Origin of the sequence: Sphingomonas agri (genome assembly GCF_038148795.1) — a bacterium.
Taxonomy (GTDB): Bacteria; Pseudomonadota; Alphaproteobacteria; order Sphingomonadales; family Sphingomonadaceae; genus Sphingomicrobium; species Sphingomicrobium agri.
The window spans coordinates 1043537-1157132 of the sequence record NZ_JBAPEU010000001.1; the positions used below are offsets into that span (position 1 = coordinate 1043537).

Here is a 113596-nt window from a genome sequence, read left to right on the forward strand (position 1 = left end):
TCTGCACAGCATTAGTGGGACAAAGAGAATTGATGGAAATCATCGGTAGCATTCACGCGAACCTGCGAGCGGCGCTTCAAAGCGCTCGCCGTCTGAAGGATGGTCCCGTGCATCCGGACACGGTCGATCACTGGAGCAAGATCGTCGCGGTCGCCAAGGGCCAGCAAGACGCCATGCAATCATTTACGACGCGCGAACTGATGACTGATCTCGAGCGCGAAATAGAGCTTCGACTGCCGACGAACGACGCATAGCGCTGGCGCGCGAGCGCAGCCGCTGGTTCAAAGTCGTGACGGGTTTGATGCGGAAGTATGCGCTCGATATCGCCGGCATCGGCGTTCGCCGCGAGGAACTTGAGCTTCGCCAGCGCTTGAACAGGGTGCCCGGCGCCTACCTTTTCGCGGGAAATGAGGACGGCGCGCCTTACAATGCGCGCTCAACGCGCCTATGTAACCTATTGCTACTAGTCGCAACCTGACGGTCAAAACCGGCGCCTCGCGTCCTTTTCCCTTCTCTTGCATGCTAGCGCGATCGGCTCCGGCAGTCGGAGCCGCATAGAAGGAATATCGAGAATGACTACCGGTACCGTCAAGTTCTTCAATGAATCCAAAGGCTACGGCTTCATCGCGCCTGACGGCGGCGGCAATGATGCATTCGTGCACATCAGCGCAGTCGAGCGTTCAGGGATGCGTTCGCTCCGTCAGGACCAGCGCGTCACCTATGACCTTCAGCAGGATAATCGCGGCAAGATGAGCGCTGTGAACCTCAAGTCGGCTGAAGACGCCGGCCAACCGGAAGAGGCGACCGACAGCCAGCCGGAGTAAAGGTGAGCGGCCAGGTGATACGAAGCTCGAGCCTCGAGTTCTTTCGCGCGCGCGCCGCAGAGGCGTGTGCCGATGCGGACGCGGCAACGCTCGATCATGTGCGCGAACGTTGTCGCCGATCGGAAGCTGCCTGGACAGCGCTCGCGGAGCGCGCAGAACATGCAGAGCAAATGCGTGAAGCGCAGGCGAAGCGGAAGGCGGAACAGGAGTAAGCGCGCGTTCGCGGCCACCTGGCTGCGCCACGGGTGAAAATACGCCTGGACGGGCAAGGCTCTGAACGTGCCTCGTGGGGAACCGCCCACGCCGGCAATCTGTTTGGTTTGCATTGCGTGGGCTTTTTGCCCTGACCTAGGCAACATCCACGCACGAAGCGGTCCGGCTAAGGTCTCCGGGCCGCTTCGTTTACTCGTTGCTCGATTGCCGCGATGATTTGCAGAGGGGCACAAGGAGGCGGTCCGATCTCCGGCCTGATTGATTTAGGAAATGGAACGGACGCTCCTGGGGTCAGCTGGGTCCGGAGAAGAGGCCGAAGAGCGGCCCTTTTGCCGCCAGGACCAGGGACATGGCGACGATGGAAAAAACAGTCGCGCATCCACATGGAGATCGCCAGATGTCGAAAATCCCACTCAAGCCCTTCCTCATCGTCAAGGATGTCGAAGGCCGCGTCCGGCTGACGATCCGTACGACGCGCTACAACAGCTACAACTATCCGATCGTCAAATCGGAGCTCCTCGAGGAGACGTTCGCGACGGCCGCGGCTGCCCGGGCTCATGCCAAGGAACATTTTGGAGCCGAGGCCGGTCAGTTCGCCACGAAGTGATGCGACGGGGGCGGATCGGCGAGCTTGGATCAGGCGCCTGATGCTGTAGGACGGGACCAGGGGCAGAGCAGGAGATAGAAGCATGGCCAAGGGACAAGTCAGATCCAACAAGGAAGCCCGCAAGCCCAAGAAGGAAAAGCCCAAGACCATCGCGGCAAATGCCTCGCAGAAGAGCGGTCCGCGCGGATTGGAGAATTTCAAGAACAGCTAGCTGACCGGTGACAGGACCAATCCGTATCCTGGTCGACGCCGATGCCTGCCCCGTGAAGGAAGAAGTCTACCGCGTTGCATTCCGGCGTGAGGCGCCGGTGAAGGTCGTGAGCAACTCCTGGCTACGGGTGCCCGCGCATCCCCTCGTCGAGCGGGTGGTGGTCTCGGGCGCGTTCGACGCCGCGGACGACTGGATCGCTGCCGAGGCCGATGCGAAAACGGTGGCGATTACCGGCGACATCCTCCTGGCGGACCGCTGCCTCAAGGCCGGGGCCACGGTAATCGGCCATAACGGCAAGCCTTTCACGGCAGCGAGCATCGGGAGCGCGGTCGCGACGAGGGCGATCATGGCGGACCTTCGCGCGGGCGGCGAGGCAATCGGCGGACCCCGACCGTTTGCAAAGGCGGACCGTTCTCGCTTCCTCCAGGCCCTCGACGAGGCCCTTGTCCGGCTTGCAAAGTAAGGGCGGAACGTTAGCCGTCGGGGTTCGTTCATGACGGGACCGAAATTTTTTTACCGGATCTCCTATGCAAACTGCGAATATCATCGAACGTGCCTTTGAGCTTGCTCACTCGTCAACGAGCGTTGAGGAAGTCCGAAAGGCCCTCCGGCAGGAAGGCTATTCCAACGTCGACGCCCATCTTGCCGGCGCATCGATCAAGGCCGATCTCAAGAAGAAATTCATCGGCCGGGCCGGAGTTGATATCGGCGCTGCGCGCGGTTGATTTCCCGCTCGCGTCACGCAGCCTTAGAGGTCTCGGGGCCAGCAAAGACAAGCACGGCTTTGGGGTGCAGACGGTAAAGGGCGCAAACCAGCTGCCTTCCGAACACTTCGAAGCAATGTAATCGTCCGCCTTTCTCGCATCGAAGGTCGAGATTGAAGGCGCTCCAGTGCGCGTTCGGATCTCGCGAATATTGTCCCAGGACGTCGAAATTGGCTTGCCAGCCTTCCCGGTCATATTGCGCGCGAACCACCTCGGGGAGCGCCCAATAGAAGGTATCGCGCTGCGTGATGCCGAAGAGCCTGGCCGAGGTCTCATCGATAAGGTGCGGCAGCTCCTCGATCTCGTCATCGAGCAACCGGTCGCGAAACTGCATTTCGAGCTGATGCTCGACGCTCAAAACGCCAGGCAGCTCACGAAAGATGATCGGTGTCATGACCAAGTGAATCGATGAGATTCGCAAGCGTTCCATGTCTTTGCATGAGCTTTTGGCGATCAAGGTCACAGGCGCAGGCCCTGTGATTGCAGAAAGCTCTCGATCGGCCCATGCGAACCGGCAGGTATCAACCCCCCGACTGGAGAGTGACCCGATGAGTTTTGGCATGTGGGAGGCGTCCGTTCCTTCGTTCGTCAATTCGCTCACGAACATGCGCGAATGGCTCGACAAGGCGGCCGGAGAGAAGGACGAGACGGCACTCATCGAGGCGCGCCTCGCGCCGGACATGAGACCACTTCCGGCCCAATATCAGATGGCTTCGGACTCGGCGAAGAATGCGCTTGCCCGCCTGACCGGGACTGAGGCTCCCTCGATGCCCGACACCGAGAAGAGCTTTGCCGAGCTCAAGGAAAGGTGCGACCGGACGATTGACTATCTGAAGAGCTTCGAGCCCAAGTCCCTCACCGGCAGCGAAACAAGGGAAGTTGTGATCAAGTTTCCCAATGGCAGCGGTTACCGCTTCACGGGGAGCGAGTATCTCGCCAGGTTCGCACTTCCCAATTTCTATTTCCACGTGACGACGGCCTACGCGATCCTGCGCAATGCGGGTGTGTCGCTCGGCAAGCCCGACTTCCTCCGGCACCTTGGACCGCCAACCGCAAGCTAACGCGTTAATTTTCGGGGCACCAGCCTCTTCGTCGGCTCCGTTGCCGATGAAGCGGCAGTTGGGCTCGGCGGACCGAACGCAAAGCCCTCGCGCAAGCAGATGAAGCTTGGAAGACTTGAAAGTCGGACAGGTTTCCTTGCGGGGGATTTCTTCAATGGTGAACGAGGTGCGGTCGCGGCCGAACCATTATGAACTGCTGGGGCTGACGCCCGCGGCAGAGAGCGCGGACATTCACCGGGCATTCGTCGCCAAGATGAGCTCATTTGGTGCGCATTCCATCGAGGAGGCTGCCCAGTTTCTCGTCGCCTACGAGACGCTTCGCGATTCAGAGAAACGCCGCAGCTACGACGCCTCGCTCGGACTTTTGGCCAAGCCGGCGCCGCGCGAGTGGTCGATCGCGGTCACCCCGCCGCGATGGACTCCCTTCATGGTCAAAGTTCCAACCAACCAGCCTCCCGAACCGCAGGTCAGCCTGGACCGGTCTCGCGACGTGCCGGACGAGCCGGTCATTGCATCTCCCGCCGTCCAATCGAGCGCCAATGAGCCGAGCGTTCCCGAACCAGCTCCAATCTCGGAAGCAGCGCCGCAGGGGCCAGCGCAAAGGGCACCGCGCGAGGATCTGGAGGTGGTCCTCCAGCACATCCGCGACGTCGGCAGGGCCGAGAGGGAGAGAATGCGCCATGCCAAGAGCGCTCCGTCCGACTGGAGGCGCGTGGGGCTTGCTCTAGGGGGGCTCCTTGTCGGCGCAGCTGTCCTTGGAACGATGGCGGGCCTCTCGGTCCAGGACAAATCGGGTGCGGCGCAGGCCGAACCCGCCGGGGCGCCGACCTTGAGCCGAGCACCCAAGCAGGAAATGGTCCTCGATCCTTCCGCGCCGACGTCGACCGCCGCTTCGGCCGAGCCCGTGACTGAGGAGCTGCCGCAAGCAATGACCCCGGTGCTGAGGAGAGGTCACCCGCTTTTCCGGGAGCGGCACAGCGCGCGCCAAGGGATGGCCCAAAACGCGGCGGCGGCGGAGAGTGCTCCTTTGCAAGACGCTGCGCCCGAGGGCGCCCCACCTAACCCGGATCCTCAGCCCGACCAGGGGGTCGCAGCTGACCTTCCCGTTTCGACGAAGCTTATCGCCCGCACGATTGAGCGGATCGGCTATGCATGCGGGGATGTTTCTTCAGCGGCCCCCGCCGAAGGGAAGGCCCAAGGCGTCTACAGGATAACCTGTTCTTCCGGGCACACGTACCAGGCGACGCCCGTTCGCGGGCGATATCACTTCCGTAAGCTCGCCAACTAGGCGCTCTTCCGGCTTGCCCGGGAACGCCGGCTCGAGGTCCAGCTGAATTCATCTTCTGTGCGCGTCCGTCAGCTGCGTCGATTGCGCACTTTTCCAATCCGAGTGCGGCAGCTTTGAGGTGATGCCGTGTCCGTCTCATCAGCTTTAATCCGGCCCTTCCAGGCTTCCGCTGCGGCGAGCTTTCATTCCTGGCCGGCTCAGCTCCACCCCGCGGACGGTCGTCGCGATTAAAGGAGGAGATTGACCCATGACCAACATCGTTCTTCTCGTCGGCAATCTTGGAGCGGACCCGGAACTTCGGGTGGGTGCGGGCGACGTCGATATCGCAAGCTTCAGCCTCGGTACCAACAGGCCGCGGCGCGACAGCGAGGGGAGGACCTTCAGGGACGAGAGCGGCTACACCGCAAAGGACACCGAATGGCACCGCGTGATCTGCTTCAATGGTCTCGCACGCACCGTCGCCAAGCATGCGGGCAAGGGCATGCTCGTCTCCGTCCGCGGCCGGATCCACAACAGCAAGTGGACCGACAGGGAAGGCGCTGAGCGCTACACGTACGAGGTCATCGCCGACCAGGTGCAGTTTCTCGGTCGTCCCAAGGTCTCGGACAAGATGCCGCCGGCACCAGCCGGCGACGAGGAAGTTCAGAGCGTCCGAGTCCAGCGCGCTGCGGTGCCTTGCTCAAAGTCGCCCCTCGATAGGATGCTAGGCGGCCTTGTCGTGCCTTGAAGCGAGGGGTTCGGAAGGCGTCCATCGGCCCTCCTCGGTGCGTTCGATCGGGAGGCCGCAATCATCGCACAGGGCAGCGTAGCCGTCGGGCCTCCTCATGATCGAAGCGAGCATCGGACGGTGACGACCAACAAGACAGCGTAAACTCATGGCTAAGCAAATAGTGGGTCATGGGACCGAAGGAAATCGCTCCCGGAACAACTGGTCGCATCTGTGGCCGGGGGGAGACAGTCGGTAGAGGGGGCAAGCGGCTCTTTACGCCGCGCGCAAGGAATAAGCGGCGCTGGAAAGGGGCGCAGTGCAAAGCGCCGTGATTTCGTCTGACGAGAGAGGTTTCCCAAGCCAGAAGCCCTGGGCGGCCGGGCAGCCGAGTTCCAGCACGAGGTCCATGAGCTCGGCGCTCTCGACATGTTCGGCAACGCTCGAGACCCCGAGGATCTCGCAAAGGCCGATAACCGAGCGAAGGAGACGCTTCCCTTCCTCGCTGTCCTGGGCAGCGGTGACGAGGCCGCCGTCGAGCTTGATCTGGTCGAAGCGAAGCTGCCTCAGGTAGCCGATCGAGGCATAGCCCGCCCCGAAATCGTCGAGGACGATCGTGGCGCCGGCGTCCTTCAGGATCGTGAGGTTCTCGCGCGCACGCTCGAAATCCGCGAGGAGTGCGGTCTCGGTAACCTCGACCTGGAGGCGGTCGGCATCGAGGCCCGCCGAGCGGAGTGCCCGGAGGATCACTGCGGCCGAGCCCGGGGAGCAGAGCTGGATCGCGCTCAGATTGAAGGAGAGCTTGATCTGCTCGGGCCAGGTACGCGCAGCCCTGAAGGCGATGGTCATCAGGCTTCGGTTGATATCGTCAATGATACCCAGCTGTTCGGCAAGCGGCACGAACTCGCAGGGTGGAACTGCGCCGAGCTCGGGGTCGGTCCAGCGAGCGAGCGCCTCGAAGGCGATGACCTCGCCGTTCCCAAGGTCGAAGATCGGCTGGTAGACGAGGCGAAGGTTCGCCTGGAGCGAGGGAAGCTGGAGTGCACGCTCGATTTCCGCGCGCCGTCGCCGCGGAGCTTCCATCCTCTGTTCGAAGACCACCGCTCCCGTGCCCGGATTGTCCTTGCCCTGGTAAAGAGCAAGGTCGGCTTCGGCCATCAGGCGCGACGGCGATTGGCCGCTCTTTCGGGAAATCGAGAGGCCGCAGGAGGCGGAGATCACGAACTCGCGGCCCTTGAGGGTCGCAGGACCGTTGACCTCGCTCAGGATCTCCGATCCGATCGAGCGCACGTGGTCGGGCCGGTGAACGTCGTGGAGCAGGATCCCGAACTCGTCGCCCCCGAGGCGTGCAACGAAGCCGTTGGCGCCGACCGCTCTCGTAAGCCGCGCGGCAACTTCTTCGAGGAGCTTGTCGCCGATCGCGTGCCCGAAGGTATCGTTGACGGCCTTGAAGCGATTGAGATCGAGAATGGCGAGCGAAAATGTGCCGGCGCGCTGATTGATCTCTCTCTCGAGCGCCATCACGAAGGCGCGGCGGTTCGGGAGGCCGGTCAGGAAATCGGTCGCAGCTTCAAGGGCGGCTTCCTTCCTTGCCTGTTCGACGCGCTCCTGTTCACCGACGATGACCGACCTTGACCGGACGACGTTCGTGAAATGCCGGCTATGGCCCGAGAGGAGGCGCATGGTTAAGGCGGCAACGACAACGAGGCCGAAGGCCGCGCCCATGAATTCCCGCTCCCTCGAAAGGGCTGCAACCACCGAAATGGGGCCGATGATGAGAAGCAGCGGGATGCGGCCGGCGACGGGAAGCGCAGTGAGGCCGTAAGCGACGCCGATGGCAGTAAGACCTCCAAAGAGGATCACGGCCATTTGCGATGCGACATCGCCGACCTGGAGAAGGTAGAGGCAGCGGGCGCAGACAGCCAAGCAGACGGCTGTTGCGAAGAAGACGGTCAGGCACAATTGCCTCACCATCGCCTCGTGCGTGGCGTTCTTGCCGCTTCGGCTTCCGAACCACTGGCAAAGGCGGATGAGACCACAGCTGAGAATGAAGGTCGGGAGGTTGAGGCCAATCTCGATCGGTCGGCCAGCGGCGACTTCCATCGCCGAGAGGTTAACGAGCCCAAGGAGGTAGACGATCGGAACTTGCCTGCGCAGCGACCAGTAGCGTTCCTCAACGAGGGCGCGTCCCGACGATGTCGTCAGGTCAAGATCGAGATACTGCATTAAGCGTCTCGGCATGCGCGTTCGATCAAGAGCCCAATAAGTTCTGGTCACTGCGACCGAACATCACTTCGGTACACGCCTTTGGTTTGAACCGTTAGAGCAGAAGATCTGGTAAACGATCCATCCGTTATGAAGAAAATTTGTTCGAGACGACAAGGTCTTGCCCCGCCGAAGCTAATGCGACACCCGGCCGCGCGCGCATCGCTGGCGACAATCCCCAATACCAAAACTTAACATTCGCTCATTAAATCGGTCGGGTTCCGACAGTGCTGTACGTTCGGAGCTGGCGTGGAACGGCCCGGCGCGTCCTATCTGGCCGGGTCGTTTCAATCATGTCGCAGTGAGACTGCCGGTCCTAAGCGGCCAGCTTTCTTGGCTCGGCGACAATCCCAAGGCTCCTTGCGCCGCCTTAACGAGCCCTAGTCGCTGTAGATTATCGTGGAGCCGGCGGTATCCACGTGGACCGAATGCATCTGGTAATCGCCAAGGGCATCGACCACGGCGTCTCGGGCACGCCCCGGCGCGTATAGGAGGAGAAAGCCCGATCCGCCGGCGCCCAGGAGCTTGCCTCCCGTGGCCCCGGCAGCAAGCGCGCGCTCGTAGGCGCTTTCGACCGCCGGGTTTGAAATGTCGGGCGAGAGGGAGCGTTTGCGCATCCATCCTTCGTGAAGGTAGGGCCCCAGCGTATCGACGTCCCGGCAGAGGTCGCCCCGAAGCTTGCGGGCCTGTTCGACCATCACCTTGAGGTTCGCGGCGACCTTGGGATCGTTGATCGTGCTCTGGCCCTGCTTGGTGAGGAGCTCGCTCGCCGAACGCGTCCCCCCGAGATAGAACATGACGAGGTTCTGCTCCATGTGGCGGCGCTGATCGATGGTGAGCGGGACCGTTTCATGGGTGACGCTTCCATCCGTGTGGAACTCGATGAGGTTGATGCCGCCAAGGGCGCAGCCATACTGGTCCTGCTTGCCGATGGGTTCGCCAAGTTTCTCGATCTCGATCTCGCACGCAAGCTCGGCAAGCCTCGAACGCGAGACATATTCGCCGCGATAGGCAAAGCAGAGGTTGAGCAGGCCCACGGTGAACGCGCTCGACGAGCCCATGCCGGTTCCCGCAGGGACATCGGCGCTCGAGTTGAAGTCCACCCGGTCGATCGAAAGGTCGCGGAAGACCTGCTGGATGATGCGGTGCCGGATCTGGTCGGCGGTCCTGGGTTTCTCGATCTCGGAATATTTGAGGATGCAGCCCTGCCGCTCGAAATACTCGTGCATCGAGAGATAGACGTATTTCTTCACCGACATGCTGAGGACCGCGCCCTCATGCTGGCGATAGAAAGCGGGGAGGTCCGATCCGCCGCCGACGAAGCTCACTCTCAAGGGGGTGCGCGAGATGATCATGGAAGCGCCCTTAGGATCAGCTCAGCGGCATCGCCGATGTTTGCCGCGTACTCGTCGGGCTCGACGGAATAACGCGCCCGGTCGTTCCCGGCATGACCGGTCGAAACCAGGATGCTGCGACTTCCCGCAGCAACAGCTGCCGCGATGTCGCAGTAGCGGTCGCCGATGAGCCATGATCTTTTAAGGTCGATATTATGCATGCGGGACGCCTCCTGCAGCAGACCGTCACGGGGTTTGCGGCAATCGCATTCGACCTTGAGTTCAGCGACTTCGCCAGGCCAGCCCCTCTCGGGATGATGGGGGCAAATGAGGATGTCGTCGAGATAGGCGCCGGCCTCGCTCGCGAGCTGGTTGTCGATCTCTCCAGTCACGGCCCGGAGGTCATCCCAGCTCATCATGCCCTTGGCGAGATCGGGCTGATTGGTGACGCAGATGACGGGAATTCCGGCCTCGTTGAACGAACGGATCGCCTTGGCTGCGCCTTCGATGAGGGTCACCTCGCCTGGCGCGTGAACGCCGTCCCGCTCCTCGTTGATGACCCCGTCGCGGTCGACAAATATCGCGGCTTTCCGGTGGCGAAGTGCAAGGCGTTCGACGCGCCCGGTACGAAGGTGTCCCTCGGCGCGCGCGAGACGCTCTGGGGTCCCGATGTCTTTCACATATTCGCAGCTTCGATAGGCGTAGAGGGGTTCCCCCTGCGCAAGGCGCGGCAGGACGTCCTTGCCCCAGTCTGATGCGCCTTCTTGCGGAACATAGTCGAGCGCAATCGGGAAGAGGACATACAGCGCTGCGCTGACGAGATTGGGGTAGTGCTGGTCGATCGCGTGGGGCTTGGGATGGACGGCAATGATCCGCCCATCGGCGTCAGTCTCCAGAAGATCGCTATCGAACGGGTGGTCGTTGGGATGCGCGAACAGGGTCCCGGCGCCGCCCTTCTCGAGTGCGAACTGCGCAAGCGCCCGGAAGTCGACGTCCATGAGGATATCGCCGTAGACCACCAGGAAGGGCCCCGTGAGGCGGCCCCGGACCTGGTTGAAACAGCCGGCAGTACCAAGCGGCTGGGCTTCACGCACATATTCGATCCTCGAACCGAAACGGCTGCCGTCGCCAAGCTGCTCTTCGATCTTCTCGCCAAGATAGCCGGTGAGGATAAGGAAATCGGTAAAGCCCTGGCTTGCGGCGGATGCGATCGTGCGCTCGATCAGCGCAGTTCCGTCGATCGGCACGAGTACCTTGGGAAGACCTTCAAGACCGAGCCGCGTGCCTTTGCCCCCGGCGAGTACGACGACCTTCATTCGCTCTCGGCCCAGATCGCCCGTGCAGCGAGTCGGATCGCCTCGTCCGAACTTACCGAAGGAGACCAGCCAAGGCCCTCGATTGCCGAGGTGTCATAGGCAAATTTGGGAACATCGCCGATCCAGCCCCGATCGCCTCCCGTATAGGCGATCTTGGCGGGGCCGGAGCCTTCCTCGATGACGATGCGGGCGATGTCCGAGACCTTGGACCGCGTCGATGCGCCGACATTGTAGATGTTCACTTGTTCGCTGGCCTTCTCCCAGACAAGAAGTATCGCCCGAACGAGGTCGAGGACACTCAAGTAAGGCTTTTCCTGCGTCCCGTCGCCCAGCACCTCGAGGTGGCCAGGCGTCCGCCGAAGCTTGTGAACGAAGTCGTAGACCGCGCCGTGGGTTGCACGGGGGCCAACGACATTGGGAAAGCGCGTGATCCAGCTCTGGATGCCGTAATTTTCGCCGTAGGAGGAAATGAACCCTTCGGACGCGAGTTTCGCCGCGCCGTAGTGCGAGATCGGCTTCAGCGGCCCGAAATCCTCCCTGATCCGCCCGTCCGCTTCGCCGTAGACTGCCGAGGTCGAAGCAAAGACGAGTTGACGGATATCGGCCTTCCGCATCGCCTCGAGCACCCGGAAAGTGGTGCTGAACGTATTGTCGAGGTCGACCGACGGGTCCGCATGAGACCGCGCGATGTCGGAATTGGCGGCCATGTGGAACACGCACTCGAAGCCGCCGCCGGCGACCATTTCGTCAAACCAGGCCGCATCGAGGATTTCCCCTCGAACGAACTCGAAGGCCGGATTGTTGTGGAGCTGCCGAAGGTTGCTCTCGCGCCCGAGCGAGAGGTTGTCGACCGCAACGACGTCGTGGCCCGCGGCGACGAGGGCATCGCAAAGATGGCTGCCGATGAAGCCGGCGCCGCCGGTAACGAGGATCTTCACGATGTTACGAGCTCACTCGGCTTGGCCGTTGTCGCGCCGACAAGCAATATATTGGGCAAGGATGTGCATGATGGCTTGGTGTGCGTCCTCGACGATCCCGTAATTGTTGGTCGCCGCATAGATGGATGCGTCGGCCATCTGTGCAAGCTTGCCGCCGCTAAAGCCGCTGAAGCCCGCAACGAAGACTCCGAGCTCTTTGGCTCTCGTGACGGCATTGAGGACATTGGGGCTGTTGCCCGACGATGAAATGGCGATGAGGACGTCGCCTTTCCTTGCGAAGAACTCGAGCTGGGTGTCGAAGACATGCTCGAAGCCATAGTCGTTGGCGATCGCCGAATAGAGCGGCATGTTGGAGGTGAGCGAGCGCGAGGAGACTACGGGATACTCTTTGCAGCTGGTCCCCTTGGTCCAGTCGCAGCAGAGGTGATCGGCGATTGCGGCGGACCCGCCGTTTCCGACGACGAAGATCTGCCTTCCGCTCTTCGTCGCCTTGAGAATTTCATCGCAGACCTGCTGGACCGCGTCGGCCGAAATGCCCTCGACGGTGGTCCTTAAGGACGCTGCATAATCACGCATGTACGAACCGACGGAGGACCAGTCCAAGGTGACGTTGAGGTGGCGCGGGTCCTGTTTCTCGAGATCCATCGGGCCACGAACTCCATGAAATACGCTGTAAATCTTAGCAGCCTTTGCCGCGGTTAGTATCCCATTAAAGGCCGGCCAATGAGGCACAAGGCCGCTGCTGGCCCCCGATGGGACAGTTGCTGCCGGTCCTTCGTGCCTAACCCTTCGTCATAAACGCAGTCGCGGGCCGTCACGGACACGTGAAATCTATAGGACGGGCCAACGCAGGAAGCGGTCGCGCCAATGGACAGGGAAGAATGGTTCGAGCCGAGGGCCGGCAAAGGCACGGAATGGAATACGGCCGTTCAGCCGAAATATCTCGGTTCGGTAGTGAAGCTGGCGCGCCGCACGAGCTCCGGCACCTTCTTCCCCCGCTCAGGGCGGCTATTCACAGGTAGCCAATTCGGTAGAGGCGGCGTTGTAGCCCGGAGCCTTATGAGCCGCGAGCGTTTCGCCGGATTCCGTACAAGGCACGCGTTCGTGAGATGTCGGGTGGTGCGAGTTCGAGGCACCGCGATCACAGCTGCGCGCTGTTACCTCCGCTATCTCGAGCGCGACGGAACGAGCCGCGAGGGCGGCCGCGGCCTGCTCTATTCGGCCGACGAAGACCACGCGGACGGCCGCGCTTTTGTTGAGCGCTGCACCGGTGATCGGCACCATTTTCGCTTCCTAATCGTGCCCGAAGACGGAGCAGAATACGAGGATTTGCGACCTCTTATCCGGCGCTTGATGACGAGAATGGAAGATGACCTCGAAACCCGTCTTGAGTGGGTTGCCGCGAACCACGCCAATAGGCTCTTCCCGCATGCGCACCTGATGCTTCGAGGGAAGGACGAACATGCCGAGAATCTTGTTATTGCGCCGGATTATCTTTTCCACGGCATGCGCGAGCGTCTCGCCGGTATCGTCTCGCTCGATCTCGGCCCGCGAACGGATCTCGAGGTGAAGCCCGACAGGCTCGAGGTCTGCGCCGAGCGACTGACCTCGATCGATCGCCGCCTCATGCGCGACATGGACGATTGTCACGTCGTGCGAAGCATGGGACGCGACATGGTCGACCACGCAATCCGCACCGGACGCCTACGGAAGCTTGAATCAATGGGCCTGGCGAGGGAACTTCGAGGAGGCAGATGGGAGCTGTCCGCCCAACTTGAGAGGAACTTGGGCCGCATCGCCGAGCGCCATGAGACGGCGCGAACGATGCAGCGGGTTCTAAGGGCGGCTGGCCTCGAGCGCGCGCCTGGGGAGCAACTCATCTACAACCCATCGGCTCGCACAAAGTTGACGGGCAGGGTGCTGGCGCATGGCCGCGAAGACGACCAAAGCAATAACTATCTGATTGTCGATGGGGTCGACGGCAGGGTCCACTGTGTCAACGTTGGGACGGGTTTGATCGGCGAGCCGCTGCCCAAAGGGGCAATCATCCGTGTCGAGCCCTCGACTGACCTAGCGCCAGATACCGAAGACCGCCCCCCTCACATCACCTTGCTCTCACCTGTTCCGCTGGAGGAACTCGCCGGCCAGAAGGGTGCGACGTGGCTCGACGAGGAGCTCAGCTTGCCCGCTGCAGCGGCTCGCGATCAGGGCTTTGGCCGGCAGGTTCGCATCGCACTCGCGCAGCGGCGAGCCGTCCTCCTCGAGAGGGGCCTTGCATCGGTAGAGGGGGACGAATTTGAGTGTCGGCCGGATATGCTGCGCACTCTAAGGGCGATGGCCATCCAGCAGGCCTCGATCGTGATTGAGCAAGAGACCGGGCTCGATTTCAAAGCCGCTCCTCCCGGATCACATGTCGAGGGTAAGCTTCGGCAGCGGCTCGATCTTCCATCAGGCCAATTTGGAGTGATCGAGGGTGGACACGAGTTTTTCCTCGTCCCCTGGCATCCCGAACTTGCGCGCGCGATCGGCGATCGGGTTTCGGTCCTGGTCCGCGACAGGGAGATCGGCTGGACGATTGGCCGAGGCCTCGAGCTGGAGCTGTAATCACCAGTGAGCTCGGCCGGCTGCCTCGAGCAGGCTTCAAAGATTTTCCTGACCGGAAGCACGCAGCTCTTGCGATCAGCAGGCGCGAGATTCTCAAGACCGCCGTTCGCTGCGTCGAACGCGTAATTTTCCCGACTCGCGGTGATGGCGGATCTCTGTCGCGCGGGGCCGGCATGATGCCGGCCCGGGAGTCAGCAGATGACGCCGACGAAGCTCCTAATTGGCCAGGTTTTCCTGGTCTTCGCGATCATGGGCCTGGGCCTCTGGGCCGCGACGCAATGGGCGGCCCATATGCTCGCCTATCAGCCAGAGCTTGGGCTTCCATGGTTCGATATCGCAGAGCTGCCGATCTATCGCCCCTGGGCTCTCTTTCCATGGTGGTACCACTACAATGCTTATGCCCCCGCCGTGTTCGACAAGGCAGGATCGCTCGCTGGCGGCAGCGGGTTTCTGGGCTGTGCTGCAGCGGTCGCTGGCTCGCTCTGGCGGGCGCGGCAGCCGGGGCCGGTCACGACCTACGGATCGGCCCGGTTCGCAAATGATGCCGAGATCCGCCGCGCGGGACTGTTCTGCGACGCCGGTGTGTTCCTGGGAAGACTTGGCGGCTCTTACCTCCGTCATGATGGGCCCGAACATGTCATGGCATTCGCGCCCACGCGGAGCGGGAAGGGCGTCGGCCTCGTTGTCCCGACGCTGCTTAGCTGGACTGGCTCGGCGGTCATTCACGATATCAAGGGTGAGAACTGGCAGCTGACCGCCGGCTGGCGTTCGCGTTTCTCGCACTGCCTGCTGTTCGACCCGACGGACAGCAGGTCGGCGCGCTACAATCCGCTTCTCGAAGTCCGTCGCGGGCCCAGCGAGGTTCGCGACGTTCAAAATATTGCCGACATTCTGGTGGACCCCGAAGGCGCGCTCGAGCGCCGAAGCCATTGGGAAAAAACGAGCCACGCCTTGCTCGTGGGAGCGATCCTCCACGTGCTCTACGCCGAGGAAGAAAAGACGCTCGCCCGCGTCGCGACCTTTCTCTCCGATCCAGAACGAAGCTTCGGCGAGACGCTCAAAGTGATGATGTGCACGAACCATCTCGGAAGCGCGGACGAGCTCAAGGTTCACCCAGTGGTCGCTTCGGCCGCCCGGGAGCTTCTCAACAAGTCGGAGAACGAGCGGTCCGGCGTCTTGTCCACGGCGATTTCCTTCCTGGGGCTGTACCGCGATCCCACAGTGGCAAGCGTCACGTCGGCGTGTGACTGGCGCATCGACGATCTGCTGCATGCCGAGCGCCCCGTCTCGCTCTACCTGGTCGTCCCGCCGTCCGACATCTCGCGTACCAAGCCGCTCATTCGGCTGGTCCTCAACCAGATCGCCCGTCGGCTGACCGAGCGGCTCGATGTCACGCAAACAGCGCCCCGGGGGCGGCAGCTGCTCCTGATGCTTGATGAGTTTCCAGCACTTGGCCGCCTCGACTTTTTCGAAACGACGTTTGCCTTCATGGCAGGCTACGGGGTTCGCGCGTTTCTCATCGCCCAGTCGCTCAACCAGATCGTCAAGGCGTACGGCGAGAACAATTCGATCCTCGACAATTGCCATGTTCGAATAGCGTTCGCGACCAACGACGAGCGCACGGCCAGGCGCATTTCAGATGCGCTCGGCACTGCGACCGAACTTCGAGCGATGCGCAATTACGCCGGACACCGCCTCGCACCTTGGCTGGCCCATGTGATGGTTAGCCGTCAGGAGAGTTCTCGCCAGCTGCTCACACCAGGCGAGGTCATGCAGCTGCCTGCGACTGACGAATTGGTACTCCTTTCAGGAGCCGCTCCAATCCGCGCCAAGAAGCTTCGTTATTTCGAAGACCAGCGTTTTACTTCCCGGATCGCTCCCCCGCCGCGCCTGGATCATCGCCGCTATGCCGATCGTCCTGCAGCACGCAGCGATGACTGGGAGGGCTTCTGCTTTGCTTCGCCACCGCCCCTCCCGAACGAGGAGCCCGAGGCTTCGTTCGCAGAGCGCAGCATTCAACGGCGTGATCTGGAAGTGGGCGTGGAGGGAGTTGGTTCGCCGGCGCCCATTTCCATCGCTGCCAGCCTCGGAGGCGAGGAGGAGCGCTCCACTTATTCGGATCAGCTGCGTGAGGACATGCGACCCCTCGCGTCGGCGCTCGTCGCCCAGTCCATCAACCAGGGATCGGACCATTTCGGCATCACGATCCCGGAATATTGAGGAGAGGACCCTGATGAGTGAGCCCGAGAATATTAGGTTTCGCATTACAGTACCGAGCGAACTCCTGCAGCGCCTCGAAGGCGTGATCGGCCGCGGCGCAAGCAAATCGTCAGTCGTTGCGACTGCGATTTCCGCCTGGATCGATCGAAAAGGGGACGACGAACTCGAACTCCGCTTCGCGAGGCGCCTCGATCGTCAGTCCGCCCAGCTCGGGAGAATCGAGCGAATTGCGAATATCGATCTCGAGAGCCTCGCCCTGTTCATCCAATACATGCTGACCATCAACGCGCCGATTGCCGACGAGGATGAGGCGGCGCGTGCGCTCGGCCGCGACCGCTTTCGAGCCTTCACGCAACGCGTTGCGAGACAGCTCGCAACCGGGCGCCGCCGCAGCCTCGATCCGGAGGGCGAGGAGTGAACGCCTCGGAATCGGCAAGCCGCAAACGCGCAATGCTGCGAACCGCGATGGGGATCGAGATCGGTGCGGCGCTCGCGGACCCGAATGTCATTGAGGTCATGGTGAACCCGGACGGAGCGCTCCGACTGGATCATCTCGAAACGGGCCGGTGCGAGACCGGCGTCGTCCTCGACTGCGCGCAGACCGAGCGGATCATTCGGCTCGTCGCTAGCCACGCGCGGATCGAGGCGCATGCCCTGGCACCGATCGTCAGCGCCGAGCTTCCGCCGCTCGGCGAGCGCATTGCGGGCGAGCGGTTCGAAGGCCTCCTGCCCCCCGTCGTCCCCGGGCCCTGCTTTGCAATACGCAAAGCCGCACTGCGGATTCATACGCTCGCCGACTATGTGGCGGACGGGATCATGAGTGATCCAGTCGCTCGGCTCCTTTCGCAAAGCGTCGCCGAGAAGCGCAACATCCTGGTCGCCGGGGGGACCAGTTCCGGCAAGACCACTCTTGCCAACGCACTGCTCGCGGAACTCGCGGCGAGCGACGAGCGGGTCATCATCATCGAGGACACGCGCGAGCTTCAATGCGCTGCGCCTGACACGGTGGCCCTGAGGACCAGACCCGGCATCGTTGCGATGTCCGATCTCGTCCGCTCGACGCTTCGGCTGAGGCCTGACCGCATCATTGTCGGCGAGGTGCGCGGCGGCGAGGCTCTCGACCTCCTCAAAGCGTGGAACACCGGGCACCCGGGAGGCATCGCGACCGTCCACGCCAACAGCGCGCGCTCCTCGCTCTACCGCATTGAGCAGCTGATCCAGGAGGCGGTGGTGAACGTCCCTAGGCGGCTGATCGCGGAGGCCGTCGACCTCATCATCTTCATCGCGGGACGAGGCACGTTGAGGCGGATCGCCGCCGTCGAGTGCGTCGAGGGCCTGGATGCCACGGGCGATTACGCCCTGCGTTCGATCATTCCCGAACACCCAGCATCAGAAGGAGAGTGACCATGCCGGTTCCACGCACCATCCGATGTGCCCGTGCTGCCCGTTCGACCTTGTTCGCGGTCGGCATCATCTTCGCCACCGGCGCCGATGCCGCAGGCTCGGGCATGCCCTGGGAGGAGCCGCTCCAGAAGGTTCTGGAATCGGTTCAGGGGCCGGTCGCAAAGATTGTCGCGGTCATCATCATCATTACCACCGGGCTGACGCTCGCCTTTGGCGAAACCGCCGGCGGCTTCAGGCGGCTCATCCAGATCATCTTCGGACTCTCGATTGCCTTTGCGGCTTCTTCCTTTTTCCTGAGCTTCTTCAGCTTCGGCGGCGGGGCGCTGATTTCATGACCCGCCCGGCAATCGAAGGCTTTGAGGCGCCAATTCACCGCGCTCTCGTAGAGCCGATCCTTTTGGGCGGCGCACCTCGTTCGCTCGCGATCCTCAACGGAACGGTGGCTGCGGCGCTCGGCCTTGGCCTCAGGCAATGGATTGCCGGTCTCATTTTGTGGGCGATCGGGCACAGCGTCGCCGTGCTTGCCGCCAAGCGCGATCCGAGCTTCGCACCGGCCCTTCTTCGGCACCTTCGCCTGCCCGGGCGTTTCTCGTGCTGAACCTTGCTGAATATCGGAGCCGCTCGGACCGGCTTTCTGATCACCTTCCCTGGGCTGCGCTCGTCGCCCCCGGCATTCTCCTCAACAAGGACGGCAGCTTTCAGCGAAGTTTCGCATTCCGAGGTCCCGACCTTGAAAGCGCGACGGAGGCCGAACTGGTCGCGCTGTCGGCGCGGGTCAACAATGTCCTCAAGAGGTTTGGTTCGGGATGGGCTCTCTTCTTCGAGGCGGAGCGCATCGAGGCGCTTGGCTACCCCGAAAGCCGCTTTCCTGATCCGGCTTCCTGGCTGGTCGACAAGGAGCGACAGGCAAGCTTTGAAGGCGGCCGCGACCATTTCGAGAGCCGTTACCACCTCACATTGGCGTGGCTGCCTCCACCCGACTCCGAGGCGCAGGCCGAGCGAGCCCTGGTCGAGGGCGGTGCCGAGCGCCAGGGGCGCGACTGGCGCCAGGCTCTTGCGTCCTTTGTCGCTCACACGGACCGCGCTCTCGACCTTCTTGGCGGCTTCATGCCGGAAGTTCGGCCGCTCGACGACAGCGAGACCCTGAGCTTCCTTCACAACGCAGTCTCCGAGCGGCGGCAGGTAGTCCGCGCTCCCGAAACGCCGATGTACCTCGACGCATTCCTTCCCGACACGCCGCTGACGGGCGGGCTGAAGCCGAGGCTCGGAAGCCTGCACCTTCGAACGCTCACCGTGCTCGGTTTTCCCTCGCTCAGCCGGCCAGCGATCCTGGATGCGCTCAATCATCAGGATTTCGGTTACCGCTGGGTCACGCGGTTCATCGCGCTCGACAGGACGGATGCGGCACGGGCCCTGACGCGGCTGAGGCGGCAATGGTTCAACAAGCGCAAGTCCGTGACCTCGCTCCTGCGCGAGGTCATGTACAACCAGCCAGCGCAGCTGACCGACAGCGATGCCGACAACAAGGTCGCCGACGCCGATCAAGCCCTGCAGGAGCTGGGCGGCGACCATGTCGCCTTTGGCTATCTCACCACCACGATCACCGTCGCGGACGAAGACAGCGCTGCTGCCGACGAGAAGATGCGCAGCGTCGAGCGCATCGTGAACGGGCTCGGCTTCACGGTGAAGAACGAGCGAATGAACGCGGTCGAGGCCTGGCTTTCGAGCCTTCCGGGCCATGCCTATGCCAATGTTCGCCAGCCTCTGCTCCACACGTTGAATCTTGCTCACCTGATGCCCCTGTCGTCGGTCTGGGCCGGGCCAGCGGAGAACGCGCATCTTGGCGGACCGCCGCTCCTCCTTGCCGAGAGCAGCGGGTCCACTCCCTTCCGCCTGTCGACCCATGTCGAAGACGTGGGTCACATGCTGGTGATCGGTCCGACGGGCGCGGGAAAGTCCGTGCTCCTGTCGCTTCTGGCACTTCAGTTTCGGCGCTATGAAGGAGCCCGCGTCTTCATCTTCGACAAGGGCTGGTCCGCCAGGGCCGCAGTGCTGGCGATGGGCGGCAGCCATCACGAGCTCGGCGCCGGCCATCCTGGCGATGAAGCGGCGCTGGCATTTCAGCCGCTGAGGCATATTGACCAGGCGACCGAGCGCAGCTGGGCCGCGGAATGGCTCGAGGCGCTTCTCGAGTACGGGGGCCAAAGGGTCACTCCTGAGACAAGAGAGACGCTGTGGTCGGCCTTGCTGAGCCTTGCGTCGGCGCCTCCTCAGGAGCGTACGCTGACCGGTCTCTCGCTTCTTGTTCAGTCGAACGAGCTCAAGTCGGCGCTTCTTCCTTTTACGCTCGAGGGTCCGTTCGGTCCGCTGCTCGATGCGGCCGAAGACGGTCTTGCAATCGCGGATGTCCACTGCTTCGAAACCGAGACGCTGATGGCGCAGCCCGGAGCAGTTGCGCCGATGCTCACTTACCTCTTCCATCGGCTCGATGAGCGGTTCGACGGACGTCCAACGCTGCTTCTGTTGGACGAGGCCTGGCTCTTCCTCGACAATGCGTTGTTTGCGGCGCGGATCCGCGAGTGGCTCAAGGTCCTTCGCAAGAAAAACGTTGCGGTCATCTTCGCGACGCAGTCGCTCGCCGATGTCGCCGAAAGCTCGATCGCTCCCGCGATCATTGAAAGCTGCCCCCAGCGGATCTTTCTTCCCAACGACCGCGCCGCCGAGCCGCAGGCACGCGAAGCCTATGAACGCTTCGGGCTCAACCCCCCGCAGATCAACCTGATCGCAAGGGCAACGCCAAAGCGCGACTATTATCTGCAGTCGCGGCAAGGCAACCGGCAGTTCGACCTTGCCCTTGGCCCCATTGCGCTGGCGATTTGCGGCGCATCCGACGCGGCATCACGCAGCCTGATCGACCGGCTCCTCGAGGATGGTCCCACGGACAGGTTCCTCGCGCGCTTTCTCGAAGCCCGGAGCTTGGGCTGGGCCGCGAGCCTGCTCGACCAATTTCCCCAGCTGAACCAGGAAGGAGATGAGAAGTGATTGCCATTCATCGCGCCCTCGGGCTTGCCGCGTCAGCGGCACTTACAGTGAGTAGCACGTTCCTCGTCCCGGCCGTTCCGCTGCATTCGGCGGGCCTGCCCGTGTTCGACGTTACCAATTACACGCAGAACCTTCTCCAGGCGGCGCGCGCCCTCGATCAGGTGAACAACCAGATCCGCTCGCTCCAGAACGAAGCGTCGATGCTTCAGAACATGGCGAAAAACCTTCAAAACCTCGACTTCCCTCAGCTCCAGCGGATCACGTCGGCGATGGAGCGGATCGACGCCCTGATGGGCGAAGCACAGCGGATCGATTTCAGCGCGGACGGTCTCGACCAGAGGGTCCGCACGCTGTTTCCAGGTGAGCTCCAGCGAGCTCTATCGGGTAACGACCAATTGGCGCAGGCGCGCGCACGGCTTGATGCGGCAAGTGCCGCTTACCGCCAGTCAATGAGGGTTCAGGCGCAGGTCGCGGCCAATGTCCAGGAAGATGCCGGAGTGCTCGGCGAACTGGCTGCAAGCAGCCAGGGCGCCGTTGGCGCGCTCCAGGTCGGTCAGGCCGCCAACCAGCTTATGGCGCTCAGCGTCAAGCAGCAGTTCCAGCTGCAGAACCTGATGGCATCCGAGTTCCGCGAGGCGGCTATCGAGCGCGCGCGCAGAGCGCAGGCGGAAGAGGACGGACGAGCGGCGACCCGGAGGTTCCTCGGGCTCGAGACGCCTGCCCGCAACTGAACCTCACCAGATGGTGCGGGCGCCGCGCCCTTCCGCCCGCGCCAGCCGCAGGACTTCCCGTTCCCCCGGGCGGAGGTCCTGCGGCCCCCTCGACCTTCAAGGAAAGCAACACCGCAGCGAAATGGCCGATCTCAATGTCATCGACCGCTTCATGGCGGCTTTCGTTCATTACATCGACAGCGGCTTCGGGCTGCTTGGCGGCGACGTTGCATTCCTCAGCACGAGCCTCGTCGGGATCGACATCACGCTTGCGGGCCTGTTCTGGGCGCTTGGGGGCGAGGATGACGTCATCGGGCGCTTCCTCAAAAAGATCCTTTATGTCGGCGCCTTCGCGCTCATCCTCGGCCGCTTCTCAAATCTTGCCGACATCATCTTCAGGTCCTTTGCGGGACTTGGGATCACTGCCGGGGGCGGGCGCCTGTCGGCCGGCGATCTGCTTCGGCCGGGCTTCATCGCGTCAACCGGTTTCGAAGCTGCAAAGCCCTTGCTCGAACAGGTCAGCCAGCTTGTCGGCATCACCAGCTTTTTCGACAATTTCCTGACGATCGCGGTGCTGATGATCGCCTGGTTCTTCGTGATCCTCGCCTTCTTCCTGCTCTCGATCCAGCTTTTCATCACGGTTGTCGAGTTCAAGCTGACTACGCTTGCCGGCTTCGTCCTTGTTCCGTTCGCCCTCTGGAACCGCACGAGTTTCCTTGCCGAACGGGTGCTCGGGAACGTCATATCCTCGGGCATCAAGATCATGGTGCTCGCCGTCATCGTCGGAATTGGCTCAGGCTTTTTCGACGAATTTCGAATGGCCGCGAGCGGGCAGGAGCCGGACCTTGCCGGCGCGATGAGCCTAGTTCTTGCAAGCCTTACCCTTCTTGGCCTTGGCATCTTTGGCCCTGGAATTGCCTCCGGTCTCGTTTCAGGAGCGCCTCAGCTTGGCGCAGGCGCTGCCGTCGGCACGGCAGTCGCCGGGTTTGGCTCGCTCGCGCTTGGCGGCGGGGCGGCGATCGGAGCCGTGCGGGCGGCGGGCGGCGGCGCGCTTGCAGCTGTCCGCGCCGGCACGGCCATGGGTGCCGCCGGTTCGACTGCCTATCGACTGGGTCAGGAGACTTCAGGCTCCGCAACAATCGGCGCGGGCCTAAGCGGCATCGCGAGCGCAGGCGGCGCTGCTCTCCGCCAGAAGCTGGCCCAATCCACCGGCATTGGTACTGCGGCTGAAAGCGGACGTCGCGCGGCCTTGTTTGCAGGGGCGGCAGCCGGTCCCGCGAATGCTGAGCTCGCGGGAGCGGCACAAGATGCCCCCGAATGGGCACGGCGCCTCCGCTCCGAACAATCGGCCCGGCACTACCGGCACGTCGCCCTTGAGGCTCTTAGCCGGGGAAACAGCGGCGGTGCCGGAGCCAATCCTGACATCAAGGAAAGGGAGGACTAAGCAATGAGGTTCAGGCGCGCGGTTCAACGCTACGGGCGGACGCCCCAGCCGCAAACGCCATACCAGCGGGCGGGACAGGTCTGGGACGAGCGCATCGGCGCCGCCCGCGTGCAGGCACGCAACTGGCGCCTGATGGCACTGGGCGGGTTATTCCTTTCAACCGGCCTTTCGGCGGGATTTCTGTGGCAATCGATGCAGAGCAGGGTGGTGCCTTATGTGGTTGAGGTCGACCATCTTGGGGAGCCGCGCACGCTTGCGCCGGCCGATAAGGAATATCGGCCGACCGACCCGCAGATCGCCTGGCACCTCGGCAGGTTCGTTGCCAACGTCCGCGGGGTCTCGCTCGACCCTGTCCTGATGCGTGCCAACTGGCTCAGCGCTTATGATTTCGTGACGGCGAGGGGAGCAAAGTTCCTCGGCGAATATGCGAGGGCCGCAAACCCGTTCGGATCGGTCGGGACCCGGACAGTTTCGATCCAGGTGACGAGCATCGTTCGCGCCTCGGACCAGTCCTTCCAGGTGAAATGGACCGAAACCGAATATGAGAGGGGGAACCTGGTTTCGACCAGTCGCTGGACGGGCATTCTGTCGGTCATCGTCCGCCCGCCGGTTTCCGCCGAGATCCTCCGCAGGAACCCGCTTGGCCTTTACGTCGATGGAATCGACTGGTCACGCGAACTGGACGTCACTCCGGTGACGCCGCCGCGCACACCGCCGCCTTCCAACACCAATCTGCCGCCGGGATCGCCGCTCGACCCCCAAGCGGACGGCATCTCGGAGCCAGGTCTTTCGACAAGGAGCACCCAATGACACGCTCTGCCATTTTGATCTTCGCGTCCCTCATGGGGCTCGGAGAATTTGCCGGAGAGACCGCGGCCGCGCCGCTTGCGGCAAATATTCAGGCTGGGCATCCCCTCGCCGCCTCAAAGATCAAACATTGGTCCAAGCCAGCGACCCGGCAGCTTGAGCGCTCACGCGCCCAGTCACGAGGGGATCCGCGGCTCAACCGAATAGCCGCTGCGAACGTGAGCGCGACCCTCGAGCCCGCCGCTGCTTTCTACGTTGGTGCGGTCCAGGTTTACCCCTGGAGGGAGGGGACGCTCTACCGTCTCTACACCGCGCCCGAGCAGGTCAGCGACATTGTGCTCCAGCCCGGGGAATCCCTGATCTCGGTCGCAGCCGGCGACACTGCGCGGTGGATCATCGGCGATACTTCCAGCGGAACCGGGGCGACGCGCAGAACACACATACTCGTCAAGCCAGCGGCTGCAGGCCTGAGGACCAACCTCCTGATCTCGACCGACCGCCGGGTCTATCATGTGGAGCTTCAAAGCGCTGCGCGATCCGCAATGTCGAGCATCGCCTGGACCTATCCGGACGACGGGCTCCTGGCGCTGAAGGCCAATCAATCAGCCTTCCAGCCTGTCTCCACGGAATTTGCGGTAGAAGCGCTCGACTTCAATTACCGGATCGAGGGCGATCATGTGCCGTGGCGGCCGCTTCGTGCCTTCGACGATGGGCGGCAGGTCTTCATCGAGTTTCCGCCCAGTCTTGCTCAAGGGGAAGCGCCGCCCCTGTTCTTGCGCGGAGCGGGCGGCCGGCCAGAGCTCGTGAATTACCGCGTGCGCGGACGCTATTATGTCGTCGATCGGCTGTTCCAGGCTGCCGAGCTTCGTCTCGGCGGAAAACAGGTGGTCCGGATCATTCGTGACGTACCGCGGTCGCGGAGGGCGTCATGAACGAGGGGACGCCGCCCTCCGGCCTGCCACCAAAGGAGGACCCTGAGACGCTGGTTCTGCGCGGCCGGCCAAGTCCGGTGGTGCGCTTCAGGCGAGGGCTGATCATTGCGCTTACCGGAGGCGTTGCATCGGTCCTAGTGGCTTTGTCGTGGATCGCGCTTGAACCGGCAGCTAACCGCCAGGCGGCGAGCGCGGATGAAGGCGCCGAGCCGGCGAGGGAGGCAGCGCCCGACGCACTCGCAAACGCGCCGAAGAACTATGGCGACGTGCCGCGTCTTGGACCGCCGCTGCCAGGCGATCTCGGACGCCCCATCCTCGAGCATCAAAGAAGTCTGGAGACTGCGACTGCTGCGCCGTTCGGAATGGCGGACGCGGAGCGAGAAGCTTCGTTAGTTGGAGCCGAGCGCGAGAGGGTCGCCGCCGCGAAAGCTGCTGCACGCTCGTCACCCATGTTGGTCCAGCTTGCCCAGCGGACGCGTCCTCAGGAACAGGTGAGCGCGTCAATGTCCCCGTCAGATGAGACCCTGCCCAGTAGGGAAGCGGCAACTATTCCTGCAACGCAGAAACACAAGATTGAATTCGCGCAGTCGTTGGACGGCACTCTTGACGCTCACGTGTCGAGGCCGCCGGTGTCGCCTTGGATGCTCGCTGCGGGGACGATTATTCCGGCGAGCCTCATCACGGGGCTCAATTCTGATCTTCCGGGCATGGTGCTCGCTCAGGTCACCGAGAACGTCCGCGACAGCGCGTCGGGCCGCGAAATTCTCATTCCTCAGGGGGCCCGCCTCCTTGGTCGGTACGACAGCGTCATTGCCTACGGCCAAAAGCGAGCGCTGGTCATCTGGGACCGTATTCTATTTCCGGACGGTTCGTCGCTGGACATCGACAACATGCCTGCAGCGGACGTGTCCGGCTATGCGGGCCTCGCTGACCGGGTCGACTCTCACACTTGGCAGCTCATCAAGGGAATTGCCCTTTCGACGTTGCTTGGCGTCGGTACTCAGCTGAGCTTCAGTAGCTCCGAGAGTGATCTCCTTCGTGCAATCCGGGAATCCGCTCAGCAGAATGCGGCTCATGCGGGAGATCAGATGACGAGCCGTAATCTCGATCTCCAGCCAACGATTACGGTCAGACCCGGCTGGCCGGTTCGCGCCGTGCTCAGCAAGGACATTGTTCTTCAGCCGTGGAAGGGATGAGGCTTAGCTACTGCGGATGGCCTGACAGCATGGATCAGGCGAGCCGCTCTTCGCAGACGGTCTTCACCAACATCTGCAGCGCGGACACATGCTCGCCGAGCCATTCAAGCTCTTCATTCGTAATTGTGTACTGGGGGGAATAGCGCGCGTTCACATAGGCTAGGCGGAGCAACTCAAAGCATCGGCGCTCAAATTTGGTTGACCTAGGCCACACTTCGATCAGACGAGGGTCAACGTCCTCTGCTAGTGATCGCAAGAAGTTCAGCTTGTGTGACTTCGGACTGTAGAGTGTCGAAACAAGTAGCACGCAGTGGTAAAGCCGCTCGGTTGCCTGGTGCAGATTAAAGGCGGCCTCATTTCGATCACCCCTTTCAAAGAGAAACTGCGCGGAAGCGAGAAACGCGTCGGCGCTGGGGAACCATCTGTTGAAGTACGCAGCCGCTTCGATCATTTCCTCCGCGCGCGGGAGCTCGCGCGGACTGACGAACGGGTATCCATCGGCTTCGTAAAGAGTGATGCCTTGCTGAGCGATATCAATGAAAAAGGGACGACCCCGTTCGAGTTGCCGATTCACGTCCATAAGCGAGTGAACGATGAAATTGACGGGAGCGCTGAGGGATTTGGCAATAGTGAGTTCACGCATCAGTCGGTCATCGGCGGCAGACCAGTAATCGACCAGATCGGTTAGGCGCTCATCATTGACGACAATCAGGATGTCGTAGTCAGAGGCATAGCCCCCGGCTGGATCGTCAACCCAATCGCCGCGCGCATATGATCCATAAAGCACCAACTTCAGGATGCGGCCGGCCTTCTTCCAAGGCTGCGTGGCGGACTTCAGCGCAGCCTCGAACTCTTCGAAGAGAATTCGTGTCACACGCTCGAGTTCTCGGCGCTTGGAGACCGGAAGATGATCAGTTTCCGTGCGCATATGACGACCATCTGTAACGAGCAGAGAAGGAAATGCGCAAACATTCGAATGATATGAGCAATCCCAACGAGTGGGGCCTTATCGCTGGTGAAAACGGTCGCCTTTCAAACCTTCTGACGAAGTCGGTCAATCCAGCTTCGTGTGGTACTGAATTTCCACAACTTCGAGCGGTAGCGTACCGGGGTTGGCCAATCGCCGCCTTGCTCGTGCTGGGACGAAGGCAGTCTCTTCTTCCTGTACGATCGAGACCTGCTCGCCGATGGTAGCCTCAGCCACACCACGAACGACGATCCAGTGCGCCGAGGTCTCAATATCGCCCCCGTCCGACAACTGTTCTCCTGGATTGAGAACGATGCGTTTGATTTGACAGCCAGAGCGGTCGGCGATTGACTCATGCAAATCCCACGGTTGGACGGTCGTGGAATGTGAAATGACGCATTCGCGGGCCTGGGCGCTCAAATGACCGACTATATCTTTCACGTCGGAAACGCGGGAAAGTGGGGATACAAATACCGCATCTCGCGTAGCAATGACGGCCATGTGATCTAGGCCGACAGCCGTGACTAGAGGTCCACCTTCTTCACTACGGAGCAGCGACGAATGGGTATCGAGCACCATCACGTCGCCCCGAGTGGCGTTGTCGTTAGGGTCTCGCCCCTCGAGTTTCCATACCGCATCCCATGAACCAACGTCCGACCAGTCCATCTCCACGGGGACAACCATCCCTCGCGATGTCTTCTCCATGATTCCATGGTCAATCGAGATGTTGGCGGCTCGGTTGAACGCTTCGGCCTCCGGTCGAATGAAGACATCGTCGGTCGTGGAATTTGTCATTGCCTTCGTGATCGCATGGAGGCTGTCTGGAAGAAATTTCCGCATTTCCTCCAGCAGAGTGCTCGCCTTGAGGAGGAAAATACCCGTGTTCCAATAGAAGCGTCCCGTCGCGAGATACTCCGCCGCTTTCTGGGCGTCCGGTTTCTCAACGAAGCGCGCGATTGGTACGGCGCCCCCGCCTGGCTCCTTACCTATCCGAGCTTCGATGTAGCCAAATTGGGTATTTGGCTCCGTTGGTTGGGCTCCGAACGTGACAATCGCGCCGGTTTCCGCGTCAGCAGCTCCAGTGCTGATCGCGGCCAGCAAGGCATCCCGATTCAAGATCACGTGGTCCGAGGGCACCAACAGGAGGAGCTCGTCGCTTGCGACTGACTTTGACCAAGCTGCTGCGAGCGCGGCGGCCGCGGAGGTATTGCGGGCCATTGGCTCCAGAAGAATCGCTTCGAACGGAGCGCCAACTTGTTCGAGTTGGCTCTTGATAAGGACGCGCTGATCTTCACTGCTGACGATGATGGCCGGAGCGAACTGTTCACCCGAAAGACGCGAAGCGGTCTGTTGAAGCAGCGATTTCTCGCCCATCAATGGGAGCAGTTGCTTTGGGAACAGTTGCCGCGAAACAGGCCACAGGCGAGTTCCCGCACCACCGCAGAGAATGACTGGACGGATCATTGGTTCACTCATCGCAGGGGTCCGCGAGAATTTCGAGAGCATAAGTGGATGTGCTCAATCGCGTCCTGAAGCGGCACGTCCCTGGCTCTTCAAGCAGGCAACCGCTTGATGACGCCTAGCCGCCTTGTAAAATTCTGCCAAAACTGAGGTCACGGCCTTCCGTCCCGGGCTATTTAGCGGCTGGCGAATCCCTGAGAAGCCAAAAAGTTAGAGATCTGAAGACCGTGCGCCGAAAGAGGACGGTCTGACGAACTCCTATTGTTAGGCTCTGCTGACGGCTGCTAGGCGAAATCGGGCATGGCGAGTTCGAGTAGGAGCGACAGCGGCAAGCCGGCGAAGCCGCCGCGGAAACGCGCCAAGAAGCGCGTCGGTGACTATTGTCTTATCAGTCCAGCCCGCAACGAAGCCGAATACGTTCGGCAGACGCTTAATTCCGTCGTTGCTCAGACGGTGCTTCCGAAGCGTTGGATCATTATTGACGATGGCTCAACCGACGAAACGCCGCGCATCCTCGCTCTATATGCCGCAAGGCACGATTTCATCGAGGTTCATAGCCGCGCGGACCGCGGCCGTCGTGCCTTGGGCGGAGGCGTCGTCGAGGTGTTCAACTACGGGATGGAGCTGCTGGGCGACGATCCTGTAGAATTTGTCTGCAAGCTCGATGTCGATCTCATTCTTCCCCCCCGTTACTTCGAGCGTCTGCTCGAGGAAATGGCCAGTGACGAGAGGCTGGGGTCAGTCTCGGGCAAGCCTTATTTTCGCGTGGGCGGGAAGGAATCGGGCGAACTGAAAAGCGAGCGGATCGGAGACGACGTGTCCGCAGGCATGACGAAGTTCTACCGGCGCGCCTTCCTCGATGATATCGGCGGGCTGGTGAAGGGTCTCATCTGGGACGGGATCGACTGCTATCGTGGTAGGATGCTCGGGTGGCGCTCGAAATCGATCGATGACCCGGAACTCCGTTTCATCCACCTGCGGCCGATGGGCTCCAGCGATCGCGGTATCATGACCGGCCGCCGGCGTCTGGGGGAGGGTTACTGGTTCATGGGAGCTGCGCCCTCTTTTGTACTTGCCTCTGCAATCTACCGCTTGAGTCACAAGCCTGCGGTGCTCGGCAGCATCGGTACTCTTCATGGTTATGCGAAGGCATGGCTCAAGGGGGCGCCGCGATACGCGGACCCCGAGTTCCGCCAATATCTGCACCGCTATCACCGTGCGATGCTGACGAAAGGGAGGGCGCGCGCCGCCGAGCTTTTCGACAAGGAAGCGGCCGAAACGTGGAAGAACCGGAGGCGGAGCGATCGCCACGCTTGACTATTCCGGGGCCGGCTCTCTCAGCCTCTCAAACCGCGCCGCATCGCGATACGGGAACTGACCGCTCATGTGTGGAATCTCGGGCGCGATAGGGGCGCTTCGCCCAGCGGACATCCAGGCATGCGAGGCGATAAGCGATCGCCTCCGTCACCGTGGGCCGGACGATGCGGGTATCTGGTCCTGGGCGGTAGGGGAGCCCTTTGGGGGCGTCCTTTGCCACCGGCGCCTTTCCATCATCGATCTGCGCCACATCGCTGCAGAACCAATGGTCAGCGCGGCGACCGGCACCGCGCTCGTGTTCAATGGCGAGATCTACAATTTCCAGGAACTGCGTGCCGAACTGCAGGCGGGTGGAGCGCAGTTCGTCACGAACGGCGATGCGGAAGTCATCCTGCACGGCTACGACCGGTGGGGCGTCGATGTCTTCGCTCGCCTCAGGGGAATGTTCGCTCTGGTCCTGGTGGATCCGCGAAATCGCCGCGCCGTGATGGCGAGGGACGGTTACGGTATCAAGCCGCTCTACTGGGCACGCTTTGCCGGCGCTGACGGAAGGCCAGCCCTGGCCTTTGCTTCCGAAGGGCGCTCGCTGGTGGAAGCGGGTTTTGCCGAACTCCGCACCGATGCCGGAAGGATAGGGCAATATCTCTGGAACGGCTTTATGCCGGGCCCTCAAACCATCTGGACACAGGTCGAGGAAGTCCCGCGCGGCTGCTTCGCTGTCCTGGACGAAGAGCATCCGGAGCCGCAGTTCCATCGATTCTGGAGGATCGGGTCGAGCCTTCAAGCGGGCGCTCCGATCAGTCCCAACGATGCCGACGAGCTTATTGCGGAGACGGTCAAGCTCCACCTGATTTCGGACGTGCCGGAGGTGGTCTTTCTCTCAGGCGGGGTGGACTCGACCGCAGTTGCTGCGGCGGCCGCCGCCCAGACGAGCGAACTCCACACGCTTTCGGTGGCCTTCAGCGAGGCTTCGGCAGACGAGCGGCACTTTGCCGGCGCCGCAGCAGTGGCGATCGGAAGCACGCACCATGTCGTCGAACTCTCCGCAGCCGGCATCCTCGATGACCTCCACTTGGCGGTTGCAACGCTCGACCAGCCGAGCTTTGACGGTTTCAACAGCTGGTTCATCAGCCGGGAGGCCAAGCGCCTCGGGTTCAAGGTTGCACTATCCGGTGCGGGCGGCGACGAGCTGGTCGGCGGATATACAACTTTCCGCCGAGCACTCCGCGCGCGGGCGGCGATGAGGTTGCCGGCCGCGAAATTGGCCGCCCGGGTTGCTGGCCGGACGCTTCAGCAGTTTCGACCGGATTCGAAGCTTGGTCAGCTCGGACGCGCCTTTGGCGCGCTCGAGCAAATGTACCAGACGCAATATGCCCTCTTCAGCAAGGGGGTGCTGAGCCGCCTTCTGGCCGATCCCGACGAGCTTCGGGCCTGGGGGCTGGAGGCGGATCGTGCATCCGATCTTGCGTCCGAGATCGCGCCCCTCTCGACGCTTCGGGGCGTCACGGCGCTCGAATCCGAGTTGTTCCTTGGCGACCGCCTCCTTCGCGACATGGACGCTGTCAGCATGGCCCATTCGATCGAGGTTCGCGTTCCGCTGGTCGACACGTTCCTCTCCGACGCCCTTGCCGGACTGAGCGATAAGGATCGCTATCTCCCGATCGGGCGGAAGAACCTGCTGCGCCGGCAAAGCCGAAGAGTTCTGCCCGACAGCTTCTTCTCGCGTCCGAAACGGGGTTTCGAGTTTCCGATGGACAGCTGGATGCGCGGTCCGCTTCGACCGATGATCGAGGCGCGGCTCCTTGATCCGCAGCAATGCGCAACGCTCGGCCTTCGAGGTGCGGAAGTTGCGAGGATCTGGAAGCAATTCCTTGATCGGCCCGGCAGCGTCTACTGGACACGGCCATGGGCATTGTTCTCATTGCTCCAATGGGCTTCGACCAACCAGGTCAGCTCCAACTGATCCGGGGAGCTGGGCAGCCTACGGTCGTTTAATTGCTGTTAAATTCGGCTCGTCGCGCGATGATCGGATTATCCACAGCTTTTCTAAGCAAAATTACACGTCGGCCCGTGCGCAGAACTCAATCTATCGTAAACAAATATTAACTGTCTCGCCCGATGCTCCGCCTCTGTGCAAAAGGGCATCTGAACCCGGGGGTGGGTGGAACATTGTTGTCTGATTCTTCGCTGCGCGAAACTGCAGCTCGACCTTCTGTAAAAGGCTTTGTGCGTCTCGCTGTCCTGTCGGCAGTTTTCGGGGCGGGCCTCTGTGCGTCACCGGCCTTCGCGCAGGTCATGGATATCGCGCCCGACGGCAGCGTGTCTGTTCGCAATGGCGGCGGTGCTTCGACGTTCGAAGTCGTGACGCCTGCCTCCGACAAGACGATCGAGGAACGCGTCACGATCGACGTGCCCCAGATGGCAATCACTCCTGTCGATAGCGCGACCGTCCCGCCCCAGTTCGTTGCAGCCGTCAATTATGCCGCCAGCACGGCGAACATTAGTCCCACGCTGCTCGCTTCGCTTGTGTGGCAGGAGAGCCGCTGGAACCCCCGTGCACTCTCGCCCAAGGGCGCGATGGGACTTGCACAGTTGATGCCGGGAACCGCGCGGGATCTCGGCGTCAACGCGGCTGATCCGGTCGCAAATCTCGTCGGCGGCGCGCGATATCTTCGCCAGCTGCTTGACCAGTTCGATGGCAATGTCGAGAAGGCGCTCGCCGCCTACAACGCAGGACCCGGACGGGTCCGAAGCGCAGGCGGGATCCCCGCGATCGCTGAAACCCAGGCTTATGTCGCCTCTATCGTGCGTCGCATCTCGTCACTCACCTCCGGAGGAACCCAATGACGAAATTGCGCGGTCTTGCCGCACTACCAATGATGGCGCTGAGTGCGCCGGCTCTCGCCGCCCAGGCAGTCAATCCCCAGGGCTCGGGGCCGATCGTAAGCGCCCTCATGTGGCTGCAAGGAACGCTCCTTGGTAATGTCGCGACCGCTGTTGCAGTGATCGCCGTTGCCATGGTCGGCTTCATGATGCTGACCGGCCGCATGAACTGGCGCTTCGGCGCGACTGTTATCATCGGCTGCTTCATCTTGTTTGGTGCCGGCGCGATCGTCAGCGGCATTCAGGCAACGGCAGCGGCGGGCTAGGGCTCATGGGTCTTTCCAAGGCTCCCGTTTTTCGTGCGCTCACCCGGCCGCAGATGTTCGCGGGCGTGACCTACAGCTATTTCATCATCAACGCAGCGGTCACGACCGAGGCGTTCCTCATCACTCGCAGCTTCATCGCTCTTCCCGTGGCGCTCGCAGTGCATGTGATCGGCTACTTCGCGTGCCTTCGTGAACCCAGGATTTTCGACTTGTGGATCACCAAGGTCAGCCGCTGCCCGCGCACCAAGAATTGGAAGCGCTGGGGCTGCAACAGCTACGCTCCTTGAAGACGAAGGCATCGAAAATGGGTAAATGGTTGGGGCCGGCAGCATGGAGTAAGAAGGAAGCCCGCGCGGGCGATCGGCTCCCTTATGCCTGCCACGTCGATGCATCGACGCTGCGGCTTCGAGACGGTTCGCTCATGCGCTGCATGCGTCTTGCGGGTTTTCCGTTCGAGACCGAAGACGACGACGTCCTCAACCATCTCCTTGCAGTCCGCGACGTCGTGCTTCGAAGCGCGCTCAACTCCAAGGCGGTCCTCTATCACCACCTGATCCGCCGCCGCGTCGAGGTGGATCTTGGCGCTCGCACCCCCGATCCGTTCTCTGCAGAAATCGATCGCCGCTGGACCCACCAGCTCAGCCAGGGCCGCCTGTTCCTCAACGAGCAGTTCCTGACGATCGTCATCCGCCCGCCCCGGGGCAAGGCTGGACTACCGGAACGCCTCAGCAAGCTCGGCGGCAAGCCGGCAGGTGCTGCCCTCACCGGTTCAGAAGCGCTCGAGCTTGATTCGGCAACCGCGGCCCTGAGCGCTGCCCTACAGTCGTACGGCGTCCGCGTTCTTGGCACCTACGAGAACGAGAGCGGCATCTATTCCGAGCCGCTGGAACTCCTTTCCGGCCTCTATAACGGCGAGATGCGGCCCGTACTGATGCCGCGGGCCGACCAGGACCTTGGACAGCATATTCCCTATTCGCGGATCAGCTTCGGGCTCGACGCCATGGAAGTCCGCGGTCCTGCGAGCCGGGGCTTTGCAAGCATCCTTGGCATCAAGGAATATCCGGACGCCAGTCGCGCAGGTCTCCTCGATACGTTGCTTCGTGTCCCGCACGAGCTGGTGATCACCGAGAGCTTCGCGCCGATCGAGCGCCAGACCGCCCGCGAGCGGATCGACCTTGCGCTTCGCCGCCTCAAGAGCGCCGATGAAGGTGCTGCAACCGAGCGCGCCGAGATGCTTGCTGCACGCGACGCGGTTGGCGCCGGGCAGATGAGCTTTGGCGATCATCACCTCAGCCTCCTCGTCCGTAGTGGATCGCTCGATACCCTGGAAAGTGCGACGGCCGATGCGGCCGCTGCGCTCGCCGACATCGGCGCCGTTGCCGTCCGCGAGGACACCAACCTCGAACCCGCATTCTGGGGACAGTTTCCGGGTAACGAGCAATATGTCGTTCGCCGGGCTCTCATCTCGAGCTCCAATGCGGCGGGCTTCATCTCGCTTCATGGTTTCCCCATGGGCCGCGCGCGCGGCAATCACTGGGGGGATGCGGTCACGGTTTTCGAGACGACGAGCGCAACGCCGTTCTTCTTCAATTTCCACGAGGGCGACCTCGGAAACTTCACGATCATCGGCCCGTCGGGCTCGGGCAAGACCGTCGTTCTCAATTTCCTTGCTGCCCAGGCGCAGAAATTCTCGCCGCGCACCATCCTCTTCGACAAGGATCGTGGATCGGAAATCTTCCTTCGCGCGCTTGGCGGCCGCTACGAGCGGATCACCCGCGGGGCGCCGACAGGCTTCAATCCGCTGCGGCTTCCCGACAATGCCGGAAACCGCGCATTCCTTCGCGACTGGCTCTCGAACATCCTCGAGGCGAACGGCGCTGAAGAGGAAACCGCGATCGCCAAGGCGATCGAGGAGATTTACGCACACGGCTCCGAGCTTCGGCGGCTGCGCTTCCTTCGCGACCTTCTCGGCGGGGGCCGCAGGCCTCAGCCCGGCGATCTTCCCTCGCGGCTCGATCCTTTCATCTTCGATGGGGAGCACGCCTGGCTGTTCGATAACCGAGAGGACGAACTCGACTTCGGGAGCCGGGTACTGGGTTTCGACATGACGGAGCTCCTCGAGGACCGCCGTCTTCGCACTCCCGTGCTTCTCTATCTCTTCCACCGGATCGAGCAGCGTCTGGACGGGTCACCGACCATGATCCTCATCGATGAGGCCTGGAAGGCGCTCGATGATCCGATGTTCGCGGCCCGCATCCGCAACTGGATGAAGACGCTTCGTAAGCGCAATGCAATGATCGGCTTTGCGACGCAGTCGGCGGCCGACGCGCTCGACAGCTCGATTTCCTCGGCGATCGTCGAACAGACCGCGACTGCCATCTTCATGCCCAATAACAAGGCGCGCGAGGAACATTACTGCAAGGGCTTCGGCCTCAGCACCCAGGAATTCGAGTTCATCCGGTCGCTCCCCGCACACAGCCGCTGCTTTCTCGTCCGCCAGGCCAACCGTTCGGTCGTGGTCCGGCTCGATCTCAATGGCATGCCAGACGTGCTGACGGTGCTTTCGGGCCGTGAAAGCAGCGTTCGGCGCCTCGACGAGATCCGCACGGCGGTCGGCGATGATCCCGCTGTCTGGTACCCGATGCTGACCCGCTCGCCCTGGCCCGGCTCGCCGCCGACCGACGATTACTGGCTGGAAGCAGCTGAATGAACCAGTGCGCTCCTTTCGGGGCTGACGGGCCCGCAGGCGTCGCCGACGCGCTGTCGAAGGTCGACTGCCTTGCGACCGACGCGACCAGCGTGTCGTTCGGCCGGCTGTTCGGCGCGCATGGAAGCTTTCAGACCGCGCTTACCATCATTCTGACGCTCTATATTGCGCTCCTTGCCTTTAACCTCCTGACCGGCCGGTCGGCGCTCCGCGTATCGGTACTGACGCCGCGCATGATGACGCTCGGCATGGTCCTGACCTTCGCGACCTCGTGGATCGCCTATCAATCGGTCGTCTGGAACCTTGCGACCGGCGCTCCCGACGAGATCGCGAGCGTGCTCGTGGGCTCGAAGGGCTCGGCAACTCTCCTCTTTGCGCAGCAGCTCGACGGCCTCTTCTCGGCCATCACGGACGCGGTCACCAACGTCAATCCGTCGGCCGTGGCAGCCCAGGCGGGCCTCGCGTCCCCCACCAACATCCTGTCGCTTGGCGGAATGATTCTTCTTCTCGGAACGGTGGGCGTGCTGGTGGTCTGCCGGCTTGCCTTGGCTGCGCTCCTGATCCTGGGGCCCGTCTTCATCGTGCTTGCCCTGTTCGACGGCACGCGCGGCCTGTTCGAGGGGTGGCTCAAGAGCGTTGCGATGTTTGCGCTCGTGCCGCTGCTGACAGTGGTGATGGGAAGCGGCGCTCTCGTCGCGATCGGCCCCATGATCGCCGGCATCGACCAGTCGGGCGGTGAGATACCTCTGCGTACCGCGGTCTCGATACTGTTCGCCTCTATCATCTACCTTGCTCTGATGCTTGTGGTGTTCAAGGTCGCATCGACACTCACCCGCAGCTGGCGGCTGGGCCGGTCGGGCGCGCACGGGCCTTCAGGCTCTTTTGGCTTTGCCTCTGCTCACCAGGTTCCGGCCTTTGCTCCGGCGGTCGCTGCTGCCGCAGCCGCTGCCCCCTCGGCAGCGCTTGCGTCCGACCGTGTCCGCAGCACGGTAGCGAGCCTCGAGACCATGTCCTCAAGCCACCGCGTCGCATTACAGGCTGCTGTTCAGCCGGCGATTCCGGCGCCCGTTCCTCAGCTGGCGCTTGCAGGGCCAAGCGATGCACGCGGGCAGATGCGGTACCTGCATCACCGCGTGGCCGGCGTTTCCAACACTGTTTCAAAAGAGATGTATCGATGATCCGGAAGGTTAGTATTGCAGCGTTTGCGCTTCTTGGCTGCACGAGTGCCATTGCAGCCTCGGACAATCGCATCCGCACTCTGACCTATGATCCAAACCAGATCGTCCGGATTATGGGCAAGGCGGGCATCCAGTCGACCATCGAGTTTGCTGCCGACGAGCGGATCGAGAATGTGGCCGTCGGCGATTCCGCTGCCTGGCAGATCACGCCCAACCGGCGCGCGAGCCTGCTCTTCGTAAAACCGCTGGTCGGACACAGCCGCACCAACATGACGGTCGTCACCGACCGGCGGACCTACATGTTTGATCTCGTTGCGGGCGAGAAGTCGGCAGCTCCCGTCTATGCCCTGAAGTTCAGCTACCCGGGCGAGAAGGTAGTCCAGCCGACAGGGAAGGCAGGTCAGCCCGTCGTTGCCGCAGCCGCGCCCGCACAGGCGCCGGCCATCACGACGGCGGACAAGCTCCATTTCGACTGGAGCAGCAAGGGCTATGGAAAGCTGCTCCCGGCCCGCGTGTTCGACGACGGCTCCTCGCTCTACATGGCTTGGAACCGCGACACGCCGCTTCCGGCGATCCTCACCCAGTCCGAGGACAGGAAGGAAGGGCCGGTCAATTATCGCATGAGCGGCGAATATATCGTCGTCAGCCCGATCCCGGCGAATCTTGTCCTTCGCTACGGCAAGAAGGTCGCCACTCTCTGGCCGAATCATGCGATTGTTCCCGTGCAGCGCCAGTCGCCGGCGGCGATCGCGGGAAGGTTGGCAAGCGCGCCCGCGCCTGCACCCGAGATTTCCATGACTTCAGCGACCGCTGCGCAACCGGCTGCAATGCAGCCGGCCTCCGAGGCGACCTCTGCGCGGCCACCGAGCGAGAGCTCGAGGTCTGCAGTCAAGGTTGCGAATGTAACTTCGCTGTACAGCGACAAACTGACGGATCGCCGCCATGAGCATTGATCGCATCACCATCGAAACCCGGGGTACCACGATCCGTGGCCCCTGGGAGGATTCGCTCCGCTCGGCCGTTCCTTCCGCCGTGCCGCCGACCGATCCGCGTCTCGAGCTCAACGAGCAGGCGCTGGTCATCGCCAGCCAGAACGCGTTCCCGGTCGTAGCGACGCAGAAGACCCGGCGCGATAGCGTCGGCCTTGCGGCCGGTGCGGCCGTCGCTCTGGTTCTCGGCGCCGCGACCTTCCTGTCGCTGAACTCCGGCCGTCATGCCTCGACTGCGCCTGCAGCGTCCACGGCCGTCTCGACGGTCAACCAGGGGCCCCAGGCCTTGCCGATGCCGGGACCCGTTGCCGGCAGGCCAATGGCAGGACCTGCAGCGCCGCCAATGACGGTCCCGCCGGTCAATCCTGCGCCCGGTGCTGCGCATATGCCCAATACGGTCGCAGTCCCCGGAATGCCGCCGGCCTCCTCACCCGTCCTCGTCTATGACGGCGGCGCTTCTCCAACCATGACTGCAATGGCTGGCCCGAACACGCCGCGTGATGCCGATGGGGCGCCGGCGCTCCTTGCGGGCAGCGGTTCCAACCTTCGCGGCGGGATGATCGGAGACAATGCGTCGGTGCGCGCAACGCGCCTTGCGGATCCTGCAAGCACTGTTGTCCAGGGAACCCTTATTCCGGCGGTTCTCGAGACGGCCATCGATACCGACGTCCCGGGCTACGTGCGCGCCGTCGTCAGCCAGGATGTCCGCTCGTTCGATGGCAGCCGCGTGCTGATCCCGCGTTCCTCGCGCCTCATCGGCGAATATAAGGCAGCATCCCAGGCCGGACAGCGCCGGGCTTACCTCATGTGGACGCGGCTCGTTCGCCCCGACGGCGTTTCGATTGCGCTCGCTTCGCCCGCAGCCGACTTCACCGGTCAGGCCGGCATCGGCGGCCAGGTCAACAGCCACTTCTTCTCGCGCTTTGGTTCAGCGATCCTGCTCTCGATCCTCGGCGGCGCAAGCACCCTCGCAACTGGCGGCGCCGGAACGGTCATCGTGTCGGGGGCAGGGCAGAGTGCCGCCTCCGCTGCAATCCAAAGCAACGGCAGTCGTGGACCCACGATCAAGGTTCAGCAGGGGCAGCCTGTCCGGGTGTTCACGGCCCGCGATCTTATTTTCTCCGATGGAGCCGAAGGTTGAGCGAAACGGAACAGATCGAACCTGATGACGGCATCGATCCGTTCCTCGAGGCCTATCTCGAGCCGTTCCGCGCGTGGCTCGGCCAGCCCGATGTCACCGAGCTTCTCGTAAACCGCCCCGGCGAAGTCTGGGTCGAACAGCGTGGACAGATGGTGCGCCACGATGCGCCCAAGGTCGATGATGCGCTCCTCCAGCGTCTCGCCGAGCAGGTCGCCCGCGTCAGTAACCAGGGGGTAAGCCGCGAACGGCCGCTTCTTGCTGCGATGCTTCCCAATGGGGCCCGCGTTCAGTTTGTCGCGCCAACCGCGACGAGAGCACACTGGGCCCTCGCCATCCGTCGCCACTGCCTTCTGGACCTTCCGCTCGATGCCTATGCGTCGGGGCCGCTTGAGCCTGTGCGCAAGGCGGCGGCGAGTTCGCCTGAAGCGGATCCGATCGGCTTCCTTCGCCAGGCGGTGAAGGAGAGGAAGACGATCCTCATCAGCGGCGGCACGTCGACCGGCAAGACGACCTTCCTCAACGCTCTCCTTCGGGAGGTGCCGATTGAGGAACGGGTCATTGTCGTGGAGGATACGGCCGAGGTTCAGCTTCATGGGCCCAACGATCTCGGGCTTATCGCGGTCAAGGGCGAGCTTGGCGAAGCGCTCATCAACACCGACGATTTGCTCCAGGCCGCGCTTCGGCTTCGTCCGGACCGCATTCTTCTTGGCGAACTTCGCGGCAAGGAGGCCGTGAGCTTCCTTCGTGCTGTCAACACTGGCCACCCAGGCTCGTTCAGCACCATCCACGCCAATTCGACCAGCGGCGCGCTGGAACAGCTGGCGCTGATGGTCATGCAATCCGGGCTTGGTCTCTCGCGCGGCGAGACGATCGACTACGCAAAATCAGTTATCGACGTGGTCGTCCAGCTCGGCCGCGAGGGTGCCCAGCGCAAGATTGTCGCCATTGAGCAGCTCTCCCCGGAAGATTCCGCTGCGGGGCTTACGGTTCGCCAGATCCTGAACCGGGTTGCGGCTTAGACTCTGCGAATTATCGTTCGCAGACGGTGCACCCGCTTTCGGACGATGCCCCGCACAAAAATTGGCGGCGGCAGCTCGAAGCCTTCGCGGAGCGTGGCCCCGTCCGCACGGATGCGCATTGCTCGCATGTTAGTGTACCGAAGCCTAAGACTTGTCTTGGCCGCTACGTAGCTCAAAAGTTCCTCCGCGTTCAGATGGCCCGTTTCAGCGCAGAACTCTTCGACTAGATCGAGACGGAGCGCGTAGGCTTCTGCGCCTTTGCGAGAGCAGAAGGCGAACCGATCATTGAGGCCGCCCCACTGATGCCAGCTTGGTGTGACCAGATCGGTCCCGCCGTCGAGAATTTGACCAAACACGACCTTAGCTTCGAGAGGATCCAGATATTCGAGATCGGGCCGAAGGAAGATGTATATGTCATATTCGTCGGACGTCAGTTCGCCCAACCGCCAGACTTGTTTTAAACTATAGAGCTGGGAGAGCAAATTGGACATTGTGGGCCGCGGTTCTACGCGTGGCCCAGTCGGCAGGCTATCTATGCTATGAATAACCGATTTTGGTAGGCGGCCTTCGTTCTGGTTCTCAAATAGAATAGCGTCCAATGGCAGCGATGATAGCCCGCGGCGCGTAACTGGCAGATTGAATTCAGCAGAATGTTCGCTGTGAATTGCAGGAGGCTCGTTGAAATGCGCAACGCATCGGAGGGTTGTGTCCGCTTCAAGCAAAGGCTGCAGGACATTCTTCCTAATGCTTGCGGCCGTCCACCGCAGCGAACGGTTCAACCCGTAAAAACTGACTAAGCACCGAACGGACACGGCTCCTCCAATATCAGGTGTCCCAAAGCGCTTAGGGCTCGCATACTCAACCTTGATTGGCGAGATCAAACTCGTCGCGAGCCGGAGATGCACCGCTGAATAGCGACCGTGACGGAATGTTTCCCGGCTACAGGATCAGCGATCTTCTGAAACGCGCCATGCGAGCGCTACCCACTGCCACCTTCACCTCGGCTCTGCAGTCGGTATGTGTGAGCAATGTCGACGCGCAATGTGGATAAGAATGTCGAGACCCGCAACGAGAAGGGGCGGAGCTGGCGACGCGCGCGCATCCTCAATGCGTGGGTCGACAGCCTGACGGTTGACGACGTCCTCGACCTTCTCGACGAAGGCGTACTCTTCACCATAAACCCGGAACATCTTTACCAGCTGCAACGCAACCCGGAGTTTGCCGAAGCCTATCGCGACGCGACCTACGTCTCGTGCGATAGCAGGTATGTGCACCTCGCCTTGAAGCTGATGGACCGGGCCGTCGAGCATCGGGCCTCTGGCTCAGACATTGTGCCTGCCTATTGTCGCAAGCATGCGAATGATCCGGACGTGACGATCTTCCTTCTCGGCGCAAAACCGGGTGTGGCGCAGAAGGCCCGCGAGCGGATCAACCGGCTTGCGGGCCGCGAGATCGTCGTAGGCGCGCATGGTCCCTCATTTGGTTTCCTCGACAACGAAGCTGAATGCTCGGAAGCGATCGAGATGATCAACCGCTCGGGCGCCACGTGCCTGATCGTCGGGCTCGGCGCGCCCAAGCAGGAGATCTGGATTCATCGCCATCGGGCACGAATGCCAGGTGTTAAAGTCCTCATGGGGGTCGGCGCTACGATCGACTACGAAGCAGAGGCGGTGACCCGGGCTCCCGCCTGGATGCGCCATAACGGTCTCGAATGGGTCTACCGGGTCATGACGGAGCCGCGACGTTATGCGCTTCGCTACGTGAGAAACACCGAGTTTCTCTGGCTTGCTCTTCTCGATCGCTTTGGCTTCTACCGTCCGCCAGCGCCCCAAAAAGCGGGGGCCGATGGTCGGTAAGCGTCCAGCGGCAGGGCAAGGCCGAAAAAGCCGGTCCGGGGTCATTGATGAGGCCGTTGCAGTCGTCGTCGTCAATTATCGGACGCCGAAGCTCACGGCGAAGTGCCTCGCTGCGCTGAAAGATGAGAGATCGTCATTTCGTGAGCTCAAGGTCATGGTCGTCGACGGCGGCTCTGAGGACGAATCAGCCGAGGTTTTATCGGCCCTCATCAAGAAACCCCAATTTGCTGGGTGGGTCACCTTGCTGCCTTTGCCTCTCAATGGGGGCTTCGGTTTTGCCAACAATCAGGCGATCCAGCGGCTGATGCAGGCCGACCAACAACTGCGGTACATTCACGTGCTCAATCCGGATGCCGAAATCGAGATTGGGGCCATTCGCGCCCTCGCAGTCTACTTGAATAATCATCCGCATGCGGGTGCGGTCGGCAGCCAGTTGCTTGAGGCTGATGGTACGTCGGCGGACAGTGCGTTTACGTTCCCGAGCCTTCGCGGCGAGTTTTCGCGGGGTGCCCGGACCGCTGCTCTGGATCGTCTTTTTCGAGTGCCGCCGATTGTGATTGATGCGAAAGAAGCCTCGGAGGTCGACTGGACAACCGGCGCCAGCGTGATGTTCCGGGTCGAGGCCCTTCGCGAGGTGGGCCTCTTTGACGAAGGTTTTTTTCTCTACCACGAAGAAGTCGAGCTGATGTGGCGACTCCGCCAGGCCGGTTGGCAGATAGCGCTCGAAGCCGAAAGCCGCGTTCGCCATGTTGGTGGTGCGGCGACGGGCATGCATGACCGGGACGCAACCCCTTCGATGCTTCCTCGCAGACCACGCTATTGGTTTCGTTCGCGCACCCGATTTTTGACCCTTAGCAGAGGGGCTGGCTTCGCAGCGATGGCATACTTCGCATGGCTGCTGGGGTATTTCGTCTGGTTCCTCCGTCGCCACCTGGGCTTGGCTCCAGAAGGAGCGCCCATCGATCACGCGCTCCGGGACCACCTTGCTAACTCGTTTCCAAAGCGCGGCGATGCCATTCCCGCCGTTCGCAAGTGGAATGACCCCGTTTCGGATGCGCCGGCCTGGATGGAGCGAGGCTCCTGGTGAACGAGGCTCCCATAGCGGTTGTCGTGATTGGCCGTAACGAGGGCGAACGCCTGTCGGCGAGCCTTCAATCGGTCCAGAAGAGCGGTGTAAGGCTGCTTTACGTCGATTCGGGGTCGGCCGACGGAAGCCCAGATCTCGCAAGAAGGCTCGGAATCCAAACTGTCGAACTCGATCCATCCCGTCCTTTCTCTGCGGCGCGGGGCCGTAACGAGGGGTTGTCCGAGGCCGTCAGTTCCTGGCCCGACATCCAATATATTCTTTTCCTCGACGGCGATTGCATCCTGGATGCGGATTTCCCGCGGGCTGCGGCGGACAAGCTCGAGCAGGACGCTAAGTGCGCTATCGTAACAGGACATCTCTCCGAGCGATCAGCGCAATCATCGATTTATAACCGAATGTGCGCGATCGAGTGGCGAGGCGCGCCTGGTCCGATCGAGAACATGAACGGTCTTGGCGGCATCATGGTGGTCCGGGTCTCCGCATTCCAAGAGGTAGGCGGCTTCAACGAACAAGCCATCTCCGGTGAGGAGGCCGACCTCGGAGTTCGTCTCAGACTTCGCGGCTATTCGATCGTGAAGATCGACAAACCCATGGCGACGCACGATGCGCAAATGTACCGGTTCGACCAGTGGTGGACCCGCGCTGTGAGGAATGGGCATTCCCTTGCCCATCGCTATGCAAGTCATGGTCGAACGCGCTTCAGGGACGGCTTATCCGGACTGAGAAGCGCTGTCTTCTGGGGGTTCGTGCTTCCCCTTGCGGCCTTGCTGCTGCTCTGGCCGACACGCGGCTTTTCGCTGCTGCTTCTTGGCGGATATGTTCTGCTGGGCTGGAGAATCTATCGCCATTACGTTGGCGAGGGGCAGAGTCCGTCGGACGCTCGCCTGATGGCGAGGTTTTTGATCTACGCGAAATTCGCCGAGTTCCTTGGAGCGGTTCGCTATTGCTTGAACCGGGCAAGGGGTCGCTTTCAGATCATCGAGTGGAAGTAGCGCCAGAAGAACAGACGCTCCAAAGCGCATTGCTCGCCGCTTCCTTCGTTGATCGGGCTATTCGCTCCCGCGAAGATCTCGACGAAGTGTCGCTAGGCTGACCTTGCTTCGATCGCTCTGACGATACCGGCGGCAGTCGATTTGACGCTGTGCAGGCGAAGTACGCGTTCGCGACCGACGGCGCCTTTTCTCGACAGCTGTTCAGCAGGCGTGTGGAGGGCGCTTCGCATCGCTTCGACGAGCGCTTCGACCGATCCCGCCGTGATAACCCATCCGCATTGATCATCGACGAGCTCGGGGATGCCCGCGATTGCGGTGGTAATGACGGGCCGCGAAAGCGCGAAGGCTTCCATGATCGTCATCGGGAGGCCTTCGGCAAAGCTTGGAAGGACAAATGCCCGGGCGGCCCGAATGTCCTCATGCATGTCGGGCGTCGAGCGAACGCCTGCCAGTCTTACGATGCCCTGGAGGCCGCGATCCTTGATGTCCCGTTCGAGAGTTTCACGAAGTTCGCCGCCGCCGACGAGAGTGACCGAGAAAGTCTCTCCTGAATCCCGGAGCCGCTCGCTTGCAGCGATGAGGAGCGGAAGGCCCTTTTGTGCCGAGAGGCGAGCCACGCAAACGAACTCGGTTGAAGCGGCCGGGACGGGATCCGGCGGAGCATTGAGGATGTCGTCGTCGAGCCCGCACCTGATGAGCTCAATCTTGCCCCAATGGTCAGGAGCGCTCCAGCGCATCAGCTGGCTTCGGCAGTAGCTGGTAATGGCGACGACGAATGCTGCCGCTTCGATCTTGGCAGGAAGACCCAGTGTCAGCGGCGCGTCGAATTCGTCTGGCCCGTGCACTGTGAAGCTGAATGTCGGGCCGCCCCAGGTGCGGACGATCGTGGCAACAGCTGCAGGGTTTGTCCCGAAATGCGCGTGAAGGTGCTGGACACCAAGCTCGTCCATTCGCCTGACGAGCCAAGCAGCCTCGAGCCAATAGGCGACGTGACGTGCTTTACGCTCGATACCAGGGCTGCTTAGTCGCAGGGCAGCCTTGAGCGCTGCGAAGGTCCTGCCCGGCCGAGAGAAAAGCAAGGCGAGCGCTGCCAGCGAAAGTCGGACGATACCCTGCTGGAGGACGCTCTCGGTGATAGAAGCTTCGCGCAGGTCCGCTTCATCCTTGAGCCCGGCTTGCGGCGGCCGAAGCGAGAAGCGATGAACCTCATTGCCGGCAGCCTCGATGCCGTCGATCTCTCGGCGCACGAAGGAGTGGCTGACGGCCGGATAGACATTGCACAAATAGGCTAGGCGCACTGTCACTCCGCTCGTGGCTGTTTCCCAAACGCCCTTAGCAGGGCGCCGTGATCACAGCAGCGATGTTTGAATTTGAAAAGGGCCGACTTAGATGTGGCCGGCGGCGAGCGCTTTTGCGACGAGGTGCGGCTTGTTGCGCGCGTGTAGCTTGTTGCGGAGATTTTCGACGTGCCGTTCGACGGTACGGGGCGCGATGCCGAGCTGCTGGGCGCACTGTTTGGACGACAGGCCAAGAGCAATGCACTCCAGGACCTCGCGCTCGCGCTCGGACAGAGTAACAAAGTCTTCCTGTTGACGCGGGATGTTCACCATCAACCCCTGTTTACCCAACCAATTTTCCACAACGTACTAATAGGCTTAGTTATCACTGCCTTACAGCTGGTTGAACGCGCTGTACCAATATCGGACAAAGCGATGCCCTAGCGCACTGGGTCCGAAACGAATCTCGTCTCCCAGTCGGAGGAAACAACGCTCGTAAGCCTGAATGGACGCAAGACAATTTCTTGCGTATTTTCAGAGACATGGACAGCATCGTGGGTATTTATACCTAGAACTATTACGTAGCACTTAAGCCTACGTACTCGTGAGCGAATGCTCATCTTGCGAATCGTTAAAAAAACGTTTATTCGCAACACCCTTCAACGGCGTTTAATATGAGCGCTTGTGCGTACACCGGGGGCCCGGCTCGGAGCCGTTCGTGCCGACACCCCGTCTTCAGGGGCAACGGAAGGGAAATGGTTATGCGGCGCGTACTCACTCTAGCACTGGCAACGACTGCGGCTCTGATCGCCACTCCGGCATCGGCGAGCCTGGTCTATGATGCAACTGCGACCCTCACTGCGCAGGGTTTCGGTTCGGCGCCGCGTGATCTTTCGATCCAAGGTCATGGCAACGCGACCGTCGAAGGTGGCTGCGTCGGCGTCACTGGCGCGGGCGTGATCAACGTTGGCGGAACCGGGAGCTGCATGGGCACCGACGCCGCGATTGATCCGAACGGCTTTATCAACAGCCTTCATAACGAGACACCGCCGCCAACCGACAACCAGAAGTTCGGCATCCCGACGGTTAGCCAGCTCGGTTGGACGTCTGCGGCCGATATCGGCATCCTCTTCAACGTCACCGATCCGGGGTCCGGAGAGTCCGTGACGCTGAATGACATCACGCTGAAGTTCTACGACGCCAACGGCGGCCTCTTGGGCTCGATCGACGGCGGATCGAAGTTCTTCTCCTCGACTGACATCGGCAACGGTTCGGCGGGCTTCATCTTCACGGTGCAGGGCCAGAACGAGATTGACTATGTCAACAATATTCTCGCAACCGGCGGAAGCACGATCTACACGGCTCTCGAAGGGACCGTTACGGGCGTTGCCGGCGGTCCTGAGACCTTCGCGATCATCAACCTCAATCGCCCAACCAGCGTCCCTGAGGCGGCCACCTGGGCCATGATGTTGCTGGGCTTTGGCGGTATTGGCATGGCCATGCGTCGGAGCCGGAAGGGCGCTAGCCTCCTTCAGATCGCCTGAATAGCTAGAACCTAGATTGTAACCCCGTGGCCCGGCCGAAAGCCGGGCCACTTCTTATATGCCTGTCCTGTTCTGGGACCGCGCTTAAACCGCTTTGTTATATTTTCGTTAAATCTCACATACTGTCTGAACAGTTAACGGGGTTGGGTGTCTGTCGCTTGAGACGATCACGCTCATTCCCACACCAGGGGCAACGAAAGGGAATGATTATGCGACGCGTACTTATGACGGCATTGGCTGGAGCAGCGATTGGATCTGCCACTCCCGCGGCAGCAGCAATCACATTCAACGGAACGAATGGCACTCTCAGTGCAGCGGCGACGTTTGACGTCAACGCATCGGGACACTTGATCGTGAGCCTCGCCAACACCGCCGCCGGCGATGCCAACGTACCTACCGATATCCTGCACGCTTTATTCTTCGACATCGCGGGCAGCCCCTCACTGACCTATACCGCAGCAAATATCTGCGGGAGCTGCAGCTTCACTCAATCGGGCCCCACGGGCACTGACGTCGGCGCCGAGTGGGGTTACATATCGAATGCGAGCGGCATTGGCGGAGGCATCAGTCAAGACTATGGTCTGAGCTCGGCCGGCTACGGACTTCCCGGGACCTACGCCTTCGTTCCCGGAGCTACGAACCAGCCGTCGCAGGGCACGCCGCCGGATGGGGCAGATTACGGTCTGGTTCCGCTGAGCTATACCGTGGCGGGCGACAACGGCGGTGTCACGGCTAATCAGCCGTACATCAACAATAGCGTGGTGTTCGACCTTGGCGCCTTTAACGGTTCGCTAGCTGACATAGGGAATATCCGGTTCCAATACGGAACGGCGATTACCGATACGCATTTCACGCCATCTGTTCCCGAGCCAGCGACCTGGGCGATGATGCTTCTGGGTTTCGGCGGGATCGGCATGACGATGCGCGCTCGTCGCAAGAACGGCCGGCTCCTTCAGATCGCCTAGCCCGATCTGTTCGAGCTGAGTAACTTCTACGGCCCGGCTCAATGCCGGGCCGTTTCTTTTTGCTCTTCGGCGTTTTCCGACAATCAGACCTTGGTGACCTAAGCTAAGTGGAGATGCAGCTCGTGTGGAGCGGCGTCAGCAGCCAGAAGGCTCACCGAGCGACCGCACGTCGTTGGCGCCAAGCGGGACAAGCCGGTTGTGGCTATTGTCCGTTAGGCACTCGTTTGAGGACTTTGCTCGTTTCGGCGCGGTATTTGGCGCCTTGCCATCATCCACGATGAGCGTTGCGTGGGCAGCGTCCGCCAAGAGCGGGGTAGCGGCAAGAGCTACCTTTTCGGCCTCCGGTGCCGTGCCTTTGCTATCCTCGCCGATCAACACCTTTGCCAGCTGCTGTTGCTCGGCCGTGGTCGGCGGAGCCGCTGCCACGACGGTCGCGGGCCGGGGTGCCGGGATAGGCGGCTCAATCCCTGCGTAGCGCTGGAAAAAAGAGCGGCCGTCGCCCACCGCACCCCGAAGCCTATAGAAGATATGCCGCCCTATCTGGACCGTCTTGTCGAGCGAGTCCGCCCAATAGGGAAGGACATAGTCTGCGTGATAATGGGTAGCATGACCGACCGGCGCGAAGACATGGCCAGCAAGCGCTTCCTCGGCGATCTTCTGCGACCGCTTCCAAAGCGAATCCAGGCGCGGCCGAAGCAATGAGCCGTCGCAGGTGAAGGTGAACTGACAGCCGGTGGGTCGCCCGGAGCCCTCGTACACGACCCCGCAGACGCTTGCAGGGTAACCAGGATGCCTTACGCGGTTAAGCACCACTTGAGCTACCGCCCGACCGCCATCCGTGCCCTCGCTCGCCGCCTCATAATAAACGGCCTGGGCGAGGCAGGTGGCAGCTCGCTCCCGGTCGTCGGCGGCCGTCTTGAGCACGAAGCTCCGCGCGGGCGTGTCGGGGCGGTCAGCGAAGGGCCGTTCGGCATTTTCCTTCAGCGCCTCTTCTGGCGACACAGGTTTGAGGAGATCTGGAGGCGGAAGATTGTTCACCGCCGCTCCGGCGGCGGAGGGGTCTGGTACCCTTGTGGTTACGCTGGTTTGATCATTGCCGGCCTGACGGGCTGCGCCATAACCCAGAAGAGCAAGAGTTGCGGTCCCAAGAGCGATTACGGGGAGGACCGTGGCGGGGCGGCGCTGCCAAATCGGGGCCGGCGACGCAGCCTTCTCGCGTTGCTTGCGACGCTTCGAAATCGGCCGTGCACTGCCGCGGGGTCCCTGCGCATCCGCATGATCAGCCGGATCCGTTGCCTCGGTGGGCTCTAGAGTCTCCTCGAGTGGGAGCGGCGAATCCATCGGAGCTAGCTTCTCATCTCAATAGGCATCGCGGTCGAAGAGAACCGCGCGCGCCGTTGCGAAGAGGATCCAGATGTCGAGCCAGAACGACCAGTGGTCGACATAGTGCTTATCGAGCTCGACCCGGCGCTTTGCACGCTCGATCGTCCGGACTTCGCCTCGAAGCCCCTTGACCTGGGCGTATCCGGTGATGCCGGGTTTTACGCGATGGCGGCCGGCGTACCCTCTCACCGCTTCGTGATAGAAGCGCTCGCCTACCATCATTTCGGTGCCGTGAGGGCGCGGGCCCACCAGAGACATGCTGCCCTGGAGCACATTGAACAGCTGGGGCAATTCATCGACGCTGAAGCGGCGGAGGAACCGTCCCACCGGCGTTACCCGTGGATCATCCTTCGTTGTAGTCTTGCGCGCGCCAACGTCGGTCATGTCCGTGTACATGGTCCGGAACTTGAAGACGTTGATTGTCTCGTTGTTGAACCCCACGCGAGGCTGGACGAACAAGATGGGCCCGGGGCTGCTCAGGCGGACCAGAAGGGCCGCCACCAGCAAAACGGGCGAGAGGAGCAAAAGCGCGACAAGGCAAAAGACCAGGTCCTCCGCGCGCTTCATGACCTGGTTCATGTCACGGAATGGCCGTTGCCAGAGCGTCAGGACCGGAACCGTCCCAAGGAGGTTCACGCGGTAATTGGGCGCAAGCTCGATTGCCTGCGATGGAATCAGGGAGACATCGACGCAGACTTCGCTCAGGCCCTCAACAATCTGCTCGAGGCGCTTCGGCGTGAAATGCCCGCCACTGATCAACACTTGATCAATTTCACCGCGCCGGGCGAGTTCGCAGAGCGTCGGAAGATCACCGAGCATGGAAAGCCCTTCGACCTGGGACACGCGGGCGCGGTCATCGGCGATGCCCACGAAGCGAAGATGCGGGAACTTGAGCGATCCGAGGAGTTGCCGGGTGAGGGAAACGGAGTCCGGATCAGCACCGTAGAAAGCGATCCGCTGCTCGATCTGCCCTCGTTCGGCGAGCCGCGTGATAATCCGGTGAAGGATCGGCCGGGAAACGGACAGGCAGAGGACGACTGTTATCGTGAAAAGGAGAGTGACCCCTCGCGAATAATCGTCGACGAGCCCGGCCTGCCAAATCAATGCGGACGCGATTAAACTACTGATGACGGCATCAAAGGTCGTGTCGCTGGTATCACGAAGGTCGAGCAAACTGCGGCGATATGCGTGCCTCGACGAGCGGATCAGCAGGAAGCTGCCCAGCATCAGAATAAAGGCAGTGATGTGGACTGGGGCGACGATGTGCGAGCGGCGCAGTGCAGCGTACACCCCCAGCGTGATCGGCGCACTGATGATGAAGCAGACGATGTCTGTCAGCAGGAACAGGGAGCCGACTACATTCGAGGTGAAACGCAGCCTCTGCGCTGTTTTCGCCACTGGTGCGGGCCGCGCCGGTTCGCCACCGCCAGAACCCGTCAGCTCAGGGACGGCGTAATTATCGTCCATCCGCATCAGAGCAGGCCCTTGCGGACCTGGCCGTCGCGCTGGCGATCAAACTCGGCTTGGAGATCAACCAATTCCTCGGGATTGCCATTTTTTCTCGAACGCAAGGCGCCAAAGATGCTGTCATTCCCGGGGATATCTCGGAATGCCGTCCAGAGCGTACGGTTAGCCCAGTCGCTATTGCCTGCTGCATCATAGGCTTTTGCAAGCAGGATGCGATCGGGTGCTGAGCGCGGAACCACCGTGGTGAGCTTCTGGGCGTCCTCGACCGCTTCTTTCGCTTTCCCGGTGCGAAGTTCTAGTTCGGTGCGCGCGCGCAGCGCAGTGGCGTTTCCGGGGTCGAAGGCGATGACGGAGTCAAGGCGGCTCGCTGCGGCCGCCAGATTACCGGTCCGGAGCAATGCGTCTCCGAGAACAGCGTTAGCTTCGGCGGTAGCGGCGTTCACAGGCAGTCGGGCATCGTTCGAGGTGAGGCGGATCGCATCGGCAGGGCTTCCAAGTCGGCTGAGGAATGCAGCGTAAACGAGGCGCTGCTCTTTTGGAGCCGCGGCAGCGAGCTTTCGCGCATCATCTATCCTTTGAGATGATGGCCAGTAGCTCGTCCAGAGATCCAGAACCTCGGAGACGAGGCTCGCCGGCGCCTCAGCGCGAAGCAGGCGAAACGAAGCTGAGCGCGCTTGAGAAATGTTTCCCGTACGCAGCGACGCTTTGACGAGCGTTACGAGATTGTCCTGATCACTAGGCTTTGTCTGCTCGAGGCGCTGCCGGATCGCCGCGACGTTCGACCAGTCGTCGCGACGCTCATAGATCTGGGCCAAAAGCGTCAGTGCGCCTGTATCAGACGGAATTGCCTGAAGATGCTGAGTCAGAAATGCGACGGCATCATCTTCTCGTCCTAAGCCAAAAAGCGCACGGGCCTTGAGCACGCTAGCGGTGGGATCAAGTGGCGTCTGAACCAGAATGTCGTCGGCGACGGCGAGGGCCTGGTCGTACCGGGATTCTCCAACAGCGGCCCATCCTTTGGTAAGCTTTACCCATGGATCCCCCGGAACAAGAACTTCCAGCTCCTCTGCGCGCGCCTGGGCGGTGGTAAGATCCCCGGAGCGTAGTGCGAGCTGGGTCAGCATCCGAACGAGGTCAGGATTGCTGCGATCGAGTTCGTAAGCCCGGGTGAAAGCATAATAGGCATCGCCGTAGGACCCCATGGATGCCTGAACTTTCCCGAGTTCAGCCCAATATTCTGAGACATCGTCCTTGGCCTGCACCAGCTGGAGGAGAGCCTTCCGAGCTCCAAGCATATCATTTGAGGCGGCAGCCGCCTGATATTCACCAAGTGCAGCCTGCGCGCGGGAATCTGAGGAACTGCATCCCGCCACGACGATTGACGCAGATAGCCAAGCGAAGGCGCGCAATATAGGATGCGTCCACAGCGGCATCTAATGGCTACTCCAAGGGCGGGGATTATCCTTTTCTAAATTTAACAAGGCAATAGAGTGATGCAACCGACTCACGGCCCCCCTGAGGCCGGTCGATATGTATTTGTGTCAGAAGGGGACAGTTAGTGATCGGACGACGAATTGCGCTACTGATTTCATGGCTCGCGGTGATGAGTTTCGCCGTCGCAGCCGCCGCGCAGGTCGGTGTCCGCGCTCCAGCTGCCAACGCTGTCACGCCATACCGGATCAACGCCGGTGATGAACTCGAAATCATGGTTTGGGGCGACGAACGCCTTCAGCGCGATGTTCTGGTGTTGCCGGACGGGACGTTTGCTTTTCCCTTAGTCGGCCAAGTCGCTGCTGCTGGGCACCTTCCGGCCGAGATCGAAAGCGTGATCACCGCGGGACTGCAACCACAGTACAAAGGGCCGGTCCCCCGCGTTACGGTGTCCGTCAAAAAGCCGAGTGGGTATCAGTTTTCCGTGATTGGAAAGGTAAAAGGACCCGGCACCTTCACCCCTGGCCGATACGTGAATGCGCTCGAAGCAATCGCCATTGCCGGTGGTCCGTCTGAATTCGCAAATACGAGCAATATCAAGGTAATACGAAAGGTCGGCAACCAGCTCGTAATCATTCCGGTGAATCTCCAGGACGCGATACGCGGCGACACAAGCCGTTTAGGTCCGAACGACATCCCTGGAATACAGAGCGGCGACACGCTGGTGGTTCCCTAATGGGTGCGGTCATTTTCCTAATTGCAGGTCTCGCTGCCCAAGCTACGCAATCAACCACTGCGCCCTCTCCTCCGCAGGCGGTCCCGGAGGGGACGAAAGCGCGAAATGTTGGACAAATAACTTACGTCGACCTTGAGGGGGGCGCCGGCTACTCGACCAATCCGCAATTCTCACTTGGATCAAACACCGGGAGCGGCAGCGGGTATATTTCCCTGCATGCAGTTCACACACGAATCACCGATAGGACGACCACGCTACTATCGGCTTTCGCTCAAGAAACCGCGTACACGCATCATTACGGTTCCAATCAGTCGCTGTCGGTCACAGCTCGGCATGATGCGGCGGTCAATGAAAGGCTACGCCTCTTCGTCGACGGCAATGTCGGCTACGATAAGAATGGACAGCTTGATACCAGGATAATCAGCGTTCCCAGCCTGCCTGCCATTCCCGGCTCACCAGATCTTCCACCGCGGATTCTCCTCCCCGGCAGCGACTTCCTGACTGTGACCGGAAAGCATTATTTCTTTTCAACGAACGCTGGCGGGCAATTGGCAATTGGTCCGCGGGATAATCTTAATTTCGATGTAGGCCTTGGACATAGCGTCTTTCGCAGCGGAACTGAGGATACGCGCGAGTGGTCCATTCCGGCGTCCATTGGATATGACAGGCAAATCAGTCCGCGTGCCAATGTGGGTGGCAGAATTGCCGTTCTCTACACCAATTACAGCGGCCCTGGCCGGATCTGGACCGTGACGCCGCAACTTACGAGTCAAGTTCAGCTATCGGAGCGCTTGACTTTGAGTGGTGCAATTGGCGCGTCCTTCTCTTCCACGCATGATAGTGGCGGCACCCGTCACACGGTTGGACTTGCGGGAAATGCAGCGCTCTGCAGCGCCGGGGAGCGGTCGCATCTCTGTGCTCGTGCTTCGATCGATCAGACTGCTGCCACCATCGCTGGGCCAGCCAAGAATATTAGCGCGGGTATAGATTATTCGCGACAACTTGACGCGGTTTCATCAATCCAGCTGTCCATTGACGGCAGCCATTACTCGTCCCCCATTTCCTTTATTTCTGGTCAAACTTTCTCGACTTCGACCTATTACCGCGCTGCCGCGGCCTACACACGAAATTTTGGCCATCGGCTGTTCGGCGGCATCAATATTGCCGCACGTAAACTGGCAGAGCGTGGGCCCGACCCGAAAGCTGATTTTAATGCATCCTTGTTTATTCGATATCGGTTTGGCGATTTGCAATGACTGAGAGCGACCTCCTTGAGCGCCCAACCGCCTCCCCGGTTTGGATGATCAATTACTTGCCAAGGATTCTTTGGCAACGGCGCTATTATGTGATTGCATGCCTCGCCGTCTCATTGGCGATTGGCGTGACAATGGCATTCGCTTTGCCCAGAACCTATCGGTCAACGGCCACGCTACTTGTGCAATCACAGGATCTGCCAACATCAATCGTCGACGCACCGGCGAACGGCGCGGTTGAACAGCGCATAGCACGAATTCGCGAGCAGGTTCTCAGCCGCGGTGATCTCATTCAATTGATCGAACAGAATGATCTCTACGAGAAGGAGCGGCAATCGCAGCCCTTATCGAAGATCATCGAGAACATGCGGCATGCGACCACAGTCGGCGCACTGTCCAGTGACATTGGGCAGCAGTCTGGAACCCAGAACAACACAATCGCAATCGCCATGAGCTTTGACTATTCGGACCCAGCGAAAGCTCAAGCCGTTCTCCAAAGCTTCGTGACCAAATTTCTGAGCATGTCTAGCGAGGACGTAGAGGACCAGGCGAGCATCACCGTCCGGTTCTTACAGGATCAAGCCAACAAACTTCAGGCCCAGATCTCCGACATCGAAGGTCAAATCACCGCTTTGAAGGAACGGAATGGCGCCGCTTTGGCCAACACAGGCGCGCCGCCGCTGATCGATACCGGCAGCTTCAGCGCCCAGATTACGTCACTCCAGAACGAGAATCGGCAGCTGATCGCTCAAAGCCGGCATCCAGCCCAAACCAACAACGCCCTCGCAACCGCCGAAGCGCAACTTTCGGCGGCTCAGGCTCAATACAGCGACAATCATCCCGACGTAATCGCAGCTAAGGAGCGTGTGAGCGAACTTCGCAAATTGGCTCAACAATCGGGGGGCTCTGACACCACGGTCCAGGAACAGATCGCTGCCAACAACCAAGCCATCCACCAGCTGATGGGGCAGCGCGATGAGATGCTGTCTCGGGCAAATGCAGCAATGGCGGGGCAATCCCGCGCGCCCGCGATCATGGAGCAGGCAATGCAGCTCGAGAACCGGGCCAGCACGCTTCGCAGTCAGTATCAGACAGTCTCAGAAAACTTACTTAAGGCTCAAAACGGTGCCCGTATGGCTTCGGAGCAGCGAGCTGAACGTCTGTCTTTGGTCGAGCCTGCCAATCTACCGGATCACCCTTTCTCGCCTAACCGTCTGCTTTTGATTGGTGCAGCGGGCGTGGTCGGACTAGGGCTTGGTTTGTTACTTGCTCTTGGTCTTGAGCTCGTGAATCGCCCAATTCGCAGCCCCCGACAGCTCGAGCAGCTTGGGCTGCCAGTTATCGGCATTGTTCCATTGATCCAATCCAAGGCCCGCGCGCGGCGCTTCCCGCTTCCCGCCTTCTTGTCGCGGGAGAAGCGTCTTGCAGCATAGCTCGTTTGAGAAGCGTCCGGATATGGAGAGCGAGGTTAGGCCGATGAGAATTGGGCCGATCTTCCCCTCGCGCGCGCAAGCCCTCGAGTTCCCTTGGAGCGGCCTGGCAGCAAAACGACGGCTGGTGCACGGCTTCGACAGCCGCAATGCGAGTTCGCGCAGCTTCAACCTCATCCGTTCGAAGCTCATAGGGCTAAACCGCGAACGAGGCTGGCGCGCGCTGGGAATTGTTTCGGCGACACCCAACGTCGGGAAATCCTTTGTCTCCGCCAATCTGGCCGCGTCAATGAGCCGCGATCCGCGGTTTCAAACTTATCTCGTTGATTTGGATCTCCGCCGAGGAACCATCAGGGACATTTTCGGCATCGAAAGCCAAAATGGCTTGATCGAGTATTTCGACGATCCGCAATCAGGTGAAACTGTGCAGGGCTTTATCCCACAAGGGCAAGAACTCATAATCGTGCCGGCCGTGGCTGGGCCGGTCCTCTCTGCGGAATTGCTCGCCAGTCATCGTGCGACGGCGATGTTTCAGGCGATGCGGAGCTCAGATAGCCGCAATTTCTTCATCTGCGACCTGCCCCCGGCTTTCGCAAACGATGATGCATCTATCGTCATGGAATCACTCGACGGCTATGTGCTCGTCGCGCAGGATGGGAAGACGACGCAGCGCGAGATCGAAGCGGCAGCCGATCTTCTCGGCCACGATCGTCTCGCCGGTGTTGTACTCAACAAGTATCGAGGCGGCCTCGTGAGCGAAGGCTACGGCGTGGAATATCGGTACGCGAGCGAATATTATGCCAGCCGCGAGGAAGAAGCCGATTAGCTCTTTGGCGGCGCGAAGCCCGGCTGATACTGGATCTTCGCGCTTGCCTTGAGGCTCTTGACCCGATCCTGAAGTATCTTCTGGACCTGATCCCGCTTCATCGCATTCAACGCCAGTGATCGAGCCTGGTCACCTGCTAGGGGCGCCGGTTCGCGCGCAGTGATCACGCTCGCAACCTGCCGGTCGGGGCCAGGCACCACGAACGGTTCGTTCGCCTTGAGCTGACTAAGCTGCGCATAAATCTTCGGCGGAATGACCGCGGTGTCGAGCTTTCTGCTGGCCTTAGTAAATTGCACACCGCCCGCGGTCAGGACCTGCGCGACCTCGTCTAGCGTCTTGGCTGCGCTTATCTTCGCCAACAGTGCCGGGTCCTTTTGGAGCGGAAATATGAGCTGATCCAAGCTCCACGTCTCGCGATTGGCAAACATGTTGGGATGACTGGCTTCGAACTGACTGATCTCATTGGGAGAGGGCACCTGCGCAGTATTGATTTGACGCTGCAGGAGCATCTTGATCAGCAGGTCCTCGGTCCCGCGGCGCTGCTGGTTTATGAAATCAGGAGACTTGTCGAGGCCTTCCTGCCGAGCCTGGTCGGCGAGAAGTCGGCGATCGATGAGATTCTGAAGCGCGAGGGCGCGAGCCTGCTGCGTCGTTCCCGTGGGGGAAGCATTTTCACTCGCCAGCTCAGCATTGAGATCCGAGGCGGTGATCTCCTCATTGTTGACGACCGCGACAGTCTGACCGGCCGCTTTTTTCTGGCAGGCCGTTACGGTGAACGCGAGCGCAATCGCCAAAACAATCCGTCGATCCATTAGTCACCCCGATAAAAAAGGAGATGCCCCGGCCATAGCATGGGGTATTGGTGGGTGCCAGCTGGGCCGACGGGGGAGTATCAAATGGACACAATTTATGACTGGGTGTCACTTGCAATCTTTGCAGGTCTAGTCGTCCTCTTTCTGCAAAGGTCCACGAGCGAGCACAGCGGAAAAGACGCGTCCTTGCTTTACTATCTCGGTGCCGGCGTGGGTTGTGCCGCGGCCAATTACTTTGGCAACCAGGGTCAGAATCTGATTGCGATCCTGCTCCTCGCGGTGACGGCCGCTTTCATCATCTTTTTCCTTAAGCCCTTCGGCCTCACCCCGCGCTCATGAACGGGCTCTGCGCGTAGTGCAGCTCAGACTACAAATACGGAGCGTCTTTCGGGGGGAATGGACTCCAGCATCGCTCGCACGAAAGAGTCGATGGCTGTGCGGGCGGCATTCCCGTCCTCGCTGATCATCGAGATTCGAATGAGGATGGCGTCAGGAATGAATCCACGCAGATTCTGTTCCGCAACCGCGACCTTCTGTGCTGTCCAGCTGCCTGGAATCCGATCCCCGATCCGCGTCCAAAAAACCACATGTTCGGGAACTCCACCTGTCGTTGCATCCATCATGCTCGCCGGCAGGACGGCCGATCCAAGTCTAATCGGATGTGGTGAAACCGCCGAGATGCGGTAGCCGCTGGCCGTGTAGCAAAAGTCTGGACGATGAACCTGAAGAAATCCGGTCTGGCTGCCGCTTTGGGCCATCAGGAGCATCAATGGTGGGCTCTGCCCGTCGGAATACACACGCGTCAGTTGCTGGCTATAAAGCGCATTTAGAAGCGGATCATTCGGTGGAACTACCAGTCCGCTGTTCGCGACGAAGGTCCAGCTTCCGATTTTTTTGGGTACCAGATCTTCAAGCTTCTGATTGCCCAGGTGATCCAAGCGTTTTGTCGGCGCCCGGAAAGCCGCAATCGCCGCCGCCGAACCGAACAGCAAGCCCAACAGCAATTTGCGCCGATCGACCTGAGGTTCCGTAAAATTGTCGAAGATGGGCTTCATGCTGCCGCGTCCGGTTTGCGCTCAACGAAGAGCGGAGACGCAAGCTTATCCACTCCGAAGATCGTCATCAGCGCAACAGCAAACATCAGCAGCCCCGCGAAATCGTGAATGAATCCCTGAGCCGCGGCCTCGCCGAAATAGTAGGTGACTAATACAAGCGTCAGAACGCGAATGAAGTTCGAGATTATTGCGACCGGAATTGCGGCCAGCGCGATGACAATAAAGGCGATCAGGTTCGACCGATGCCGCAGATAAACATAGAACAGGCAGAGCGCGGTCAGCGTGACAATTGAATTTAGCCCTGCACAAGCAGCCGCCACGAGTAGTTGGTACTGGCCGATCTGGATAATTACGCCTGAGTTCGCGATGGGATAGTCGGCTAGATACAGGAGCGATACGGCCCAATCAGAGATGGCGATTTTTATTGGCTGGGTGACGGCCGCGACGACGGTGTCGGGCGGCGGCAGTGCGAAGGCGAGATAGACCAACGGAAACCAGATCGTTCTGATCAGGGTGGCCCCGAAGAGCAAGTAGGCTCCCACTACTAAAGCGCCGTACATGCTAAATGCTTGGATCTCGAGCACGCCTGTAATTCGTGCCACGGTGAATGTGCCGAGACACAATGCAAGCAGCGGGCCGCCGAGCAACAGCTTCCCAGGACGTCTCTCAACCCGATTGTTCTTCAGTTCGCGCCAGAGTGCCCACAGGCCCGTTGCGAGCACGAGAGGACCATGTCCGCCTTGTTCCGTAGACCATGTGTCGCGGGCGACCTGAACCATGGTGGGAAAGACGAGCAATGTGCAGCCGATCGCGAACAGGGTGTTAGCGATCAGGCTGAACCGTTGGAAGTTTGGAGGGGCAACGCGAATGAGCGCCGCTCGACTCTCGAATTCCATTCGGGGCTCTCTCCTCAACCGGTCGGCGACGCTAAACTTTCCTATACATTGCCGCAAGTTGCGGAGTCCCCGTATGGGACGGACCTCTAGTAGGCCTTGATGGGAAGGCAAACCAAAACCGATTGAGGAGGTCGGTTGAGAACCCTATCCTGCGTTTGAGAGTATGTGACTGGGGGTGCCGCCTGCCGAATACGTTTGCCTATTTCGCGCTCTTCACGTGGCCGGCGGTCTGCTTGATCCTGTTTGTTTTGTTGCCGGTCGAGGCAGCCGCCATCTGGTCGCTCCTTGGGGGCTATTTGCTCCTCCCGTCAGCTATGAGCGTGGACGTCGCGTTATTGCCGCCACTGGACAAATCGAGCATCCCGGCGATCAGTACGTTCCTCCTTTGCTGGATGAAGGGAACGCAATCGCCCGCCCCCCAGCGATCGTTGCTTATATATGCTCTGGCGTTCGCGTTCGTTGTGTCCCCGATCTTCACGAGTTTGGGTAACAGCTATGAACTCCATATCGGTGATCGCAGCCTACCTGGCTTCTATCCGCTGGATGGCATTAAGTTGTCTCTTCACAACATAATTGCTCTGTTGCCGTTCTTCATTGGAATGCGCTTTCTTTCGTCAGAAAGCGGCCGCGCGCTTCTGCTCAGGTCCTTACCTGCTGCGGCGCTCGTTTATAGTTTACCGATGCTCTTCGAGATACGGATGAGCCCGCAGTTGCACACGTGGGTTTACGGCTATTTTCCTCACAGCTTTGGGCAGCAGATCCGTGATGGTGGCTTTAGGCCTGTCGTTTTTCTCGGCCATGGCCTCGAGGTGGCTTTTTTCGCGTCCATCGCGGTCATCGCGGCTGCGGTTGGCATACGCGCCAGATGGCAAATCCTTCGCGTCTCATCGAGCGCCGCCACTGCCTATCTAAGCGTGGTGCTGTTGCTGTGTAAGACGTTGGGCGCCTTGATCTATGCTGTTGTTGCGGTGCCGCTTGTCCTTTTCACCAAGCCGAGGGCATGGGTCAGAGTGGCCTGCGCTATATTCATAATATTTTATACCTATCCACTCCTTCGGACCTATAACCTTATTCCGGTCAAGGCGATCGCCACTGCTGCCAACTCGGTCAGCTCCGACCGGAGTTCTTCGTTCCAAACCAGGGTCGACAACGAGGACAAACTTCTCGCTAAGGCCAATGAGAAGGCGTTGTTTGGATGGGGTACCTGGGGTCGGAACCGCATCTACGATCAGGATAGCGGTCGGGACATCTCCATCACAGACGGCGAATGGGTAATTCAATTGGGTATGTTCGGATGGTTTGGCTACCTTTCTTTGTTTGGTCTTTTTGCCGCGGCCGCGATGAGGGCGCGCAAAGCCGTGCGCGGCCCGGTGACGCAGGCCAGTCTCGTTCTTGGTGGGATGACGTTGCTCCTGGCCGTAAACATGATTGATCTGATACCCAACGCGGATCTGCTGCCATTTACCTATCTGATGGCGGGATCGATCGCAGGTTGTATCCGGGTGAAGTCCAAGCGTCCTTTCACTCACATTCGGCCGGTTGCGTTGCCGGTTGCGGTTGCTCTACCTTCTTAGAGTTGGTCGTTGGCATGGGCCGCCTGGGTTTCATGCGCCGTAGTCCTTCAAGCAAATTGCCTTGCTTCGTCGCGAGAGCCCAACGGTTCACCGGAAACGGACTCACTGTAACTTCGATATTTCTCCGGTGTCCTCGACGGCCCGTCTCTTCCTAATTAGCCGTGGGTCAAACGTTCCAATGCGACTTCGGGCGGGGTGCTCACCAGTGATTAGAGGTTTTCGCGGCAAAGACCGCCTTGTTTTGCTTGCTATTCTTTTTTTGAGTGCCTGCGGTAGTGCCAATAACAACAAGGCGCTCGACAATTCGGCTGCATCTGCTCCTGGCACACCGACACCGACATCGGCGCCGTCAGTATCGCCAACTTCGTCTCAGACGCCAACGTCGGGGTATGATGCGTCGATCGGAAATGGTGTTGACGCCAACGGTTTCGCGGACCTTCCGTTGGCTCCGGGCGCTCATCGCTACTTCGTTAGTTCTGCAACCGGTTCGGACAGCAACGGCTGTGCCGCGGCTCAACAACCGAGTACGCCGCTGAAATCAATTGCGACCGCCATGGCCTGTGTGCAGGACGGTGCAGGCGATCAGGTGCTGGTCGCGGAAAGAACAAGCTATTCGGCGGGCCTACCGAGCTTCGTGGGGAAAAGCGGCTTCGATGCGGCGCATCCCACGGTGGTTCAATCTTATGATCCCAACGATGCGCTGAACAACACAAAATATGGGCGGGCGGCGGCCGGCAATCGTCCGATTATTGACGCGGGAGCCAGCGGGTCGTTGCTGAGTAATGGCGGTGGTTCCATCACTGTGTCGCCAAAGTACCTTGCCGTTCGCGGCCTCGACTTCAATCCTGGGAACGTTCCAGGGATTGGGATCAGCATTCTTCCGAACTCATCTGGCGCGGTAGATTACGTCCTGATCGAGAACAATATTTTTCGGTATGAGCAGCTAATAGCCGACATGGCCATGGCTAACACCAAGGGAAACCACCTCGTCATCCGTAATAACTCGTTCTTTGGTCAATGGAACGCGTCTGCTCACGTGCAAGGGCTCTATTACGACAATTGGGCCAGCGCCACGGTCGAAGACAATGTGTTTTGGCACAACGGGTGGAAGATTGGAGCGAACCGCGACGATACGATTGCCAACGGCGGATTGGTCGGAGATGATTTTTTCAGGCACCCAATCTACCAGCAAACTGGAGCCGACGGAATTACTCGGCGGAACCTGATCGTCGACGGAGCGTCCGATGGCGGTCAGTATCGCGGCAATTCCACGGTGACCGAGAACGTCTTTATCGACAACCCGACCGGAATCGCCGTCGGCGGGGGCACCAACTATGACGTTTATCGCCCAAATGGCGTCGACTTAGAAGTTAGTTACAATGCCATCCTCGGTGATGCCGACATAGACAGCAACACACCGCGCGGCATCGGTATTGAAGCGTCGAATGGCCGATCCGGAAGTTCGGCGCACCATAATCTGATTGTTCGAAGCCGAAACGTGAATGGCGTCAACAACTGGGCGTTCATAACCTCCTCGGATAAGAACCAGCCGACTTATATGATTTGGGATCACAACGTGGTCTATCAGTGGACGACGGCGCTCCAGATCTACATCAGTGGAGGTTCTTACCCGAGCCAGGATTTTGCTACCTACACAAATAACATCTGGGATGCGGCGACCTCTGGAACGAACACGAACATCGCTGGAAGAACCTTCCCAAACCCCTACACAGCTGCACAGCTATATTCGGCGCTTGGATTTGCCGACAAACAGGCCTTCATCAATTACGCGATTGAACACCCCGAGACGCACATTCAACGCCAAGCGCGCACGCTCATGTTTGCTGGATACGGAATGTGAACCGGAGGATCCAGGTCAGCGCGCTCTAAATAGCGGCGGTAGCAAACGTTGAAACTTGGCTTCCCGCAGCTTGAATTCGACACACGTTGTTGTGACCTGGCGGGTTCGGAACGCGCGGCGATACTTTTCTCGCACGGCTGTGACTGCTTCAAAGAATGCTGGACTGTATTGACCCGCGCTCTTGTGCCGTAAGTGGAAATCGATCACCCAAGCACTCCAACCGAGCACATCGGCGAGGATGCACAGGTCGGCACCGTAAAGATGGAACCCAGTTAAATCGTGAGATAGTGCTAAGTTGGCCTCTCTGCGTACAACGATGAAGTTTTCATCCAAGGCGGTCGCTAATGTGGGGAAGCTTCCTAACGACTGATCTTCGCCATGGGGGTCAGAAACTCGGATTACGAGCTCGCCGGACGGAGTTCCGCCGCCATTTCCACAGAGCGCCCAGTCGGGGCTTAAGGCTTGCAGTTCCGCCAGTCGGGTCTCGAGCGTGCGGCGATCATCGTTCAGAAGCAGCACGTCCTGGTGACACAGAATTATGATTTCACCGGCCGCCTCGCGAAGGAAGATGTTGCCACCTTGGAAGGCGTCGAACGCGTTCCCGTGGCTGTTGTCCAAGTAGAGGTACTCGCAATCGTCGCCATGAAAGCCGCCAGCTTGGAATGATCGCACCATCTCGGCATATTCATCGTGATCTGTCACTAAGGTGCAGATTGAAAATCGAACCGCTGGGTAAATCCGGTCGGCTTGACGGGGTTGCGTTGCTGCTCTCATCGCTGACTCTTACTGTCACCTTCCAACAGCGGGAAGATTATCAATTATTGCGACGAGCCCCTGAAACGAGGCCGCCGCCATCAGTTATCGCTTCGGCGGGACTTCAATCGGCTATGGAACGCGCGCTCTTGCGACCTACTGCGGATTGCGCGCAACGGCGACAAGCTCCTCGCGCCAGATTTTCCGCAGTCGCAACGGAGCGAGCAGCTTGCGGGCCGCTCGCGCCTTCCATGAGAAGCCCGTGTGGCCAAGCTGGTCATGCGCAATCTCGTCGAGCAAAAAGCCCGCCTCGCGAATGTGCCAGGCGAGATGCTCGGCTGAGTATTCGGTTTGGTGACCAAGGCTTATTCCATCACGCGGCAGCATGAATGTGTCAAACGGATCGCGCCCGCGGATCATGCGAACTATATTGCGCAGGCGGAACAAATTGGGCGTGGTGAGGAGCAACGCTCCGCCGGGCTTCAGCCAGCTGCGCACTTTGCTCAGGACCACGTAGGGTGGCACCGGAAGATGCTCGATTACCTCGGCGAGTACCACGACATCGAATTGGCCTCTAAACGCGGCCGGATCGTCATGAAGCAAATTGCAGACGACGAAACTGACATCCGCGGAGTCTGCAGGCGTCCGGAAATCGTCACCTATATCGCCGACAGTTGCCTGGTAACCGAAGAGCTTGGATGAGAGGATGGCGAACTGGCCGCCGCCAACATCGAGCAATTTGGCGCCCTCAGGCAGGTTCAACTCGACGAGATAACCGAGAGTCAGGAAATATCGCTCGCGGCTAATGCTGTAATAGGAATCTAGCTCGTGGAATCCGCCCGGTCTCACAAACGTATCATAGGCGGCATCAAACGCAGGACGGGTTAGTTTGGACCGGCGCGTTGCATTCATGAATTTTCGTAGCATCAATCTCGGACGGTTTTCAAACGCGAGACGTTTCCTGTCTACATCCCGTATCCCGCAAAGAGGAGCGTCCGAGCCTGGCGCTGGATATGCGCTTCCGGGTGTTCGATCGCGTAATTGATGAAAGTCTGCTTGTCGGGGAACCCAAGTGCTGCATACAGCTGTGTAGCGGTGTAGGGATTGGGATAGGTCCCGCCGGCAATGTTCGTGTTCGTTCCCGAGCTCGCCGCGTCCCAGATGTTGTTTGTGTAGGTTGGGAAATCCTGGCTCGGGTATGCGCCTCCCGGCAGATATATCTGTAATGCTGTCGTCCATTGATAGACTACGTTATGATCCCAACCCATGTAACTTGGCTGATTGAAGTCGGCCGCAGTGACGAATGCCCAGTTATTGACACCGTTCACGTTTCGGCTTCGGGCGATCAAGTTATGATGAACTGAACTTCCCAATCGTCCGTTCGATGCTTCGATAGCGACGCCACGGGGATTACTGCTGTTGAGATCCGCATCCCCAAGGATCGCATTATAACTGACCTCCAAGTTCACGCCGGTCGGCTGATATAAGTAGTAATTGCTGCCGCCGCCAGCAGAGACTGAGATGGGGTTGTCGATGTAGACGTTCTCTGAGACGGTTGAATTGCTCCGATACTGCCCACCATCTGCAGATCCGTCTGCGATGAGGTTTCGGCGAGTGATACACGGACCAGCATTGGTCGACTGTTCATAGATCGAATGCTTGAACATGCTGGGGCCGCCATTCGCGACGCCGTCATCGCGGCTCGCGCCAATCTTCCAACCAGCGTGGTAAATGACATTGTCTTCGATCGTGGCGTTCTGCCAGCCGTCGAAGTAAATCCCTTGGCCGGCCTTATCGTTCACGCTCCACGTACCATAGATGGAGTTGTTGCGGAGGATCAGGTGGTCTGACTGCGAAGAGGCCGAAATCATATCGGCGCTGAAGGTCGTGTATCGAAACAGATTGTTCTCGATCAGGACAAAAGCGGCGTTAGCGGTTCCATTGGGAAGAAGACTAACTGCGCGGTCATTGACGTTGCCAGGGTTGAAATCGAATCCCCGAATGGCGACGTAACTCACCGCACCGCTTCCGCCACCTATTGGCTCGCCGTCGCCTTTCATCACCGGCCGTGCGCCGCGCTGATCCCCCCTCCCGTATTTGGTGTCGTTCAATGGGTCTGCGGGGTCGTAAGTCTGTATCACCGTAGGATAAAGAGCACTAAAGCCGCTTTTACCGTTCAGGCCGGACATTGGTTCGCTGTACGTCGTGCCCTCAGAGACCAACACTTGATCACCGTTGCCGTTGGCAACACAGCTTAGCGCCGAGGCGATGGTAGCTTTAGGTGTATTGGACACCTGTGCCGCAGCGCAGCTGTTTGCATCGGAGCCCTTGGCCGAGCTCACAAAATAGCGATGCGCGCCGGAGCGCAGCGGCAGACTGGCAAAGCCATTCGCGTCGACCCCGTTGCCGACTGACGTGTCGTAAGTCACCGTGGTGCTCGACGTTGAAGTGGAGGTCGTCGTCGGTGTCGGCGTCGGCGTCGTTGGTCCGCCTCCGTTGCTGTTCACGTTGGCCTTGGAGCTTTTCATCGCGGAAGCCGCATCGGTTGCACCCGCGCTTCCGCACGCGCTCAAAAAACAGGCAGACGCAAGCAGCATCATTGGCGCCAACTTCAGCCTCTTGTCGAAGCCGTTAGAATCGTCACTGCGCAAGAGCACATTAATGGTCATTTTTTCTACCCCCAGATCATACTGGCGAGGGGAGTTAGCCCCCGGCTTGATCACCCGAGGCCGTTTTGCGCAGCTAGTTCTTGAGGAAGGGTCAACGCCGTCTTAGTCGAAAATCAACCGCGGTTGAGCCGCCGTTTACCACCTTGTCGCCAATGTGCGGGGGGTCGAATTGAATTCTCTAGAGATGGGGGAAAAGCAGCAAAATCTCAGTGCTACATAGAAAGCCGATTGCGGCTCCAGCGCAGATCAAGCCCAGGATGGTTAGTTCCTCGCCAATCCTGAGCACGGCCATCCTTCGAAGCAGTACCCACGAGTAGAGCATTGCGGGCACTTCAATCAGGCCTACGGCAGCAACGACGCCTAGCGAACCCAAGAGAACAAAACCGCCAGGAATCGCTAAGGCCAGCCATAAAACGCGAACGACGTTCATACGGAGCATCCGCTTCATGTCGCCGATTGCCGTCAGAACTTCGGACGCTGCTATGGTCGTTAGACGCAGCGAGCTTGCGATCATCAGCAGAGAAAGGAAGGTGGAAGCAGGAAGATAACGTGGATCATAGAGCAGAGCGATGAGGAGGGACGCACTGCCAATTAATCCCCCGCAGCTGAATGCATAAAGCGCTCCTGCGCGGCGCTTAGCCTTGTAATAGACATGACCTATCTCCGCGGGCGCCTGACGCCAGGTCTGCGCGTATATAGGGAAGAGAACTCTGTGCACGTAACTCTCGGCAAAGCTTACCGGGGCACTCGCGATCGTGATTGCGATCGCATAAAGGCCGAACTGGTCGAGCGTGAATAGTCGCGCCAACACGAGCTTGTCGCTCTGTCCGATCAATAGCGACAATGCGCTAGACATAAGGATCACGCGAGAGAAGGCGAAGAACTCGCGGGCAATGGCGTGATCACGCTCAGGTCTCTGACTCGAATCTCGGAACAACGCGTAGCTCAGTCCGCAGCGTACGATGCTCTGCAGCAGCATTACTGCGATAATGGCCCACGCATTTCGCCACCACAGTGCCAGGAGAACGCCCACGATGGTCTGGAAAATCTGCAATCCGAAGTCGAGGATTGATAGCTCGCGCGCCTTGTCGCGTCGAAGCGCCGTCATCAGAGACAAAGAGGCCAATCCGTTGATTACGAAGGTCGCCGAGGCGACTGCAAGAGGCAGAGCGACCACCGGCTTGCCAAGCGCCCACGCAATCAGCGGCGCAGCGGCGGCAACGGTAGCGAAGAGCGCAAATCCCCGCTTTGCATGGATGGTCCAAATAACGTTTCTAAAGTGAGGGTCTTCGGTCCTCTCGTGCCGGACGAGAAACGCCTGGAAGCCGAGATCAGTGACCATCGACACCATGTAGAAAACAGAGGTGATGATCCCGACGATACCAAAGTCGTATGGGCGAAGCAGTCGTGTCAGGATCATCGAGCTGCCCGTGCGCACGACTAGGTTGCCGACTGTCGTGAGGGCGAGGACGCCCGTCCGCGTAACCGCTAATGCCAGAAGGCGGCGAAGTGGTGGCCGCTGTTTGGTAGGGGTTGGCGCGATAGGGAAGCTCATTCTCGTTATGGCCGTGCGTCGAAACGCCGTGCTTTTGCAATCCCGATTGATTGGCTTTCGTGCCAAGGGATGATGATGAGGGTCTAATCCGATCCGATCATATCGAAGGCCACTTCGAGGCTCTTCGGATCGACGTGGAAATTGTCGTCGCAATACTTCTCGAACGGTTCCGCGGCATACAGTCCCTCAACATATTCCGGTTTGAGACGCCCTCTGACGGCTATATATCTTCCCCCGACCTGCTCGCACATGATCCCGAACCATCGAGTCACTATGCCGGCTGGCGCCAACTCGATTAGCCGTATTGGGCGGCGAGACAGGGACCGGTACTGCAGCGGCGCTAGGCCCGCACCGTGGATCGCGACCACTTCGTCAGCTTGGCGGAGCAACGCGAACTGTTCCGGAACCCTGAGGTCTTCAGCGTAGACCTTAGAAAACCCCCGCGCAGACAGTACATGGTCAATTTCCGCCTCGTTCGTGAGGGACCGAGTTCCGCGCCGCGAGAGGAAAACCTTTGCTGGGAGGTCAAAGCTGGGAAACACTCCGGCGTCGTCATCGTGCCGAGACATGAAGCCGCTGATCAATTGACGTCGTCCCGACGGAACGACCTCGATGTGAGAGACAGACCAGCCAAAATTTCGGCCGCTTATTGCCCCGTCCGTCGAGACAACCTCGAATCCGAACTGCTGATATAGATCAAATGCTGCCTGCGGCATTCGACCAGGGAGAATGATGGTGATAGGCGCCTCGACTCTTGAACGCGCCGCCAACGCAAGTGAGAGAAAAAAATTCACCTGGTGTGACCAGTTGAAATATGAATTCGCCCGCACGTCAAAAAAAATCTTGTCGCCGAGATCAATGCTCCTTGGCGACCGAATTCGATACTTCATTCGGAGCTTCCGTGACCCTGGATCCGTCGGTCCGATTTCTACGGGAGCTCCCGACAAACTGAAATTGATCGTGCCGCCAACGTGGTCCTGTTCGGGTAGGAAAATACGTTCCACATCCGCGATGAATCGATCGACTGCGTGTGTCGTTGCTCCAATGAGCCAAGTGCCGGCGTAGCGATACGGTGCAATTTCCAGGATCTCGTTCGAGAAGCTTTTGCTCATGGAGTCTCGCCTACGCTCGTGCGCTCAACTGCTGGTGGATTGAAGTTCTAAGGCCGCGTTGCCAGCGCAGCAACGTCGCGCGTGGCGCTCCGATGTGGAGGCGATGCCCTGATTTCAGTCCGGGTCACCCGACGCTCGCGCGATGCGTCGGTTTGCTCATTGATGGCGAGAAAGCTCTTGCTGCCAGACAACGTTCTCCGCATCTAAGGCGGCACTGGATCCGGGTAGGGGTGATTGCATGGGGGCGAAGCCGGATCGGCTGAAGGTCGCGTTGCTGGCGGACGATTTCAATCCAGAATGGCCGTCCCTGCCCATTGTCGGCTTCAAATATGCAACTGCCTTAGCCGAACGGGCCGAAGTGACCGTTTTTACCCAAATCAGGAACAAAAAGAATCTAGAGAAGCTCGGCTCCCTTGGCTTTCAGATCAGATATCTCGATACTGAATATATCGCGTCGCCCATATACAAGTTCGCAGTTTGGCTGCGTCGAGGGGACGAACTGGGCTGGACGATCCAGATCGCTTCTAACTATCTTCCATACTTAGAGTTCGAGCGACTGGCTCTAAGCGAAATCAAGAGGGGGGGCGCGTCTTTCGATGTCGTCCATCGCATCACGCCCATGTCTCCCACTTTACCTAGCTATTCGTCAGGCAGAACCGGGACACCCTTTGTCATCGGACCTCTGAACGGTAACCTGCCGTGGCCGCGAGAATTCTCGGTAGAACAAAAAAGAGAGCGGGAGCTCCTCAGCAAATTCAAGGGTATCTACAAGAGCTTGCCGTTCTTGCGCTCAACCTTCAGGAACGCTTCTGCTGTTCTCGCGGCGTTCCCGCACACGATTGCATCGCTAGGTAAGGAGAGCGCTGGGAAAGTCTTCGACGTTCCCGAGATCGGTTATGATCCAAACATCTTCTATGCGAAGCCCAGGCGCGGGAAAGATCGTCTTACTTTTCTCTATGCCGGGCGCCTTGTGCCCTACAAGCTGCCCGACGTTGCGGTCCTCGCTTTTGCGGAGCGAAAAGAGTTGCGAAGGCATCGGCTACGCATCGTCGGATCGGGGCCTGAGCGAGAAAGGCTGGAGCAGCTCGTAAAGGAGCACGGGCTTCAAGATTGTGTTGAGTTCGTCGGGGGTCTCTCTCAACATCAGGTTGCAGACGAGATGCGAAGAGCCGATGTCTTCTTCTTTCCCTCAATTCGTGAATTAGGTGCTGGGGTGGTCATCGAAGCGATGGCATGCGGCCTTCCTTGCCTCGTGGCGGATTACGGCGCGCCTGGCGCATTGGTGAACGATCATCGCGGTCGGAAAGTGGCTTTGGGAGACCGCGAAACCATGACGCTAGGGTTTGCCAAAGCTGCGACAGAGCTCGCGAGCCGACCTGCTTTGCTCCCGAAAATGTCTCAGGAATGCGCTGACTACGCGAAACGAACATTCACCTGGGACAAGAAAGCCGAGGTAACAATCGCAATCTACGAATGGGTCTTAGGGCGCCGACATGAGCGTCCGCAATTTGTCTATTGAGCTTTGAAAACGCGCGAGGTTGCCGCGTATCCTCCTTCATGGAGTCAGTGCCTTGTCTTCACCAGGAATTTGGGCGCTCTTCTTCGAAGTTGCAGAGAAGTCGAATAGCGCGGCGGTCAAAGTGACAAGCAGTAGGATTATCTGCGTTGCGTGACCCAAGGTTACTGATGCAACTTGCTTCCCCAATAATGCGTCACTCCAGTGCAAAGAAGACGATCGAAGAGCCGCCAGGACAGCGAGGCCGTAGAAGGCGAAAACGGCCACGGTCAGAGCTGCTTTCCCGGAAGGCAATAACCGCTGAGCTGGTAGAAGGGCCAAAGCAAACGCAGTGATGCAGATCACTTGGATTGGACGACGCTTGTCATACCATCCAATCTGATGGAGACCACTGCGTAAAAGATTATCTGACCATACTCCGGCCTCGACAACCCTAAGGATCCCAAGGGCGGTGAGACCGACGCTCAGTGCCACCCACCAGGCTGCGCTCGCTGGCGATCGACTCTTCAGGCTGGCGAGTGCCGCGATCGCGCCGGTGCCGAGGTATGCGCTATTGATGATCCCGATCACTTGTTCGCTCGCCGGAAGTTTGTGCGTCCCGGTCGGACATCCTCCCGAATCGTCTCAAAACCGTATCCTGACCCAATCGTCACAATACAACGTTTAGAATCGCCGCGCGTCGTTTGGCTTTGGTAATTGAGCTTGTAAGGTGGTCCTGATGCTTCATGCTACCATGATCGACGGCTACTTCGCTCTTGATGAGGGCGAGTGCCTAGCTTTGGCTGGTTCTTTATCGGAACGATATCGCAGCGCCTCGCCCTTTCCTCATATCGTGATCGATGACTTCCTCCCGCCCGACGTGCTTCGGGGTGTGCTGAACAATTTTCCGTCAAGCAAAGACAAGACTTTTTTCGATCGGGATCAAGAGCGCCTCAAGTATCAGTACCAGCCGCAGGAGGTTCCTTCCGGCGTTGTCCGGAATCTCTTCGCGGAGCTCAACAGCAGCACGTTTCTTCGCTTCCTCGAAAGACTCACCGGAATCGAAGCTTTGCTCCCAGATCCATATTTTATAGGGGGTGGCCTCCACGAAACAAAGCGAGGAGGCCATCTGGGCATTCACGCTGATTTTAATATTCTAGAGGAGCTGAAACTCGAACGCCGGCTCAACTTGCTCGTCTACCTAAATGAGAATTGGGATGATGAGTACGGAGGCGAGCTCGAGCTGTGGGATCGCGAGATGAATGAGTGTGTGGTTCGAGTGAAGCCGGTGTTTGGACGCGCTGTAATTTTCAACACGGCCCTAGACAGCTATCACGGGCACCCGAATCCCCTAAATTGCCCTGACGATCGATCGCGGCGATCAATCGCGACTTATTACTACACGGCGGTCGAGGACGGTTTGGGGTCACTTCCTAAGCGCACGACAAACTTCCAACCCCGGCCGGGCAGCCGCGATAAAATCGATTGGCAGATCCGCCGCCTTCATTTCTTAAACGATTGGGTGCCGCCGAAACTGCAAGGCTTTGTGCGGCGATTAATTGGATAGCCTGGAGCTTGGTCGAACCGCCAGCCGGCCTACAATCTTTGAAGCCGAAGTGCGTCTTCCAGCTCTAACTGCTGCGATCCACCGATATATTTAGAATAGTCCGGATGTGCCATCAGATGAGCGTAATAGATCTGGTATCGAAAAGAGACATGACTCAGCGGTAGCAAGTTTTGATTCAAATGAATCTTGCAATCTCCCTGCGATTCATTGAACGAATTGATCGCGGCAAGTTGGCCGTTGAATGGCCCATACATTTCCACTTCTGACCCAATGATATCGTCGAAATACATGAAGATCCTAGGTAGGAAACTATGTGAATCTTCTTTGACCTGCTTAAACAGTTCGAAGGATGCAATCGTCGAAGAATAATAATCGACGTCGTTCATGATGGCGCCGATCGGTGCCGGGCGCTCTCGCTCGGCAAATCCGACAATAGTTTCGCTAATCTCTCCGAGGACTAGTTTCGCCTCGGGTACGCTCGCTTGCAATGCGGGGACGTCCATTTTGTACTGTGCGGCCTTGAACCAGTAGGGAAGGTCTTCTCGCCCCTTCGGCTCAGGCATTCCTTTGCCACTGTCGAAGCCGATACAATCGATCGTCACACCGGTTGCACTTCGAACTTCCTTGGCGAAGGCACACATAAATTTGATGCCGTTACCCCCCGCGACACCAAACTCGATTGCGGAGATGCGGTCGATGCCGAGGCGGCGCGCCAGGCGTGCTGCTCCGAGCATGCAGTAGGCGTAATGCGGCCGCTCAATCGCATTGAAATCAGTCAGGAACTGACCCGAGTATGGGTAGATGTTACGGGTTTTCCGCACGAGCGCTCGTGCGGCGGATCCCAGCAGGGAATTTTGGAATTGCGGTGATAATATCGTGCGGCCAATTGCGTGCTTCATTGACACAACCTAAGCACAGTTGATCACAGGTGACCAGCTTCGTAGACGAGCGGATCTCGACAGGCCCCTGAATGGGTTACGGGGGATTTGGTCCAGAACCCGAAGCAACTGGCCATCTATATTATGGTAAGTAAGCGACTTCCGGTGCGCTTCGAGGTTTAATCGCAGTGAACGTCAAGAACTCCCGGCGGGAGCGCGTGTAGCGCGACCGCAAACGCATCCACATGCTAGGTTCCTTGGCGTCCTGCCCGAGATACTCAGGGTCGATTCTTTGAAGCTCGTTGCTCACGTTCGTAATAAACCCGAATTGGGACGGGGCGAGTTGCTGCCGAATATGAGTGAATCCTGTCTCACGCAGCAGTCGCGTTAGGGACGCGCGCGTAAAGAGCACTAGGTGGCGCGGTGCTTCCAAACCCCGCCAGGACCTGCCGAAGAGGGAGTGCCCCAGTGCGTCAATGTTTGGGGTCTCAACATAGAGCTGGCCGCCCGCTCGGAGGAGATGGGAAGCGCTCAGCAGTAACTCGCGCGGATCATGAACATGCTCAATTACGTGGCTCAAGGTAAGAGCGTCGAAGTTGCCCTCCATGTCGTTCCACACTTCAATCCCGCCTCGCCGTACGTTTAGCCCGCTACTCGCAGCTAAATCGATTGCGCGGGCATCTGGGTCCGAGCCGAACCCTTCCCATCGCGTATCTGCTATACTGCTCAGCCACTGGCCGCCGCCGCATCCGACGTCGAGCACCTTCGGGTTGTCACGCGCGCTCCTCGGCAAATAACGGTACCAGAAATCAGAAGCGCGCCGAAGGGATGGAAGGGCCGCGCCGAGATAGGCGCCGATTTTAGATGAATGCGGGGAATTTGTGCCGAACCGCGAGTCACGATAGCCGTTTGCAAGCTTTGATTTAAGATGCCGAATAAACTTGGTAGGTGCTGGAGCTGCTCCAGCCGGTTGTTCCTCATGCGTGTAATACGCTTCATACGCTCGCCCAATCGATTCTGTAGTCGGTCGTGGGTCGAGGTAGGCAGAACGGCAACTGGAGCAGCGCCAAAGGGACCACTGGCCAGGCGCCGCCAGCGCGGAACTGTCCCAAAGACCGTCGTGCATGAGCTCGCGACTGACAGAGCCGCAAATCGGGCACTGATTTATGAACTCGAGATCTTCGGTCGGCCAATGCATCGAGCGGAGCTCTTCTGCCCGATGGACTTGCATTAAAAACTCCCGGCGTGTGGTTTGTTTAGCAGCATTCCTGCGAGGGGCTGAAACGCTTTCTGCAGCACGGCATGCTCAGGTTGTCACATCCCCATTACGCCGTCACCACAACAAAATCTGCCAAGGGCACATTAACGGCGATTCTCATTCTGACGGCTGCCAACCCTGCGGAGAGCCAGACGATCAAGCTGACGACCGTAACGGGCAGCAACTGGTTCTATATCGTTGCAGATCCTGGCGTGACCTTCACCAAGGCGATCTTCACGACGATCGTCGATCCGACCTGTTCCCAGAATTGCGCGGCAGCAGGGTCTTTCGATTCGTTCAAGCAGCTGCGAATCTTCGAGGGCGCGGGGGCGACTGCGCTGCCGGAACCCGCAACCTGGGGCATGATGCTTCTTGGTTTCGTGGGCATCGGAGCGGCAATGCGTCGTCGCCGCACGCCACGGCTCACGCAGCTCGCTTGAGTTTCCAGACGTTCGGGCGCTCGCGGCTGATATCCGCGAGCGCCCCTCGTTCTTCAATTCCGGGATCGGAAATCAGCGCCGGGCGCCCCTATCGCGCCGGTGGGATGGTCGTCCGCACTTGAACATGGTGCAGCTAATTAGATGCCCGCGTACCATTCATAGTCGACATTATCCTCCCAGTAACCGCCCTTGCCGCCGAAGACGCGCGCGAGGCTGTCGACCGCTTCTATCCGCTCAATGTATTTCGCATGCTTGTAGCCGAGCTGCCGCTCGACTCGGAGGCGGAGCGGCGCGCCGTTGGGGACGGGAAGCAGATGCCCGTTCATTCCCCAGGCGAGGATGGTCTGCGGGTGGAATGCGTCGATAAGGTCAATGCTCTCGTAATAGGGCTTGTCGCCGAAGTGGTCGGCGCAATGGAAGACAATATATTTTGCGCGGGTGCTTAAGCCCGCGTGATCGAGAACGCGCGAGAGCTGGACGCCGTGCCATTTGCCGACCGCGCTCCAGCCCTCGACGCAGTCATGGCGCGTGATCTGGGTCCGATGAGGCAAGGACCTCAGGACCTGGATCGGGACCGAGAGCGGCCGGGCAACGAGCCCATCCACGGTCAGCCTCCAATTGGCGAACTGTTCGGCCATGTGCCTTGCATATTCCTCGCCGCCCGGAACACGCGTACCGTTCGAGCGGAAGATCGGCGAGAGATCCGCTTCGCCATATTCTCGTGCAAGCGCGCCCCTTGAAGAGACGAGCCGCTGGCTCGCCATGGTGAGCTTTTCCGCCGATCTCAGGACGCTTCGAAACTCCTCATTATTGTTGAGGCGGTCGCATCCCCCCAGAAGAAGGCCCGATGCGCCCGTAGCGATGAAGCGCCGGCGGCCGATCATGGTTCGCTCGTCTCCTGCGGAATGCGGAAGCGGCCGGTGATCATCGACCGCACCTCGTTGATTGGCCCTGCAAGGACGACCATCAGCAGGTGTACGACGATGAATGCAAGGATCAGCATTGCCGAGATGAAGTGGATGGACCGTGCCGACTGGCGCCCCTGAAACAGCACCAAAAGCCAGGGCCAGGCCGCATCCATTGCAGGCGACATCGCAAGGCCCGTCAGTACCATCAGCGGCAGCAGCAGGAAGATGACGCCGACGTAGCTCAACTTCTGGAGGATGTTGTAGCGCAGGGCCGCTTCGCCCTTTGGAAACCTCAGGCGCGCATGCTCGCTGACGTCATGCCAGATGTGGCTCGGCCGGATCTCGTCCTTGCCGGGCGCAAGATCGCGCTGGGCGTGGCGATTGATGAAGCTTGTGATGAGGAACAGGATCAGTCCCAGGACAAGGAGCCAGGCGAAGGCCAGGTGCCAGCGCCGGGCGGCCGCAAGGTTGTAGGTCGAGGGAATGGTCGCCCAGCCGGGTATCGGGCGGCCGCGGAACGTCAGCCAGGGATGGTCGAAGTTCGCCCCGTAGGCGCCCCAGTAGAGGTGCGGATGGGCATTGAAGATCATGAGGCCGCTCATCAACATCACGAACACGACGAGGGCATTCACCCAGTGCCAGAGGCGCGTCGGGAGGCGGTGACGATAGGCGATGAGGCGCGGCGCCTCCTCAGGAGGCTCTGCCATGATCGGCTCATCGATGACCGCTCTGTCATCCATCGGCGCCAATTTCCTTAGCCGAGGAAAGCGCGTCCGTCAGCGACCTTCATTCAGGATGTTTCAGATTGTCGCTTGGCGGGCGCGCCCGCCCTAGCGGAAATTGTCGGCGTAGGCCTGGAGCTTCAGCTTCACGGGCGTTGCAGCAAGGATGTGGAAGCCAAATCCCCGCTTTTCGCAGTAGGCAATCGCCGCTTCCTTGGTTTCGAAGAACATCCGGACCTGCGGGTTCGTATCCCCGGAACCGTTCCAGCCGGTGAGGGGATCGGGGCGAAGCGGCTCGTTGCGCTCGAACTCGAGGAGCCAGCGCCCGGCATTGGCCTTCCCCGACTGGGTGGTCTTGCGCTCGAGCTCCGAGATGCGGGCGATCGTCATGCTCTTCGACGTGGCAAAGTGCGGCGGCCGAATCAACCCTTCGAGGCCCGCTTGGACTTGAGCGTCGGTGCCGCGCTGGCGGGATCCTCGGGCCATGGGTGCCGGGGATAGCGCCCGCGCATATCCTTGACGACGTCCCGCCAGCTCCCCGCCCAGAAGCCTGGCAGGTCCCTGGTCGTCTGGATCGGGCGGCCGGCAGGCGAGGTGATTGCAAGGACGAGCGGCACCGATCCTACCATCGGGTGCTCGGAAAGCCCGAACAGGGCCTGGGCCCGGACCTCGACGGTGGGGCCTGCCGGCGCTGAATAATCGATCGCGTGCCGGCTTCCCGCCGGGCTCGCGAATTCAGGAGGCGCCAGCCGATCGATCGCCCGAAGGCCATTATAGCCGAGGAGCTGCTCGAGTGCCGAAGCGAGCGCCGCCGAATTGATGTCGCCAAGGCGGCGCTTCTCCGAAATAAGCGGCGCCAGCCATTCATCGGCGCGCCCGAGGAGCTCGCGATCATCGAGCGAAGCGATCCCGAGATCCAAGCGATGGGCAAATGCCGAGCGATCACGAAGCTGCCTTGCTTTCTCGTTCCAGGGAAGAAGCTCGAGGCCATGCTCACGCACGCCCTCGATCAGCGCCTGTTCGATCGCTTTGGCGTCGGGCCTCGGATCGGGGCCGCTCGACAGGCGAATTGCGCCAAGTCGCCGGCTCCGCGTCGGAGTGACGGCGCCGGTCCCGGGATCAAAATCGCCGTCATGCCGGGTCTCGACCCTGTCGGCGAAGAGCTCGAGAACGGTCTCTTCGTCGATTGCGGCGGCCGAGAGAATGCGCGCGCCCGAGGCGTGGCCGGCGACCTCGCCGACGGCGAGCCACCGGCTCCCTGCCAAGGAGGAACCAGGATCAAGCCTGAAACCGCGGCCGCCTACCGATTGCCATGTTTCGCCCGAAGGATCGCGGCGGCGCGAGACCCGGTCGGGAAAGGCGAGTGCAAGCGCCCTTGCAAGATCGCGCTCCTGGACATGCCGATCCTCGATCTTGGCTCTTTTGCACCATGCCGCGGCGAGCTTTCGCGCTGCATCGGAGCGAGGGGACCTGTCGGTCCGCCAGCGCCGCCATCTCGTTTCAAGGTCAGGATCGTTCCCGCCGAGGCCGCGCTCGGTCAGCAAGATCGCGATGTCTGCAGCGGCAGCGCCAAAGCCCAGGTCCCGCGCATCAAGAAGCATGTGCGCAAGGCGCGGCTCAAGCGGCAGGGCGGCGATCGCTCTCCCGTGACCCGTGACCCGGCCCTCTTCATCGATCGCCCCGATCCTCTGGAGGCGTTTTCGGGCTTCATCGAGCGCGGGGGGAGGGGGTGCATCGAGGAACGGAAGGCGGCCTGGATCAGCTTCGCCCCATAGAAGCGAGGTGAGCACCAGGCTCGAGAGGTCCGCTTCGAGGATCTCGGGCGGATCGTGCGCCGGAAGGGAAGCGGTCGCCACTTCCTCCCACAGCCGGATCGCAGTTCCGGGCGCCTGCCGCGCGGCGCGGCCCGCGCGCTGCGTAACCGCCGCGCGGCTCGCGCGCTCGGTTACGAGCCGCGTAATGCCTGCGCCCCGATCGTAGCGCGGGCGCCTTGCAAGCCCGCTGTCGATGACAATGCGGACGTCTTCCAGGGTCACGCTCGTCTCGGCGATGCTCGTTGCAAGGACGAGCTTGCGCTTGCCCGGAGGCGGTGCAGAAAGGGCCTTGCGCTGGGCAGCAGGCTCGATCCCGCCATGGAGCTTGTGAAGCTCGACGTCGTGGGCAAGCGTGCCGAGCGCCTCGGCCGTCCGCTCGATCTCCGCGACGCCCGGCAGAAAGGCGAGAAGTGACCCCTCATGAGCCTGGAGCGCCGCGCGGATCGCGGACGCGACCTGCGGCTCGATCCTCGCCCTTGCATCACGGCCGGCGTAGGAGATTTCGAGGGGAAAGCTCTTTCCCTCGCTGACGATCGTCGGGGGATTTTGAAGAAGACCCGTAAAGCGCCCGACATCGAGCGTCGCCGACATTGCAAGGATCCGGAGATCCTGCCGGAGGGCGCTCGCCGCATCGAGCGCAAGGGCAAGCGCCAGATCATTGTCGAGGCTTCGCTCGTGCACTTCGTCGAAGAGGACGGCCGAGACGCCTTTCAGCTCCGGGTCGGCCTGGATACGCGAGAGGAAGACGCCGTGGGTCATTGCAATGATGCGGGTTTCCTTGCCGATCCTGCTGTCGAGCCTCGTTGCATAGCCGATAGTCTCGCCAGCCTTTTCGCCGCGTTCGAGGCTCATGAACTCGGCTGCGGCGCGTGCCGCCAGGCGGCGGGGAACAAGAAGCAGGATCTCGCCGCTGCACCATGGTTGATCAAGGAGAGCAGGGGCGACCCTCGTCGTCTTGCCCGCGCCTGGAGGCGCAATGAGCAGCGCCCGGCTGCTCCCCTCGAGGGCAGCAAGCAGATCCTGCAGGACGTCGTCGATCGGGAGGCGCATCACGCCTCCATCCGTAGCGGTGCTAATAGGCCCGGGCGACGGCGAATTCGGCAGCTTCGGTCATGGCGGACTTCGCCTTGCTCGCAGGGAACATGGCAAGAGCATCGATCGCGCGCCGGCCATATTGGCGCGCCCGCTCGATGGTGTCGGCAAGCGCATCGCTCTTCTTGAGGAGGGCGATGGCATGCGCGAGATCCTCGTCCGAGACCCGGCTGCCGCCGATGGCGCTCCGCCAGAAGGCCCGCTCCTCGTCATTTCCCCGGGCATAGGCAAGGATCACCGGCAGGGTCATCTTGCCGTCGCGGAAATCATCGCCGACGCCCTTGCCCATGGTCGCTGTATCCGAGGCATAATCGATGACGTCGTCGCTGAGCTGAAAGGCGATCCCTAGGTTCCTGCCGTAGCATTCGAGTGCAAGCTCGGCCGCTTCGCTCGCCTCGGCGACGACGGGCGAGACCCGGCAGGCGGCCGCGAACAGGGCTGCGGTCTTGGCGCTGATGATCTCGAGATACTGGTCTTCGTCCGTGTCGATCTGCCGCTGGGCGGTCAGCTGGTTGACCTCGCCCTCGGCGATGACTGCAGAAGCGTGGCTGAGGATCCTCAGGACCTTGAGGCTCCCATCCTCGACCATGAGCTCGAAGGCCCTGCTGAAGAGGAAGTCGCCCACCAAAACGCTCGCGGGATTGCCCCAGATGAGATTGGCGGTCCGTTTTCCACGCCGCATGCCCGACCCGTCGACGACGTCGTCGTGAAGCAGGGTCGCGGTGTGGATGAACTCGACTGCTGCAGCGAGCTTGTGATGGCGGGTGCCGGGATAGCCGAGCAGGCTTCCGCTCGCGAGCGTCAGCATCGGGCGCATGCGTTTCCCGCCGCCTGCGATGAGGTGGCCGGCAAGTTCGGGGATGAGCGCGACCTTGCTCTGCATGCGCTCGAGGATCACGGCGTTGACGCCGTTCATGTCGGGGGCGACGAGCGCCAGAAGCGGCTCGAGCGTGGGCTCGCGCTTCGCATTTAGAGGAAGGACGGTAGCGGTCACGGCGCCGCCCTAGCCGGACGGCGCCGCTTTTTCAAAGCCGCTTACCAGATGTGGACGCGCTGCTCGGGCGGGAGATAGAGCTTGTCGCCCGGCTGGACGTTGAACGCCTTGTACCAGGCATCGACGTTCCGGACGACGCCGTTCACGCGGTACCTGCCGGGGCTATGCTCGTTGGTGATGACCTGCTGGCGCTCGGCATCCTCGCGCTGCTTTTCCTGCCATGCCTGGGCGTAAGCGATGAAGAAGCGCTGGTCGCCCGTAAGGCCGTCGATGACGGGCGGCTGGCCGTGCTTTGCGGTATATTTCTGGTACGCCGCATAGGCTGCCTCGACGCCCGAGAGGTCGCCGATATTTTCGCCCAGCGTCAGCTTGCCGTTGACTGCAAGATCCGGGAACGGCTTGAACCCGTTGTACTGCGCAACCAGTGCATCGGTCCTCGTCGTGAACGACTTGGCCGCTTCCGGGCTCCACCAGTCGCGAAGCTTGCCCTTGGGATCGAACTTGCGCCCTTCATTGTCGAACCCGTGGCCCATTTCGTGGCCAATGACCGCGCCGATCGCGCCATAGTTCACGGCCGGGTCGGCATTGGGATCGAAGAACGGCGGCTGGAGGATCGCTGCGGGGAAGGTGATCTGGTTCGCGAGCGGGTTGTAGTAGGCGTTGATGGTCTGCGGGAACATGCCCCACAGGGTCCTGTCCACGGGCTTGGGAAAGCGCTTGAGGTCGAGCTTCCACTGGAAGTCCGCCGCGCGAAGCTCGTTCCCCAGGGGATCGCCCTTGACGACGTTCATCGAGGAATAGTCGATATACTTGACCGGGTGCCCGATGCGCGGCTCGAACGCAGCGAGCTTTTCGAGCGCGGCCTTGCGGGTCGCCTCGTCCATCCACTTGTTGTTCGAGATGCGGTCGCGATAGGCTTCCTCGAGGTTGCCGATGAGCTCGTGCATCTGCGCTTCCGAAGTCGCCGGGAAGTGGGACTTCACGTAAATCTGTCCGACGCCTTCGCCCAGCGCATTGTTGACGGCCGCAACGCCGCGCTTCCAGCGCTCGCGCTGCGCCTGAACGCCCGACAATTCTTTCGAATAGAAAGCAAAGCGCGCATCGTCGAAGGCTTTGGGAAGAACCGTCGCGTGATCCGAGATGAAGCGGAACGCGAGCCATTCCTTCCAGGTCGAAAGCGGTGCTGAAGCAAGGATCTTGCCGGCGCCCGCGACGGCCGAGGGCTCCGTCACGATCACCGTCTTCGCATTCGCAAGGCCGCCCTTGGCGAGCGTCGCGTTCCAGTCGAACTGGGGGGCGAGCTTGATAAGCTGTGCCCGCGTCATCGGATTGTAGATCTTGTCGATGTCGCGGCGGTCGGCGGCGGTCCACTGGACCTTCGACAGGTCGGTCTCGAGCTTGATGATGCGGTCGGCCGCGCCTTCAGGGTCAGGAAGGCCGGCGAGCTTCTCGATGCTGACGATATAGTTGCGATAGGCAGCGCGGTGCGCCTGCATCTTCGCATTGTCCTCGAGATAATATTCGCGGCTCGGCATGCCGAGGCGCGCCTGTCCGGCGAACACGGCATAGACGTCGGGGTTCTTGAAATTGGGACCGATGCCGACGTCGACCGGGCTTGCGTAGCCCGGCTTGATGAACAGCGAGAGGAGCTGCGCGCGGGTCTTGGCGCCGTTGATCTCGGCAAGATAGGGCTTGAGCGGCGCCGTGCCGGCGGCCTCGATCGCGCCCGTATCCGTGAAGCTCGAGTAATAGTCGCCGATCTGCTGGCCGAGGTGATCGCGGCTCTGGTCGGCTGCGAGCTGCTCGACGATCTGGCGAACGTCGCGCTCGGCACCGTCGGACAGGGTCACGAAGGGACCTGCCGAGGCGCGGTCGGCTGCGATCTGGGTCTTCTTGTCCCAGTCACCGTTCACGAATGCCCAGAAGTCATCGCCGGGCTTTACCGAGCTGTCCATCGCCGAACGGTCGTAACCCCAGTCGCCGTAGAACGGCTTGGCGGCATTCGATGGTGCCGCGACAACGGCAAGAAGGCTCGCGGTGGCGAGCGTCAAGGTCTTGAAACGCATGGAATTTTACCCCTCCGGAGGAACCCGGCCGGATTGCCCTAAACGCAGATTGAATGGCAAGATTTTTCGACAAACGGATGGAACCGGACGACGGAAACCGCCGCCCGGGAGGGGAACGCGCTCAACGCATCTCGGGGGACGCAGGCTCTTGCCCTCGCAAATCGCAGGCGACGGCCTCTTAATTTTCGCGAGCGCGGGCCCCTTAGGCTTACCAGACGTGGACGCGCTGGTCGGGGGGCAGATAGAGCCTGTCGCCAGGCTGCACGTTGAACGCCTTGTACCAGGCATCGACGTTTCGGACGACGCCGTTGACGCGGTACTTGGCAGGGCTGTGCTCGTTGGTGAGGAGCTGCGCTCGAAGCGCCCCTTCGCGCTGCTTGGTCTCCCAGCTGTAGCCATAAGCAATGAAGAAGCGCTGGTCGCCCGTCAGTCCGTCGATGACGGGCGGCTCGCCATGCTCGGCAACATATTTACGATAGGCTGCATAAGCGACTTCAAGCCCGCCAAGGTCGCCCAGGTTCTCGCCGAGGGTCAGCTGTCCCTTGATATGAACCCCGGGGATGGGCTCGTAGCTGTTGTACTGCGCGACGAGCCTGTCGGCATGACCGGTGTAGAGCTTCGCGGTCGCGGGCGACCACCAGTCGGCAAGCCGGCCATGGGCGTCGAACTTCCTGCCCTGGTCGTCAAAGCCATGACCGATCTCGTGGCCGATCGTCGCACCGATGCTTCCGTAATTGGAAGCAGCATCGGCACTGGGATCGAAATAGGGCGGCTGCAGGATCGCGGCCGGGAAAGTGATCTGGTTCTGGGTCGGATCGTAATAGGCGTTGTTGGTCTGGGGCAGCATGTCCCAGAGGCTCCGGTCGACGGGCCTCGGATAACGCGAGAGCAATAGCTTCCACTGGAAGTCGTCCGACCGGATGGCATTTCCAAGAAGGTCTCCGCGGTCCACGACCAGCGATGAATAGTCGATATATTTTGGCGGATGGCCGATCCTTGGATCGAAGGTCGCGAGCTTCTGGAGCGCCTTGGCTTTGGTCGGCGCGTCCATCCATGCTGCATTCTCGATCTTGGTCTTGAGCGCTCCAAGGATGTTCCCGATGAGCTCGTGCATCTGGCGGTCGCTCTCAGCCGGATAGTGCCGCTGGACGTAGATCTGGCCGACACCTTCGCCGAGCGCCTCGTCCAGCATGTCGATGCCGCGCTTCCACCGCGCCCGCTGTGCTGGAACGTCGCGGAGCGTTTTTGAATAGAAGTCGAACTTCGCCTCGTCGAAGGCCTTCGGAAGATACTGGGCATTGGCGCTGATGAAGTGAAAGGCGGTCCAGTCCTTCCAGGTCGAGAGCGGGACCGATGCAAAGAGGCGGCCTTCGCCCTGGACCGCGCTCTTCTCGGAAACGACGATCTTCTTGGCAGTGCCAAGGCCGAGCTTTTTCAGGGCCCGGTCCCAGTCGAGCTGGGGCGCAAAGGCGCGAAGCTGCGCCCTCGTCATCGGATTATAGGCCTTGTCGACGTCGCGGCTCTGCTCGGGCGTCCAGTGGAGCTTTGCGATCTTGGTCTCGAGCGCGATGATGCGATCGGCGCGCGCTTGCGCATCGCTGATCCCCGCCAGCTGCTCGATGGTGACGATATAGGCGCGGTAGGCCTTCCGGTAGGCGTCGTACTTCTCGCCTTTCAGAAGATAATAGTCGCGGTTTGGGAGCCCGAGGCCACTTTGGGAGACATAGGCCGAGTAACGCGTGGGGTTCTTGAGATCGGGATAGATGCTGACCTCGACCGGCGATTCAAAACCGGGCTCGGTAAAGAGGTCGACGAGGTCGCCCCGGGTCTTCACCGCCTCGATCCGCTTCAGATAGGGTTCGATCGGCCGGGTGCCGAGCTTCTCGACGCCCGCTTCGTCCATCCAGCTCGCGTAGAGATCGCCGATCTGCTGACCAAGCTTTCCGTTCGCCGAGGGATCCTTGGCCATGTCCTCGACGATTGCCCGGACGTCGCGCTCGATCTGGTCATTGAGCACCGAATCGATGCCGACGAACGTGCGGTCGGGCGCAATGTCGGTCTTCTTCGCCCAGGTGCCGTTCACATAATCGAAGAAGTCGTCGCCGGGCTTGACGCCGCGGTCCATCGCGGCAGCGTCATAACCCCAGGTTCCGTAGACGGGCTTTGCTGCACCAAGGGGGGCAGGGGCGATCGCTGCAAGGCTTACGCCGATAAGCGCCAAGACCTTGAACTTCATGGACATTCTCCCTCCCCGCAAGACGAAGAACACTCATGCACCGGCGTCTGGCTCCAAGTCAAAACGGCCTTCGACGAAGTGGCGGCTCTTCTAGCCCGAGGGAAGGGTGAGCCTTGCAAGTAGGCCCCCCAGATCCTCGCTTTCCTCGAGGTGGACGTCTCCCCCGTAGATTTCGGCGACGTCGCGGACGATTGCGAGCCCGAGACCGGTTCCTGGCTTCCCGGTCGTGTCGAGCCTTGCGCCCCTCGTGAAGAGCTCCCCGCGGCGCTCCTTGGGGATCCCCGGCCCATCGTCCTCGACCAGGACATCGACCTTCTCGTTCCTGGGCTCGACCGTCACGAACACGCGTCCGCCGCCGTATTTGGCGGCATTTTCGACGAGGTTGCCGAGCATTTCGTCAAGGTCCTGCCGCTCGACGCGAACCTGCGCCTGGTGATCGCCTGCAATATCGATGGTGACGCCCTCGTGGAGACGGTCGACTGCGCGCTGGACGGCTTCGAGGCTCTCCCAGACGCGGGTGCGCGACTGCGCTGCAGCGCGCCTTCCGATGGCGCGCGCGCGGGCGAGGTGGTGATCAACCTGGCGGCGCATCACGAGCGCTTCGCGGCAGACGGTGTCGGCAAGGTCGGGCGCTCTTGCCGTTGCGGCATTGGTGATGACGGTGAGCGGGGTCTTCAAGGCGTGTGCAAGGTTTCCGGCATGCCGGCGGGCTTCCTCGGCCTGCGCCTCGCTATGCGCGAGGAGCTGGTTGATCTCCTCGGTGAGGGGCCGGATTTCGCTCGGGAAATCGCCGCTGACCCGGGTCTTGTCCCCTGAGCGGATGTCCGCGACCTCGTTGGCGACGCGCCTCAGCGGCCAAAGGCCATAGAAAGTCTGAAGCGCAGCAAGGACAAGGAGGCCAAGGCCGAGCGCTCCGAAGCTCCAGACGAGGGTCGATCGCAGGCGCCGGATCTGGTCGTCGATCGTCTCGCGCGACTGGGCAACCTGGAACCGCCAGCGGACCGGTGAACCCGGGAGGATCGCGTCGCGTTCGGCGATGCGGATCGGCTCGGAATGATCGCGCGAGGAAAATTCATCGCTGTTGTAGAGATGCGGCTTCACGTCGTGGTGGGTATCGACGACCTGGAGACGCCGGTCCCATAACGAGCGCGAGGCAAAGGTTTCAGCGCCTGAACCGCTGATCTGGAAATAGAGACCGGAATAGGGCTCGACGAAGCGCTGGTCTGCAGGTGCGCGGCTGAAGCGCACCTCGCCGTCGGGGCCGATCTCCGATGAAGCGATCATCGAATTGAGGACGAAGACGAGCTGGGTGTCGAAGCTCTCGACGATCGAGCGCGAAAGCACGCGGTCGAGTGCAAAGCCGCCGATGAGAAGGAGCGCTGCGATCCAGATCGCGGCGACGCCGATCATGCGCCGGGTCAGCGAGCCGATGCGCCTAGGAGCGCCGCGGCTAGTGGGACGTTCGTCCGCCGCCGCGGCGGAAGCCGCGGGGGCCTCCAGGTTCAACTGGCCGGTTCCTCCAGGCTGTAGCCGAGGCCGCGAATGGTGGTGATGACGTCAGGCCCGAGCTTTTTCCTGATGCGGGTCACGAACACCTCGATGGTATTGGAATCGCGGTCGAAGTCCTGGTCGTAGATATGCTCGATGAGTTCGGTCCGGCTGACGACCTTGCCCTTGTGGTGCATGAGATAGGAGAGAAGCTTATATTCCTGGGCGGTGAGCTTTACGGGTTCGCCCGCCTTGGTGACCTTGCCCGAGCGCGTATCGAGCCGGATGTCGCCTGCGATGAGTTCGCTCGAGGCATTTCCCGACGAGCGGCGGATGAGCGCCCTCAGTCTCGCGATCAGCTCTTCGGTCTGGAACGGCTTTGCAAGATAATCGTCGGCGCCGGCATCAAGGCCGGCGACCTTGTCCGACCAGCTGTCGCGGGCGGTGAGGACGAGGACCGGCATCTTTCTCGCTTCCCGCCGCCACCGGTCGAGAACGGTGAGGCCGTCGACTTCGGGAAGGCCAAGATCGAGGATGACGGCGTCATAGTTTTCGGTTGAGCCAAGATAATGGCCGTCCTCGCCGTCGGTCGCGAGATCGACGGCGTAGCCTGCGCCTTCGAGGGTCGAGCGCAGCTGGCGCCCGAGATTGGGTTCGTCTTCGACGATCAGGACACGCATCGATGCTCCCCGGAGCTGTTCATCTTCGCGCCGTCAACCCGTGTTGCGACGAGAAGTTGCTTTAACGAAACAACTGGGAATGGGCGATGAAATGTCAATCAGGGATCAGCGATCGCGCGAACGCCGCAGGACCCGGCCCTGCCCGTCGACGTCGACCCAGATGACGCGCCCGTTCTGCATGAACTTGAAGCGGTAGGTGTCGCCATTGAGCTCGGGGCCGAGATAATCGGCGCCGCCCATCATCGGCATGACGCGCCGTTCAAGTTCGGGAAGGGGCATCGACCGGCCCTGGCGGGTCGCTTCCCATGCGCGCTCCTGTTCACGCAAGGGTCCTATGGACTGCTGCATCCTCGGACCGCGCGGCCCATCGGCCAGCGCAGGAGCGCTGGTGAGGCCAGCCGCAATTGCGGCGGCTGCAAGGAGAATACGCAACACTTTCATGGACGACTCTTTTTGTTCACGGCCCTTCTAACACCACGCATTGAATAGGCTATGAATACCGCTGAACGGCACTGTTCAGACTTAGAGGGAAAAAGTCCCGGCTTCAGTAGCGCGTTTTCCTTGGCTAGGGCGCCCCGATGGCAGCGCCGATCCTCACTTACGAAGACCTTGGGCTCATTCAGGGCGAAGGCTGGCTTTTCCGCGAGCTCAGCCTCTACATCGGCGAGCGGGACCGACTGGCGCTCATCGGCCGCAACGGTGCAGGCAAGACGACGCTGCTCAAGTGCCTAGCCGGCCTCATCGACCCCGACGAAGGCAAGCGCACCATCGTTCCTGGAACGCAGGTCGTGCTCTTGGAGCAGGACCCGAGGATGGAGGGGTTCGCAACGCTCGAGGACTGGGTGCTGGGCGGCGACAAGCCGCCGCAGGCCCACGAAGCGGCGGCCATCGCCGACCAGCTCGGCATCGATCTTGATCGTCCCACCGCAACCGCGAGCGGGGGAGAGCGGCGCCGGGCCGCGATCACTCGGGCGCTTGCGCAGAACCCCGACGTCCTTCTCCTCGACGAGCCGACCAACCATCTCGACCTTGGCGCGATCGAGTGGCTCGAGGAATGGCTCAAGCGCTTCACCGGCGCATTCATCGTCATCAGCCATGACCGGACCTTTTTGAACCGCCTCACGAGAAGCTGCATCTGGCTCGACCGTGGCGAACTTCGCCGTGCCGAGATCGGCTTTGGCGGGTTCGAGGCCTGGACGGAGCGCGTCTATGAAGAAGAGGCGCGCGCGGCCGAGAAGCTCGATGCCAAGCTCAAGATCGAACTTCACTGGCTGCAGCGCGGCGTTACCGCCCGGCGGCGCCGCAACCAGGGACGCCTTGCAAAGCTTCACGAGATGCGCGCGCAGCGCGCGGCGATGCTGGGCCCGACGGGCTCGGCAAAGCTGGCGCTCGCCAAGGACGACGTCCGTTCGAAAACGGTCATCGAGGCTCACGAAGTCAGCAAAAGTTACGGCGAGCGGCAGATCATCCGTGATTTCTCGCTTCGTATCCAGCGCGGCGACCGGATCGGCATTGTCGGGCCCAACGGGACGGGAAAAACCACGCTCCTCAAACTCCTTACCGGCGAACTTGCCCCCGACGAGGGACAGGTCACCCGGGCAAAGACGTTGAGCGGTATCGTCATCGACCAGCAGCGAAAGCTGATGGAGCCGCAGCGGCGGGTGAAGGACGTCCTTGCCAATGGCGGGGACTGGATCGACGTCCGCGGCTCCAAGAAGCACATCAAGGGCTATCTCAAGGAATTCCTGTTCGATCCGGCGCTGACCGAGGCTCCCGTCGGGTCCCTCTCGGGAGGCGAGCGCTCGCGCCTCCTCCTCGCGCGCGAGTTTGCCCGCGAGGCAAACCTCCTGGTGCTCGACGAGCCCACCAACGACCTTGACCTTGAGACGCTCGACCTCCTCCAGGAAGTCATTGCCGACTATGACGGCACGGTATTGATCGTCAGCCACGACCGCGACTTCCTCGACCGGACGGTGACGATTACGCTCGGCCTCGATGGTTCGGGGCGGATCGATATCGTCGCCGGCGGCTACGAGGACTGGATCCGCAAGCGCTACCAGGCGGTCCGCGCCCCCGCCAAAAGCGCGCCGCGTCCAGCCTCAAGGCAAGAGCAGGCAGCTCCAGGGGCGCCGCAGGCAGGAAGGAAACTCAGCTACAAGGACCAGCGCGACTATGATCGGCTGCCGGGCGAGATCGAGCGCCTCGAGGCGCTGGTCGCTGCCGACGAGGAAGCGCTTGGGGACGCCGATCTCTACGCCAGAGATCCCGCGCTCTTCGCCTCGCTCACCGAGCGGATCGCCCGCAACCGCGCGGAGATCGAGGCCGCCGAGTTCCGGTGGCTCGAGGTTGCCGAGATGGCCGAAGCCCTGACCCGCTAGCGCTTGCGGCTCAGGCGATCGCCGCCGTCCGCTCGCGCACGCGCCGCTCGAGGATGCTGAGCGGCATCGCGCCTTCGCGAAGCACCTCGTGGAAGCGCTTGAGGTCGAACTTCGCGCCAAGGGTCTTTTGCGCTTCGGCGCGGGCCCTCGTCCAGGCGGTGTGGCCGACCTTGTAGCTGCAGGCCTGGCCGATCATCGTACAATAGCGCTCCACTTCGCGCTGCGAGCGCGGCCGTGCATATCCGGTCGTCCGCACCATGTAGTCGGTTGCCTGCTCGCGGCTCCACCGCTTGGAATGAAGGCCGGTATCAACGACAAGGCGCGCTGCGCGGAACAGGAATGACTGGAGAAAGCCCGCGCGCCCGAACGGATCGTTGGCATAGACGCCAAGCTCGTCCGCGAGCTGTTCGGCATAGAGCGCCCAGCCTTCCGAATAAGCCGAGAAGAAGCCGAGCTTCCTCAAGGTCGGGATGTCCTTCGATTCCTGCGAGATGCTGATCTGGAGGTGATGGCCCGGTACGCCCTCGTGGTAGCAGAGCGTCGGGAGCGTGTAGCGCGGCCAGTCGCCAAGGTCCTTGAGGTTGATGAAGTAGATCGCAGGGCGTGAGCCATCGAGCGCTGCGCGTCGGTAATAGCCGTTCGAAGCGCCGTCCTGGATTTCGGGCGGCACGCGCCGGATCTCGAGCGGTGCAGTCGGAAGCGTCGCAAAGGCGTTCGGGAGCCTTGCGTAGATGTCCTTGATGACGGCGTTGAGATGGGCAAGGAGCTCCGATCTTGCCGCGTCCGTGTCGGGCCAGGCCTGCGTCGGCGCCTTGCCGAGCGCTGCAAGGCGTTCTCCGACACTGCCCGTCGAATAGCCCTGGCCTTTCAGGATCCTGTCGAGCTCTGCCGAGATCTCGGCGACCTGGCTTAAGCCCATCTGATGGACCTCGGCGGGCGTATAATTGGTGGTCGTCGCTTCCTTGAGCGCCTCGGCGTAGATCGCCTCGCCGTCATTGAGGCGCCAGGCACCGTCGCCCGGGCGGCTGGTGGGCTTTAGTTGCTCCATCGCTGCCATCTGCCGGTCGAGCGCCGGGTAGACGGATTTTGCAACGATGTCGGTCGCGCGCCGCTGCCAGTCGCCGGCAATCCCCTTGGCCGCGGTGCGCTTGACGATGGAATCGACCATCGAGCTTCGTTCTGCGGGGACGTCCCGGAGCTTGCGCATCTGGCCGAGCGCAAGCTCGATCGACCAGGCCGGCGCCAGGTACCCGCGCGCTGCCTGCGCCCGCTGCTCGGCCGTGTCGTTGTCGAGAACGGTTCCGAACTGGCTGAGACGCGAGAGATAGGCTTCGGCGTCAGGGGCATTGTCGATGGTGTGGCTGGTATTGAGGAAATCGGGCGTGTCGAAATAGGCGCCCCCCTGCTGCGTTATCGGATAGGGGCGCTGCGCTGAATCGATGTCCCAGCGCGAGGCCGCAACGGTCGAGGTCTCGAGCGAATAGAGAACGACCTCGCGGTTGAGCCTGGCGGCATCGGAAAGGCTTGCGGGGCTTACCGCGTTGAGCCTGGCAATGGCGCGCCGGTTTCGAGCCAGCTCCTTGCGCCGCTGGACGGGCGCGGGATCCGTGTCGAACCTCGACTTGAGCGCTGCGTTCGGGCCCTTGTCGAGGCCGAGCGAGGACGCGAGGTCGGGGGAATTGCGCACCCGCTCCTGGAAAATGTCCTCGAAGAGGGTGTTGAGCCTGGCATCTCCGGCGCCTGCCCTGGCGGTGACGGCGGCGAAAGCCGGAACCTTAGTGACGGGAAGAAGGGCAACGGTCGTGGAGGCGGCAAGGAACGAGCGACGGTCCATTGAAGGATAACCCCATGGCTTTGCGGAAAAAAAGGACGGGGAGAACCTAGCGCGCAAAGGCGCGCCCGCAAATCCATTCGTCGAAGCCGCTCCTACGCTTGCAGACGATATTGCTTGAGGAGGTCGTAGAGCGTCGGACGGCTGATCCCGAGGAGCTTGGCTGCGCCCGAGATATTGTTGTCGGTCCGGCTCATCGCCTGGCGGATGGCTTTCCGGTCCGCGACCTCGCGGGCGGCGCGAAGGTTGATCGGGAGGGACCCGTCTTCAGCGGACCTGTTGGCCGGAAGGTCGAGATCGGCCGCGGTCACCGTCTTTCCTTCCGCCATGATGACCGCGCGCTTGATCCGGTTCTCGAGCTCGCGGACGTTGCCGGGCCAGGAATAGGCATCGATCGCGCCGAAGGCATCGGCGCTGAGGCTCTGGACTCCAGGGTTGAGCTCGCGCCCGAACCGGTTGACGAAATGGCGAGCAAGAAGAACGGCATCGCCCGAGCGCTCAGAAAGGGCGGGGATCTTCACCACGATCTCGGCAAGCCGGTAATAGAGATCTTCGCGGAAGCGGCCGTCCGCGGTCATTGCATCAAGATCCTGGTGGGTCGCGCAGACGATCCTCGTGTCGACGGCGATCGGCTGCCGTCCGCCGATGCGCTCGATCACGCGCTCCTGGAGAAAGCGCAGGAGCTTGACCTGGAGCGGCAGCGGGATGTCGCCCACCTCGTCGAGGAACAGGGTTCCGCCTTGAGCAAGCTCGATCTTGCCGACGTTCGACTTGACCGCGCCCGTGAAGGCGCCGCGCTCGTAGCCGAAGAGCTCGGCCTCGAGGAGATTTTCGGGGATTGCGGCGCAGTTGATTGCGATGAACTCGCCCTTGCGGCCGCTCTTTTCGTGCACCGCCCTTGCAAGGAGCTCCTTGCCGGTGCCGCTTGCTCCAAGGAGCATCACGGAAACGTCTGCGGAAGCGACCCGCTCGATGGTCTTTGCGACCTTCAGCATCTCCGGCGCAGCCGTGATGATTGCGCCCAGCATCGTTGCTGCAGAACCGCTTTCGAAATGGCGGTTTTCCTCCTCGATGGCGTGGAGGTGAAAGGCGCGCGCGACGATGAAGCCGAGCTCGTCGATGTCGACGGGCTTCTTGTAGAAATCATAGGCACCCATGCCAACGGCGTGGGTCGCGCTTTCGGACGCGCCATGACCCGTCGCGACGATCACCTTAGTGTCGGGCTTCAATCGGAGGATCTCGCCGAGCGTTGCAAAGCCCTCGTCGGTCCCGTCGGGATCGGGCGGAAGGCCAAGATCAAGAGTCACGACCGCCGGCTCGTGCGCGCGGAGCGCTTCGATCGCGGATGCGCGGTCGCCGGCGCAGATGACCTGGTAGCCGTCATAGGCCCATTTGAGCTGCCGCTGGAGCCCTTCGTCATCCTCGACGACGAGAAGGACCTTGGGGTTGGGGTTGCTCATGCGCTTTTCCTCATTGGTTCGCTAAGGCCCTCTCCGGCGGGGAGAAGAATGGTGAAGCTCGTTCCCCGTCCAAGGCGGCTGTCGACGCTGATCGCGCCGCCCATGGCGGTAATGAGCGAGCGCGCTTCAAAGGCGCCGATCCCGAAGCCGCCGGGCTTGGTCGAGGCAAAGGGCTGGAACAGCCGGTTGCGGACGAAGTCGCCGTCCATTCCGATGCCCTTGTCGGTGATGGTGATGGCGACCTTGTCGCCCTCGGTCGCGACGCGGACGAGGACGGGTTCGCCGCTGCTTGCATCGAGGGCATTCTGAAGGAGGTGTCCAAGCGCCTGTTCGAGCGCTCCTGCATCGACGAGCGCCACGATGCCCGCATCGCCAAGAAGATTGACCTCGCGGCCGCGGCGCTTGGCGGCGATCGCGGCGTTGAGGATGGGACGAAGCGGCTGCGCCTCGATCCTCTGGACGCGGGCTTCAGAGCGCGGGTGAAGCCGCGCGAGGAGATCGTTCATCTTGCCGACCGATGACTGGAGGGTCGCGATCATGTCGGCGCGAAATTCCGGATTGTCGGCATGGCGCTCGGCGTTGCGGGCAACGAGCGAGAGCTGGCTGACGAGATTCTTGATGTCGTGGAGGATGAAGGCGAAGCGCCGGTTGAATTCCTCGAAGCGCTGCGCCTGGCCGAGCGCTTCCTGCCCGAGCGCTTCCGCAAGCGAGCTTGCTGCCTGCGTGCCGGCGGTCCTCAGCAGGTCGAAGTCTTCCCAGTCGAGCTGGCGCCTGTAATCGGGGGGAGCAAGGATGACGAGGCCGACGAGGCGCTGCTGGTGAAGGAGTGGGATGCCGGCCCAGGCCATCGGCTCCTCGAGCAGCCATGAAGGGATTGGAAGCGCCTTGTCGCGGGCGCTCGCCCAGCCTTCGCGAAGCGCTCGGAATTCGAGGACGCGGCCGCTCGTCTCGAGCTCGTTCCAGAATTGAACCGACTGGCCGAGCACGTCCGCGGAGGGAATATTTCCCGGCCAGCTGCTCGCATCGGCAATGTCCATTCCCTTCGCTTCGTTGCCGGCAAGGAGCAGACCTCCCGATGCATCGACGATGTCGGCAAAGGCAGTGACGATCCGTTCGGTAAGGGGCGGTGCGTCGGGCCCGGCGCGGCCAAGGGTCTCGGTGAAGCGCAGCCACTCGGTCCTATAATCGTAGCGATGCTCGAAAAGGTGTTTGGCGAGCTTGACCTTGAACCAGCCCCTCGCGCGGGCACTCGGGATGAGGACCATGGCGCCCACGGTCATGACTGCAAGCGCGCCGATCATGATCGTCGAGGACCAGTCGACGCCGCTTCCGCGAAGCGCGGTCGCAAGGATCGCCATCAGCGCGAAATATGCGCAGATCGCGAGCAGCGAGATCGACTGGAAGGTCGCGGCCCGCGACAGCCGCACCCGCCACATGCCATCGTTGCGGGTGGCAAGAGCAAAGAGGGGCGCTGCAAGAGCAACTGCAAGGCCGCGCCATTCGATCAGCCGCTCGGCGCTTGCCGAGCCAAGGTAGCGCACGGTGTAGAGATTGAGATCGTAGATCCAGATGAGCGCGAGCCCCAGCATTGCAAAGCGGATGTTGGAGCGGCTCGCGGGCGCTGCCTGGCCGTAGAGATTGTGGACGAGGACCAGCGCTCCTGCCGCAGTCGTGATGCGAAGGACGATGCCGGTCTGGGCAATCGCAATGCTCGGACTGAATAGCTGGAGGACTTCGCCGATGAGCTGGAGGCCGATGACGCCCGCGACTGCTGCATAGACGAGTTTCAGACCATGCTCGCGTTCTTCGTCGGCGGCCGACAGGCCGTAGAGAAGGCTGATCCAGAGGAGGTTGCGCGCGCTCTCCGAGAAGGCGAGGACCGGGGTTTCCGGAACGACTGCAGCAAGCCATGCCCAGCAGGCGGTGATCGCGAACGAACCTGCAAGGACGCGCTGCGCCGGGTTCCTTGCCGCTTCGCCAAGGCGCCAGATGAGAAGCGCCGCAAACAGGGCGGCTGCAAGCGCATGGCTCCAGAAGCCGATCAGCGCGTCCATGGCACGCTTCGTGTCAGGTCAGCCGACATGGGAATGACATGTCGCTAAATTTTACAAAGAAGTGGTGAACGCGCAGGGCAGTCTTCGTGCGTTGGGGCCGGGTGCACGAGGCTTTTTTAAAAGAGGCGAGACAAGGATGATCGAGAAACGACCCATGGGGAAGAGCGGCATCGACGTTGCTCCACTTGCGCTCGGCGGGAACGTCTTCGGCTGGACGGCGGACGAGGCAACGAGCTTCCGGGTCCTCGACGCCTTCGTCGACGCCGGCGGAACGATGATCGACAGCGCCGACGTCTATTCGGCATGGGTCGAAGGACACCGGGGCGGTGAAAGCGAGACGGTGATCGGCCGCTGGCTGAAGCGCGACGGCGCCAAGCGCGACAAGGTCGTGATTGCGACCAAGGTCGGCTTTAGCGCGGGGCTTGCTCCAGAAACGATCGAGCCCTCGTGCGATGCCTCCCTGAGGCGCCTCGGCATCGAGACGATCGATCTTTATTACCAGCACAAGGATGATCCCAAGGTGCCGCTCGATGAAAGCCTGCGTGCATTCGAGCGCCTGCGCGAAAAAGGGAAGATCCGTGCGATCGGCCTTTCGAACTTCACGGGCGAGCGCGTCGACGAAGCGATGAAGACTGCTGAGCGGTGCGGCTTTGTCCCTGCCGCTGCCCTCCAGCCGAGATACAATCTCGTCGACCGGTCAGACTATGAGGGATCTCTTCAGTCCGCGGCCAGGCGCCACGGCCTTGCGGTATTTCCTTATTATGGCCTCGCGGCGGGCTTCCTCACCGGAAAGTATCGAAGCAGCGAGGACCTTGGAAAAAGTCCGCGCGGAAAGAGCGCTGCCAAGTATCTCGAGGGCAATGGTCCGCGCGTCCTTAGCGCGCTGGACGAGATTGCCGGCGAGACGGGCGCCTCGCTCGCGACGATCGCGCTCGCCTGGCTGATGGCACAGCCCACGATCACGGTTCCGATCGCAAGCGCGACCAGTGTCGATCAGCTGAAGGACCTGACGGCGGCGATGGCGCTGGAGCTCAGTCCCGACCAGATCCGCCGCCTCGACGAGTCCGAGAAAGCGGCGCGGCCAAAAATACTCGGGCTCGCATAGCAAAGCGGCGGTTCGGACGATCTCCGCGGCGGGCGACTCAAGCACGCCCAGATTGCTGCCAGGGGGGCCGTTCACGTACCGGACGCGGTGCCGGTCTGGCCTTTCTTGAGGATATCGAGCGCGGCAACGGTCATCGCCTCGGTGGCGGTCGAGATGACGGCCTCGGCGTCGGGCGCCCAGAGCGGGCTATGGAGCGCCGGGAGCTTCAGCGTATCGCCCTTTACCGCGTCCCATTTCTCCTTGGGGACGCCGCCCACCCAGAAGATGACGCTCTGCTTGCTCTTGTCGGCAAGCCAGAAGCGGCTGAAATCCTCGGCCGCCATGACGGGCTGCGGCTCGACCACCCGGTCCTTGCCGAAATGACCGGTGAAAAGCGCCGAAAGGCGTGCAGAAAGCTGGTCGGTGTTGAAGGTCGCATCCGCCGAGGGCTGCTCGATCTCCACCGTCGGCATCCTGTCCTCGGGCATGCCCGCAGCGATCGCTTCGCCGCGCGCGATCCTGCTGATCCCGTCGAGGAGCAGCTTGCGGGTTTCGGGCGAATAGCTCCGGACGCTGAGCGCGAGCTTTGCTTCGTCGGGAATGATGTTGCTCTTGGTTCCGGCATGGAAGCTTCCGACCGTCACTACGGCAGGCTCGAGCGGGCTGTTCTCACGGCTCACGAGGGTCTGGAGTGCCATGACGATCCGCGAGGCAAGGACGATCGGGTCCTTGGTGTTCTGGGGATAAGCGCCGTGGCCTCCAAGCCCCTTCACGTTGATGTTCACCGTATCGACGTTTGCAAGCATGTAGCCGGACTTGATCCCGATGACGCCCGCCGGAAGCGTCGCACTGTCATGAAAGGCAAGGAGATAGTCGGGTTTTGGAAACCGGGTGAAGAGCCCGTCGTCCAGCATCGCCTTGGCACCCATCACCCGCTCTTCCCCGGGCTGAAGGATCATGACGAGCGTCCCCGACCACTGGTTCTTCATTGCCGCGAGCCGGCGCCCGGTCGCAAGCCAGGTGGTGATATGGGTGTCATGGCCGCAGGCGTGCATCACCGGGGTATCGGTCCCGTCGGGAAGCTTTCCCATCGCCTTGGAGGCGAAGGGAAGGCCGGTCTGTTCCCTGACTGGCAGCGCATCCATGTCGGCGCGGATGAGGAGAACCGGCCCGGGGCCGTTCTTCATCACTGCAACGAGGCCGGTCTTCCCCACATGCTCGGTGACCTCGAACCCCGCCTTCCTCATCTCGGGCGCAAGTTTCGCGGGCGTGCGCACCTCCGCCATCGAGAGCTCGGGATTGGCATGGAGGTCCCGGTAGAGGTTCATCAGCATCGGCATGTCGCCCTTGATCGCGTCCGAAAGGGCGGCAGCGGCGGCGGGCGAGGCAAGGTTCATCGCGGCAGCAATCAATAGCAATTTCTTCATCAACGCACTCCCTGGGGCAGAGGGACCAGCTCCATAACGTCGAGCCGGGATTCAAAATGGGGCTGCGGCATGATGAGCCGCCAGCGGTTCTGGCCGATCCGCTCGACATAGCCGGCAACGTCGCGCTGCTCGTCCTGGCCGTACTGAAGGGCGCGCCGCTCGTCCTCTAAGACGAGCGTTCCAAGAAAGACCTTGCGAATGGCATCGCCAGGAAAGACGAGCCCAACGTAGCGCTGCGCTCCACTAAGCTTGCCGAGGCGCTGGAGCTGCCGTTCAGCGCGTATCCGGCAGGTCGAGCTGCCGGTTGAAAGGAAATCGGGAGACCCTGGTACCTGCGATCCCAGCTTGATCACGCGGCAGCGGTACATGCCGTCTGGAATTGCCGGTCCGGGAAGCGCCGCGTCGGGGTCGAGGAGAGCGCCCTCGCGGGTGATCTCCGCTGAATGCCCGGACTTGCGCGCCGCAGCGAGCGCGTCCTCGAAGGTCTTGCGCCAGTCCCTGAGGCGCACCCGGTCATTGGGGCTGATGACCTGGTTGTAGGCGACCGTGTAGCGGGCGATGAGCCCGTTCGGCTGCTCGAGCACGTTGCACCCGGAGGCGAGAAGGACCAGTGCGATGAGGAGGGTGCTGCGCATCGAAGGGGCAAGCTTTAAGCGGCGGTCCAACCTCCGTCCATGCTGAGGTTCGATCCGGTGATCGATGCCGCTTCTTGCCGGCAGAGGAACAAGGCGAGGGCAGCCACTTCCTCGGGGGTGACGAAGCGCTTGGTCGGCTGCGCCGCGAGAAGCACGTCGTTCATGACTTCCTCGCGCGTGAGGCCGCGCGTCTTCATCGTATCCGGGATCTGTTTTTCGACCAGCGGCGTCCAGACATAGCCCGGCGAGATGCAGTTGACGGTGATGCCGTCCCGCGCCGTCTCCAGCGCGACGGTCTTGGTGAAGCCCGCAATGCCGTGCTTTGCAGCGACATAGGCGCTCTTGTTGGGCGAGGCGACGAGGCTGTGAGCGCTCGCGGTGTTGATGATCCGGCCCCACTTCTTCTGCTTCATGCCGGGAATTGCGAACCTGCTCGTGTGAAAAGCCGAGGTCAGGTTGATGGCGATGATCGCATCCCATTTCTCAGGGGGAAAGTCCTCGACGGGCGAAACGTGCTGGATGCCGGCATTGTTGACGAGGATATCGGGCCCGCCGAGTTCGTCGGCACAGCGCTTCATCATCCGCTCGATCTCACGAGGCTTCGACATGTCGGCCCCGTCGTGGACGGCGCCAAGTTCCTCGCATTCACGCTCGATCTCGGCAGGGTCCCCGAAGCCGTTGATCATCAACCTCGCACCTTCGCTGGCGAGGGCTTTTGCGATCGCGAGGCCGATCCCGGACGTAGAGCCGGTCACCAGCGCGACCTTGCCTTCAAGAACCATTTTTCGAGTCTCCTTGCGCCCGTTCCCTTGCGGGGGCGGGTATGAATTGCAACCGGTCTGCCGCTCCGAGCATTACGGCTGCGGAACTGGAGGGTCAGACATGCGGTTCGGTGACGAGCGCGAGAGCAGTAATTTCGAGGACGTCACCGGAAGGAGCGGGGGCGGCTTCGGCGGCCTTGGCGGCGGGGGACTTGGTTGCCTATTGCCGCTGGTAGCGAGCCGGTTCGGGATCGGCGGCGTCGTCGTCCTCGTCATCGGCTACTTTCTGTTGAGCTCGCTCGGCGGCCTGGGCGGCGGAAGCGGGGGCATCGCTCCTACTTCGCAGCAGGCCGGCCAGTCTCAAGGAACGAGCACGCTCGACCCCAACATCAAGCATTTCTCGCTTCAGGTATTGGCCTCGACCGAAGACGTCTGGGCTCAGCTCCTCAAGCCCAAGAGCATCAGTTACACGCCCACCAAGCTCGTCTTCTATTCGCGCAATTACCCCTCAGGCTGCGGCGCTGCCCAATCGGCGATGGGTCCCTTCTACTGTCCGACCGACAAGAAGATCTATCTCGATACCGAGTTCTTCACCGAGCTCTCTCAGCGTTTCCAGTCGCCGGGCGACTTTGCCCAGGCCTATGTGATCGCGCACGAGGTCGGGCACCACGTCCAGGACCTCATGGGGACGCTCGACCAGGCAAACCATCTCCAGGCGGGTGCAGGCGAGACCCAGGGCAACGCGATCCAGGTCAAGGTCGAGCTCCAGGCCGATTGCTATGCCGGCGTCTGGGCCGCGAACGCCAAGGACCCCGAGGGCCGGCCGGTCATGGAGCAGGGCGATTTCGAGGAAGGAATGCGCGCTGCCGAGGCGATCGGCGACGATACGCTCCAGCGCGAGACGCAAGGCAGTGTCGTTCCCGACAGCTTCACCCACGGTACCTCTGCGCAGCGTCAGGAAGCGCTCCAGCGAGGGTTCAAGAGCGGCGATCCTGCCGTTTGCACCTTCTAGAGCTTGACCAGCATCTTGCCGGTGTTTTCGCCTTTGAAGAGACCGAGGAATGCATCCGGGGTGTTCTCCAGCCCCTCGATTACCGTTTCGTTCGACTTGACCGTGCCGTTTGCGACCCACGGCCCCATCTCGGAATAGAATTCCGCCATGCGCGGGAAATAATCGAACACGATGAAACCCTGGAGGCGGATCCTTGCCCCGATGATGCGCATCGCAAAACGAAGGCTCGTCGGCTCGGCCTTGTTATAGCCCTCGATCATTCCGCAGATCGCGAAGCGCGCATGATTGCGTGCGAGTCCAAGGGCAGCATCGAGATGGTCACCCCCGACATTGTCGAAATAGACGTCGATGCCGCCGTCGGCGGCACTGGCGAGGCTCTTCAATATGGGGCCGGCCCGGTAGTCGATGACTTCGTCGGCTCCCAGCGACCGCACGAACTCGCATTTCGCAGGGCCGCCGGCTGAGCCGATCACTCGCATGCCCTTGGCCTTTGCAATCTGGACCGCGACCGAGCCGACCGCGCCTGCAGCTGCCGAAACGAAGACGACGTCGCCTTGCTTGGCCTGGGCGGCATCTAGGAGACCGAAATAGGCGGTCAGCCCGGTAACTCCAAGGACGCCGAGGAACAGCTGGGGCGGGGCGCCGAGCTCGGGAAGTTTCTGAGCGAGGCGCCCGGGAACCACGGCCTCGTCCCTCCAGCCGTTCATGTGCTGGACGAGGTCGCCGGCTTTGAGGCCCTCGACCCTGCTCTCGACGACCTCGCCGATGGCGCCCCCTTCGAGCGGCGCACCCACTTCAAAGGCAGGTACGTAGCTTTTGACGTCGTTCATCCGGCCGCGCATGTAGGGGTCGACCGAAAGCCAGAGGTTTCGGACGCGTACCTGCCCTTCGCCAAGCTGCGGAAGCTCCAACTCCTTGAGCTCGAAATTGTCGGCTGTGGGCATGCCTCTCGGACGGCTCTTGAGATGCCAGGCGCGCGCCATTCCTTGTCTCCTCTTTGGAATGCCGCCTTAGGATCTGCGGCGCGTGCACGAAAGACCCGGCCAGGAAGGGGACGGCCCGGCCGGGTCTCGTGACAGCCTCCGCTGGTCGGAGGCTCAGCTTTCTACCGTATTAGCGGTAGGTGCCCTCAAAACTTCGATCGAGCATGCGCGGGCCCATCTCTCCCTGGTCGTCTCGCTCGAACAACGCGCGGCTTCGACTTTCGTCGCGCCAGCGGTCTCGTGCCTGATCGGCCGAGCAATCGAGGATCACGCGGTCGCCCTCGATCCGGTCGATGTCCGAGCAGCTCAGCGAATGGTGCGCGCCGCCGCTGTCGGGATCGGACCTGGCGAGGATCAGGCGATCACCCGCGACCTTGTCGACCTTGCCGACGTGCTTGTCGTCGCTTCCGACCACTTCCATGTGCTCGCGAACCTGTGCCAGGATCCCGCGCTTCTGCTGCCGGCGCTCGCGCCAGCTGCCGAAGTCGTTCTCGAACCTCGACTGGTTCTCGCTTCTATAGGCATCATAGTCGCGGTCGAGCTCGTCCATGTGGCGCCGGCGCCAACTGTCGTAATGCGGATCTTCGTGGCGCGAGCGGTCGGACCTGTCGGACGTGCCCGCGCGGCTCGTTTCGCGATATTCATCGCGCCCCCAGGGCGTGTCGGAGCGGTCGCCGCCGCGATCATATTCACCTCCGCCGCGATCCCTGCGCCCGCTGCCGGAGAAGCGGTCGGAACGGCCGTAATCGCCGGTTATCGGCCGATAGCGGTCATTCTCTTCCCAGCTGCGATCGCGGTCGCGTCCGCTGGAGAGCTCGCGCCGCCAGTCCGGGTTATAGTCGTCCTCGCTGAAGCCGCCGCGCTCGTTCAAGCCGCGTGTTTCATACCAGTTGCGGTCCTGTCTGTCGTGGTCCCGCTCGCGCCTGTATCCGCGGTCATAGTCGCGCTCGCGGCCGCTGAAGCGGCCGCGCTCGCGCGGATCGCGATCATCTCTCATCTGGTCCTGGTTCCGGCGTCGCTCGGCATCATTGTCGCCGAACCATGAAGCGACTTCATCGCTCGCCCGGTCCCAGAAGCCGCGTTCGTCGCGCCGCCCGCGACTGTCACCGCGCCATCCGCGCTCACCTTGTGAAAATCGGTCCTCGGACCATCGTGAATGCTCATCGCGCGGCCTGTCGCGCGTGTCGAAGCGGTCAAATGCCATCTTGTCTCTCCCAGCAGTACAGGGCCAGCTCGGCGCCGGCCGGAATCCACAAGAAGAAACGATCTTGGCTTCAATGCCGTTCCGAAGGGACAAGCATCCCAAACCATCCAAATCGGTGGGCCGACGCTATGACGGGACAGGCGATTGCAAGGGGTAAAAATCGCGGCTAGTGAGCCGCTTCCCAAGCGGTCCGACCCCATCGGACCGGCTTCCTGGCTGGAGGCTCGGGGCTGTAGCTCAGATGGGAGAGCGCTGCAATCGCACTGCAGAGGTCAGGGGTTCGATTCCCCTCAGCTCCACCAGCCAAATCAAGGACTTAGCTGAAAATCTCAGCCGTCGTACGGAAAAAACACGGAAAACAACTATGGCCGACCGGAAGCACTACGTCTCGCCATCGATCGCTGAAACGGCGTTCAACTGTCCGCATTGCGGAGCATTGACGTCCCAGACGTGGTTCAACCTGCATGCGGATAGATTGGACGACAAGCCCCTGCGACTCATCGGCGTCGATCTGCAGGAAGAAATGCTGGAGGACTTTGAGAGCGAGGAAGAAAAGAGAGAAGGTCGCAAATTATTCGAGCGATTGAGCGCCGGCACTCCATTCCTCGAAAGGCGAGAGAGCTCGACTCATGTTTATTGGGACTTCCACAACGCGAATGTTGCGCGCTGCTTTCACTGCGATCGCGTGAGCGTCTGGCTCGGGAATGACTTGGTTTGGCCGGCCACTGGCGACGCGCCGGAGGCGAACCCTGATTTGTCCGAAGATGTGCGGCTCGACTATGACGAGGCTGGTCGCATCCTCAGCCTCTCGCCACGTGGCGCCGCCGCTCTCCTCCGTCTCGCAATTCAGAAGCTTTGCAAAGAGCTCGGAGGAAACGGCAAGACCATCGACGAGGACATAGCCGAGCTGGTGAGGCAAGGTCTGGACGTGCGTGTTCAGCGGGCGCTGGATATCGTTCGGGTGATCGGTAACGAGGCTGTACACCCCGGACAGGTTGACCTGAGGGACGATCGGGCGACCGCGGTAAAGCTGTTCGAGCTCGTCAACATCATTGCCGACAAAATGATTAGCCAACCGAGAGCGATTGACGCCCTCTATGAGGACCTTCCTGAATCGAAGCGGCAAGCCATCGAGCGGCGAGATGCCACCAAGGGGGAACCGCACCGCTAATCGAGGGCATTGACCGAATTGCCGCCATAGGTGCAGCTGTTCTAGCTCGGCCCATTTGCGGAGGAACAAAGATGCTCCTACCGATCGAGCAACTTTCCATTTCGACGATCGAAAATGTTAGGCCGGGCTGCTTGCTCTGGTCTGTTGGTGGCAGCGAGCGCACGCTGTTCTGGATCCTTGAAAGCGAGGCCTCGCGCGTGGCGCTATTCCTGAGCGGTGACTACACTTGGCAAGGCTTCCGCATAGGTGATGGCGCGCGCTGGCCAGGCGTGCAGATCGGGCCTGTCGAAGTGCGCGTGGACTTAACTTCAGCGCACGACGGAAGAACGGGAGCGCGGGGTAATTTGGTCGCCAGCGAAGGCGCGTTAGTGCTCTTTGTAAAGCTTGACCGAGGCGGGTTTTCTGAGACCGTTCCGGTACGGTTGGCTGATATGAAAACTCTTGAGGTAGGCTCGCTTCATTTCAAGCAATGGACGCTGGGCATGAGCCAAGACGGCAAATGGATCGATCTGGTTACGATCAAAGACGGAGCAATCGGTGGACCGCTCGTGTCGGCGATCTCGTAATACAATCTACCGGAGGGCTGAAGGAGCCGCCCGCCGGTCGCACTCCGGCGGGCTTAAGAGGCTTCAATCGTCGAGGATTCCCTGGCGGTATCGCCTTTCGTCAAACTTGATGAGCGCACAGTTTGAGAATTGCCGGCCCATTGCCTCCATGTCAGCGCGACCCTCCGAAACAAGATAATCAAAACAATGTGAGACGCCAATTTCAATCGCCTGCTGTTCTCCCATCGAGAGCGGCTGCTCAGCCTCGTAAAGGCTGGCAAGATGCATAATTTGAACCGTCATCTCTTCATCAGTTGAGGGAATCTGCCGCAGAAGCAACTTCTGCACCAAAAGGCTTTCGGCGGACAGCTCGCCCATGGCCCGTTCGCAGGCAAAATACGCCTTTGCCGTTCCAGGCTGATCCTTGGGAGGCTGCGCGACATCCACGCGGTCACAGGCGTCCCAAATCTCTTCGTAGCGTTGATGGAGCTGCAAAATGAGGGAGTTGCTGAGTGTACGCGCCTGCGTGAGCGCCGCCAGACGCCGCAGATCGTCAATGATCGCCTGGTAGGAGTTGTCGGAGATGGAAAAACCGGGCGCGGTGCGTTCGTGCATCAGCTCGAGCTTGGTTATGACCGCTGCCAGATCTGGAGCGGGAACATCATCGACGATGTGATCCATCGCGTCGCAATAAGCGTCGATTGCCTCGTCGGAACGTTCGTCGTCGGCGACATCGATCTGATCCGAGATGTTACGAAGCTGCTTGTACCGGGCGATGGCAGCGTTCCAGTCGCTTTTCGGATCAACGTTGTCGGAAATGTCGCGGCTCAGAATAGCTGATTGCATGTTCACGTCCGATTCTCCTTGCAAAGGTGTGTCGGCAGAGTTGCCGGCACGCGGTGGAATGTTCGAGCAAGGATCGGGTTCGGTTGGTCCATCCATTACGCCCTCCGCGCTGACGAGGCGGCTGCAAGCGCCGGAGGCGGAGTTATCGGCCGGTTGTCATTGGCCGCGAGCCGCGGGAACGGTACGATATTCAAAGCCATGATCGTCTCCTTTGTAGACGGTTGTGGTCAGAGCCGGGCGGGAAGGGCCAACTTCCCCTCGGCTCGCTTCTCTGATATCAGAGTTTTAATGACCGGACAAGAAACTTTGATATCAAAGAAACGACGGGGCCCGGCGCCAACTGGTCAGGGCGTTCCTGTCTTGGTTCGCCTCCAGCCCGATCAACTCGCTGCCGTCGACGCGTGGGCCGCGAAGCAAGCGGATGGCCCCAGCCGGCCGGAGGCGATCAGGCGGCTTGTGGGGATGGCGCTCGGAAAGTGATCTCCCCCTAGAATGTTTGGCAAGAAGACCGTCTTTGTCGTGGGCGCGGGGTGTAGCGCAGAGCTCGGCCTGCCAATTGGGAGCGAGCTTCTCGATGCGATGTATAAGACCCTGTCGAACCGCGACAGCCCCAAGTTCGAGCAATTCTACGACGCCTACATACGGTGCGGAATCGACGGAGCGAACGTCAATTTTCCCCTACGGCTGGCCAACTTCAAGGCGGGGCTGCCGACAGCGCCAAGCATAGATCAATACCTCGACTTTCACCGAGAGGACCCGGCCCTGGTGATGCTCGGCAAGTGCGCGCTTGCCACTGAGATCCTGTATGCAGAGGCGGCTTGCGACCTCCGCGAGGAGGCGCTGCAGGTGCTGCTGCCGAATTGGTGGCTGCGCTGGTTATTCCACATGATGATGGACGGAACGCTCCGCGGCAGTCCCGAAAAGCTCTTCACAAACGTCAGCTTCATCTGTTTCAACTATGATCGAATAATCGAAATCTTCTTCCGGCGTGCGGTCCAGGCTCTCTCTCACTGTTCTCCAGCTGACGCTGAAGCGGTCGTCCGCGACAACCTCGTCATTTGGCATCCTTATGGGACAGTTGGAGCTCCCCAATTAGCTGGGCCAGGCATATCGGGAAGCGCGTACGCGTTCTCCGGCAAGAGGATCGAAACCCTCGACGTGCTGGTAGCTGCGAAAGGTCTACGAACGTTCACCGAAGGTGCGGCCGAAACAAAATCCAGAGAGGAGATGACGTCGGCGATGATCAAAGCTCAACAGATTGTCTTCCTGGGCTTCAGCTACCTCGAGGCGAACATGGCGCTGCTACGGACTGCGCCAACGGCGACTCACGCTGGGCAGATCTTCGGGACGGTCTACAAGACGGCGCAGCCAAACGTGCATATTGCTCGTCGGCGCATCATAGAGAACTTAGGATCAGTGCAGACGGGTATCGATCATCGGATCACGTTGGCCGATCTTCCTGCATCTGAGTTCGTTTCGCAGTATGGAGCGGCGCTGCGATCGTGACGACATTCGCAGTCCGTTGCCGGGTGCGCGCGAAGGCCTACGCAACGTCTGATCAAAATTCTGGATCGGAACCGTGCCAGCTCGAGACAACGGCTCATATTCGCCTCCCAAGCCGTCACAAGAGTGCCGCGGCGCATTCCAACCCCGTTCCGAGGCCCATCACAAGGAATGCCCAAGGGTGCTGCAACCCGCTCGCCGCGCAGCTCATCAGTGCCCCGCAGGCGGCTAAAACCTCACGGCGGGTAAGACTTTTTTTACTCACGTGAATTATCTCCCGAAATTGCCGGAAGTGCGCCTCGAATCGGCGCCCCCGATCACGGGAGGTTGTGGGCGTTCAATCGTTGAAGAACGGTCAACGCGGTTTTAGCCGAAAATCAATCTTGGCTTGACCCGGCGAGTGTAGCTCAATGGTAGAGCGGTAGGGTTCCACGCTTCAGACGGGGGTTCGATTCCTTCCACCCGCTCCAATTCGCCAGCACAACGGGAAATTGGGGAGCCTTCCGACCTCACAGACGAGCCGGTACCGACCTTCGCTTCCGTCAACATCGTCTTTGGTTTACCCTCGTTAATGCCGAGTCGTTTAACCGAGAGGAAATGGCTGATGCGCAGGCTGTTTTTGGGCAACTTGGCCGCTTTCCTGTGGACGTCACAGGTCGCCGCTGCGACAATCGTCTATACCCTGGCAGGGACCGGCTCCGGACATCTTGGGGCCCTCAACTTCACCAACGCGGCTTACAGCATCACGGCCACGGGTGACACCGCGAATCTGACGAGCAGCTCCTTCTACTACGCTCTCGACCCGCTGAGCTCCGTATCGATTAACATCGCAGGCATTGGCGATCTGAGCGTCACGGTCCCTCTCCGTTTCGGTGAAGTTCCCAACTCTGGTTTCTTCTTCGGAGATCCGGCCGTGGATATATTGGACGGCTTTTTCACGGTTGGTTTCTTCGTCGATATCAGCCTGCCATTCGGGCCACTGACGTCGCTGACCGCAACCACCGACAATCAGTTCGTCGGTCTGCCAACGCAGGATGGTCTCCTGTCAATGACATCCACATCGAACATCACCTATTCAGCGATCGGCGGGGCAAGCGTTTCCACGTTGCCGGCGTTGCTGCCGCCCGGCAGTCCCATTCCAAACCCACCGATCCCCGAGTGGTATTGCAACGTTCTGGGCGGGTGCGCCGTCGGGAATGTCCCGGAACCTTCGACCTGGGCAATGATGATTCTTGGGCTTGGCGCAATCGGCTTTGCAGTCCGGCGGCGCCGCTGGGCCCAACCCTTGTGCTCGCCGCCGAGCGGATCAAGCGAGGATTGAGCGGCCGCTTACTGCCCGCGCGGCCCGACGGCGCCGCCTTCTGGATGGCAGGAACAGCAGCGGGATCAGCATGTTCCCGTAGCCGGTCGGCGGCGTGTAGGTGAACATGGTCTGGCCGAAGTTGTACGTGGCCTTGTCGCCGGTATCCCCCTGCCAGCCCGCATAGATCGGCGTTCCGATGCCGGTAATGTCGAGGCCGCCCGTTCCCGCCACAGGGTCGCCGTTAAGCCATCCCGTAGAATCGCGTACCCACAGTTTCTTGGCGGTCGCGTCGAGCGCGAAGCCGAGCATCCCGGCAGGAGAGGCTGTCGTTTGGGTCGTGGTGTTGTACCGCAGCGTCGTTCCGAACCAGCCCGCCGCATGGGCGTTGGCCGTCAGCGCCCAATAGGAAGCCGTGAAGCTCGCGCTCGAATCCGCGACGCCAGGGATATTGCTGTCGGCGAAGACGTCCCGGTGGACCTCCCAATAATATTTGCCGCTCGAAACGCTGTGATTGGAGCGGACGCCCTGGATGCCCGAGGCGCTGGTCGTCGCCGTGAGGTTGCCGTTCGACAAGGCGATATTGGCGCCAGACGTGTCCGACGGATTGAGAGTCGCCGGCGCCGGGCCGATCGAATAAGCAATCGTCGTCGCTCGGCTGTTACGGCCCAGCGTCGGCGCCTCGGTCAGGGTGAAGCTGCCGCTGGTGGTGGTGCCAGTTCCATCAAAGGCGATATTGGTGCCGCTGACTGTGAGGCTTGCGGGCTGCCCGCTCGCCGTGAAGTTCGATCCCGACAGCGCCCCAAGGATGCGCGACGAACTGGACGTTCCAATCACGAACGATGATTTGGCGAGCCCGAGGGTGCGCGGGGCCCTTGTGTTAACCGCGTAGCCGGCAAAGAGTTGGGCGCGCGCCAGACGCTGAACGTGCGCTTCCGGATGCGCGATCACATAATTGATGAATGTCGTTTTGTCGGCGTAGCCGAGCGCCGTATAAAGCTGCGCGGCGGTGTAGGCATATGGGAACGTCACGCCAGAATTGGTGGCGTTGCTGCCCGCGGCAGGGTCGTCCCAGACGTTATTGGTATAGAATGGGAAATCCTGCGACGGGACGGCGCCGGAGCCTGAGCTGTGCGTGGCCCCGCTGGTTGACCACAGGTAGACCGTGTTGGCGTTCCAGTCGGCGTAGCTCGGTTGGTTATGATCGGCGACCGTGTTGAACGCGAGGATGCCCGAGGAAGCCGGGTTCCGGCTCCTGATAATGAGGTTGTGGTGCGCTGAGCTTCCAACCCTGCCGTTCGACATCTCGATCGCGATGCCGGTCGGATTGGCGGTGTTGATGTCCGCATCCCCGACAATGGCGTTGTAAGCGACCTCGAGGTCAACTCCGCTCGGCTGGTAGGTATCGTAGTTCGAGCCGCCACCGGCCGCCACCGAAAGCGGATTGTCGATGAAGACGTTCTCGCTGATGGTGGTGTTCGTCCGGAACTGTCCGCCATCGGCGGCGCCATCAATATCGAGATTGCGCCGAAAGATGACGGGCCCAGGGTTCGTTGATTGAACGTAAGCCTGGTGCTTGAAGATGGTCGTACCGCCGGCCGCATACGCGTCGTCCCGGCTCGCGCCCACCTTCCAACCGTTGTGCCAGAAGACGTTGTCCTCAATCGTGACGTTTGACCATCCGTCGAGGAAATTGATGCCTCCCTTGTCGGTGCTGCCGTCCCACGCGCCATAGATCGCGTTGTTTCGGATGATGAAATGGTTGGGGGTGCCGGCAGTCGCCGAGCTCTCATCGGCGGTGAAGCCGGTGTAGGTGAAGATGTTATTTTCGAGCAAGACGTAGGTGGCGCCGTCCACTCCGTTTGGTGTGAACGTGAGAAAAAAGCCGCCGACATTGCCCGGGTTATGGTTGAAGCCCTTGATGACGATATAGTTGATCTGACCGGGGCCTGCGCCGGAGTTGCCGATGATGCCGCCACCGGTGACGACAGGACGTGCACCCCGCTGGTCGCCCCGCCCGTATTTTGCCTCGTTCGTCGGGTCGGCAGGATCGTAGGTCTCAAGAACTGTCGGATAGACAGCACTAAAGCCGCTCTTGCTCGTGAAGTTCGGGATGGGCTCGCTGTATGTTCCGCCCTCAGCGACCAGGACCTGGTCGCCGTTGCCCGAAGTGACGCAAGTGAACGCTGAACCTATCGTCGCCTTCGGGGTCGACGGGCTCTGGGCTGCCGTGCAGTTATTGGTGTTGGAACCGGTACCGGTCTTGACGAAATAGCGGTGCGCCCCGGAGCGCAACGGCAAGCTGGCGAAACCGTTGATGTCGACGCCGTTGCCGATCGAGGTGTCGTAGGTGACAGGCGGATGCGAGCCGGCCGCAGAAAGCATGTGAGTTGCAGCCAGCGTCGGCGCGGTGATCAGGCACAGCAGCAGCGCTGCGATTGCTCGATGAATTCCCATGCCGCCGACAATATGGCGGAGAAGGACGCCGCTGTAGGTTCACTTAGCCGGCCTCAGCGCCAGCCTGCAGGCGGCAGAGGCTGAGGGCGCCAGTGATCCTCAGCTTGCTCGCTTCGTCGATTTTGACGGTTCCAACGGGCGTGAGGCAGGTCCCGGTTTCCTTTTGCGCGAGAAGGGCCTCGACCGCGGCCTGCTTCTGTTCTCTCAGTACCTCGATGGGCACGGCATCAAGAACCCAACCCTCATAGCCGAGCGTTCCGAAATCGGCGTCAGCCGCGGCATCGAGGCTGACCCGTTCGTCCGTGTCAGGGTTCTTCAGAATGATCATGGCGCCGCAATCGTGATGGTGCCGCTGATGGCGTGACTTTGGGTCGTGTTGGTCGAACCGGTTCCGTTGATCCGGCCGACGATCTGCCAATCGTAGGTCGAGCCAGCCGTGCGGCCCGTGTCGTTGATATTGAAGTCGAGAGTTGCCGGGTTGCGGTACACGTGCCCTGTTTCTGGATCAGCCTCGACCGACGACGTGCCCGTCACGACGCTTCCAACGTCGGTCCAGATTGGAGAGCCTGACGTGCCGGTATTGCGCTGCAGCTTGGCCTCGATGTTCCAGCCGTCGCCGGGCAGAGCGCCAGAACCAGGCCGCGCGTAGAGCGTCCCACCAGCGTTGGCGGTCGTTTTGCCGGCGGGCATGGTCCCCGACATCGGCCCGCTGACGCTCGCAAATGAGCCCGAAGCGATCGGCGTCCATCCCGACGACTTGCTGATCGGCATCGTGCCACCCGAGCCGGTCGTGCTACCGCCGACAGGCGCGGCGTTGAGGTGCTGGTTAAGCTTCAGAGTGAAGGTGCCGCGCAGGACGCCCCCGATGCGCGCCATAACCTTCACCGTCGCGGCGGATACAGAGAGACTGCTGATCGTCAGCGTGCCCGCCCCGCTTCCGCTCATGCTCTGCTCGCCGTCAACAACCGTCTTGCCGTTCGCGGTGCCGTCTTGAACCAGATAGGTCCAGCTCACGCCGCTGCTGACGAAGCCGGCGGTCGTCTTCAGGCTGTAACCAAAATCCCTGCTGAACTCGCCCGGCAGCGCCGCTCCGGTATAATCATATTCAAATGTCCACGTCGGCGTTCCCTCGACCCAATAGCTGACGTCGGCACCGTATTCGCTGCTCGGGCCAGGCGTGAAGGCGGGCTCTTCCACCTGGTTGAGCGCGGCACCGCAAAGCATCGGCTTTCGCATCCCTATGGCAAACGTGCCGGTGCCGTGGCCACCCTGCTTTGCGAAAGCCTGGAACGCCGCGTATCTGGTGCCGCCAGGCACCGTCAGGAACTTCCTGCACCGATGGTCATCGGTGATCAGAATTGGTCCGGTACCCGTTTCTACGGAGTCGAACGTGATCTCGGTGTCATCATCGGCGCGCCATGAGACTTTGACCTCGTAATCCCAGCCGCCGAAAATATCGAGCAAGAGGCTGACGAAAACGCGCTCGCCCGGCGTCACCGGATAGCGGAAGTTCTTGTTTCCGCTGATGTACGAGTCAGAGATGAGAGCGAATTGCTGGCCAGATGCCGTGAATGTTCCTTGTGCCTTGAGCCGGTGGCCGTTGGCGTCATCGCTGGTCCCCCAATCGGTCAGCGTGAGACTATTGGGATTGTAATAAGTCCAACCAAGCGTCCCTTTCTCGTATAAGCTGAAGCGAGCCCGGTTGCTGTCACCCAGCGCCGCGATATTGGCCCCCGGGTGGACGGTGTTCTGGTCGCCAACCCCATGCGCCTGCGTCGTCGTCGGCGCGACTGAGACGCTTCCGGTGAGGCCCAGCGCCCATGCGTGCTTGGCGTCGTCCTCGGTCCGGAAGATGAGCGTGACGGTGTTGCGAGCCGGATTGAGCGTGCGCCCAATCACGACGCACTTGCGGCTCGCCAGGTTGGCCGACGGCAGGTTGAGCGTCAGGCAGTCGCCGAGCTTGTATTGCGACCAGACGTAGCCGAGCTCGACGCTGATCGGAGACAGTTCGCGGGTGTTGGCGACCTCGTAGGCGGCGATCTGCGCCCCTTGGTTGAAGCCCGCGCCATCCCCCTTGTCGGCAATGAGCGCGAATTCGAACTCGCGAGTGGCGGCGTTCCCGCCGTCGGCTGTCAGATAGGTCGAGTTGCGGACCGCGACCTGAGGGACGATTTCCCAGCCGTGGTTGGCTGAGCGAATACGCGGGATCGCCCCATTTAGCCGCTGCCGGCGCGTGAACATCTGCGGCGCCGAGACCGCACCTTTGACATCGGCCTCGGTGATGGTCGCAAGGCTGATCTTCGGTGTATTGACGAGACAGGACAGGTGCGCGCCGGTCGGCATCGGATAGCCGCCACCGGCCTGGCAGATGGCCTTGAGCGCTTCCCACTTGGGATCGGTCGAGGCGATCATGCCGCTGATCTTCCAACCGTTCGAATCCGCGACGGCTGCCGCTTCCATGAAGGCGGCGAGGTCGATCTTGCTGACCGGCAGTCCCGGCCCGAGCACGCGGACGCCGTTCTGCCAGCGCCCGATCGCATAGGTGACGGCGTGCACCCACGGGTTTTCCGAATAGGCGTAAGTGGATTCGGTCAGCGCCCGCTGGGATCCGGACCCGCCGGAAACCGTGCTGTCGAACCTCATATCATAGGCTTTGACGCCTTGAACCAGATTGGTCATTTTCGGCGTGCCGCCCGAATAGACCTTGCCGTTGTCGATGTCGGCAACGAGAACCAGCCCGACGGTCGCCAAACCGGACGTCTTGAAGGCCGACCCCCAGTCCGGCATCGTCGAGGCATCGGGCGCGGTCATGGTCAGCGCGGCACTTTCGGGCTGCGCGCCGAGCTGATCCGACAGGTAGAGGTAATTGGCGTAGTAGCCGGTCGCGTTTCGACCGCTGAACGTGACCGGAGTCATGTCGGCATAGAAGCCGTTATAGGCCGCGATCGTGCCGAGGCTCAGAACGCCGACGATGCCGAGATAACGGTTCTTGTCGCCCCAGCTTGCCTGGTGGACGATCGAGGCGCCGACCATCGCGTTGCCCATGACGTATGGCTCGCCTGTCGCGGGATCGGCCGCCCAATCCAGCTGCTGGCCTGCCGACTTGAGCTTTGGAGGCTTGGCCATAACGCCGGCCGCCAGACTAATGAGGGCCGCTCCAGCAGAGAGAGCGGTTGCAAGGGCTCCAATGCTGACTGCCGTTCCGCCGATCGTAAATGCGGTCGCGGCAGTTCCGATCGCGAGCCCAATGCCTGTCGCGGCCAAGGCGGCGACGCCAACGACGACTGCAGCGACCTTGAGCACCCTAGACATGCACCGAAATGTACGGTTCGGCGGTTATCGCCTGTAGGTTCGCTTCCGAGATATGCTCTGTTTGCCTTGGCCTCCAACCAGCAAGCGCATCAGAAATTCGACCAATCATATCCGGAGCCGAAAAGCAGCTCGGTCGCCGCATCCATCAGCGGGTCGACCTGGTCGTCGTGCACGCCTGACGGGAACGCAGCCAACTCGCCAAGCAGCTCCTTCGTGAAAGGAGCGTCAGCGGGGATGGAAACGAGGCCCGTTGCAATCGAGGGAAGAACGTCGAGGGCGCGAGAGTACTTGTCCGTCGAGCGTTTGATTGCTTTGATCGGGAGCGCATCGGCGCCGCGCTTTAGTTGCTGCACAAGCCCGGTACCCGAAGTCTTATCCTCGATTCCGAATGAGGTGAGGTAGCCAGTGCATTCGTTCTGCTTGTGCTTCCGCCAGAATGCGCGTGCCGTCTTTTCGAGCTCCGGCGCTTCGAACTTTCCGCGCACCTGGTCGATCAAGTAAATCACTCCGTCCGTGCCGAGCCCCCAGCACTGGAAGACGCTATAATCGTTGCGCTCGCCAGTCTTCTGCGCAGTGTCCGCGAAGATCATCCGGCGCTTGTATGGCCTCTCCTCGCCATGGCGGTGCCGTTGGAAGTCGTCGATCTTGAACAGGTTGCCACCCGCGATCGTCGGACGCTGCTGGTAGAGCGACTCCCAAGAACCGGGATCCATCTTGAGCTTCATCGCTTCGAGCATCTCAAGCGGCTTCAATTCGGGGAATAAGGCCTCGCCCGGCCGCCGATGTTGTTGGTCGACCGCACCGCGATCGTCGCCGGCTTCCGCGATGGCGGGATAGGTGAGGACCTTAATCGACGGATCAGTGGCTACCAACCGGGCCGCGGGATCGTCGACATGCCAGCGAGTGAGAATGCAAAGCAAGCCGGACTTACTCGAGAAGCGCGTCAGGAGGTCGTCAGTGAGCCAAGACCAGACCTTGTCCCTAACGGTTTCAGAGTTTGCCTCTTCGCGGCCTTTGATGGGGTCGTCGAGCACGATGAGATCCGCACTTTCGCCCGTTACGGCGCCGCCGACCGTCGTGTTTCGGAAGTAGCCCTTGCGGGCCACGAATTCGATGATCTCCTGATTGCGCAGCGCTTGGCCGAGCCCCCGCGTCACGGCGTTCATGGAATTAAGCCGCAAATCGGGGAAGGCCTTCTGGAACCGCTCGAATTCGAACTTTCGCTGCAGCGCCATGTTGGCGCGGATGCCGAGCCTCTCGCTGAAGCTCGCATAGATTGTACGCGTGTCTGGCGCGCGGCCCGAGAGCCACGCGATGAGGTCGACAACGGTTTCCGACTTGCCGTGTTGTGGGGGCGCCTGAATAATCAATTTGGGCCGCTTGCCGGCGATCATGTCTTCGGCGAACTGCTGGAGATGCTCAGCAGCATCTTGCTGCCACCAGCCAAGGACGATCTGCGGATCCATGAACTGCCGAAATGCCCAGAAATCCCGCTGCGCTTCGCCCGCAGCTATCGCCTCGAGGATCGCCAGATCGGCTGCCGATCTCATTCGCGATTGTCGGCGATCAAAACACGCTCCGGCAAACCGCGGCGCCGTGCTTCCTCGATCGCCTGCTCATAGGTCAGGTTGTGCTGAATTGCGCCGC

General features: G+C 61.1%; 103 protein-coding genes, 2 tRNA genes and 1 pseudogene (1 of these 106 only partly in view). 56 read left to right on the forward strand and 50 right to left on the reverse strand.

Going from position 1 to position 113596, the window contains the following annotated elements:
- Positions 1–32 precede the first annotated feature (32 nt).
- The 7 genes from V8192_RS05205 (at position 33) to V8192_RS05235 (ending at position 2580) form a co-directional block, all read left to right on the forward strand.
- The gene (locus tag V8192_RS05205) at positions 33–254 is read left to right on the forward strand and encodes a hypothetical protein (protein WP_341631985.1); all 222 of its coding nucleotides are present in this window, start codon (positions 33–35) and stop codon (positions 252–254) included.
- 35 nt (positions 255–289) lie between these two features.
- Positions 290–478: a hypothetical protein gene (locus tag V8192_RS05210; RefSeq protein ID WP_341631986.1), complete on the forward strand. Its 189-nt coding sequence runs from the start codon at positions 290–292 to the stop codon at positions 476–478.
- Between the two features lie 94 nt (positions 479–572).
- Positions 573–824 (forward strand): cold-shock protein, encoded by a 252-nt coding sequence (locus V8192_RS05215; RefSeq protein WP_341631987.1) that lies wholly within the window; start codon positions 573–575, stop codon positions 822–824.
- A 610-nt stretch (positions 825–1434) separates the two neighbouring features.
- Positions 1435–1644: a hypothetical protein gene (locus tag V8192_RS05220; RefSeq protein ID WP_341631988.1), complete on the forward strand. Its 210-nt coding sequence runs from the start codon at positions 1435–1437 to the stop codon at positions 1642–1644.
- Positions 1645–1726: 82 nt separating this feature from the next.
- Complete coding sequence (locus tag V8192_RS05225; RefSeq protein WP_341631989.1) at positions 1727–1855, forward strand: hypothetical protein; 129 nt, start codon at positions 1727–1729, stop codon at positions 1853–1855.
- 19 nt (positions 1856–1874) lie between these two features.
- Positions 1875–2318 carry a YaiI/YqxD family protein gene (locus V8192_RS05230; RefSeq protein WP_341632305.1) on the forward strand — a complete coding sequence of 148 codons (444 nt, stop codon included), beginning with the start codon at positions 1875–1877 and terminating at the stop codon, positions 2316–2318.
- A 64-nt stretch (positions 2319–2382) separates the two neighbouring features.
- A complete protein-coding gene (locus V8192_RS05235) occupies positions 2383–2580 on the forward strand; it encodes a hypothetical protein (protein ID WP_341631990.1) in 198 nt (65 codons plus the stop codon).
- A gap of 13 nt (positions 2581–2593) precedes the next feature.
- Here the strand turns inward: V8192_RS05235 and V8192_RS05240 are convergent, their stop codons facing one another.
- Complete coding sequence (locus V8192_RS05240; protein WP_341631991.1) at positions 2594–3013, reverse strand: hypothetical protein; 420 nt, start codon at positions 3011–3013, stop codon at positions 2594–2596.
- Positions 3014–3167: 154 nt separating this feature from the next.
- Here V8192_RS05240 and V8192_RS05245 point away from each other — a divergent pair, with 154 nt between their 5' ends.
- The 3 genes and pseudogenes from V8192_RS05245 to V8192_RS05255 all read left to right on the forward strand — a co-directional run.
- Entirely contained in the window at positions 3168–3680 is a 513-nt protein-coding gene (locus tag V8192_RS05245; RefSeq protein WP_341631992.1) for a DUF1993 domain-containing protein, read from the forward strand.
- 154 nt (positions 3681–3834) lie between these two features.
- Positions 3835–4968: a J domain-containing protein gene (locus tag V8192_RS05250; RefSeq protein ID WP_341631993.1), complete on the forward strand. Its 1134-nt coding sequence runs from the start codon at positions 3835–3837 to the stop codon at positions 4966–4968.
- 247 nt (positions 4969–5215) lie between these two features.
- Positions 5216–5575, forward strand: a pseudogene (locus V8192_RS05255) (single-stranded DNA-binding protein); the annotation flags it as partial.
- A gap of 375 nt (positions 5576–5950) precedes the next feature.
- On the opposite strand, the gene V8192_RS05260 reads toward V8192_RS05255, so the two are convergent.
- The 6 genes from V8192_RS05260 to V8192_RS05285 form a co-directional block, all read right to left on the reverse strand.
- Entirely contained in the window at positions 5951–7915 is a 1965-nt protein-coding gene (locus V8192_RS05260; protein ID WP_341631994.1) for a putative bifunctional diguanylate cyclase/phosphodiesterase, read from the reverse strand.
- 404 nt (positions 7916–8319) lie between these two features.
- Positions 8320–9294 carry a GHMP family kinase ATP-binding protein gene (locus tag V8192_RS05265; RefSeq protein ID WP_341631995.1) on the reverse strand — a complete coding sequence of 325 codons (975 nt, stop codon included), beginning with the start codon at positions 9292–9294 and terminating at the stop codon, positions 8320–8322.
- Positions 9291–10589 (reverse strand): HAD-IIIA family hydrolase, encoded by a 1299-nt coding sequence (locus V8192_RS05270; protein ID WP_341631996.1) that lies wholly within the window; start codon positions 10587–10589, stop codon positions 9291–9293. The genes V8192_RS05265 and V8192_RS05270 overlap by 4 nt, the downstream gene beginning before the upstream one ends.
- The gene (locus tag V8192_RS05275) at positions 10586–11527 is read right to left on the reverse strand and encodes an NAD-dependent epimerase/dehydratase family protein (protein ID WP_341631997.1); all 942 of its coding nucleotides are present in this window, start codon (positions 11525–11527) and stop codon (positions 10586–10588) included. Before V8192_RS05275 ends, V8192_RS05270 begins: the two co-directional genes overlap by 4 nt.
- Before the next feature lie 12 nt (positions 11528–11539).
- A complete protein-coding gene (locus V8192_RS05280) occupies positions 11540–12172 on the reverse strand; it encodes an SIS domain-containing protein (RefSeq protein WP_341631998.1) in 633 nt (210 codons plus the stop codon).
- Between the two features lie 363 nt (positions 12173–12535).
- Entirely contained in the window at positions 12536–12811 is a 276-nt protein-coding gene (locus V8192_RS05285) for a hypothetical protein (protein ID WP_341631999.1), read from the reverse strand.
- A 78-nt stretch (positions 12812–12889) separates the two neighbouring features.
- On the opposite strand from V8192_RS05285, the gene V8192_RS05290 reads away from it, so the two are divergent.
- The 12 genes from V8192_RS05290 (at position 12890) to V8192_RS05345 (ending at position 25886) form a co-directional block, all read left to right on the forward strand.
- Positions 12890–14131, forward strand: coding sequence for a DUF3363 domain-containing protein (locus V8192_RS05290; RefSeq protein WP_341632000.1), 1242 nt, complete (start codon positions 12890–12892; stop codon positions 14129–14131).
- A 198-nt stretch (positions 14132–14329) separates the two neighbouring features.
- Positions 14330–16351, forward strand: coding sequence for a conjugal transfer protein TraG (locus V8192_RS05295; RefSeq protein ID WP_341632001.1), 2022 nt, complete (start codon positions 14330–14332; stop codon positions 16349–16351).
- A gap of 13 nt (positions 16352–16364) precedes the next feature.
- Positions 16365–16769 carry a CopG family transcriptional regulator gene (locus V8192_RS05300; RefSeq protein ID WP_341632002.1) on the forward strand — a complete coding sequence of 135 codons (405 nt, stop codon included), beginning with the start codon at positions 16365–16367 and terminating at the stop codon, positions 16767–16769.
- A gap of 32 nt (positions 16770–16801) precedes the next feature.
- Positions 16802–17755: a P-type conjugative transfer ATPase TrbB gene (trbB, locus tag V8192_RS05305; protein ID WP_373276329.1), complete on the forward strand. Its 954-nt coding sequence runs from the start codon at positions 16802–16804 to the stop codon at positions 17753–17755.
- 2 nt (positions 17756–17757) lie between these two features.
- Complete coding sequence (locus V8192_RS05310) at positions 17758–18090, forward strand: TrbC/VirB2 family type IV secretion system protein (protein ID WP_341632004.1); 333 nt, start codon at positions 17758–17760, stop codon at positions 18088–18090.
- Entirely contained in the window at positions 18087–18353 is a 267-nt protein-coding gene (locus tag V8192_RS05315; protein ID WP_341632005.1) for a VirB3 family type IV secretion system protein, read from the forward strand. Before V8192_RS05310 ends, V8192_RS05315 begins: the two co-directional genes overlap by 4 nt.
- Positions 18347–20797 carry a conjugal transfer protein TrbE gene (gene trbE / locus V8192_RS05320; RefSeq protein ID WP_341632006.1) on the forward strand — a complete coding sequence of 817 codons (2451 nt, stop codon included), beginning with the start codon at positions 18347–18349 and terminating at the stop codon, positions 20795–20797. The genes V8192_RS05315 and trbE overlap by 7 nt, the downstream gene beginning before the upstream one ends.
- Positions 20794–21528: a P-type conjugative transfer protein TrbJ gene (gene trbJ / locus V8192_RS05325; protein WP_341632007.1), complete on the forward strand. Its 735-nt coding sequence runs from the start codon at positions 20794–20796 to the stop codon at positions 21526–21528. The genes trbE and trbJ overlap by 4 nt, the downstream gene beginning before the upstream one ends.
- A gap of 121 nt (positions 21529–21649) precedes the next feature.
- Complete coding sequence (gene trbL / locus V8192_RS05330; RefSeq protein WP_341632008.1) at positions 21650–22951, forward strand: P-type conjugative transfer protein TrbL; 1302 nt, start codon at positions 21650–21652, stop codon at positions 22949–22951.
- A gap of 3 nt (positions 22952–22954) precedes the next feature.
- Positions 22955–23761 carry a conjugal transfer protein TrbF gene (gene trbF / locus V8192_RS05335; protein WP_341632009.1) on the forward strand — a complete coding sequence of 269 codons (807 nt, stop codon included), beginning with the start codon at positions 22955–22957 and terminating at the stop codon, positions 23759–23761.
- Positions 23758–24690 (forward strand): P-type conjugative transfer protein TrbG, encoded by a 933-nt coding sequence (gene trbG, locus V8192_RS05340; protein WP_341632010.1) that lies wholly within the window; start codon positions 23758–23760, stop codon positions 24688–24690. The genes trbF and trbG overlap by 4 nt, the downstream gene beginning before the upstream one ends.
- Positions 24687–25886, forward strand: a complete 1200-nt coding sequence (locus V8192_RS05345) for a TraB/TrbI/VirB10 family type IV secretion system protein (RefSeq protein WP_341632011.1) — start codon at positions 24687–24689, stop codon at positions 25884–25886. Before trbG ends, V8192_RS05345 begins: the two co-directional genes overlap by 4 nt.
- Before the next feature lie 34 nt (positions 25887–25920).
- Here V8192_RS05345 and V8192_RS05350 read toward each other — a convergent pair whose 3' ends face one another.
- Together V8192_RS05350 and V8192_RS05355 are read right to left on the reverse strand one after the other, a co-directional pair.
- Positions 25921–26814 carry a HEPN domain-containing protein gene (locus V8192_RS05350; RefSeq protein WP_341632012.1) on the reverse strand — a complete coding sequence of 298 codons (894 nt, stop codon included), beginning with the start codon at positions 26812–26814 and terminating at the stop codon, positions 25921–25923.
- A 126-nt stretch (positions 26815–26940) separates the two neighbouring features.
- The gene (locus V8192_RS05355; protein WP_341632013.1) at positions 26941–28317 is read right to left on the reverse strand and encodes a mannose-1-phosphate guanylyltransferase/mannose-6-phosphate isomerase; all 1377 of its coding nucleotides are present in this window, start codon (positions 28315–28317) and stop codon (positions 26941–26943) included.
- Between the two features lie 297 nt (positions 28318–28614).
- On the opposite strand from V8192_RS05355, the gene V8192_RS05360 reads away from it, so the two are divergent.
- From V8192_RS05360 to virB11, 10 genes are all read left to right on the forward strand, one after another.
- A complete protein-coding gene (locus tag V8192_RS05360; RefSeq protein ID WP_341632014.1) occupies positions 28615–29631 on the forward strand; it encodes a glycosyltransferase family 2 protein in 1017 nt (338 codons plus the stop codon).
- 67 nt (positions 29632–29698) lie between these two features.
- Complete coding sequence (asnB, locus tag V8192_RS05365) at positions 29699–31594, forward strand: asparagine synthase (glutamine-hydrolyzing) (RefSeq protein ID WP_341632015.1); 1896 nt, start codon at positions 29699–29701, stop codon at positions 31592–31594.
- Between the two features lie 209 nt (positions 31595–31803).
- The gene (locus V8192_RS05370) at positions 31804–32478 is read left to right on the forward strand and encodes a lytic transglycosylase domain-containing protein (RefSeq protein ID WP_341632016.1); all 675 of its coding nucleotides are present in this window, start codon (positions 31804–31806) and stop codon (positions 32476–32478) included.
- Positions 32475–32780, forward strand: coding sequence for a TrbC/VirB2 family protein (locus V8192_RS05375; protein WP_505574275.1), 306 nt, complete (start codon positions 32475–32477; stop codon positions 32778–32780). The genes V8192_RS05370 and V8192_RS05375 overlap by 4 nt, the downstream gene beginning before the upstream one ends.
- A 5-nt stretch (positions 32781–32785) precedes the next feature.
- Positions 32786–33067 (forward strand): VirB3 family type IV secretion system protein, encoded by a 282-nt coding sequence (locus tag V8192_RS05380; RefSeq protein WP_341632017.1) that lies wholly within the window; start codon positions 32786–32788, stop codon positions 33065–33067.
- A gap of 17 nt (positions 33068–33084) precedes the next feature.
- Complete coding sequence (locus V8192_RS05385; RefSeq protein ID WP_341632018.1) at positions 33085–35490, forward strand: VirB4 family type IV secretion/conjugal transfer ATPase; 2406 nt, start codon at positions 33085–33087, stop codon at positions 35488–35490.
- Entirely contained in the window at positions 35487–36665 is a 1179-nt protein-coding gene (locus V8192_RS05390) for a TrbL/VirB6 family protein (RefSeq protein WP_341632019.1), read from the forward strand. The genes V8192_RS05385 and V8192_RS05390 overlap by 4 nt, the downstream gene beginning before the upstream one ends.
- Positions 36662–37618: a TrbG/VirB9 family P-type conjugative transfer protein gene (locus V8192_RS05395; RefSeq protein ID WP_341632020.1), complete on the forward strand. Its 957-nt coding sequence runs from the start codon at positions 36662–36664 to the stop codon at positions 37616–37618. Before V8192_RS05390 ends, V8192_RS05395 begins: the two co-directional genes overlap by 4 nt.
- Positions 37608–38795: a TrbI/VirB10 family protein gene (locus tag V8192_RS05400; RefSeq protein WP_341632021.1), complete on the forward strand. Its 1188-nt coding sequence runs from the start codon at positions 37608–37610 to the stop codon at positions 38793–38795. Before V8192_RS05395 ends, V8192_RS05400 begins: the two co-directional genes overlap by 11 nt.
- Complete coding sequence (gene virB11 / locus V8192_RS05405) at positions 38792–39814, forward strand: P-type DNA transfer ATPase VirB11 (RefSeq protein WP_341632022.1); 1023 nt, start codon at positions 38792–38794, stop codon at positions 39812–39814. Before V8192_RS05400 ends, virB11 begins: the two co-directional genes overlap by 4 nt.
- Here virB11 and V8192_RS05410 read toward each other — a convergent pair.
- Positions 39811–40305, reverse strand: a complete 495-nt coding sequence (locus tag V8192_RS05410; protein WP_341632023.1) for a hypothetical protein — start codon at positions 40303–40305, stop codon at positions 39811–39813. The two genes, virB11 and V8192_RS05410, sit on opposite strands and share 4 nt — an antisense overlap.
- Positions 40306–40842: 537 nt before the next feature.
- On the opposite strand from V8192_RS05410, the gene V8192_RS05415 reads away from it, so the two are divergent.
- From V8192_RS05415 to V8192_RS05425, 3 genes are read left to right on the forward strand one after another with little or no spacing between them, the layout of a single operon-like run.
- Entirely contained in the window at positions 40843–41670 is an 828-nt protein-coding gene (locus V8192_RS05415) for a WecB/TagA/CpsF family glycosyltransferase (protein ID WP_341632024.1), read from the forward strand.
- Positions 41660–42757 carry a glycosyltransferase family 2 protein gene (locus V8192_RS05420; protein ID WP_341632025.1) on the forward strand — a complete coding sequence of 366 codons (1098 nt, stop codon included), beginning with the start codon at positions 41660–41662 and terminating at the stop codon, positions 42755–42757. The genes V8192_RS05415 and V8192_RS05420 overlap by 11 nt, the downstream gene beginning before the upstream one ends.
- Positions 42754–43749, forward strand: a complete 996-nt coding sequence (locus V8192_RS05425) for a glycosyltransferase family 2 protein (protein WP_341632026.1) — start codon at positions 42754–42756, stop codon at positions 43747–43749. The genes V8192_RS05420 and V8192_RS05425 overlap by 4 nt, the downstream gene beginning before the upstream one ends.
- Positions 43750–43841: 92 nt before the next feature.
- Here the strand turns inward: V8192_RS05425 and V8192_RS05430 are convergent, their stop codons facing one another.
- Together V8192_RS05430 and V8192_RS05435 are read right to left on the reverse strand one after the other, a co-directional pair.
- Complete coding sequence (locus V8192_RS05430) at positions 43842–45047, reverse strand: glycosyltransferase (RefSeq protein ID WP_341632027.1); 1206 nt, start codon at positions 45045–45047, stop codon at positions 43842–43844.
- An 87-nt stretch (positions 45048–45134) separates the two neighbouring features.
- Positions 45135–45389: a response regulator transcription factor gene (locus V8192_RS05435; RefSeq protein WP_341632028.1), complete on the reverse strand. Its 255-nt coding sequence runs from the start codon at positions 45387–45389 to the stop codon at positions 45135–45137.
- A gap of 398 nt (positions 45390–45787) precedes the next feature.
- On the opposite strand from V8192_RS05435, the gene V8192_RS05440 reads away from it, so the two are divergent.
- Positions 45788–46570 carry a PEPxxWA-CTERM sorting domain-containing protein gene (locus V8192_RS05440; RefSeq protein ID WP_341632029.1) on the forward strand — a complete coding sequence of 261 codons (783 nt, stop codon included), beginning with the start codon at positions 45788–45790 and terminating at the stop codon, positions 46568–46570.
- Between the two features lie 209 nt (positions 46571–46779).
- Entirely contained in the window at positions 46780–47535 is a 756-nt protein-coding gene (locus tag V8192_RS05445; protein ID WP_341632030.1) for an XDD4 family exosortase-dependent surface protein, read from the forward strand.
- 135 nt (positions 47536–47670) lie between these two features.
- Here V8192_RS05445 and V8192_RS05450 read toward each other — a convergent pair whose 3' ends face one another.
- From V8192_RS05450 to V8192_RS05460, 3 genes are read right to left on the reverse strand one after another with little or no spacing between them, the layout of a single operon-like run.
- A complete protein-coding gene (locus V8192_RS05450) occupies positions 47671–48876 on the reverse strand; it encodes a cell wall hydrolase (protein ID WP_341632031.1) in 1206 nt (401 codons plus the stop codon).
- A gap of 18 nt (positions 48877–48894) precedes the next feature.
- Positions 48895–50391 carry an exopolysaccharide biosynthesis polyprenyl glycosylphosphotransferase gene (locus V8192_RS05455; RefSeq protein ID WP_341632032.1) on the reverse strand — a complete coding sequence of 499 codons (1497 nt, stop codon included), beginning with the start codon at positions 50389–50391 and terminating at the stop codon, positions 48895–48897.
- Positions 50391–51680: a tetratricopeptide repeat protein gene (locus V8192_RS05460; protein WP_341632033.1), complete on the reverse strand. Its 1290-nt coding sequence runs from the start codon at positions 51678–51680 to the stop codon at positions 50391–50393. The genes V8192_RS05455 and V8192_RS05460 overlap by 1 nt, the downstream gene beginning before the upstream one ends.
- Before the next feature lie 263 nt (positions 51681–51943).
- On the opposite strand from V8192_RS05460, the gene V8192_RS05465 reads away from it, so the two are divergent.
- Genes V8192_RS05465 through V8192_RS05480 form a run of 4 tightly spaced genes read left to right on the forward strand, consistent with a single transcriptional unit; the run spans position 51944 to position 56061 of the window.
- Positions 51944–52552, forward strand: a complete 609-nt coding sequence (locus V8192_RS05465) for a polysaccharide biosynthesis/export family protein (RefSeq protein WP_341632034.1) — start codon at positions 51944–51946, stop codon at positions 52550–52552.
- The gene (locus tag V8192_RS05470) at positions 52552–53808 is read left to right on the forward strand and encodes a hypothetical protein (protein WP_341632035.1); all 1257 of its coding nucleotides are present in this window, start codon (positions 52552–52554) and stop codon (positions 53806–53808) included. Before V8192_RS05465 ends, V8192_RS05470 begins: the two co-directional genes overlap by 1 nt.
- A gap of 44 nt (positions 53809–53852) precedes the next feature.
- Entirely contained in the window at positions 53853–55238 is a 1386-nt protein-coding gene (locus V8192_RS05475; RefSeq protein WP_341632036.1) for a GumC family protein, read from the forward strand.
- Positions 55239–55260: 22 nt separating this feature from the next.
- A complete protein-coding gene (locus tag V8192_RS05480; protein WP_341632037.1) occupies positions 55261–56061 on the forward strand; it encodes a CpsD/CapB family tyrosine-protein kinase in 801 nt (266 codons plus the stop codon).
- Here the strand turns inward: V8192_RS05480 and V8192_RS05485 are convergent.
- On the reverse strand, positions 56058–56873 hold the full coding sequence (locus V8192_RS05485) for an EpsD family peptidyl-prolyl cis-trans isomerase (RefSeq protein ID WP_341632038.1): 816 nt from the start codon (positions 56871–56873) through the stop codon (positions 56058–56060). The genes V8192_RS05480 and V8192_RS05485 overlap by 4 nt on opposite strands.
- A gap of 84 nt (positions 56874–56957) precedes the next feature.
- On the opposite strand from V8192_RS05485, the gene V8192_RS05490 reads away from it, so the two are divergent.
- A complete protein-coding gene (locus tag V8192_RS05490; protein ID WP_341632039.1) occupies positions 56958–57212 on the forward strand; it encodes an XrtV sorting system accessory protein in 255 nt (84 codons plus the stop codon).
- Positions 57213–57235: 23 nt separating this feature from the next.
- Here the strand turns inward: V8192_RS05490 and epsI are convergent, their stop codons facing one another.
- Both epsI and xrtV read right to left on the reverse strand, forming a co-directional pair.
- Positions 57236–57928 carry an exosortase-associated protein EpsI, V-type gene (epsI, locus tag V8192_RS05495; protein ID WP_341632040.1) on the reverse strand — a complete coding sequence of 231 codons (693 nt, stop codon included), beginning with the start codon at positions 57926–57928 and terminating at the stop codon, positions 57236–57238.
- Positions 57925–58824, reverse strand: a complete 900-nt coding sequence (gene xrtV, locus V8192_RS05500; protein WP_341632041.1) for an exosortase V — start codon at positions 58822–58824, stop codon at positions 57925–57927. Before xrtV ends, epsI begins: the two co-directional genes overlap by 4 nt.
- Before the next feature lie 233 nt (positions 58825–59057).
- Between xrtV and V8192_RS05505 the strand changes: the two genes are divergently transcribed.
- Positions 59058–60398, forward strand: a complete 1341-nt coding sequence (locus tag V8192_RS05505; RefSeq protein ID WP_341632042.1) for a hypothetical protein — start codon at positions 59058–59060, stop codon at positions 60396–60398.
- Between the two features lie 205 nt (positions 60399–60603).
- Positions 60604–62259, forward strand: coding sequence for a right-handed parallel beta-helix repeat-containing protein (locus V8192_RS05510; RefSeq protein WP_341632043.1), 1656 nt, complete (start codon positions 60604–60606; stop codon positions 62257–62259).
- Positions 62260–62274: 15 nt separating this feature from the next.
- Here V8192_RS05510 and V8192_RS05515 read toward each other — a convergent pair whose 3' ends face one another.
- From V8192_RS05515 to V8192_RS05535, 5 genes are all read right to left on the reverse strand, one after another.
- Positions 62275–62961 carry a hypothetical protein gene (locus V8192_RS05515; RefSeq protein ID WP_341632044.1) on the reverse strand — a complete coding sequence of 229 codons (687 nt, stop codon included), beginning with the start codon at positions 62959–62961 and terminating at the stop codon, positions 62275–62277.
- A 207-nt stretch (positions 62962–63168) separates the two neighbouring features.
- Positions 63169–63924 carry a class I SAM-dependent methyltransferase gene (locus V8192_RS05520; RefSeq protein ID WP_341632045.1) on the reverse strand — a complete coding sequence of 252 codons (756 nt, stop codon included), beginning with the start codon at positions 63922–63924 and terminating at the stop codon, positions 63169–63171.
- Between the two features lie 53 nt (positions 63925–63977).
- Positions 63978–65681 (reverse strand): right-handed parallel beta-helix repeat-containing protein, encoded by a 1704-nt coding sequence (locus V8192_RS05525; protein ID WP_341632046.1) that lies wholly within the window; start codon positions 65679–65681, stop codon positions 63978–63980.
- Positions 65682–65859: 178 nt separating this feature from the next.
- Positions 65860–67236, reverse strand: coding sequence for an oligosaccharide flippase family protein (locus V8192_RS05530; protein WP_341632047.1), 1377 nt, complete (start codon positions 67234–67236; stop codon positions 65860–65862).
- An 83-nt stretch (positions 67237–67319) separates the two neighbouring features.
- Positions 67320–68348: a glycosyltransferase family 61 protein gene (locus V8192_RS05535; RefSeq protein WP_341632048.1), complete on the reverse strand. Its 1029-nt coding sequence runs from the start codon at positions 68346–68348 to the stop codon at positions 67320–67322.
- Positions 68349–68586: 238 nt separating this feature from the next.
- Here V8192_RS05535 and V8192_RS05540 point away from each other — a divergent pair, with 238 nt between their 5' ends.
- Entirely contained in the window at positions 68587–69867 is a 1281-nt protein-coding gene (locus V8192_RS05540; protein WP_341632049.1) for a glycosyltransferase family 4 protein, read from the forward strand.
- 36 nt (positions 69868–69903) lie between these two features.
- On the opposite strand, the gene V8192_RS05545 is transcribed toward V8192_RS05540, so the two are convergent.
- Positions 69904–70434 carry a hypothetical protein gene (locus V8192_RS05545; RefSeq protein ID WP_341632050.1) on the reverse strand — a complete coding sequence of 177 codons (531 nt, stop codon included), beginning with the start codon at positions 70432–70434 and terminating at the stop codon, positions 69904–69906.
- 163 nt (positions 70435–70597) lie between these two features.
- Between V8192_RS05545 and V8192_RS05550 the strand changes: the two genes are divergently transcribed.
- A complete protein-coding gene (locus V8192_RS05550; RefSeq protein WP_341632051.1) occupies positions 70598–71410 on the forward strand; it encodes a 2OG-Fe(II) oxygenase in 813 nt (270 codons plus the stop codon).
- A gap of 29 nt (positions 71411–71439) precedes the next feature.
- Here the strand turns inward: V8192_RS05550 and V8192_RS05555 are convergent, their stop codons facing one another.
- Positions 71440–72309, reverse strand: coding sequence for a class I SAM-dependent methyltransferase (locus V8192_RS05555; RefSeq protein ID WP_341632052.1), 870 nt, complete (start codon positions 72307–72309; stop codon positions 71440–71442).
- Positions 72310–72430: 121 nt separating this feature from the next.
- Positions 72431–73519, reverse strand: a complete 1089-nt coding sequence (locus V8192_RS14635) for a class I SAM-dependent methyltransferase (RefSeq protein WP_373276314.1) — start codon at positions 73517–73519, stop codon at positions 72431–72433.
- Between the two features lie 71 nt (positions 73520–73590).
- On the opposite strand from V8192_RS14635, the gene V8192_RS05560 reads away from it, so the two are divergent.
- Positions 73591–73986 carry a PEPxxWA-CTERM sorting domain-containing protein gene (locus tag V8192_RS05560; protein WP_341632053.1) on the forward strand — a complete coding sequence of 132 codons (396 nt, stop codon included), beginning with the start codon at positions 73591–73593 and terminating at the stop codon, positions 73984–73986.
- Between the two features lie 137 nt (positions 73987–74123).
- On the opposite strand, the gene V8192_RS05565 is transcribed toward V8192_RS05560, so the two are convergent.
- The 10 genes from V8192_RS05565 to V8192_RS05610 all read right to left on the reverse strand — a co-directional run bounded on the left by V8192_RS05565 (position 74124) and on the right by V8192_RS05610 (position 86427).
- Entirely contained in the window at positions 74124–74870 is a 747-nt protein-coding gene (locus V8192_RS05565; RefSeq protein WP_341632054.1) for a molybdopterin-dependent oxidoreductase, read from the reverse strand.
- Positions 74867–75634 carry a cytochrome b/b6 domain-containing protein gene (locus tag V8192_RS05570; RefSeq protein ID WP_373276315.1) on the reverse strand — a complete coding sequence of 256 codons (768 nt, stop codon included), beginning with the start codon at positions 75632–75634 and terminating at the stop codon, positions 74867–74869. The genes V8192_RS05565 and V8192_RS05570 overlap by 4 nt, the downstream gene beginning before the upstream one ends.
- A 90-nt stretch (positions 75635–75724) precedes the next feature.
- A complete protein-coding gene (locus tag V8192_RS05575; protein ID WP_341632055.1) occupies positions 75725–76006 on the reverse strand; it encodes an NADH dehydrogenase ubiquinone Fe-S protein 4 in 282 nt (93 codons plus the stop codon).
- Between the two features lie 32 nt (positions 76007–76038).
- Entirely contained in the window at positions 76039–78480 is a 2442-nt protein-coding gene (hrpB, locus tag V8192_RS05580) for an ATP-dependent helicase HrpB (protein ID WP_341632056.1), read from the reverse strand.
- A gap of 22 nt (positions 78481–78502) precedes the next feature.
- The gene (locus V8192_RS05585) at positions 78503–79516 is read right to left on the reverse strand and encodes a polyprenyl synthetase family protein (protein ID WP_341632057.1); all 1014 of its coding nucleotides are present in this window, start codon (positions 79514–79516) and stop codon (positions 78503–78505) included.
- Positions 79517–79557: 41 nt separating this feature from the next.
- A complete protein-coding gene (locus V8192_RS05590) occupies positions 79558–81582 on the reverse strand; it encodes a M13 family metallopeptidase (protein ID WP_341632058.1) in 2025 nt (674 codons plus the stop codon).
- 208 nt (positions 81583–81790) lie between these two features.
- Positions 81791–83818 (reverse strand): M13 family metallopeptidase, encoded by a 2028-nt coding sequence (locus V8192_RS05595; protein WP_341632059.1) that lies wholly within the window; start codon positions 83816–83818, stop codon positions 81791–81793.
- 90 nt (positions 83819–83908) lie between these two features.
- Positions 83909–85228 carry a sensor histidine kinase gene (locus V8192_RS05600; RefSeq protein ID WP_341632308.1) on the reverse strand — a complete coding sequence of 440 codons (1320 nt, stop codon included), beginning with the start codon at positions 85226–85228 and terminating at the stop codon, positions 83909–83911.
- 92 nt (positions 85229–85320) lie between these two features.
- Positions 85321–85986: a response regulator transcription factor gene (locus tag V8192_RS05605; protein WP_341632060.1), complete on the reverse strand. Its 666-nt coding sequence runs from the start codon at positions 85984–85986 to the stop codon at positions 85321–85323.
- Between the two features lie 105 nt (positions 85987–86091).
- Positions 86092–86427 carry a hypothetical protein gene (locus V8192_RS05610; RefSeq protein WP_341632061.1) on the reverse strand — a complete coding sequence of 112 codons (336 nt, stop codon included), beginning with the start codon at positions 86425–86427 and terminating at the stop codon, positions 86092–86094.
- Between the two features lie 137 nt (positions 86428–86564).
- Between V8192_RS05610 and V8192_RS05615 the strand changes: the two genes are divergently transcribed.
- Positions 86565–88364 (forward strand): ABC-F family ATP-binding cassette domain-containing protein, encoded by a 1800-nt coding sequence (locus tag V8192_RS05615; RefSeq protein ID WP_341632062.1) that lies wholly within the window; start codon positions 86565–86567, stop codon positions 88362–88364.
- Positions 88365–88374: 10 nt separating this feature from the next.
- Here V8192_RS05615 and V8192_RS05620 read toward each other — a convergent pair whose 3' ends face one another.
- The 3 genes from V8192_RS05620 to prsK all read right to left on the reverse strand — a co-directional run bounded on the left by V8192_RS05620 (position 88375) and on the right by prsK (position 93709).
- Positions 88375–90198 carry a DUF885 domain-containing protein gene (locus V8192_RS05620; protein WP_341632063.1) on the reverse strand — a complete coding sequence of 608 codons (1824 nt, stop codon included), beginning with the start codon at positions 90196–90198 and terminating at the stop codon, positions 88375–88377.
- A gap of 92 nt (positions 90199–90290) precedes the next feature.
- Positions 90291–91655, reverse strand: coding sequence for a PEP-CTERM-box response regulator transcription factor (gene prsR, locus V8192_RS05625; RefSeq protein WP_341632064.1), 1365 nt, complete (start codon positions 91653–91655; stop codon positions 90291–90293).
- A complete protein-coding gene (gene prsK, locus V8192_RS05630; protein WP_341632065.1) occupies positions 91652–93709 on the reverse strand; it encodes an XrtA/PEP-CTERM system histidine kinase PrsK in 2058 nt (685 codons plus the stop codon). The genes prsR and prsK overlap by 4 nt, the downstream gene beginning before the upstream one ends.
- A gap of 136 nt (positions 93710–93845) precedes the next feature.
- Here prsK and V8192_RS05635 point away from each other — a divergent pair, with 136 nt between their 5' ends.
- Positions 93846–94814, forward strand: a complete 969-nt coding sequence (locus V8192_RS05635) for an aldo/keto reductase (protein WP_341632066.1) — start codon at positions 93846–93848, stop codon at positions 94812–94814.
- Between the two features lie 71 nt (positions 94815–94885).
- On the opposite strand, the gene V8192_RS05640 is transcribed toward V8192_RS05635, so the two are convergent.
- From V8192_RS05640 to V8192_RS05650, 3 genes are read right to left on the reverse strand one after another with little or no spacing between them, the layout of a single operon-like run.
- Complete coding sequence (locus V8192_RS05640) at positions 94886–96220, reverse strand: amidohydrolase (RefSeq protein ID WP_341632067.1); 1335 nt, start codon at positions 96218–96220, stop codon at positions 94886–94888.
- Positions 96220–96855 carry a DUF4893 domain-containing protein gene (locus V8192_RS05645; RefSeq protein ID WP_341632068.1) on the reverse strand — a complete coding sequence of 212 codons (636 nt, stop codon included), beginning with the start codon at positions 96853–96855 and terminating at the stop codon, positions 96220–96222. The genes V8192_RS05640 and V8192_RS05645 overlap by 1 nt, the downstream gene beginning before the upstream one ends.
- Before the next feature lie 14 nt (positions 96856–96869).
- Positions 96870–97637, reverse strand: a complete 768-nt coding sequence (locus tag V8192_RS05650) for a 3-hydroxybutyrate dehydrogenase (protein ID WP_341632069.1) — start codon at positions 97635–97637, stop codon at positions 96870–96872.
- 100 nt (positions 97638–97737) lie between these two features.
- Here V8192_RS05650 and ypfJ point away from each other — a divergent pair, with 100 nt between their 5' ends.
- The gene (gene ypfJ / locus V8192_RS05655) at positions 97738–98628 is read left to right on the forward strand and encodes a KPN_02809 family neutral zinc metallopeptidase (RefSeq protein WP_341632070.1); all 891 of its coding nucleotides are present in this window, start codon (positions 97738–97740) and stop codon (positions 98626–98628) included.
- Here ypfJ and V8192_RS05660 read toward each other — a convergent pair.
- Together V8192_RS05660 and V8192_RS05665 are read right to left on the reverse strand one after the other, a co-directional pair.
- Positions 98625–99611, reverse strand: a complete 987-nt coding sequence (locus tag V8192_RS05660) for an NADP-dependent oxidoreductase (protein WP_341632071.1) — start codon at positions 99609–99611, stop codon at positions 98625–98627. The genes ypfJ and V8192_RS05660 overlap by 4 nt on opposite strands.
- Positions 99612–99741: 130 nt before the next feature.
- Complete coding sequence (locus tag V8192_RS05665; RefSeq protein ID WP_341632072.1) at positions 99742–100815, reverse strand: DUF2171 domain-containing protein; 1074 nt, start codon at positions 100813–100815, stop codon at positions 99742–99744.
- 226 nt (positions 100816–101041) lie between these two features.
- Between V8192_RS05665 and V8192_RS05670 the strand changes: the two genes are divergently transcribed.
- From V8192_RS05670 to V8192_RS05680, 3 genes are all read left to right on the forward strand, one after another.
- Positions 101042–101117: transfer RNA gene (locus V8192_RS05670), tRNA-Ala, on the forward strand.
- 62 nt (positions 101118–101179) lie between these two features.
- Entirely contained in the window at positions 101180–101986 is an 807-nt protein-coding gene (locus V8192_RS05675) for a DUF4145 domain-containing protein (RefSeq protein WP_341632073.1), read from the forward strand.
- A 71-nt stretch (positions 101987–102057) separates the two neighbouring features.
- Entirely contained in the window at positions 102058–102552 is a 495-nt protein-coding gene (locus V8192_RS05680; RefSeq protein ID WP_341632074.1) for a hypothetical protein, read from the forward strand.
- A 63-nt stretch (positions 102553–102615) separates the two neighbouring features.
- Here the strand turns inward: V8192_RS05680 and V8192_RS05685 are convergent, their stop codons facing one another.
- Complete coding sequence (locus V8192_RS05685) at positions 102616–103473, reverse strand: hypothetical protein (protein WP_341632075.1); 858 nt, start codon at positions 103471–103473, stop codon at positions 102616–102618.
- Positions 103474–103869: 396 nt separating this feature from the next.
- Here V8192_RS05685 and V8192_RS05690 point away from each other — a divergent pair, with 396 nt between their 5' ends.
- From V8192_RS05690 to V8192_RS05700, 3 genes are all read left to right on the forward strand, one after another.
- Positions 103870–104883: a hypothetical protein gene (locus V8192_RS05690; RefSeq protein ID WP_341632076.1), complete on the forward strand. Its 1014-nt coding sequence runs from the start codon at positions 103870–103872 to the stop codon at positions 104881–104883.
- 393 nt (positions 104884–105276) lie between these two features.
- Positions 105277–105350 (forward strand) — tRNA-Gly (locus V8192_RS05695).
- Positions 105351–105484: 134 nt separating this feature from the next.
- On the forward strand, positions 105485–106201 hold the full coding sequence (locus V8192_RS05700) for a PEPxxWA-CTERM sorting domain-containing protein (protein WP_341632077.1): 717 nt from the start codon (positions 105485–105487) through the stop codon (positions 106199–106201).
- Here V8192_RS05700 and V8192_RS05705 read toward each other — a convergent pair.
- The 5 genes from V8192_RS05705 to V8192_RS05725 form a co-directional block, all read right to left on the reverse strand.
- A complete protein-coding gene (locus tag V8192_RS05705; protein ID WP_341632078.1) occupies positions 106187–108637 on the reverse strand; it encodes an SPRY domain-containing protein in 2451 nt (816 codons plus the stop codon). The two genes, V8192_RS05700 and V8192_RS05705, sit on opposite strands and share 15 nt — an antisense overlap.
- Before the next feature lie 43 nt (positions 108638–108680).
- The gene (locus tag V8192_RS05710; RefSeq protein ID WP_341632079.1) at positions 108681–108965 is read right to left on the reverse strand and encodes a hypothetical protein; all 285 of its coding nucleotides are present in this window, start codon (positions 108963–108965) and stop codon (positions 108681–108683) included.
- A complete protein-coding gene (locus V8192_RS05715) occupies positions 108962–111949 on the reverse strand; it encodes a hypothetical protein (protein ID WP_341632080.1) in 2988 nt (995 codons plus the stop codon). The genes V8192_RS05710 and V8192_RS05715 overlap by 4 nt, the downstream gene beginning before the upstream one ends.
- Before the next feature lie 89 nt (positions 111950–112038).
- Positions 112039–113499, reverse strand: coding sequence for a phage terminase large subunit (gene terL, locus V8192_RS05720; RefSeq protein ID WP_341632081.1), 1461 nt, complete (start codon positions 113497–113499; stop codon positions 112039–112041).
- Positions 113496–113596: the final stretch of a hypothetical protein gene (locus V8192_RS05725; RefSeq protein WP_341632082.1), read on the reverse strand. The gene runs 331 nt beyond the window's last position; the window shows 101 of its 432 coding nt (coding positions 332–432); its start codon lies off the right edge, out of view; it ends in the stop codon at positions 113496–113498. Before V8192_RS05725 ends, terL begins: the two co-directional genes overlap by 4 nt.

Bases quoted from the DNA above. Each gene is read 5' to 3' on its own strand.
- V8192_RS05205 (WP_341631985.1), top strand. From the start codon at position 33: ATGGAAATCATCGGTAGCATTCACGCGAACCTGCGAGCGGCGCTTCAA.
- V8192_RS05215 (WP_341631987.1), top strand. From the start codon at position 573: ATGACTACCGGTACCGTCAAGTTCTTCAATGAATCCAAAGGCTACGGC.
- V8192_RS05220 (WP_341631988.1), top strand. From the start codon at position 1,435: ATGTCGAAAATCCCACTCAAGCCCTTCCTCATCGTCAAGGATGTCGAA.
- V8192_RS05225 (WP_341631989.1), top strand. From the start codon at position 1,727: ATGGCCAAGGGACAAGTCAGATCCAACAAGGAAGCCCGCAAGCCCAAG.
- V8192_RS05235 (WP_341631990.1), top strand. From the start codon at position 2,383: ATGCAAACTGCGAATATCATCGAACGTGCCTTTGAGCTTGCTCACTCG.
- V8192_RS05240 (WP_341631991.1), bottom strand. From the start codon at position 3,013: ATGACACCGATCATCTTTCGTGAGCTGCCTGGCGTTTTGAGCGTCGAG.
- V8192_RS05245 (WP_341631992.1), top strand. From the start codon at position 3,168: ATGAGTTTTGGCATGTGGGAGGCGTCCGTTCCTTCGTTCGTCAATTCG.
- V8192_RS05250 (WP_341631993.1), top strand. From the start codon at position 3,835: ATGGTGAACGAGGTGCGGTCGCGGCCGAACCATTATGAACTGCTGGGG.
- V8192_RS05260 (WP_341631994.1), bottom strand. From the start codon at position 7,915: ATGCCGAGACGCTTAATGCAGTATCTCGATCTTGACCTGACGACATCG.
- V8192_RS05265 (WP_341631995.1), bottom strand. From the start codon at position 9,294: ATGATCATCTCGCGCACCCCCTTGAGAGTGAGCTTCGTCGGCGGCGGA.
- V8192_RS05270 (WP_341631996.1), bottom strand. From the start codon at position 10,589: ATGAAGGTCGTCGTACTCGCCGGGGGCAAAGGCACGCGGCTCGGTCTT.
- V8192_RS05280 (WP_341631998.1), bottom strand. From the start codon at position 12,172: ATGGATCTCGAGAAACAGGACCCGCGCCACCTCAACGTCACCTTGGAC.
- V8192_RS05285 (WP_341631999.1), bottom strand. From the start codon at position 12,811: ATGGTGCCGATCACCGGTGCAGCGCTCAACAAAAGCGCGGCCGTCCGC.
- V8192_RS05290 (WP_341632000.1), top strand. From the start codon at position 12,890: ATGGAAGATGACCTCGAAACCCGTCTTGAGTGGGTTGCCGCGAACCAC.
- V8192_RS05295 (WP_341632001.1), top strand. From the start codon at position 14,330: ATGACGCCGACGAAGCTCCTAATTGGCCAGGTTTTCCTGGTCTTCGCG.
- V8192_RS05300 (WP_341632002.1), top strand. From the start codon at position 16,365: ATGAGTGAGCCCGAGAATATTAGGTTTCGCATTACAGTACCGAGCGAA.
- trbB (WP_373276329.1), top strand. From the start codon at position 16,802: ATGCTGCGAACCGCGATGGGGATCGAGATCGGTGCGGCGCTCGCGGAC.
- V8192_RS05310 (WP_341632004.1), top strand. From the start codon at position 17,758: ATGCCGGTTCCACGCACCATCCGATGTGCCCGTGCTGCCCGTTCGACC.
- V8192_RS05315 (WP_341632005.1), top strand. From the start codon at position 18,087: ATGACCCGCCCGGCAATCGAAGGCTTTGAGGCGCCAATTCACCGCGCT.
- trbL (WP_341632008.1), top strand. From the start codon at position 21,650: ATGGCCGATCTCAATGTCATCGACCGCTTCATGGCGGCTTTCGTTCAT.
- trbF (WP_341632009.1), top strand. From the start codon at position 22,955: ATGAGGTTCAGGCGCGCGGTTCAACGCTACGGGCGGACGCCCCAGCCG.
- trbG (WP_341632010.1), top strand. From the start codon at position 23,758: ATGACACGCTCTGCCATTTTGATCTTCGCGTCCCTCATGGGGCTCGGA.
- V8192_RS05345 (WP_341632011.1), top strand. From the start codon at position 24,687: ATGAACGAGGGGACGCCGCCCTCCGGCCTGCCACCAAAGGAGGACCCT.
- V8192_RS05350 (WP_341632012.1), bottom strand. From the start codon at position 26,814: ATGCGCACGGAAACTGATCATCTTCCGGTCTCCAAGCGCCGAGAACTC.
- V8192_RS05355 (WP_341632013.1), bottom strand. From the start codon at position 28,317: ATGATCCGTCCAGTCATTCTCTGCGGTGGTGCGGGAACTCGCCTGTGG.
- V8192_RS05360 (WP_341632014.1), top strand. From the start codon at position 28,615: ATGGCGAGTTCGAGTAGGAGCGACAGCGGCAAGCCGGCGAAGCCGCCG.
- asnB (WP_341632015.1), top strand. From the start codon at position 29,699: ATGTGTGGAATCTCGGGCGCGATAGGGGCGCTTCGCCCAGCGGACATC.
- V8192_RS05375 (WP_505574275.1), top strand. From the start codon at position 32,475: ATGACGAAATTGCGCGGTCTTGCCGCACTACCAATGATGGCGCTGAGT.
- V8192_RS05380 (WP_341632017.1), top strand. From the start codon at position 32,786: ATGGGTCTTTCCAAGGCTCCCGTTTTTCGTGCGCTCACCCGGCCGCAG.
- V8192_RS05385 (WP_341632018.1), top strand. From the start codon at position 33,085: ATGGGTAAATGGTTGGGGCCGGCAGCATGGAGTAAGAAGGAAGCCCGC.
- V8192_RS05390 (WP_341632019.1), top strand. From the start codon at position 35,487: ATGAACCAGTGCGCTCCTTTCGGGGCTGACGGGCCCGCAGGCGTCGCC.
- V8192_RS05395 (WP_341632020.1), top strand. From the start codon at position 36,662: ATGATCCGGAAGGTTAGTATTGCAGCGTTTGCGCTTCTTGGCTGCACG.
- V8192_RS05400 (WP_341632021.1), top strand. From the start codon at position 37,608: ATGAGCATTGATCGCATCACCATCGAAACCCGGGGTACCACGATCCGT.
- V8192_RS05410 (WP_341632023.1), bottom strand. From the start codon at position 40,305: ATGTCCAATTTGCTCTCCCAGCTCTATAGTTTAAAACAAGTCTGGCGG.
- V8192_RS05415 (WP_341632024.1), top strand. From the start codon at position 40,843: ATGTCGACGCGCAATGTGGATAAGAATGTCGAGACCCGCAACGAGAAG.
- V8192_RS05420 (WP_341632025.1), top strand. From the start codon at position 41,660: ATGGTCGGTAAGCGTCCAGCGGCAGGGCAAGGCCGAAAAAGCCGGTCC.
- V8192_RS05440 (WP_341632029.1), top strand. From the start codon at position 45,788: ATGCGGCGCGTACTCACTCTAGCACTGGCAACGACTGCGGCTCTGATC.
- V8192_RS05445 (WP_341632030.1), top strand. From the start codon at position 46,780: ATGCGACGCGTACTTATGACGGCATTGGCTGGAGCAGCGATTGGATCT.
- V8192_RS05450 (WP_341632031.1), bottom strand. From the start codon at position 48,876: ATGGATTCGCCGCTCCCACTCGAGGAGACTCTAGAGCCCACCGAGGCA.
- V8192_RS05455 (WP_341632032.1), bottom strand. From the start codon at position 50,391: ATGCGGATGGACGATAATTACGCCGTCCCTGAGCTGACGGGTTCTGGC.
- V8192_RS05460 (WP_341632033.1), bottom strand. From the start codon at position 51,680: ATGCTTGGAGCTCGGAAGGCTCTCCTCCAGCTGGTGCAGGCCAAGGAC.
- V8192_RS05470 (WP_341632035.1), top strand. From the start codon at position 52,552: ATGGGTGCGGTCATTTTCCTAATTGCAGGTCTCGCTGCCCAAGCTACG.
- V8192_RS05475 (WP_341632036.1), top strand. From the start codon at position 53,853: ATGATCAATTACTTGCCAAGGATTCTTTGGCAACGGCGCTATTATGTG.
- V8192_RS05480 (WP_341632037.1), top strand. From the start codon at position 55,261: ATGGAGAGCGAGGTTAGGCCGATGAGAATTGGGCCGATCTTCCCCTCG.
- V8192_RS05485 (WP_341632038.1), bottom strand. From the start codon at position 56,873: ATGGATCGACGGATTGTTTTGGCGATTGCGCTCGCGTTCACCGTAACG.
- V8192_RS05490 (WP_341632039.1), top strand. From the start codon at position 56,958: ATGGACACAATTTATGACTGGGTGTCACTTGCAATCTTTGCAGGTCTA.
- epsI (WP_341632040.1), bottom strand. From the start codon at position 57,928: ATGAAGCCCATCTTCGACAATTTTACGGAACCTCAGGTCGATCGGCGC.
- xrtV (WP_341632041.1), bottom strand. From the start codon at position 58,824: ATGGAATTCGAGAGTCGAGCGGCGCTCATTCGCGTTGCCCCTCCAAAC.
- V8192_RS05520 (WP_341632045.1), bottom strand. From the start codon at position 63,924: ATGAATGCAACGCGCCGGTCCAAACTAACCCGTCCTGCGTTTGATGCC.
- V8192_RS05525 (WP_341632046.1), bottom strand. From the start codon at position 65,681: ATGACCATTAATGTGCTCTTGCGCAGTGACGATTCTAACGGCTTCGAC.
- V8192_RS05530 (WP_341632047.1), bottom strand. From the start codon at position 67,236: ATGAGCTTCCCTATCGCGCCAACCCCTACCAAACAGCGGCCACCACTT.
- V8192_RS05535 (WP_341632048.1), bottom strand. From the start codon at position 68,348: ATGAGCAAAAGCTTCTCGAACGAGATCCTGGAAATTGCACCGTATCGC.
- V8192_RS05540 (WP_341632049.1), top strand. From the start codon at position 68,587: ATGGGGGCGAAGCCGGATCGGCTGAAGGTCGCGTTGCTGGCGGACGAT.
- V8192_RS05550 (WP_341632051.1), top strand. From the start codon at position 70,598: ATGATCGACGGCTACTTCGCTCTTGATGAGGGCGAGTGCCTAGCTTTG.
- V8192_RS05555 (WP_341632052.1), bottom strand. From the start codon at position 72,309: ATGAAGCACGCAATTGGCCGCACGATATTATCACCGCAATTCCAAAAT.
- V8192_RS14635 (WP_373276314.1), bottom strand. From the start codon at position 73,519: ATGCAAGTCCATCGGGCAGAAGAGCTCCGCTCGATGCATTGGCCGACC.
- V8192_RS05560 (WP_341632053.1), top strand. From the start codon at position 73,591: ATGCTCAGGTTGTCACATCCCCATTACGCCGTCACCACAACAAAATCT.
- V8192_RS05565 (WP_341632054.1), bottom strand. From the start codon at position 74,870: ATGATCGGCCGCCGGCGCTTCATCGCTACGGGCGCATCGGGCCTTCTT.
- V8192_RS05570 (WP_373276315.1), bottom strand. From the start codon at position 75,634: ATGGATGACAGAGCGGTCATCGATGAGCCGATCATGGCAGAGCCTCCT.
- V8192_RS05575 (WP_341632055.1), bottom strand. From the start codon at position 76,006: ATGACGATCGCCCGCATCTCGGAGCTCGAGCGCAAGACCACCCAGTCG.
- hrpB (WP_341632056.1), bottom strand. From the start codon at position 78,480: ATGCGCCTCCCGATCGACGACGTCCTGCAGGATCTGCTTGCTGCCCTC.
- V8192_RS05590 (WP_341632058.1), bottom strand. From the start codon at position 81,582: ATGCGTTTCAAGACCTTGACGCTCGCCACCGCGAGCCTTCTTGCCGTT.
- V8192_RS05595 (WP_341632059.1), bottom strand. From the start codon at position 83,818: ATGAAGTTCAAGGTCTTGGCGCTTATCGGCGTAAGCCTTGCAGCGATC.
- V8192_RS05600 (WP_341632308.1), bottom strand. From the start codon at position 85,228: ATGATCGGCGTCGCCGCGATCTGGATCGCAGCGCTCCTTCTCATCGGC.
- V8192_RS05605 (WP_341632060.1), bottom strand. From the start codon at position 85,986: ATGCGTGTCCTGATCGTCGAAGACGAACCCAATCTCGGGCGCCAGCTG.
- V8192_RS05610 (WP_341632061.1), bottom strand. From the start codon at position 86,427: ATGAAAGTGTTGCGTATTCTCCTTGCAGCCGCCGCAATTGCGGCTGGC.
- V8192_RS05615 (WP_341632062.1), top strand. From the start codon at position 86,565: ATGGCAGCGCCGATCCTCACTTACGAAGACCTTGGGCTCATTCAGGGC.
- V8192_RS05620 (WP_341632063.1), bottom strand. From the start codon at position 90,198: ATGGACCGTCGCTCGTTCCTTGCCGCCTCCACGACCGTTGCCCTTCTT.
- prsR (WP_341632064.1), bottom strand. From the start codon at position 91,655: ATGAGCAACCCCAACCCCAAGGTCCTTCTCGTCGTCGAGGATGACGAA.
- prsK (WP_341632065.1), bottom strand. From the start codon at position 93,709: ATGGACGCGCTGATCGGCTTCTGGAGCCATGCGCTTGCAGCCGCCCTG.
- V8192_RS05635 (WP_341632066.1), top strand. From the start codon at position 93,846: ATGATCGAGAAACGACCCATGGGGAAGAGCGGCATCGACGTTGCTCCA.
- V8192_RS05640 (WP_341632067.1), bottom strand. From the start codon at position 96,220: ATGAAGAAATTGCTATTGATTGCTGCCGCGATGAACCTTGCCTCGCCC.
- V8192_RS05645 (WP_341632068.1), bottom strand. From the start codon at position 96,855: ATGCGCAGCACCCTCCTCATCGCACTGGTCCTTCTCGCCTCCGGGTGC.
- V8192_RS05650 (WP_341632069.1), bottom strand. From the start codon at position 97,637: ATGGTTCTTGAAGGCAAGGTCGCGCTGGTGACCGGCTCTACGTCCGGG.
- ypfJ (WP_341632070.1), top strand. From the start codon at position 97,738: ATGCGGTTCGGTGACGAGCGCGAGAGCAGTAATTTCGAGGACGTCACC.
- V8192_RS05660 (WP_341632071.1), bottom strand. From the start codon at position 99,611: ATGGCGCGCGCCTGGCATCTCAAGAGCCGTCCGAGAGGCATGCCCACA.
- V8192_RS05665 (WP_341632072.1), bottom strand. From the start codon at position 100,815: ATGGCATTTGACCGCTTCGACACGCGCGACAGGCCGCGCGATGAGCAT.
- V8192_RS05675 (WP_341632073.1), top strand. From the start codon at position 101,180: ATGGCCGACCGGAAGCACTACGTCTCGCCATCGATCGCTGAAACGGCG.
- V8192_RS05680 (WP_341632074.1), top strand. From the start codon at position 102,058: ATGCTCCTACCGATCGAGCAACTTTCCATTTCGACGATCGAAAATGTT.
- V8192_RS05685 (WP_341632075.1), bottom strand. From the start codon at position 103,473: ATGGATGGACCAACCGAACCCGATCCTTGCTCGAACATTCCACCGCGT.
- V8192_RS05690 (WP_341632076.1), top strand. From the start codon at position 103,870: ATGTTTGGCAAGAAGACCGTCTTTGTCGTGGGCGCGGGGTGTAGCGCA.
- V8192_RS05700 (WP_341632077.1), top strand. From the start codon at position 105,485: ATGCGCAGGCTGTTTTTGGGCAACTTGGCCGCTTTCCTGTGGACGTCA.
- V8192_RS05705 (WP_341632078.1), bottom strand. From the start codon at position 108,637: ATGGGAATTCATCGAGCAATCGCAGCGCTGCTGCTGTGCCTGATCACC.
- V8192_RS05710 (WP_341632079.1), bottom strand. From the start codon at position 108,965: ATGATCATTCTGAAGAACCCTGACACGGACGAACGGGTCAGCCTCGAT.
- V8192_RS05715 (WP_341632080.1), bottom strand. From the start codon at position 111,949: ATGTCTAGGGTGCTCAAGGTCGCTGCAGTCGTCGTTGGCGTCGCCGCC.
- terL (WP_341632081.1), bottom strand. From the start codon at position 113,499: ATGAGATCGGCAGCCGATCTGGCGATCCTCGAGGCGATAGCTGCGGGC.